The organism is Planctobacterium sp. AWM4_229, assembly GCF_056160305.1.
Genome location: NZ_JBSWWX010000002.1, coordinates 1 through 115,343, shown reverse-complemented (window position 1 = coordinate 115,343; position 115,343 = coordinate 1). Strand labels below are relative to the sequence as shown.

General features: G+C 45.9%; 104 protein-coding genes and 1 rRNA gene (1 of these 105 running past the window's edge). 62 read left to right on the top strand and 43 right to left on the bottom strand.

Going from position 1 to position 115,343, the window contains the following annotated elements:
- From ACXAGP_RS03785 to ACXAGP_RS03725, 13 genes are all read left to right on the top strand, one after another.
- Nucleotides 1-6,796, top strand: the final stretch of a protein-coding gene (locus ACXAGP_RS03785; RefSeq protein ID WP_475259638.1) for an amino acid adenylation domain-containing protein. 7,091 nt of this gene lie to the left of the window's left edge; the window shows 6,796 of its 13,887 coding nt (coding positions 7,092-13,887); its start codon lies off the left edge, out of view; the stop codon is at nt 6,794-6,796.
- A gap of 129 nt (nt 6,797-6,925) precedes the next feature.
- On the top strand, nt 6,926-7,909 hold the full coding sequence (locus ACXAGP_RS03780; protein ID WP_475259636.1) for an aspartyl/asparaginyl beta-hydroxylase domain-containing protein: 984 nt from the start codon (nt 6,926-6,928) through the stop codon (nt 7,907-7,909).
- A gap of 106 nt (nt 7,910-8,015) precedes the next feature.
- Nucleotides 8,016-8,795 carry a sulfotransferase family 2 domain-containing protein gene (locus ACXAGP_RS03775; protein ID WP_475259634.1) on the top strand — a complete coding sequence of 260 codons (780 nt, stop codon included), beginning with the start codon at nt 8,016-8,018 and terminating at the stop codon, nt 8,793-8,795.
- Nucleotides 8,796-8,892: 97 nt separating this feature from the next.
- On the top strand, nt 8,893-9,630 hold the full coding sequence (locus ACXAGP_RS03770; protein WP_475259633.1) for a thioesterase II family protein: 738 nt from the start codon (nt 8,893-8,895) through the stop codon (nt 9,628-9,630).
- A gap of 29 nt (nt 9,631-9,659) precedes the next feature.
- On the top strand, nt 9,660-10,373 hold the full coding sequence (locus ACXAGP_RS03765; RefSeq protein WP_475259631.1) for a 4'-phosphopantetheinyl transferase family protein: 714 nt from the start codon (nt 9,660-9,662) through the stop codon (nt 10,371-10,373).
- Between the two features lie 180 nt (nt 10,374-10,553).
- Nucleotides 10,554-11,915, top strand: a complete 1,362-nt coding sequence (locus tag ACXAGP_RS03760; protein WP_475259629.1) for a sigma-54-dependent transcriptional regulator — start codon at nt 10,554-10,556, stop codon at nt 11,913-11,915.
- Nucleotides 11,896-13,179, top strand: a complete 1,284-nt coding sequence (locus tag ACXAGP_RS03755; RefSeq protein WP_475259627.1) for a sensor histidine kinase — start codon at nt 11,896-11,898, stop codon at nt 13,177-13,179. The genes ACXAGP_RS03760 and ACXAGP_RS03755 overlap by 20 nt, the downstream gene beginning before the upstream one ends.
- A 358-nt stretch (nt 13,180-13,537) precedes the next feature.
- Nucleotides 13,538-14,710, top strand: coding sequence for a glycosyltransferase (locus ACXAGP_RS03750; RefSeq protein WP_475259625.1), 1,173 nt, complete (start codon nt 13,538-13,540; stop codon nt 14,708-14,710).
- Nucleotides 14,711-14,891: 181 nt separating this feature from the next.
- Complete coding sequence (locus ACXAGP_RS03745) at nt 14,892-15,713, top strand: hypothetical protein (protein WP_475259623.1); 822 nt, start codon at nt 14,892-14,894, stop codon at nt 15,711-15,713.
- Nucleotides 15,714-15,875: 162 nt separating this feature from the next.
- A complete protein-coding gene (locus tag ACXAGP_RS03740) occupies nt 15,876-16,631 on the top strand; it encodes a hypothetical protein (protein WP_475259621.1) in 756 nt (251 codons plus the stop codon).
- A gap of 467 nt (nt 16,632-17,098) precedes the next feature.
- On the top strand, nt 17,099-19,531 hold the full coding sequence (locus tag ACXAGP_RS03735) for an ABC transporter permease (protein WP_475259619.1): 2,433 nt from the start codon (nt 17,099-17,101) through the stop codon (nt 19,529-19,531).
- 68 nt (nt 19,532-19,599) lie between these two features.
- Nucleotides 19,600-20,856 carry an efflux RND transporter periplasmic adaptor subunit gene (locus ACXAGP_RS03730; RefSeq protein WP_475259617.1) on the top strand — a complete coding sequence of 419 codons (1,257 nt, stop codon included), beginning with the start codon at nt 19,600-19,602 and terminating at the stop codon, nt 20,854-20,856.
- 32 nt (nt 20,857-20,888) lie between these two features.
- Nucleotides 20,889-21,641 (top strand): ABC transporter ATP-binding protein, encoded by a 753-nt coding sequence (locus ACXAGP_RS03725; protein WP_475259615.1) that lies wholly within the window; start codon nt 20,889-20,891, stop codon nt 21,639-21,641.
- Between the two features lie 194 nt (nt 21,642-21,835).
- On the opposite strand, the gene ACXAGP_RS03720 is transcribed toward ACXAGP_RS03725, so the two are convergent.
- Nucleotides 21,836-22,699 (bottom strand): YicC/YloC family endoribonuclease, encoded by an 864-nt coding sequence (locus ACXAGP_RS03720; protein WP_475259613.1) that lies wholly within the window; start codon nt 22,697-22,699, stop codon nt 21,836-21,838.
- A gap of 183 nt (nt 22,700-22,882) precedes the next feature.
- Here ACXAGP_RS03720 and ACXAGP_RS03715 point away from each other — a divergent pair, with 183 nt between their 5' ends.
- The 4 genes from ACXAGP_RS03715 to tusA all read left to right on the top strand — a co-directional run bounded on the left by ACXAGP_RS03715 (nt 22,883) and on the right by tusA (nt 26,566).
- Nucleotides 22,883-24,826 carry an alpha/beta hydrolase family protein gene (locus tag ACXAGP_RS03715; RefSeq protein WP_475259611.1) on the top strand — a complete coding sequence of 648 codons (1,944 nt, stop codon included), beginning with the start codon at nt 22,883-22,885 and terminating at the stop codon, nt 24,824-24,826.
- 101 nt (nt 24,827-24,927) lie between these two features.
- Nucleotides 24,928-25,641, top strand: coding sequence for a ribonuclease PH (gene rph, locus ACXAGP_RS03710; RefSeq protein WP_475259609.1), 714 nt, complete (start codon nt 24,928-24,930; stop codon nt 25,639-25,641).
- An 18-nt stretch (nt 25,642-25,659) separates the two neighbouring features.
- The gene (gene pyrE / locus ACXAGP_RS03705; RefSeq protein ID WP_475259608.1) at nt 25,660-26,301 is read left to right on the top strand and encodes an orotate phosphoribosyltransferase; all 642 of its coding nucleotides are present in this window, start codon (nt 25,660-25,662) and stop codon (nt 26,299-26,301) included.
- The gene (gene tusA / locus ACXAGP_RS03700) at nt 26,291-26,566 is read left to right on the top strand and encodes a sulfurtransferase TusA (RefSeq protein ID WP_475259606.1); all 276 of its coding nucleotides are present in this window, start codon (nt 26,291-26,293) and stop codon (nt 26,564-26,566) included. The genes pyrE and tusA overlap by 11 nt, the downstream gene beginning before the upstream one ends.
- Before the next feature lie 42 nt (nt 26,567-26,608).
- Here tusA and ACXAGP_RS03695 read toward each other — a convergent pair whose 3' ends face one another.
- Nucleotides 26,609-27,832, bottom strand: a complete 1,224-nt coding sequence (locus ACXAGP_RS03695) for a hypothetical protein (RefSeq protein ID WP_475259604.1) — start codon at nt 27,830-27,832, stop codon at nt 26,609-26,611.
- A gap of 178 nt (nt 27,833-28,010) precedes the next feature.
- On the bottom strand, nt 28,011-28,919 hold the full coding sequence (locus ACXAGP_RS03690) for a LysR family transcriptional regulator (RefSeq protein WP_475259602.1): 909 nt from the start codon (nt 28,917-28,919) through the stop codon (nt 28,011-28,013).
- A gap of 115 nt (nt 28,920-29,034) precedes the next feature.
- Between ACXAGP_RS03690 and ACXAGP_RS03685 the strand changes: the two genes are divergently transcribed.
- Complete coding sequence (locus tag ACXAGP_RS03685) at nt 29,035-29,925, top strand: DMT family transporter (protein ID WP_475259600.1); 891 nt, start codon at nt 29,035-29,037, stop codon at nt 29,923-29,925.
- A gap of 9 nt (nt 29,926-29,934) precedes the next feature.
- On the top strand, nt 29,935-30,837 hold the full coding sequence (locus ACXAGP_RS03680) for a DMT family transporter (protein ID WP_475259599.1): 903 nt from the start codon (nt 29,935-29,937) through the stop codon (nt 30,835-30,837).
- A 231-nt stretch (nt 30,838-31,068) separates the two neighbouring features.
- On the opposite strand, the gene ACXAGP_RS03675 is transcribed toward ACXAGP_RS03680, so the two are convergent.
- Together ACXAGP_RS03675 and ACXAGP_RS03670 are read right to left on the bottom strand one after the other, a co-directional pair.
- Nucleotides 31,069-31,359 carry a YebG family protein gene (locus tag ACXAGP_RS03675; protein WP_338290941.1) on the bottom strand — a complete coding sequence of 97 codons (291 nt, stop codon included), beginning with the start codon at nt 31,357-31,359 and terminating at the stop codon, nt 31,069-31,071.
- Nucleotides 31,360-31,413: 54 nt separating this feature from the next.
- Entirely contained in the window at nt 31,414-32,376 is a 963-nt protein-coding gene (locus tag ACXAGP_RS03670; RefSeq protein WP_475259597.1) for a helix-turn-helix domain-containing protein, read from the bottom strand.
- A 119-nt stretch (nt 32,377-32,495) separates the two neighbouring features.
- Between ACXAGP_RS03670 and ACXAGP_RS03665 the strand changes: the two genes are divergently transcribed.
- A complete protein-coding gene (locus ACXAGP_RS03665) occupies nt 32,496-32,888 on the top strand; it encodes a rhodanese-like domain-containing protein (protein WP_475259596.1) in 393 nt (130 codons plus the stop codon).
- Here ACXAGP_RS03665 and ACXAGP_RS03660 read toward each other — a convergent pair.
- The 6 genes from ACXAGP_RS03660 to ACXAGP_RS03635 form a co-directional block, all read right to left on the bottom strand.
- Nucleotides 32,877-33,578: a helix-turn-helix transcriptional regulator gene (locus tag ACXAGP_RS03660; RefSeq protein ID WP_475259594.1), complete on the bottom strand. Its 702-nt coding sequence runs from the start codon at nt 33,576-33,578 to the stop codon at nt 32,877-32,879. The genes ACXAGP_RS03665 and ACXAGP_RS03660 overlap by 12 nt on opposite strands.
- Before the next feature lie 81 nt (nt 33,579-33,659).
- Entirely contained in the window at nt 33,660-34,202 is a 543-nt protein-coding gene (locus tag ACXAGP_RS03655; protein WP_475259593.1) for a heme NO-binding domain-containing protein, read from the bottom strand.
- A gap of 90 nt (nt 34,203-34,292) precedes the next feature.
- On the bottom strand, nt 34,293-35,033 hold the full coding sequence (locus tag ACXAGP_RS03650; protein WP_475259592.1) for an esterase family protein: 741 nt from the start codon (nt 35,031-35,033) through the stop codon (nt 34,293-34,295).
- Nucleotides 35,034-35,046: 13 nt separating this feature from the next.
- Entirely contained in the window at nt 35,047-36,210 is a 1,164-nt protein-coding gene (locus tag ACXAGP_RS03645) for an ATP-grasp domain-containing protein (protein WP_475259590.1), read from the bottom strand.
- 63 nt (nt 36,211-36,273) lie between these two features.
- Nucleotides 36,274-37,350, bottom strand: coding sequence for an alpha/beta hydrolase-fold protein (locus ACXAGP_RS03640; RefSeq protein ID WP_475259588.1), 1,077 nt, complete (start codon nt 37,348-37,350; stop codon nt 36,274-36,276).
- Nucleotides 37,351-37,429: 79 nt separating this feature from the next.
- Nucleotides 37,430-38,659, bottom strand: a complete 1,230-nt coding sequence (locus tag ACXAGP_RS03635) for an ATP-grasp domain-containing protein (RefSeq protein ID WP_475259586.1) — start codon at nt 38,657-38,659, stop codon at nt 37,430-37,432.
- 376 nt (nt 38,660-39,035) lie between these two features.
- Between ACXAGP_RS03635 and ACXAGP_RS03630 the strand changes: the two genes are divergently transcribed.
- The 3 genes from ACXAGP_RS03630 to ACXAGP_RS03620 all read left to right on the top strand — a co-directional run bounded on the left by ACXAGP_RS03630 (nt 39,036) and on the right by ACXAGP_RS03620 (nt 42,208).
- Nucleotides 39,036-40,943: a glutamate-cysteine ligase family protein gene (locus ACXAGP_RS03630; protein WP_475259584.1), complete on the top strand. Its 1,908-nt coding sequence runs from the start codon at nt 39,036-39,038 to the stop codon at nt 40,941-40,943.
- A 93-nt stretch (nt 40,944-41,036) separates the two neighbouring features.
- On the top strand, nt 41,037-41,237 hold the full coding sequence (locus ACXAGP_RS03625; protein ID WP_475259582.1) for a hypothetical protein: 201 nt from the start codon (nt 41,037-41,039) through the stop codon (nt 41,235-41,237).
- Between the two features lie 86 nt (nt 41,238-41,323).
- Nucleotides 41,324-42,208 carry a succinylglutamate desuccinylase/aspartoacylase family protein gene (locus ACXAGP_RS03620; protein WP_475259581.1) on the top strand — a complete coding sequence of 295 codons (885 nt, stop codon included), beginning with the start codon at nt 41,324-41,326 and terminating at the stop codon, nt 42,206-42,208.
- 14 nt (nt 42,209-42,222) lie between these two features.
- Here ACXAGP_RS03620 and ACXAGP_RS03615 read toward each other — a convergent pair whose 3' ends face one another.
- The 3 genes from ACXAGP_RS03615 to ACXAGP_RS03605 all read right to left on the bottom strand — a co-directional run bounded on the left by ACXAGP_RS03615 (nt 42,223) and on the right by ACXAGP_RS03605 (nt 45,552).
- Entirely contained in the window at nt 42,223-43,164 is a 942-nt protein-coding gene (locus ACXAGP_RS03615) for a S41 family peptidase (protein ID WP_475259580.1), read from the bottom strand.
- Between the two features lie 93 nt (nt 43,165-43,257).
- A complete protein-coding gene (locus tag ACXAGP_RS03610) occupies nt 43,258-44,733 on the bottom strand; it encodes a S10 family peptidase (RefSeq protein WP_475259579.1) in 1,476 nt (491 codons plus the stop codon).
- Between the two features lie 75 nt (nt 44,734-44,808).
- The gene (locus ACXAGP_RS03605; RefSeq protein WP_475259577.1) at nt 44,809-45,552 is read right to left on the bottom strand and encodes an alpha/beta hydrolase-fold protein; all 744 of its coding nucleotides are present in this window, start codon (nt 45,550-45,552) and stop codon (nt 44,809-44,811) included.
- A 124-nt stretch (nt 45,553-45,676) separates the two neighbouring features.
- Between ACXAGP_RS03605 and ACXAGP_RS03600 the strand changes: the two genes are divergently transcribed.
- Nucleotides 45,677-46,078, top strand: a complete 402-nt coding sequence (locus ACXAGP_RS03600) for an MAPEG family protein (protein ID WP_475259576.1) — start codon at nt 45,677-45,679, stop codon at nt 46,076-46,078.
- Nucleotides 46,079-46,085: 7 nt separating this feature from the next.
- Here the strand turns inward: ACXAGP_RS03600 and ACXAGP_RS03595 are convergent, their stop codons facing one another.
- The 8 genes from ACXAGP_RS03595 to ACXAGP_RS03560 all read right to left on the bottom strand — a co-directional run bounded on the left by ACXAGP_RS03595 (nt 46,086) and on the right by ACXAGP_RS03560 (nt 56,189).
- Entirely contained in the window at nt 46,086-47,213 is a 1,128-nt protein-coding gene (locus ACXAGP_RS03595) for a response regulator (protein ID WP_475259575.1), read from the bottom strand.
- Complete coding sequence (locus ACXAGP_RS03590; protein ID WP_475259574.1) at nt 47,210-49,228, bottom strand: ATP-binding protein; 2,019 nt, start codon at nt 49,226-49,228, stop codon at nt 47,210-47,212. Before ACXAGP_RS03590 ends, ACXAGP_RS03595 begins: the two co-directional genes overlap by 4 nt.
- A gap of 125 nt (nt 49,229-49,353) precedes the next feature.
- Nucleotides 49,354-50,640 carry a metal-dependent hydrolase family protein gene (locus ACXAGP_RS03585; RefSeq protein WP_475260242.1) on the bottom strand — a complete coding sequence of 429 codons (1,287 nt, stop codon included), beginning with the start codon at nt 50,638-50,640 and terminating at the stop codon, nt 49,354-49,356.
- Between the two features lie 36 nt (nt 50,641-50,676).
- Nucleotides 50,677-51,168 carry a hypothetical protein gene (locus tag ACXAGP_RS03580; protein WP_475259573.1) on the bottom strand — a complete coding sequence of 164 codons (492 nt, stop codon included), beginning with the start codon at nt 51,166-51,168 and terminating at the stop codon, nt 50,677-50,679.
- A 124-nt stretch (nt 51,169-51,292) separates the two neighbouring features.
- Nucleotides 51,293-52,984 (bottom strand): adenylate/guanylate cyclase domain-containing protein, encoded by a 1,692-nt coding sequence (locus ACXAGP_RS03575; RefSeq protein ID WP_475259571.1) that lies wholly within the window; start codon nt 52,982-52,984, stop codon nt 51,293-51,295.
- Nucleotides 52,981-54,711, bottom strand: coding sequence for an adenylate/guanylate cyclase domain-containing protein (locus tag ACXAGP_RS03570; RefSeq protein ID WP_475259570.1), 1,731 nt, complete (start codon nt 54,709-54,711; stop codon nt 52,981-52,983). Before ACXAGP_RS03570 ends, ACXAGP_RS03575 begins: the two co-directional genes overlap by 4 nt.
- 71 nt (nt 54,712-54,782) lie before the next feature.
- Nucleotides 54,783-55,328, bottom strand: coding sequence for a DUF1285 domain-containing protein (locus tag ACXAGP_RS03565; RefSeq protein ID WP_475259569.1), 546 nt, complete (start codon nt 55,326-55,328; stop codon nt 54,783-54,785).
- Nucleotides 55,329-55,340: 12 nt separating this feature from the next.
- Nucleotides 55,341-56,189 carry a DUF3014 domain-containing protein gene (locus ACXAGP_RS03560; RefSeq protein WP_475259568.1) on the bottom strand — a complete coding sequence of 283 codons (849 nt, stop codon included), beginning with the start codon at nt 56,187-56,189 and terminating at the stop codon, nt 55,341-55,343.
- 258 nt (nt 56,190-56,447) lie between these two features.
- Here ACXAGP_RS03560 and ACXAGP_RS03555 point away from each other — a divergent pair, with 258 nt between their 5' ends.
- Nucleotides 56,448-56,750 (top strand): DUF6482 family protein, encoded by a 303-nt coding sequence (locus ACXAGP_RS03555; RefSeq protein ID WP_475259567.1) that lies wholly within the window; start codon nt 56,448-56,450, stop codon nt 56,748-56,750.
- 21 nt (nt 56,751-56,771) lie between these two features.
- On the opposite strand, the gene ACXAGP_RS03550 is transcribed toward ACXAGP_RS03555, so the two are convergent.
- Nucleotides 56,772-58,166, bottom strand: coding sequence for a pyridoxal phosphate-dependent decarboxylase family protein (locus ACXAGP_RS03550; RefSeq protein ID WP_475259565.1), 1,395 nt, complete (start codon nt 58,164-58,166; stop codon nt 56,772-56,774).
- Between the two features lie 147 nt (nt 58,167-58,313).
- Between ACXAGP_RS03550 and ACXAGP_RS03545 the strand changes: the two genes are divergently transcribed.
- Nucleotides 58,314-59,696 (top strand): aminotransferase-like domain-containing protein, encoded by a 1,383-nt coding sequence (locus tag ACXAGP_RS03545; RefSeq protein WP_475259563.1) that lies wholly within the window; start codon nt 58,314-58,316, stop codon nt 59,694-59,696.
- A 6-nt stretch (nt 59,697-59,702) separates the two neighbouring features.
- Here the strand turns inward: ACXAGP_RS03545 and ACXAGP_RS03540 are convergent, their stop codons facing one another.
- From ACXAGP_RS03540 to ACXAGP_RS03530, 3 genes are all read right to left on the bottom strand, one after another.
- On the bottom strand, nt 59,703-60,704 hold the full coding sequence (locus ACXAGP_RS03540; RefSeq protein WP_475259562.1) for a substrate-binding domain-containing protein: 1,002 nt from the start codon (nt 60,702-60,704) through the stop codon (nt 59,703-59,705).
- 200 nt (nt 60,705-60,904) lie between these two features.
- Nucleotides 60,905-61,402 (bottom strand): DUF6702 family protein, encoded by a 498-nt coding sequence (locus ACXAGP_RS03535; protein WP_475259561.1) that lies wholly within the window; start codon nt 61,400-61,402, stop codon nt 60,905-60,907.
- A gap of 16 nt (nt 61,403-61,418) precedes the next feature.
- A complete protein-coding gene (locus ACXAGP_RS03530) occupies nt 61,419-63,872 on the bottom strand; it encodes a M1 family metallopeptidase (protein WP_475259560.1) in 2,454 nt (817 codons plus the stop codon).
- A 245-nt stretch (nt 63,873-64,117) separates the two neighbouring features.
- Between ACXAGP_RS03530 and proB the strand changes: the two genes are divergently transcribed.
- From proB to ACXAGP_RS03510, 4 genes are all read left to right on the top strand, one after another.
- Nucleotides 64,118-65,218: a glutamate 5-kinase gene (gene proB / locus ACXAGP_RS03525; RefSeq protein WP_475259558.1), complete on the top strand. Its 1,101-nt coding sequence runs from the start codon at nt 64,118-64,120 to the stop codon at nt 65,216-65,218.
- An 18-nt stretch (nt 65,219-65,236) separates the two neighbouring features.
- Nucleotides 65,237-66,487 (top strand): glutamate-5-semialdehyde dehydrogenase, encoded by a 1,251-nt coding sequence (locus tag ACXAGP_RS03520; RefSeq protein WP_475259557.1) that lies wholly within the window; start codon nt 65,237-65,239, stop codon nt 66,485-66,487.
- Nucleotides 66,488-66,586: 99 nt separating this feature from the next.
- Nucleotides 66,587-67,489 (top strand): DMT family transporter, encoded by a 903-nt coding sequence (locus ACXAGP_RS03515; protein WP_475259556.1) that lies wholly within the window; start codon nt 66,587-66,589, stop codon nt 67,487-67,489.
- A 189-nt stretch (nt 67,490-67,678) separates the two neighbouring features.
- Entirely contained in the window at nt 67,679-71,383 is a 3,705-nt protein-coding gene (locus ACXAGP_RS03510) for an FG-GAP repeat domain-containing protein (protein ID WP_475259555.1), read from the top strand.
- Between the two features lie 51 nt (nt 71,384-71,434).
- Here ACXAGP_RS03510 and ACXAGP_RS03505 read toward each other — a convergent pair whose 3' ends face one another.
- Nucleotides 71,435-72,517, bottom strand: coding sequence for a methyl-accepting chemotaxis protein (locus ACXAGP_RS03505; RefSeq protein ID WP_475259553.1), 1,083 nt, complete (start codon nt 72,515-72,517; stop codon nt 71,435-71,437).
- Nucleotides 72,518-72,617: 100 nt separating this feature from the next.
- The gene (locus ACXAGP_RS03500) at nt 72,618-72,866 is read right to left on the bottom strand and encodes a hypothetical protein (RefSeq protein WP_475259552.1); all 249 of its coding nucleotides are present in this window, start codon (nt 72,864-72,866) and stop codon (nt 72,618-72,620) included.
- A 154-nt stretch (nt 72,867-73,020) separates the two neighbouring features.
- On the opposite strand from ACXAGP_RS03500, the gene ACXAGP_RS03495 reads away from it, so the two are divergent.
- Both ACXAGP_RS03495 and ACXAGP_RS03490 read left to right on the top strand, forming a co-directional pair.
- The gene (locus ACXAGP_RS03495) at nt 73,021-73,509 is read left to right on the top strand and encodes an RNA polymerase sigma factor (RefSeq protein WP_475259551.1); all 489 of its coding nucleotides are present in this window, start codon (nt 73,021-73,023) and stop codon (nt 73,507-73,509) included.
- Complete coding sequence (locus ACXAGP_RS03490; RefSeq protein WP_475259550.1) at nt 73,502-74,077, top strand: hypothetical protein; 576 nt, start codon at nt 73,502-73,504, stop codon at nt 74,075-74,077. The genes ACXAGP_RS03495 and ACXAGP_RS03490 overlap by 8 nt, the downstream gene beginning before the upstream one ends.
- Nucleotides 74,078-74,113: 36 nt before the next feature.
- Here ACXAGP_RS03490 and ACXAGP_RS03485 read toward each other — a convergent pair whose 3' ends face one another.
- The 7 genes from ACXAGP_RS03485 to iadA all read right to left on the bottom strand — a co-directional run bounded on the left by ACXAGP_RS03485 (nt 74,114) and on the right by iadA (nt 84,281).
- Nucleotides 74,114-74,587, bottom strand: a complete 474-nt coding sequence (locus ACXAGP_RS03485) for a DUF2721 domain-containing protein (RefSeq protein ID WP_475259548.1) — start codon at nt 74,585-74,587, stop codon at nt 74,114-74,116.
- 39 nt (nt 74,588-74,626) lie between these two features.
- Complete coding sequence (hemH, locus tag ACXAGP_RS03480; RefSeq protein ID WP_475259547.1) at nt 74,627-75,712, bottom strand: ferrochelatase; 1,086 nt, start codon at nt 75,710-75,712, stop codon at nt 74,627-74,629.
- Nucleotides 75,713-75,814: 102 nt separating this feature from the next.
- Complete coding sequence (locus ACXAGP_RS03475; RefSeq protein WP_475260241.1) at nt 75,815-77,383, bottom strand: AbgT family transporter; 1,569 nt, start codon at nt 77,381-77,383, stop codon at nt 75,815-75,817.
- A gap of 189 nt (nt 77,384-77,572) precedes the next feature.
- On the bottom strand, nt 77,573-79,267 hold the full coding sequence (locus tag ACXAGP_RS03470) for a Mur ligase family protein (protein ID WP_475259546.1): 1,695 nt from the start codon (nt 79,265-79,267) through the stop codon (nt 77,573-77,575).
- A gap of 32 nt (nt 79,268-79,299) precedes the next feature.
- Complete coding sequence (gene cphA, locus ACXAGP_RS03465) at nt 79,300-82,119, bottom strand: cyanophycin synthetase (protein WP_475259545.1); 2,820 nt, start codon at nt 82,117-82,119, stop codon at nt 79,300-79,302.
- 165 nt (nt 82,120-82,284) lie between these two features.
- Nucleotides 82,285-83,103 carry a cyanophycinase gene (locus ACXAGP_RS03460; protein ID WP_475259544.1) on the bottom strand — a complete coding sequence of 273 codons (819 nt, stop codon included), beginning with the start codon at nt 83,101-83,103 and terminating at the stop codon, nt 82,285-82,287.
- Between the two features lie 2 nt (nt 83,104-83,105).
- Entirely contained in the window at nt 83,106-84,281 is a 1,176-nt protein-coding gene (gene iadA / locus ACXAGP_RS03455) for a beta-aspartyl-peptidase (RefSeq protein WP_475259543.1), read from the bottom strand.
- Between the two features lie 255 nt (nt 84,282-84,536).
- Between iadA and ACXAGP_RS03450 the strand changes: the two genes are divergently transcribed.
- The 5 genes from ACXAGP_RS03450 (at nt 84,537) to ACXAGP_RS03430 (ending at nt 90,170) form a co-directional block, all read left to right on the top strand.
- The gene (locus ACXAGP_RS03450; protein ID WP_475259542.1) at nt 84,537-85,154 is read left to right on the top strand and encodes a tetratricopeptide repeat protein; all 618 of its coding nucleotides are present in this window, start codon (nt 84,537-84,539) and stop codon (nt 85,152-85,154) included.
- Nucleotides 85,155-85,272: 118 nt separating this feature from the next.
- Nucleotides 85,273-87,609, top strand: a complete 2,337-nt coding sequence (gene rnr / locus ACXAGP_RS03445) for a ribonuclease R (RefSeq protein ID WP_475259541.1) — start codon at nt 85,273-85,275, stop codon at nt 87,607-87,609.
- Complete coding sequence (gene rlmB / locus ACXAGP_RS03440) at nt 87,610-88,353, top strand: 23S rRNA (guanosine(2251)-2'-O)-methyltransferase RlmB (protein WP_475259539.1); 744 nt, start codon at nt 87,610-87,612, stop codon at nt 88,351-88,353.
- A 36-nt stretch (nt 88,354-88,389) separates the two neighbouring features.
- Nucleotides 88,390-89,259 (top strand): hypothetical protein, encoded by an 870-nt coding sequence (locus ACXAGP_RS03435; protein ID WP_475259537.1) that lies wholly within the window; start codon nt 88,390-88,392, stop codon nt 89,257-89,259.
- A 179-nt stretch (nt 89,260-89,438) separates the two neighbouring features.
- Entirely contained in the window at nt 89,439-90,170 is a 732-nt protein-coding gene (locus tag ACXAGP_RS03430) for a MipA/OmpV family protein (RefSeq protein WP_475259536.1), read from the top strand.
- 32 nt (nt 90,171-90,202) lie between these two features.
- On the opposite strand, the gene ACXAGP_RS03425 is transcribed toward ACXAGP_RS03430, so the two are convergent.
- The 3 genes from ACXAGP_RS03425 to ACXAGP_RS03415 are packed head-to-tail and all read right to left on the bottom strand — an operon-like array spanning nt 90,203 to nt 92,690.
- A complete protein-coding gene (locus ACXAGP_RS03425) occupies nt 90,203-90,778 on the bottom strand; it encodes a hypothetical protein (RefSeq protein WP_475259535.1) in 576 nt (191 codons plus the stop codon).
- Nucleotides 90,775-91,962 (bottom strand): M48 family metalloprotease, encoded by a 1,188-nt coding sequence (locus ACXAGP_RS03420; protein WP_475259534.1) that lies wholly within the window; start codon nt 91,960-91,962, stop codon nt 90,775-90,777. Before ACXAGP_RS03420 ends, ACXAGP_RS03425 begins: the two co-directional genes overlap by 4 nt.
- Nucleotides 91,963-91,976: 14 nt before the next feature.
- Entirely contained in the window at nt 91,977-92,690 is a 714-nt protein-coding gene (locus tag ACXAGP_RS03415; protein WP_475259533.1) for a hypothetical protein, read from the bottom strand.
- 197 nt (nt 92,691-92,887) lie between these two features.
- On the opposite strand from ACXAGP_RS03415, the gene ACXAGP_RS03410 reads away from it, so the two are divergent.
- Complete coding sequence (locus ACXAGP_RS03410; protein WP_475259532.1) at nt 92,888-93,679, top strand: TIGR00266 family protein; 792 nt, start codon at nt 92,888-92,890, stop codon at nt 93,677-93,679.
- 140 nt (nt 93,680-93,819) lie between these two features.
- On the opposite strand, the gene ACXAGP_RS03405 is transcribed toward ACXAGP_RS03410, so the two are convergent.
- Entirely contained in the window at nt 93,820-94,470 is a 651-nt protein-coding gene (locus ACXAGP_RS03405) for an OmpW/AlkL family protein (RefSeq protein ID WP_475259531.1), read from the bottom strand.
- Between ACXAGP_RS03405 and ACXAGP_RS03400 the strand changes: the two genes are divergently transcribed.
- Both ACXAGP_RS03400 and ACXAGP_RS03395 read left to right on the top strand, forming a co-directional pair.
- A complete protein-coding gene (locus ACXAGP_RS03400) occupies nt 94,471-94,629 on the top strand; it encodes a hypothetical protein (RefSeq protein ID WP_475259530.1) in 159 nt (52 codons plus the stop codon).
- Nucleotides 94,626-96,278, top strand: a complete 1,653-nt coding sequence (locus ACXAGP_RS03395) for an amidohydrolase (protein ID WP_475259529.1) — start codon at nt 94,626-94,628, stop codon at nt 96,276-96,278. The genes ACXAGP_RS03400 and ACXAGP_RS03395 overlap by 4 nt, the downstream gene beginning before the upstream one ends.
- Nucleotides 96,279-96,580: 302 nt before the next feature.
- Here ACXAGP_RS03395 and ACXAGP_RS03390 read toward each other — a convergent pair whose 3' ends face one another.
- Nucleotides 96,581-98,017, bottom strand: a complete 1,437-nt coding sequence (locus ACXAGP_RS03390) for an MATE family efflux transporter (protein ID WP_475259528.1) — start codon at nt 98,015-98,017, stop codon at nt 96,581-96,583.
- A gap of 116 nt (nt 98,018-98,133) precedes the next feature.
- Here ACXAGP_RS03390 and ACXAGP_RS03385 point away from each other — a divergent pair, with 116 nt between their 5' ends.
- Nucleotides 98,134-98,973 (top strand): helix-turn-helix transcriptional regulator, encoded by an 840-nt coding sequence (locus tag ACXAGP_RS03385; protein WP_475259526.1) that lies wholly within the window; start codon nt 98,134-98,136, stop codon nt 98,971-98,973.
- A 55-nt stretch (nt 98,974-99,028) separates the two neighbouring features.
- Here ACXAGP_RS03385 and ACXAGP_RS03380 read toward each other — a convergent pair whose 3' ends face one another.
- Nucleotides 99,029-99,370: an early set domain-containing protein gene (locus tag ACXAGP_RS03380; protein ID WP_475259525.1), complete on the bottom strand. Its 342-nt coding sequence runs from the start codon at nt 99,368-99,370 to the stop codon at nt 99,029-99,031.
- Nucleotides 99,371-99,476: 106 nt separating this feature from the next.
- Between ACXAGP_RS03380 and ACXAGP_RS03375 the strand changes: the two genes are divergently transcribed.
- On the top strand, nt 99,477-100,397 hold the full coding sequence (locus ACXAGP_RS03375; RefSeq protein WP_475259524.1) for a LysR substrate-binding domain-containing protein: 921 nt from the start codon (nt 99,477-99,479) through the stop codon (nt 100,395-100,397).
- Here the strand turns inward: ACXAGP_RS03375 and ACXAGP_RS03370 are convergent.
- Nucleotides 100,389-100,910 carry a DUF1569 domain-containing protein gene (locus ACXAGP_RS03370; protein ID WP_475259522.1) on the bottom strand — a complete coding sequence of 174 codons (522 nt, stop codon included), beginning with the start codon at nt 100,908-100,910 and terminating at the stop codon, nt 100,389-100,391. The two genes, ACXAGP_RS03375 and ACXAGP_RS03370, sit on opposite strands and share 9 nt — an antisense overlap.
- A 243-nt stretch (nt 100,911-101,153) precedes the next feature.
- Between ACXAGP_RS03370 and ACXAGP_RS03365 the strand changes: the two genes are divergently transcribed.
- From ACXAGP_RS03365 to rplQ, 19 genes are all read left to right on the top strand, one after another.
- Complete coding sequence (locus tag ACXAGP_RS03365) at nt 101,154-102,512, top strand: DUF4397 domain-containing protein (protein ID WP_475259521.1); 1,359 nt, start codon at nt 101,154-101,156, stop codon at nt 102,510-102,512.
- Nucleotides 102,513-102,941: 429 nt separating this feature from the next.
- Nucleotides 102,942-104,696, top strand: coding sequence for an alpha-amylase family glycosyl hydrolase (locus tag ACXAGP_RS03360; RefSeq protein ID WP_475259520.1), 1,755 nt, complete (start codon nt 102,942-102,944; stop codon nt 104,694-104,696).
- A gap of 539 nt (nt 104,697-105,235) precedes the next feature.
- On the top strand, nt 105,236-105,601 hold the full coding sequence (rplN, locus tag ACXAGP_RS03355) for a 50S ribosomal protein L14 (RefSeq protein ID WP_338291042.1): 366 nt from the start codon (nt 105,236-105,238) through the stop codon (nt 105,599-105,601).
- Nucleotides 105,602-105,613: 12 nt separating this feature from the next.
- Entirely contained in the window at nt 105,614-105,928 is a 315-nt protein-coding gene (gene rplX / locus ACXAGP_RS03350) for a 50S ribosomal protein L24 (protein ID WP_338291044.1), read from the top strand.
- Nucleotides 105,929-105,944: 16 nt separating this feature from the next.
- Nucleotides 105,945-106,484 (top strand): 50S ribosomal protein L5, encoded by a 540-nt coding sequence (gene rplE / locus ACXAGP_RS03345; protein WP_338291045.1) that lies wholly within the window; start codon nt 105,945-105,947, stop codon nt 106,482-106,484.
- An 11-nt stretch (nt 106,485-106,495) separates the two neighbouring features.
- Complete coding sequence (rpsN, locus tag ACXAGP_RS03340; RefSeq protein WP_338291046.1) at nt 106,496-106,801, top strand: 30S ribosomal protein S14; 306 nt, start codon at nt 106,496-106,498, stop codon at nt 106,799-106,801.
- Between the two features lie 12 nt (nt 106,802-106,813).
- Entirely contained in the window at nt 106,814-107,206 is a 393-nt protein-coding gene (gene rpsH / locus ACXAGP_RS03335) for a 30S ribosomal protein S8 (RefSeq protein WP_229531417.1), read from the top strand.
- A 14-nt stretch (nt 107,207-107,220) separates the two neighbouring features.
- Nucleotides 107,221-107,754 (top strand): 50S ribosomal protein L6, encoded by a 534-nt coding sequence (gene rplF / locus ACXAGP_RS03330; protein WP_475259518.1) that lies wholly within the window; start codon nt 107,221-107,223, stop codon nt 107,752-107,754.
- 12 nt (nt 107,755-107,766) lie between these two features.
- On the top strand, nt 107,767-108,120 hold the full coding sequence (gene rplR, locus ACXAGP_RS03325) for a 50S ribosomal protein L18 (protein ID WP_338291048.1): 354 nt from the start codon (nt 107,767-107,769) through the stop codon (nt 108,118-108,120).
- A 9-nt stretch (nt 108,121-108,129) separates the two neighbouring features.
- The gene (gene rpsE, locus ACXAGP_RS03320; protein WP_229531420.1) at nt 108,130-108,633 is read left to right on the top strand and encodes a 30S ribosomal protein S5; all 504 of its coding nucleotides are present in this window, start codon (nt 108,130-108,132) and stop codon (nt 108,631-108,633) included.
- A gap of 6 nt (nt 108,634-108,639) precedes the next feature.
- Nucleotides 108,640-108,819, top strand: coding sequence for a 50S ribosomal protein L30 (gene rpmD / locus ACXAGP_RS03315; RefSeq protein WP_229531421.1), 180 nt, complete (start codon nt 108,640-108,642; stop codon nt 108,817-108,819).
- Between the two features lie 3 nt (nt 108,820-108,822).
- Complete coding sequence (gene rplO / locus ACXAGP_RS03310) at nt 108,823-109,257, top strand: 50S ribosomal protein L15 (protein WP_475259516.1); 435 nt, start codon at nt 108,823-108,825, stop codon at nt 109,255-109,257.
- A gap of 5 nt (nt 109,258-109,262) precedes the next feature.
- Nucleotides 109,263-110,579, top strand: coding sequence for a preprotein translocase subunit SecY (gene secY, locus ACXAGP_RS03305; RefSeq protein ID WP_338291051.1), 1,317 nt, complete (start codon nt 109,263-109,265; stop codon nt 110,577-110,579).
- Between the two features lie 21 nt (nt 110,580-110,600).
- Nucleotides 110,601-110,714 (top strand): 50S ribosomal protein L36, encoded by a 114-nt coding sequence (gene rpmJ, locus ACXAGP_RS03300; protein WP_338291052.1) that lies wholly within the window; start codon nt 110,601-110,603, stop codon nt 110,712-110,714.
- A gap of 98 nt (nt 110,715-110,812) precedes the next feature.
- Nucleotides 110,813-111,169 carry a 30S ribosomal protein S13 gene (gene rpsM / locus ACXAGP_RS03295; RefSeq protein WP_338291053.1) on the top strand — a complete coding sequence of 119 codons (357 nt, stop codon included), beginning with the start codon at nt 110,813-110,815 and terminating at the stop codon, nt 111,167-111,169.
- A gap of 15 nt (nt 111,170-111,184) precedes the next feature.
- Complete coding sequence (gene rpsK, locus ACXAGP_RS03290; protein ID WP_229531426.1) at nt 111,185-111,574, top strand: 30S ribosomal protein S11; 390 nt, start codon at nt 111,185-111,187, stop codon at nt 111,572-111,574.
- A gap of 24 nt (nt 111,575-111,598) precedes the next feature.
- Nucleotides 111,599-112,219, top strand: coding sequence for a 30S ribosomal protein S4 (gene rpsD, locus ACXAGP_RS03285; protein WP_229531427.1), 621 nt, complete (start codon nt 111,599-111,601; stop codon nt 112,217-112,219).
- Nucleotides 112,220-112,244: 25 nt separating this feature from the next.
- Nucleotides 112,245-113,234, top strand: coding sequence for a DNA-directed RNA polymerase subunit alpha (locus tag ACXAGP_RS03280; protein WP_475259514.1), 990 nt, complete (start codon nt 112,245-112,247; stop codon nt 113,232-113,234).
- Between the two features lie 37 nt (nt 113,235-113,271).
- Nucleotides 113,272-113,673: a 50S ribosomal protein L17 gene (rplQ, locus tag ACXAGP_RS03275; protein WP_338291055.1), complete on the top strand. Its 402-nt coding sequence runs from the start codon at nt 113,272-113,274 to the stop codon at nt 113,671-113,673.
- Between the two features lie 54 nt (nt 113,674-113,727).
- Here rplQ and ACXAGP_RS03270 read toward each other — a convergent pair whose 3' ends face one another.
- Nucleotides 113,728-114,492 (bottom strand): hypothetical protein, encoded by a 765-nt coding sequence (locus ACXAGP_RS03270; RefSeq protein ID WP_475259512.1) that lies wholly within the window; start codon nt 114,490-114,492, stop codon nt 113,728-113,730.
- Between the two features lie 501 nt (nt 114,493-114,993).
- Between ACXAGP_RS03270 and ACXAGP_RS03265 the strand changes: the two genes are divergently transcribed.
- Nucleotides 114,994-115,343 (top strand): 16S ribosomal RNA (locus ACXAGP_RS03265); the annotation flags it as partial.

The following is a 115,343-nucleotide window of genomic DNA, read 5'->3' as shown; positions in this document are numbered from 1 at the left end:
GGTGACTTGGGTGCAGACAACAGCAACTAGTGGCGTGATGCTTCTCAATCTTCACCATATCGCCTCTGATGGCTGGTCGATGGAAGTACTTACCCAAGAGTTTCTGACCTTGTACAACGCCTATCATCAAGGGGCTACGAATCCCCTTGTACCAATGGAAATACAATATGCGGATTATGCCCATTGGCAACGCACATATCTGGTTGGCGAAAACCTGGAATCTCAGTTGCATTATTGGGAAACGCAATTAGATGAACTGCCTGCAACCCACAGTTTACCACTGGACTTTGTCCGACCTGATATGAAGCAGCACAAAGGTGCGGTGGTGGCAGGACGATTACCGGCATCCATTGCACATGGGTTATCAGGTATTGCGAAACAGCACAAATTGACGCCATTTATGTTCTTACACGGGGCTTTGTCGCTGGTATTGTCCAGACACAGTAACAGTAGCGATATCGTAATTGGTACGCCTGTGGCTAACCGTGTGCAGGCAGAGCTGGAACCCTTGATAGGGTTCTTCGTTAACACCTTGGTACTTAGAGCAAATACTCGCCATGACAGTTTATCTGCCTATTTGGCGCATATCCGACAGGTTCATCTGGATGCCCAGTCGAATCAGGATGTGCCTTTTGAACAGTTAGTAGAGCGCTTAAAGGTTCCGCGTAGTAAGGCGCACAGCCCGCTGTTTCAAATCATGATGACCATCAATACTGATTATGGGCTCAGTAATGGTAGTTCCTCATTTTCACTACCGGAAATGGAGATTAAGCCCTATCGCTCGGGTGCAGTGCAGGCCAAGTTTGATCTCAAGGTTGATCTGAATATTGATGAAGGGGGTGTAAACCTGCACTGGACCTACGATGTAAGTTTATTCTCTCAACAGCACATCGAACAGCTTAACGACCACTTTTGTCGTCTTTTGACAGGATTGTGTGAGGCCCCTGATACAACTTCCCAGCCGCTTCACGCGCTGCCAATTTTGTCGCAGCAGGAGGTGGATTACCTGGTTACTGAGCTCAATGATACAGCGAAACCGTATGACAGTGAAAAATGCCTGCATGAGTTATTTTCAGAGCAAGCAGCTTGTCATCCCGGCGAGGTGGCCTTGGTCTTTAAAGATACCTCAATGACCTGGCAACAGCTAAATGAGCGTTCAAATCAACTGGCTCACTACTTAAAAGACAAGCACCAAGTTTCGCCAGATACGCTGGTGGGACTTTGTGTTGAACGCTCTGCAGAAATGGTTGTTGCAATTTTGGGGATCCTCAAAGCGGGCGGAGCTTATGTGCCGCTGGATCCCACATCACCTCGAGAGCGAATGCACTATATACTAGAAGACGCAGCGTTGGATTTAGTGCTCAGTGAAAAGCAACTTCAAGCAAGCTTGGCAGATTTCAGCGCTAACATTATCACCATCGATGGTATAGCCGATATCAATTGTGATATGCATATTTGTCGTGAGTGTAAAACAGACAATCTCAGTCCAGTTGCTGGTGGATTGACATCTGCTAATCTGGCTTATGTCATATACACATCAGGCTCCACTGGTAAACCCAAAGGCGTGATGACGGAGCATCGGGCTGTCATGAATTTTGGGGCGGGCTTTTGTGAGCAAATCCGCGGTAGAGAAGTGCTGCTGAAAAATGGATGGCTGTGGTTATCTTCATTTGTGTTTGATGCATCCTTAAAAGGTATTTATCTGTTGGCCACAGGGACAAAACTAATCATCCCCAGCTCTGATGAAATAAAATCCCCGGAAAAGATTGTGGCCTTGATTAATCATCATCAATTGAGGGTTATTAATGCAACGCCTCAGTTGTTGCAGTTAATTGTAAAAACACCGGATTTGAAAAATGTTCATTTAATTTCCAGTGGTGAGGCCATTGGCATTAACAATTTCAACACCTTTCAACAATTCGCAAAGCAGGCCGGTAGCTCGTTTATCAATGCTTATGGCCCTACCGAATCTACCATCAATAGTAGCTTTGCCAATCTTTGCGATGCCAGGAGTGAAAATATTGGAAAGCCGGTTGCCAATACTTCATTTTATATTTTGGATGAAAACCGGGCACTGACACCTTTTGGTTGTGTTGGCGAACTGTATATTGCTGGCGAAGGGTTGGCTCGGGGTTATCTCAACCAGCCTGAATTAACGACCGAACGTTTTATACAGAATCCGTTTTACCAGGCAAGCAAACCTCAGTCTTCTACGCGGTTATACCGCACAGGTGATCTGGTGAGATACCTGGCAGATGGCAATATCGAATTTGTTGGCCGCAGTGATGACCAGGTGAAAATTCGGGGATTTAGAATAGAATTGGCAGAAGTCGAAGCTCAATTATCACTGCTGGGTTATGTTGATTCTGCCGTGGTCATGGCAAAAACGGTGGCGGGGAGTCTGCAATTGGTTGCTTGGGTAAAACTCAGTCGAACCGAAGTAGCAACGCAGGCATCTGATGCGGTTTCTCGCATAAAATCTGAATTGAGAGCCAGCTTACCTGAATACATGATCCCGGGCTTTATTGTCTTGCTGGAGAGTTGGCCATTAACTGCTGGGGGCAAGCTCGACAGGGCCTCACTGCCTGAACCGCATGCCGATATGCTGAAGGGTGAATATTTAGCTCCGGTGACCAGTACCCAAGAGAAATTAGTGGGTATTTGGGCTGACTTGCTGAAATTGCCCGATGAGTCAATTAGTCGTAATGCTGACTTTTTTGATGTGGGAGGGCATTCATTATTGTGTATTCGTCTCGTTTCAAAAATACGCAGCTGTTTTGGCGTTGAGGTGGCTATTCAAAGCATTTTTGACAATCCTTGTTTAGAAGATATGGCCGCCATTATTCAGGATGGCACTCGCAGTATGCGTCCTGCTCTTCCAACGTCACAGGATCTCGGCAACAGATTACCCGTCTCTTTTGCGCAACAGCGTTTATGGTTTATTGATAACCTCCAAGGCGGTTCGCCGGAATACAATATTCCGTTAGCCTTTGAGGTTTTGGGTAAACTGGATATGAGCTTGGTTTCTGAGATTTTTAAAACAATTATTCAGCGACACCAAATTCTGCGAACGGTTTATATTGTGCAAAATGGAGAGACGCTACAACACATCATTGCCGATACGGATATTGCCTTTGACATAGCCGTGGATGATATCAGCCACCTCCGCACAGAGGAGTTAGAAAATCAGGTAAAAACCATCTTTGAGACAGAGATTGCCCGACCTTTTGATCTTTCCAAAGAGCTGATGTTAAGAGTCCGTTATGTGTGCAAAGGATCTGACAATGGGGTGGTGATACTCAATATGCACCACATCGCTTCCGATGGTTGGTCAATCGATGTATTGACCAGAGAATTTTTTACCTTGTATGAAGCCTATAGCCTCGGCAAGGAAAATCCGCTACCTGATTTGGCGGTACAGTATGCGGGATATGCACAGTGGCAGCGTGAATATCTCACAGGCAAGGTGCTGGATGCGCAAATGAGTTACTGGGAGAAGCAACTGGATGAGCTACCAGCAGTGCATAGCGTGCCTCTGGATTTTGCCCGTCCACAAGTAAAGCAACACAAAGGGGCGAGTGTTACCGGACAATTGCCCGCCAGCACCGCCACAAGACTTCTGGCGCTAGCGAAACAACACAAACTGACCCCCTTTATGCTGTTGCACGGTGCCTTGGCACTGATGTTATCCAGGCATAGCAGTAGCTGCGATATTGTTGTTGGCACCCCCGTAGCTAATCGTGTTCAGGCGGAACTGGAACCCTTGATTGGCTTTTTCGTCAATACCCTGGTGCTCAGAGCGAACACCCGCCAAGCCAGTTTGTCTAACTATTTTGCCCATATAAGACAAGTTCATTTAGATGCTCAGTCCAATCAGGACGTCCCTTTTGAACAGTTGGTGGAGCGCTTAAAAGTGCCGCGCAGTGCTGCCCACAGCCCGCTGTTTCAAATCATGATGAGCACCAGTACCGACTATGGACTCAGTGACAAAACTACGGCTATGGCGATTCCAGGTGCAGATGTTAAACCTTATCGTTCGACGGTAATACAGGCCAAATTCGATTTAGAAGTGGACTTGAGTATTGCAGAGCATGGGGTGGATTTAAATTGGATCTATGACATTGAGTTGTTCTCGTCGCAGCATATCGAACAGTTGAATGAGCACCTTTGCCGATTGCTATCGGGCTTTTGTGACATAGTAGATCCGACATCCGCAGCTCTACATGAATTACCTTTACTATCGCCACAGGAGACGCGTTATCTGGTCAAAGACCTCAATAACACCGCTCGTGATTATGCAAAAGATAAGTGTATTCACCAACTGTTTGAACAACAGGCAGTTGAGCACCCGAATGAGATTGCTTTGGTATTTGAAAGCGAATCACTCAGCTACCAACAACTCAATGCCAAAGCTAGCCAACTAGCGTGTTACCTCACGACACAGCACGATATCACCCCTGATACGCTTGTGGGATTATGTACTGAACGGTCATTGGAGATGGTGATAGCAATTCTCGGGATCCTTAAAGCGGGTGCGGCATACGTACCCATCGATCCCAGTTACCCTAAGGACAGGCTGGACTTTATACTGCAAGACGCTGCCCCTGAATTGGTGCTGACCCAATCCCAGGTACAATCGGTATTTGCTGAATTTGCAGGAACAATCGTCACCCTGGATTCGTTATTGATTGTGGATAATCATCTCGATAGCACCTTTGATAAACTCGATAGTGATGCGATTAATACCGGGGTAACCGCTTCAAATCTGGCCTACGTGATTTATACCTCTGGTTCAACCGGGAACCCCAAAGGCGTCCTGATTGAGCATCGTTCCGTCAACAATCTGATCCACGCACAAAAGGAAAATTACCAGCTTGGTGCGAGAGGTCCTGAAGTCGGTCTCCTGTTGGCTAGCTATGCCTTTGATGCTTCAGTGGAACAAATGTTTCTGATGCTGCTAACCGGCAATACCCTGGTGATACCGTCAAAGGCGTCGCTGCTTGATCCGTCGAAGTTGGCCGCGATGATAATGCGTCACAGCGTCACTCACATTGACAGCACACCTTCGCACTTAGTGAGTCTTCAAGCATGCCTGACCCATAAGACCGTTCATCGGGTAATTTCTGGTGGCGAAGCCATGATACCGCAACTGGCGGAATTAATTGCACCTGATACTCCGCTTTACAATGTTTATGGACCGACAGAGGCCTGTGTTACCAGTTGTGTGTCTTCGGCTGACTCGTCCATTGGGCGGCCCCTGAACAATACCGAGTTATTCGTGGTCGATAAGTCTTTAGCACTGGTTCCTGATGGAACTGCCGGAGAACTGCTTATTGGCGGTGATGGATTAGCGCGAGGCTATTTAAACCTCCCTGAACTGACGCAAACTCGTTTTATTCAAAACCCGTTTTACGACCGCAACAAACAAGGCAGTTCTGAGCGATTATACCGAACAGGCGACCTTGTCCGTTATTTGCCAAACGGTAATCTGGAGTTTATCGGACGCATAGATGAACAGGTGAGTATCCGGGGATTTAGAGTTGAACCTGGTGAGGTGGAAGCACAACTTACACAGCTTGATACTGTTGATTCAGCCCTGGTGATGGCAAGAGAAACAGCAGGCGGAATGCAATTAGTGGGTTATGTTAAGCCTGCCATAAATCTCAATGAATCTGATCGCGCAGACTACACGGCAGAAATAAAGGCAAAGTTGACTCAGTATTTACCCGATTACATGGTGCCAACAGTATTAATTACCGTGACTCAATGGCCGATGACCCCCAGTGATAAAATTGATCGCAAAGCACTACCTGAGCCTGATATTACTGAATTACAAGCGAATTATGTCGCTGCGACAACCGAGACTGAACAGGCACTCGTTAGCATTTGGGCGAATGTGCTCAATCTTGATGTGGATGACATCAGCACGGCGGTTAGCTTTTTTGAGTTGGGCGGTCATTCACTACTTATGGTAAAGCTGCTGTCTTTGATTCAAACGCGCTTGCAAAAACCTTGCGAGCTTTCCGCCTTGTTCAGCGCAACAACGATTCAGGCCCAAGCCCGTCATTTAGACACTTTGCAATATGGCCTGAACAATACCGAGCTACTGCAACCAATTACTCATCATTTGGATGCACAAGAGAGCATTATTTTCATTCCAGGAGTTGCCAGTACTGCTAAGGATTTTCAGCACATTATTGCGCATTTGAAAACCAGCAAACCCGACGCAGCAATTGGCGTTTTTCGCCACAAAGGGCTCATTGCCACTGAAGATTATTTCACCAGCATAGAAGCGAACGTTGCTGCTTTTTCGGAGTGTCTTGGCAATCTAACTGACAAAACCATTACTTTGGTTGGCCACTCCTATGGTGGTGCTCTGGCATTGGCGTTAGCGGAAGTATTGCAATCAAATGGCGTCCGTCTTGCTTTAATGATGGTGGATACTTACTTCGAACAGAAAAGGTGGCAGGCGGAAATTGCACAACAAGACCACCACAACCGCGATTTTAGAGAGCTGGATGTGCCTGAATATTTGATTGAGCTGTATCAGCATCAAATTAATTTATTTGACGACTATATACCGTTCACACAACACAAGTATCCCATGATGGCTGTATTAGCCCAGCAGAGCCCGTTTGATCAGCACTCTTATCGGCAGTATTTGGAAAACAAGTTCTGCCATCACAAGACAGAATATCAAAGTGTTGAGGGTGACCACTTCTCTATGCTGCAGGGTAAAAGTGCTAAGTCGATTTCAGATTTGATACTGGCAATGGTTAACGAAATCAAAGAATAACTCACTGTTGTGCAGCGCCACTGTGGGCCAGTACAACAGCTATATAAACAATAAGAATAACAATAGAGTTTGAGATGTACCCGGGTTTAATTGTTATTCCAACCAACAGTTTAAGCATATGGAGTCATTATGACGCAAAAGATAGAGAGCCTGAGGGAATTGTTCCCCTCATCAATGCAAAAAGTGGATGAGATACTGTGGACCGAAAGATCGAAACTAGAAAAGTTGTGTTCACTGAAGGAGCTTTGTGAAGATCACGCCGTTCTTCAAGCAGAAAACAATATTCCCGAAGTCGGGACGCGTGGAATTGTGTGGCTGCCTTTTTTCCGAATTTTTCCAGTTGTGGTTTCTGAATCCAATGGCAAGACGTTTAAGGCAACCTTTGAAGGCCTGGATGCACGTATGAAAAAGGACCTTGATTATTTCCTTCACGCCAGAGAGACTGGCGTTAAGAAGAAGCGTCCCAGCTTTTTGAGTCGAGCCTTCGTACGCGTGTTATATCTTCTGGAACAGAGATTGTCTGATATTGAGCGTAGAACCTTTGAACCCGCTGAATTTCCATGGTCTCTTGAATTTGAAAACAATTTTGTCGCCATACGCAATGAGGTCCAGAGAATTTTCGATAATGTCCAGGTGGAAAACATTCCCAAAGGCCTGGATAAACTCTCTCAAATTCACTCTCTTATGCTCGCCCAGCAGGGTACAGTGGATGCGAACGCTAAAAAGCTTTTACCCACGCTTGCCCGCTTGCTGCACAACGTACCGTCTCTGGCAAACGCGGAATTGAGTATTCTTGCGCCCGGTGTTGAACTCAATCTGCACAAAGCCGGGTCCAGATGCTTTTTAAGAATGCACCTGGGTATCATTGTTCCCGACGGTGATATCTGCCTGGAGCTGGAAGGTGAACGGCTGGAGTGGCAAGAGGGGAAAGTGATGATTTTTGACGACTATTATCCTCATACTGCATGGAACCGTACGGATAAAACCAGGGTGATTTTAATGGTGGATTTGTTCAGGCCTATGCCCAAATGGCAGGAACACATTTTTCGTCTTGCGCAGAAAAAATTCATCGCCGACATTCCCAAAATCCCAGATGAATGGTTGCGCTGGTAGTGGATAAAAGTACCTCGAAAAGCCACTTTACAGTCAGTTAGAAAGATAAACACTAAAGGTGATAGCTCGCCTGGATAATTACAAAAGCCATATACGCGGAGCTCTTATGGAAATTTTTACATCAGATATAAAAGACAAATTTAAAAAGTACACCACTCATGTCGACATCAGTACTTTTTCACTCTCGATACATATTTCATTGCAGCACGGTTACATGTATACCGATACGCCTAAAGTTTGCAGTACCACGATAATGAATAGCCTGCACAGGCTTGAATTGGATAATCCAGAGTATTCGGTTAATAATGGCTCTGATTTGCACGACAGATTGCGTTCCCCCTTGTTGCTGCCATGTCAGGTCGGTGACTTTGAGAAACTTTTAGCCGATAAATCGTTTTTCAAATTCTGTTTTTCGCGTAATCCCTATACCAGATTGTTGTCAGCGTACCTGGACAAGGTAAAGCCCGGTACGTTTCAGAATCAGGGCTTAGTAGATTTCCTTGATTCTGCGAAATACAGCAATGAAACCCAATTTAGCTTTGATGAGTTCGTTAATATTGTGTTTGAGCAACCGCTGAACCTCATGAACATGCACTGGCGTCCACAGTATTATCAAACTTATCAGGATAATATTAAGTATGACTTTATAGGGAAAATGGAAAACTTCAGAGAAGATTTTAAGGTGGTGTTTGAGCATGTCAATTGTGACTACAACCGCTTTGTGGCCAGTGAAAGAGCACATGCCACCAATGCCAATGACTTGATTGAACAATATTATACGCCCCATTTGCTGAAATTGGTTGAGCAGAAATTCGCTAAAGACTTTGATTTTTTTGGTTATGACAACTCCTTATCGACGTCTCGCAAAGAGCCGAGCATCGCTTGAGTTGGAATATGGCCGTCAATCTCAAGGTGAATTTGGAATACGCCGACATTACCAGCGCTGAATTGCATGCCATTTTCAGTCATAGGATGTTGTTAAAATGATGAATTCAAAGTGGTTTTCAACCTTTAATCAAAAATCCCGACCAGAGACAAAGCTGTTCTGTTTCCCTTATGCTGGCGGCAATGCGTCAACGTTTGCTTCCTGGCACGAAGGGTTACCAGAGCATGTTTCTGTTTTAGGGCTGCAGACACCGGGCAGAGCCAGTCGTTTGCTTGAAGCTCCCATCGATAACATGGAAGAAATGGCGGCTACCGTGGCTCAGCAAATGGCCGGTTTACTTGATGTTGACTATGTTATGTTTGGTCATAGTCTTGGCGCCCGAATTGCTTTTGAAGTGGCCTTAAAATTAATGGCAATGGGGCTGCCTGCACCCCGCTGTTTTATCGCCTCAGGAAGTCCGGCCCCATCAATTGCTCGAACAGAACTGCCCATTTATAACTTACCTGAATCGGACTTTATTGAAGAGCTTCGCAAGATGGGGGGGACTCCAGATGCGGTTTTGCAGAGTGAAGAGCTGCGAGATATTATTCTGCCAGCTATAAGAGCAGACTTTAAAATAGTCGACAATTACTGGCATAGTCGGAAAAAGCTACAAACTCGGGCACATGTATTGAATGGAATGAGTGATGACACTGTGTCGATGAACGATGCGCGCAGTTGGGCGCAACACTTCCATGGAAGTTGCACCCTGCACCCAATTGAGGGTGATCATTTCTTTGTTGATGCCAATAAAAAACAAGTGCTCAGCGTATTATATCAGATCTTAGCTGGCTAAATTATTGAAATAATGGACGACAGAGTAAAATGGCCGCTATGGGATTTATAGAAGAAGCATCGTATCAAGCACCGCCAAAGATATCCCAAAATACGCTGGTTTTCAGGTGTCGTTTTTACTTAAGCCATTATCGAGATGCGCTGTTTCAAGAGTTTGGCATTGTTTTGCCTGAGGCGCTGAAACGTGCTGTTGCCAAGAGAAAAGCAGAGTTTCTGGCAGGTCGCTATTGTGCCAGTCGGGCTCTGGAAGCGCTGGGGCACTCCCTGGTCCAGATAGGTATTGGTGAAAACCGAAGTCCTTTGTGGCCTGTTGGGGTAGTAGGGTCAATCAGTCATGATTGCAATAATGCGATTGTTATGGCGAAGCGTAAAACAAGCCCAACTACCGCCATTGGTGTTGATATTGAAACCTGGATAGCAGAATCTGAACTGGCGCAGGTACAACAGCTGGTAGCCAATCCCAAAGAAATGCAGCTATTAATGCAATCAGGTCTTTCAATGCAAAGAGCCGTTACTACCCTGTTCTCTGCCAAAGAGAGTTTTTTCAAGGCTGTACACAATCAGGTCGGCGAGTATTTTGGTTTTGAAGAAGCACGGCTTATTGAGATTGTGTTAACCCCCGGTGGTGGTCAGCTTAAGTTGGTAATTAGTTCTTACCTGAGAAAGCATTTAAATCAGCTACAGCCCTATCAAGTTCATTTCTATTTTGAACCACAAGGGGTTTTGACTGTGTGTGAAACTTAGTTCAGACGAGGTTTATCGGTGTTTTATGAACGCTTGACGCCTATACAAACACGTGTATCATTTTACCCGAATCGTTGAGTGTGCCCAATATATCAGCCATTTAATGCTAAGGCATAACAAGTAGCAGATGGATGGCAAACTTTAGCCGTAGTCGTGACCCCAAATTAGTTAAAGACCGCCTTGAAAAAATCACATGTCCTGATTGTCGATGATCGACAAGATATATTTTTAAGTACCAGTTTTCTCCTGGAAGACAATGGTTATTGCGCGCATCAAGCTAAGAGTCCTGAGCAGGCGAAACATATCTTAAAAAATAGTCAGGTGGATTTAATTCTGTTGGACATGAATTATTCACTGGATATTACCTCTGGAGAAGAGGGGCTTGCCTTTCTCGACTGGCTGGAAAAGTCAGAATTTACCACCCCAGTGGTAGCAATGACTGCTTGGGCTAACGTCGAGTTAGCTGTCAAAGCAATGCAGTTAGGTGCGGGTGATTTCATTGAAAAACCATGGAAAAACCAACGCCTTCTGCAAATAATCAAACAACAACTGACCTTATCAAATTTGCAGGCTCAGAATCAGAAGCTTCAACAGCGTCTTGAGCCTGTGGCGCAGCAAGAATATGTTTGGCGTTCCCCTTGTATGCTTGAGTTGCTGGAGCAGATTAAAAGTGTTGCCGAAACAGATGTCAGTATCTTACTCACTGGTGAGAATGGTACCGGAAAAAGTCAATTGGCGGAGTTAATTCACGCTTATTCTGGTTTTCGAGCCGGTCCTTTCATATCGGTCAATATGGGAGCGATTGCTGAAACTCTGTTCGAAAGTGAGATGTTTGGCCACAAAAAAGGTGCTTTTACCGATGCGAAAAGTCATCGAATAGGTCGGATTGAACTGGCAAATCAAGGCACTTTGTTTTTGGATGAAATTGCCAATATTCCCATGTCACAGCAGGCCAAGTTGCTTAGGGTGTTAGAGACAGGCCAATACGAGGTTTTAGGGTCTAGTCATACTCAGCACATGAATACTCGTATTATCAGTGCTACCAACAGTGATCTGCCAAAATTAATAGCCAGTGATGCGTTTCGCGAGGACTTATTCTACCGCCTGAATACCCTTGAATTCAGAGTGCCAACATTGCGCGAACGGGAAGAAGACATAGTGCCATTAGCGGAACATTTTATTGCGAAATTTAGTCAGAAATATCAAAAAAATGCAGTCCTGTTAGACGATTCTGCCAAGGTCTGTTTAAAGCGCTATCAGTGGCCCGGTAATATTCGCGAGTTGAGCCATCTAATGGAACGAGCTGTGTTATTGGCGCGTTCCAGCACACTTTCTGGCCACGATTTACCCATCTCTGTTGCATCTCCAGAGCAAACCGATAGTCAGCTCAGTATAATGACTTTGGAGCAGGCGGAAAAGAAGTTGATCAAGATGGCACTTTCCAGCACTGAAAACAATATGACCAGAGCAGCTAAATTACTGGGGCTAACGAAATCATCATTGTATCGCCGACTGGAAAAGTATGACGATATTCAAAGGTAAATCACTCGAAGGATTTATTACCTTTTGGTTAACCCTGTTTGCGGTGTTTTTTCTGATCCTCGTGTTCCTTGTGATGTGGCAGCTGGAACTGTGGGCATTAAAAATAGTGGTGGTAATTTCATTACTGGCTATCGGTTATGTGTTTGCCATTATTCGGTTTCGCAATAAAGTCATGTCCAGCTTTCGTCGGGCACTAATGCATCTAGAGGCTGTCAGACAGGAAGATTATAAGCAATATGCTAAAGCCGTATTTCCAAAAGGAGTGGTGGGTAAGTTTCACCAGAACCTTCGAGATTTTAGTGATGATTTGTCGGAGAAGAAACAGCGCTATGATCAACATGCGTTCCTCGTTTATCAGCTAATCGATCAATTGGAAACGCCCGTTTTGGTATTTAACCAAAAAGGCCAGTTATCTTACGCCAATGGCGCTTTTAGTTACTTATACGAAGGCCAGCACTGGCAAATGTTTCGTCATGCCTCGCCTAAACTTCTGGGCCTGCACCAAAGCGACAATGGTTGGCAATTGCGCTATCAGGATGGACAGGAGCAGGCGCAATGGCAGATAAGTCAAAGTACTTTTATTGATGCGGGGGTGGCGCATCAATTGTTAGTGTTTACTAATATTGAATCTGCGGTGCGAAACAGCCAGGTGAAGGCCTGGCAGCAAATGATCAGTGTAATGGGGCATGAAATTCGCAATTCTCTAACGCCAGTGTCCAGCATCGCGGAAAGCTTGGCTGACCGTGCGTCTACAGACAGAGATAAAGCTGCATTAGCGCTAATATCAGAGCGCTGCCTGCACCTACAAGACTTTATTAACCGTTATGCATCGCTGTCTAAACCGATTCAGTTAAATTACCAGGAAATCGACACTAAACACTTGGGCGACCGTATTGCAGGCCTTTTTACTCAACTTGAGTTGTCAGTGAGTCAAAAGGCCAGACGCATTTGGGCTGACCAGTCTTTGCTGGAACAGGTGTTGATCAATCTGGTTAAAAACGCTTTTGAAGCCGGTGCTCAGAACGTGAGCCTTGAATTTGGGGAAGAGCAAAACAAAACGATTATCAAGGTGATGGATGATGGCCATGGATTTGCCAATCTGGATAATGCCTTTGTACCTCTGTTTTCCACCAAGCAAGAGGGGCAGGGAGTTGGGTTGAGTTTTTGCCGTAATATTATTGAACAGCATCAAGGTAATATCACACTGATGAACAATACTGGCAGCGGTATAACTGTCATCATTACGCTGCCTAAATTCCGATAACGGACTGTCATTCTCCGAAACCGGACGGTGCGCTGCTAATTCCGCTGCAAATTCCAGGAGCCAAGCAATAGGAGTACTGCCTTTTTCAGGGGCTTACAAATAATAATGATATCTACAACGTTCTCATAAATTCTTCTGTAGGCGCGGTTTGTATTGACTTAAAAGCATTCTGATGAATGCATTGAGACAATAACTTCAAACCTGGACTTGTTTTTTTTTGTGAATGACAGTGTTGGATAAATAATTTGGCACATAATTAGCAGTGAGTTTCACCAAATTAAGTTCTCATAATACTCTGCGCCGTCGGTAATGACAGATTGCCGCCGTTGGCCAAAAAAGAATAAAAAGAGGTGCCTAAATGAAGCTCAGCCACTTATTGCTGACCCGATTTTCCTATCGACAAAGTCCCGAGCTGTTTAAAAGTAAATCTACCGATCCGATTAAGCACAGCGCTGAGACTATTAAGGATGAGGTGGGAGAGATATTTACTCGCATGGATCCTCTGGATCCCGCGCGTCTCGACTTTCGATTTGCGTTATTTGAAACCGCCTGCCTGCCTAATGTTATCGGGCAATCTAATCAGGATTTTGACTGGGTTTTGATTGTTGATCCGGATCTGCCAGCAAAGTACCGTCAGAGGCTGGAAGCCCTTATAGCCAAAAGAAAGCGCACTTATTTGCACGATTACAACGGTGACAATCTTGGTAGTTTGGATTGGCTTGATAAATATATTCCGAAGGATGCAGATTATGCACTGACTACCTTGTTGGATGACGATGACATAATCACCCTGGATTTTGTGGATAAAATTCAGTCCCATGTTTATGGTTTGGGTGACCATGTGCCGTCCATGAAATTACTGGGCATAAAAACCACCTATGAATGGGACTTGTACTCTTCGAAGAAGCATCCATACGGTACCTGGGCTCCCTGGCATCGCACTAACTATTTCAGATCAACCGGCTATTCAATGTTGTGTAATATCGCTATGCGCAGATTGTCGGTGTATGCAGTTCATCATTCACTCGGTGATATATGGTATGCCTTGGGTAGTCGTGAACAAGTGGATAAAATTGCCCGTGATACTCGAGGTTTACCCGCCAACGGCCCAGCCATGTACAGGCCAGATCTATTGGATAAATTTCAAATTAAAGTCAATGCCACTGATGTGGCAGGGGCGGACGATTGGAAGTCAATGCCTGCACGAGATTTATATTACGATCTCAGTAATGACGGTTTGTTTGCCGTCCATCTCAATCATTTTGTGAATAATGAAGCCACCAGATTGTTTGAACACAAAAACGACAGTGTTGCCATTGTCGATGAGGATTTTTTCCCAAATGATATTGTGATTGATTGGCAGGCTTTTAATGAAAATAAAGAGCTCTTCGCTTTGTCGTCTTCCCGCTACGAAAAGTTTGTTGCTGAAATTAAATCTTATAAAGAGCGTTTGGAACTGGGCTGGTGGAAGAGCTTACTATTATTAGTGGCAATGAGGTCGAGGTTAACCTGGTTTTATTTGCGCAATTAAGCTTTACGGCAAGTCACATCTTTGCCGGTTAAACCTGACTATTGCTGCTTACTGATATTGGAAGATTTGGACGCCGATGGTTTTAAAAAGGATATTTGGAGAAGAACTGTGGTATCGATTCATTTCGGATTAGTTGTTCCAGACGTCAACTGGACTCTGCCTGTTAAGATGAAGCAACCCGATGTTTATCTCTGATCGTTTTGTTTATCTGGAGTTGCACAAGACGGGGTGCACTCATATCCGCAATACCTTGCGTGAGTTGCTCGGTGGCGAATTTGTTGGTAAGCACAATAAGGTTACAGCAGATTTATTTCGTCAGGACAAATTTTTCTTAGGCTCTGTGCGTGACCCCTGGTCATGGTATATGTCTTTGTGGGCATACGGTTGCGATAACAAAGGGGCCGTGTTTAACAATGTTACAGGCAGAAACTGGTATCAGGGATTAGGCTGGTTAAATAACCCTTATCACGCCTTTGGAAAGCTGCTCAAGGAAGTTTCCAGAGATACCAAGATCTGGAAAGAGACTTATGCTGATGTTAATGATGCTGCTGCCTTCAGGCAGTGGTTATACATGGTTCATGATAAAAATTTTATGAGCGACATCAGGACGGGTTACGGAACGAGTTCCGTAGCCCGTGTTGTGGGACTGATGACGTTTCGTTACCTGGCACTGTTCTGCACCCAGTTTCGACAGAGTATTCAGTTCATGAATTTAACCACGCTAGAGCAAGTGCAGGAATTCGAGCAGGCAAACTGTTTTATCAATTACTTTATCAGGAATGAGGCTTTGGAAGCTGATTTGTTTGTTGCGCTGAGTAAGTGTGGCGAAGAATTCTCGGAAGGCATCAAACAGAAAGTGTTGGCTAAACCAAAAACTAACACCTCCTCCATCAGGCATGATACGGCATATTACTATGACCATAATTCGGCACAACTTGTGGCGCAAAGAGAAAAACTGATCATAGATAAATTCGGGTATCAGTGCCCGTTTTCAGAAGACTGATTTTTATAAAAGCCTGAATTCTGATAACAAGCCCTCCTGCAATAGCGGGATGAGTATAGAGAGCGGTGATTTAACGCGAATGTGTACGTTGTCAATACTGCGTCCGGAAGGGACAGCAAGGTACGTGTCGCAAACAACCATAGCGAAACGAGAGCTAAGCGCATGATATTATCTAAGAAACATAAATTTGTATTTATAAAAGGTAGAAAAGTCGCCAGTACCAGCATCGAAGTTTTTTTGTCATCGATCTGCGGTGAGGAAGACATCATCACCCCTATCACCCCCATCGATGAAAAACTAAGAGTTCAGCTGGACTACCGGCCCGCTCAGAATTACGGGGCTCCTCGCGAAGAAAGCGACAGTTATTTCACAAAGCTACTCAACTTACCGGAAGCATCATTGGGGCAAATTAAACCACCCAAGGGTGACTACATGAACCATATGAGTCTGACTCAGGTGATAGACACTTATGGTGAAACTCCCGAAGACTGGCTAATTTTGGGTGTTGAACGCTGCCCCTATCGAAAGATCATTTCTCTTGCCAATCAACAACTTAATTTTGAGAGTTATAAAACCTCAGGAAAACCTATGATCAGCGACCCGCAAGAGCTCAAGAAGCAAATCGATTTATTGATCCAACACAATTACACCCACGTGGTGAAAAACATTGATCTGTATAGACGAGCTGATAACTCAATGAATGTGCGCCTGTTGCGTTATGAGAATATTGAAGAAGATATTAAAACACTAATGCATGAACTGAATATTACCGCCTATCCCCCTTTGCCACATTTGAAGCAGGGATTGTCGGGGCAGGATATAGCGATAGACGACATCTTTACTAAACAGCAATTGCAAAAAATCAACGAAGTCTTTCATGACGAATTCGAAACCTTTGGATATCAAATGCATGCCTGAGTAGCTTGTAGATTGGTTTTTGAAATTGCCATTCTAATTAAAATCACAATTGCCGCCATCAGGGCGGCTTTTTTATATCTGGTAAAGGGAGAATGACATCAATTGATATTGAAAAATACCTCAGTTAGAAAAAAATAGTCCGAAAACGGACGGTCATAGTCCGATTTCGACGAGACAGCGCTGTGTATGTCTCTGGTTTCTTAACAATAGTTGTTGTTGCTTAAGTCTTGTTGTTTAACTGCGGCAATTTTAAGAAGCCAGTGATGGGTTTGTATCTGACTGTTTTAAAAGGTTTTTTGCTATTTTCAACTACCTTTTAATTAACCTGCAAAGGCACTAAAAAACTCCCCTAAGCCGGTAAATAATTCTGGCACATTATTCGCAATAACAGCTCATCGTATTGAAACACTGAATCATTCTAACTATTCGGCTTTTTGTAGCCACATAGAGGAAACAGGAACCACCTGATGAACCACAGCATTTATTTACTTAAACAAGCCTGGACTGGCTTAAGCGCCAAAAAAGGCTTCCTGGTGACGATTGTCACTACACTGGGTATCACCTTAGGTGCCTTATTATGTATTTTGACTTTAGCCTATGTTGTGATTTCAAAACCATTGCCTTATCCAGAACAGGAAAAGTTATATACGGTTAGCTCTGTTATCGTCGATGAAAAAAATGAAACTGTGGGGCGTGGCTTTAGTTATCCGAGCTTGATTAATCTTTACGAAAACCAAACTCTGTTTTCGGAGTCTGCTTTGGTTCGGTATGAAACTGGGGTGGTAAGTTCGTTACCTACACAGCCCATGATCGACGCAATTTTTATTACGCCTGGTTGGTTTTCACTGATGGGTAGTGATGTCGCAGTGGGGCGTTACTTTGAGGAATCTGAAAAGAAGGATAGTTTTAACCCTGTCGCAGTATTGAGCTACGAATTTTGGCAGGATGAATATAACAGCGACCCAGGTATCCTCGAAAAATCAGTGATGGTAGGTAGCACCAGCTACAAAATTGTGGGTGTGTTGGCTAAGTCGTTTGTAGAGCCACAATTGGTGGGTAATGGCATAAAAAGCGATGTTTTTCTACCATGGGATTACAACAGCAATAATACCAATACCAGAGTGAGAGAAAGCTTCGGTAACTGGTCATCTTGGTCGAGCTTTGTAGGTAAATTGGACAGTGAGCTTAGTCTGTCTCAGGTTGAACAAACGTTAACCACACCTTTTAATAGTTTTTGGAAGGAAAATGTGACTGACCGAGCCAACTTTGCCAACTGGTCTTTCACTTTAAAACTAACCTCATTCAAAGACACTATTTTAGGCAATAGCAAAAACACTGTGTTATTGCTGCTGCTAGGGGTCATCGGGTTAATTCTGATCGCCTGTACTAATATTACCAATCTATTTATGTCACGAACGGCTGATCAGCAGCGAGAGCTTGCTATTCAGGCGGCAGTAGGCGCCAGTCGCAGCGATATCTTCAAAGTACTTTTTGCACAATCGGGCTTAGTTGTTTTTATCTCATCATTGTTAGCTTTGGTTGTGGCAAGTGTAGGTTTTTGGATTTTACAACAGTATCTTGCAGAGCGTTTACCGCGCGTTGAAGAGTTATCAATCAATATCGTGACGCTCAGTGCTGCGCTGCTTATTGCGTTGTTTCTGGGAGTGGTGTTTGCACGCATCAGCGCCAGTATGATCAATTACAAAGCCCTCAACACAACGCTACAATCTAGCGGTAAAGGCACGGGGGTACAGGTCTCTAAAAGTGTAAGAAAACTGCTGATCATCTCGCAAGTTACCATTGTCACGCTGTTGGTATTCGTCAATATTGGATTGTTAAAAGACTCAATGAAAGTCATCAATGAACCGATGGGCATTGAAACAGACAATCTAACTAGCATGAAACTCAGATTAACCACTGCAGGTGGTTTGACAGCGGAAGAGAAAATCCCGCTGATGTTAGAGCTAAAAGACGCGTTGTTAGACTTGCCTCAAGTGGATAATGTGTCTCAGTCTGGTTCCCCGATTTATAACAGTCGTCGCATCGCGCAGAGGCTGGAAGCGAATGACCAAACCTCAATAGTACAAACCCGGTTTATCGATGAAACCTACTTCGACATCATTCGCCAGCCGTTGGTGGAAGGTGATTATTTCAGCGCAGCTGACATAAGAGATGGCAATCAAGTGATTATCATCAACGATGTTTATGCGGAAAAAATAGCCGAACATGGCGATGTAATCGGCTCGAGAATTTGGATTGTCAATGCCTGGCGAACTGTTGTAGGTGTAGTGAAGAGTTATAAGATGCCTGGACAAGATAACCGTCCAATGCGTTCTTATTTACCGGGCTCTGGTGAAGGATTAGACTTTATTGTCAAGCTAAAACCTAACCAAAATTTACAGCGCGAAGCTACAGTTGCTTTGGTACAGAACATTAGCCGCGAGTTCTATATTCGCGACCTTGAAACGATGGAAGAGCGTCGTACCCAATTGCTCTTTACCCAATATACCACCGCAATTACCAGTGCTGTGCTTGCCGTATTGACCTTCTTTTTAGCCACAATTGGCCTCTATGGCATCATCAGTTATGCGACGTTAATGCGTCGATTTGAATTGGGGACACGCCTTGCAATTGGCGCAAAAAGGCGTGATGTGGTTGCCCTTATCATCAAAGATAATGCCGGTTCCGTGGCAGTTGGGATTGGTTTAAGTGTGGTAATTATGATGGGGTTATATCTCGGCTTTTCAGACGCATTGGTAAGCTACGTTAGTTCGCAGTTAATTCCAATGTTTGCAGGCACACTGCTGCTTATTGGAATGATGGCGTTGTTTGCTTGCTTCTGGCCACTTCGCCCTATCATTAATGCTCGGCCAATTCACTCTCTGAGAGGAAACCAGTAATAAAGAAAGAGGTATTTATGGCGGGGTTACCCGTCATAAATCAGTTAAATTACAAAGGCTTATGTTTAATGGATGTAATTAAGAAGAAACCACAAAACAAACTGTTTAAAACTCAATATCAGTTATTGGCCGTGGTTGCAGTGTTCATCATCGTATTATTGATTTGGGTTGTACAAACCGCTAATGCGGTTTCGGTTTCTCGAGATGATATTTTGATCGAGCGGGTTGAAAAAGGGGATCTTGAGGTGGTTACAGAGGGGTTTGGAATATTGAGTTCCAACAAACAGCAACTGCTAACCACACTAACTCAGGCGACAGTGAAGGAGATTGTGCTTAAGCCCGGTGCTACTGTAATGAAGGGAAGCGTTATTGTTCGTCTGGATAATCCAGAGTTGATTCAGGTCGTGGAGAATGCCAAACAAGAGCTGGTGCAAAGTAACGCCAACCTGCGTCAGTTGAAGCTCAATAACCAAAGAGAGATACTCAATGAAACCGCTAATCTGGCTGAGATGACAGCGCGTTATGAAACGGCAGTACTGCATCGTCAAGCAGAGGAAAAGCTCATTGAAGAAGGCATCGTATCACAGTTGGCTTTTCAGGAGTCAATATTGGAGGAGCGTCAACTTGCCAAGCGCATTGATATTTTGCAGCAACGAATTGCGCAACTGAAATTAGTTCACGAGGAATCGGTGAACATCCAACAAGAGCGCGTTAAGCAACAGCAAGGACTTTTAAATATTGCTCAGTCTCGGCTTGACGACCTGGAAGTTAAAGCCGGTTTTACCGGAGTGCTACAACGATTGTCCGTTGAGATTGGACAAAGTTTAGCACCGGGCCAGGAGATCGCGTTAATTGGTAGTGTGACCGATCTGATTGCACTTATTAGAGTGCCACAGGGACAGGTTCAGAACGTGGCTGTTGGCCAACATGCTGTAGTCAATACGCGTCAGGACCGCATTGCGGGTACTGTGACTCGTATCGATCCTATTGTTCAAGACAATACCGTAGAAGTCGAGATTGCCTTACCAGCAAACTTACCGTCCAGTGCCAGACCCATGTTAAATGTAGACGCTTCGATTACGGCGGATACCTTGAAACAAATTTATTACATCAAGCGCCCGGCCAATGTGCAGCCTTACAGTGAAATTTCACTGTATCGCCTGGACAACGGTAACTCTAAAGCGCAACTCAAAACACTAAAATTAGGCCGTCAAGCCGGTCGTTTTATCGAAATTGTCTCCGGCGCAGATGCCAATGATGTGTTCATTATTTCAGATTTAGCGAATTTGAAGAACACGGCATCAGAACTGGTCATCAAATCATAAAAAATTAAAAATTTACAGGCAGGAAAATCCCCATGAGCGACATTAAAATTCAAATGAAAAACATCTCCAAAGTCTTCGAAACAGAGGATATGGAAACCCATGCGTTAAAGGGCGTAGACTTGACAATATCGGCTGGCGATTACGTCTCTATTTCCGGTCCATCGGGTTGCGGTAAGTCAACTCTGCTATCTCTTCTCGGCTTGCTGGATATGCCCACCAGTGGCGAGTACATGATTGAAGGTGTTAATGTTGCCAATTTATCACTGGATGAAGCCGCAGAGATTCGGAATAGTAAAATTGGTTTTATCTTTCAGTCATTTAACTTAATTGATGAAATTTCAGTGTTCGATAATGTTGCCTTGCCGTTGCGATATCGCAAAGACAAGTTGAGTGCCGCAGAAATTGAACAGCGTGTGAATAAGTGTCTGGAAATGGTGCACATGACCCACCGCAGTCAGCATAAGCCAAATCAGTTATCTGGTGGTCAACAGCAACGTGTTGCTATTGCCCGAGCGTTAGTGGCAGACCCGGCAATTCTGCTGGTCGATGAAGCAACGGGTAACCTGGATTCCAATACTGGTGATCAAATCATGGATGTGCTTGAAGAGCTTAATCAAAAAGGTACCACTATCTGTATGGTAACGCACGAATCACGCTATGCGGACCGTGCTACCACACAATTTAAATTATTAGATGGTGCGATTCTAACGACTCCCGCTTCACGCGTAACAAACGCGGCAGAAATGCAAGACAGCTACGACAGTAAATCTGCGACGACAGCTTAAGTGATACCCCACTATCACTAAAAGCCGTCCGCAGTCCCGGCCAGCCATTTATTGGCTGGCGCCTTCGAAGGGGGGACACTAAAAACCAAGTAAAAACTCGGAAAATAATCACTAGAGAATGGCAATTAACTCGCCATCCGTCTGTTTATCGCGACTGAGTGAATCAAACTGTTCAGCAAATGGAAAATCGAAAGTTATTCAATATTCTGGATCTGCTCGCGCATCTGCTCAATCAGTACCTTTAACTCCACTGCGGATTGGGTGATATCGGCATTGATGGATTTGGAGCCTAAGGTGTTAGATTCGCGGTTGAATTCCTGCATCATAAAATCTAAGCGTCGGCCGCAGGCGCCGCCTTTTTTCATAATTTTTTGGGTTTCGGCAACGTGTGCTTTTAATCTGTCTAACTCTTCTGCCACGTCTAGTTTTTGCGCCAGCATTACCATTTCTTGTTCAACGCGGGTTTCTTCCAGCTCCACTTTGGCTTCTTCGAAACGAGCGATGAGTTTGTCTTTTTGCCACTGGATAACTTCTGGCATGTGAGTAGAGACTTTGTCTACTTCCGTCAAAATGGCATCAAGACGCTGATTGATCATGGCGTCGATGGCTTTACCTTCGCTGGCGCGAGCTTGCAAGAAGTCTTGCAAGGCTTCATCAAGACCGATTAATAACGCGTTTTGAATGGCGTCCATGTCGGCTTCTTCGGTGGCCACTACGCCAGGCCAGCGCAGTATGTCTACTGGATTAACGCCTGTTGATTGACCATGAGACTGTACCCAATCGGCTGCGGATAACAGCTGTTTCGCCAGGTCTTTGTTCAGGGTGATGTTATTCACCGCGGCATCTTCAGTATTGAAGCGCAAAGCACACTCTACCTTACCGCGGGCAAGTTTGGCGCGAAAGCGTTCTCTGAGCACAGGCTCAAGACCTCGGAATTGCTCAGGGAGACGGAAATAAGTTTCCAGAAAACGCTGATTCACAGAGCGGATTTCCCAAACTGCGGTGCCCCAATCGGCTTTGATTTCTTTACGGGCGAAGGCGGTCATACTGTGGATCATAATTTTCTACTTCTACTCTGAAATGGCGAATTGCCTATAGTATCTGAAAAGTGATGGCTCTCAAACCATGTCTTGGTCTCATTCCTTATATGACTTGTCCCGAAATTGAAATGTAACAGTTTGTGTATCGCGTTGGTCTCACGTAAACTTGAGCCTTTTATTGAGCAAGCAAGGGAGATTCGCATGCGCGCCGCTCTGTATTTTTTATTTCTGTTTCTTTTTTATTCCACCAGTGTCTGGTCGAAATCTTATTCACCTGCTGATTTTGCAAAAAGCTCTGAATATTTTGATGTAAAGATCTCTCCCACTGGCGAATACATTGCACTGGGCATCATTGCTGAAGAGCGCCGCCAATTGGTTGTACTTGATGCCAAAACCTTTAAAGCCTTGGGGGGCACGCGTTTTACTTATCCCAAACAAGTGGGGCCATTTTACTGGGCCAATGATGAGCGTCTGGTGATTAAATCGGTGGAGGCCAGAAGTTGGGAAAGCGAACCTTTGTTCTATGGTGAACTGTTTGCCGTCAATTATGATGGTCACGGTGGCGAATCCATTTATGGTTACAGTGTCGGCGGTTCGGAGACCGGGACAAGGATAAAACGCAAAGAATCTACCCGTGGCTGGGCCGAGATTGTCAGCTTCTTGCCAGGCGACGAAAAGCACATTTTGATAAGCTCCACGCCCATGTCTGAAGATGGTAAACGACTTCCTACTCTTGAAAAGTTGAATATCTACAATGGCAATATGACAAGCATAGAGCGGGCTCCTGCGCCCTCTGCTGCAATTATTGTTGATGGTAAAGGGCAGCTGCGTTTCTCCCGAGGGAGGGATGACGACGGCAGCTTTCTGTTTCACAAATACGATGCTGAGAAAGACAGCTGGTCTTTGGTAACGGATTTTCAGGTTGGTAGCAAATTTACTCCGCTGACCTTTGATAAAGATGATAAAAATTTGTTTATTGCCAATAACGGCGATGCAAACTTTGTGGGTGTTCATCGCTACGAAGTGGAGACGGGCAAGGTGCATGAGGTGTACACGGATGAGTCTGTGGACATTACCGATTGGGATTTCAGTGACGATCTTTCCTCGGTTTATGGGATTCGAATCGACAATGGCTATCCTGAATACCTTATTTTTAACAAGGAAGCTAAAGAAGCTCAGGTGTTTAAATCACTTTTGGCCACCTTTCAGGGGATGAAGGTTACGCTGACCAGCGGCACAGAAGCCGGTGATAAATGGATTGTTCGTGTGAGTTCTGACAGCGACGCAGGCACCTTTTATTTGTTTGACAGAGAGAATATGAGCCTTTCTTTGCTGTTTCCTGTTTTTGGGCACCTGGCTGAGAAAGACATGGCAAGAACAACGCCTCACACAGTTAAAGTCAGTGATGGCTTGGATGTTCCGGTTTATTTAACACTGCCAAACAACCCCAAAGGTCCGGTTCCTTTGGTAACGCTAGTGCACGGTGGCCCTCACGGTGTGCGGGACTACTGGAGCTTTGACAACGAAGTGCAAATGTTAGCCAACGAAGGTTACGCCGTACTTAGAGTAAACTTCCGCGGTTCTTTTGGTTATGGTGCAGCATATGAAGAAGCCGGATATCGCAAATGGGGCAGTCGTATCCAGCAAGATATTATCGATGCGACTAATTGGGCGCGAGCCTTAACCGACATCAATGGTGATAAAGTCTGCATTATGGGCACCAGCTTCGGTGCTTATTCAGCCCTGCAATCCTCCATCATGACTGACGGTGTATTTGATTGTGCTATCGGTAATGCCGGAGTATACGATTTACAAAACTTGTTTGAAGAGGGCGATATCCCTGAGGCCTTTTGGGGTGAATCCTTTCTTGAAACTGTAGTGGGCACAGAGAAGGAGCAGCTCATCGCTTTTTCACCTACTCACAATGTGAATAAATTAAACATCCCTGTGTTAATTGCTCATGGCAAAAAAGACCGAAGGGCTCCCTACTCTCAGGCTGAGGATCTTCGCGATGCTCTAGATAAAGCCGACAAAGACTACGAATGGTTTGTGCGCAGCAGCGAAACTCATGGATTTCACGATGAGGAAAACCGCAGTGAATATTTTGAAAAAGTGGCGTCATTTCTCAAGCAACACTTAAAGTAAGTCTTTCTGCGTTAAAAAATTTATAATTGTCTGACCAAAGGGTAAACTAGGTATAGTTTACCCTTTTTCAATTTTATCTCTTATTTAACAGGAGTTTTTCAATGCGTCCAGGTGGCAGAACTGCAGGTCAGATCCGACCCATTACCATTACCCGTAACTTTACCTGTCATGCCGAAGGTTCGGTACTCATCGAGGTGGGCAATACCAAAGTATTGTGTAATGCCACCGTCGAGGAAGGTGTGCCGCGTTTTATGAAAGGCGAAGGTAAAGGATGGGTGACTGCGGAATACAGCATGTTACCGCGCGCGACTCATACTCGCTCACAACGTGAAGCGGCCCGTGGCAAACAAGGTGGCCGCACCATGGAGATTCAACGTTTGATTGCTCGCGCCCTACGTGCAGCCGTTGATTTGAAAATGTTGGGCGAGAATACCATCACCGTGGATTGTGATGTGATTCAGGCCGATGGTGGAACGCGCACCGCATCTATTACGGGCGCTTGTGTGGCCATTGCTGATGCGCTCGCCTGGATGCGTAAAAAAGGCATCATTAACAATAACCCCATGAAATGCATGATTGGTGCGATTTCTGTGGGTGTCTACAAAGGTGAGCCGGTAGCCGATCTGGAATACATCGAAGATTCTGCCGCTGAAACCGACATGAATGTTGTGATGACAGACACTGGAAAATTGATTGAAGTGCAAGGCACGGCCGAAGGCGAACCTTTCAGTTTTGAAGAAATGAGTCAAATGTTAGAGCTGGCTAAACAAGGCTTGGTTGAAGTGTTTGACGCCCAGAAAAAAGCCCTGGCTTGAGTATTTGGAGATTCCAAAATGCAAGATTATCAAAAAGCCTTTATCGAATTTGCACTGGAGCGCAATGTACTGCGCTTCGGTGAGTTTACCCTTAAATCTGGTCGTAAAAGCCCGTACTTTTTTAATGCGGGGTTGTTTAACACCGGACGCGATCTGGCCAAGTTGGGCCAGTATTACGCCGAGGCATTAGTAACTGCCAATATCGAGTTCGATGTGTTGTTTGGTCCTGCTTATAAGGGGATCCCTATTGCCACGACTACCGCGGTGGCCCTGGCGGAAAAACACGATATCGATACGCCTTATTGCTTCAACCGCAAGGAAAAGAAAGATCATGGCGAAGGTGGCAACCTGGTAGGCAGCGCACTGGAAGGTAGAGTCATGCTGGTGGACGATGTGATCACCGCAGGTACGGCTATCCGTGAATCCATGGCATTGCTGGATGAGTGTGGTGCATCGCTGGCAGGAGTATTGATTGCATTGGATCGCCAGGAAAAGGGTAAAGGTGAGCTTTCCGCCATTCAGGAAGTGGAAAGAGACTTCAACACTCAGGTGGTTTCCATTGTCAGCCTTGCTGATTTGATTGAGTATCTCAAAGACAAGCCAGAGATGGCTCAGCACCTGGAAAACATCACTCAATATCGGGCCAGTTATGGCATCTGAGTCTGATATTCAGATTTTGACCGAAGAGCTCAGCCAAAGCGCAGATAAAAAACTAGATGCGCTGGGGCTGCGCTGCCCGGAGCCGGTGATGATGGTGCGACTGGAAATTCGTAACATGGAAGAGGGGCAGTCCTTGTTAATTGATGCCGATGATCCCGCTACAAAACGCGATATTCCCAGTTTTTGCCGTTTTATGGATCACACCTTAGTGGCGCAGCAAACTGATAGTATGCCCTATCAATTCTTGATCAAGAAGGGGCTGTAACGGAGTTCGTCTGTCCCTTCTGTACTCGTCTTGTATCGCAGTTCATTTACCTTTTCTACTTGCTTGATGCAACATATTGTTGATCACATCGGTTTTGGCTTCCCGGATCCTTTGCGTAGAATTAGTCTTGCTTTCTTCTCTTTTGGTAACGCGTTTTATCGCTTCCCTTGTGCCTAAGGTTTTGGCAATCTTGGCTTCGGCATTTTCCACCTTGGTTTCGCTACTGAGAGAAGATGAAGAAGAACTGGAAGAGGACAAATCCAGCCCATATTTTATCTGTACTCCTCTATTGAGTTGCTTCGGCACTTGTTCGATACCGAATTGCAAGGCGTTATCGACTCCGGGAGCACTACCCAAGGCACCGACCACGGCACCAACTGCTTGCCCCTTTGCCTTGCCATGAGACTGATCTGCTTGGGCTCTGGAAAGTTCTGACATGCCTGCCGAAATGTTGCTGTCCAATAACTCAGTGCCTTGTTTTGAGTCATCTACGTTTTGATTAAATAAATCGGCAGATTTACCAAACTGTTTGGCGGCTCTCTCATTCGCTGCAGCTGAGGTTGCATTAGCTCCGACAGATATCAACCCTGACGCAGCACCAGCCCCTGTTACAGCAGCCACACCTGCACCCACTTTACCACCTCTTGTTACTGCAGTGGCTAAGGTGGACCAGTTTTCAGCAGAGGTTTTTTTCTGCCACGCTTCCTGATTGTTTTCTTTGATGCGAGATTTTACCGACAGTGCTTTTTCCGTGTCCTGACTGATTTGTTGGCTTTCTAGTCTTTTTTGATTAAGAGATTCTTTAAACTGGCCCGGTTTTAAACTAACTTGCGAAAGGCCTTGGCTTGCCTCGTGTAATTTCCGCGATACTTGATTGCGATTCATTTGGTTGTACGTGGACTCGTTGCGCTTCTCGTATCGTTCTTGACTGGCATGATGCATATCAGTGCGGCCAACGTTAAGTGCATTCGACAGCAAGTTTTTGTGTTGTTGCGAAGTCTGAAGCAAATTGGGAGAAGGAAGCGCCCCCTTATTCAGTCGCTTCTCTTCATTATTGCTACTGTTGGCACCACTATGGTTAGCCTGGAAGCTAGCTACAAGCTTATCTCTTGAAGGAGCTGAGAGCGCTTTAGAGCGGCCCATATTCTGGATTGGCGTGGTCTCGTTTTTAGTGTCAAAACGGGTCAAATGAGGTTTTTGGACGACAGCCCCTGAGCGCTGCCTTCCGGTACCAGAATTATTATTGTTGTTGCGACCGTTTCCCATGACTCAATACCAAGGCCAGTGCAACCAAATCTGGCATTTTTGACAATCAAATACTATTCACAGCGTAGTAAAAAATTGTTTGATATGCAGGAAAAATAGGCTAAAAAGTCCTTATTTGAGCAAAAAATGCTGCTCAAGGTTAAAAATGCTCCCCGTTTGGGCGGCGTGTTTGCTAATGCTATCCGGTTTGCTTGTAGTACAGTTTTTGTGTTTGCTCAATAAAAGCATTTACTATTTCGCTATGTTGCTTTTGCTTGCTGACTAGTAATAAATCAACGCTGAGTGACAGATCCTGAATCGGCAATGCTACAATTTCTCCTGTGTCCAATTGCGGCTGTACCGATATCTTACTGATTGCGGCGATGCCAGTGCCGGTTTTAACGCAGGCTTTAATGGCCTCGATACTGGTAAACTCCAGCAAAGTGCCAGTGAAAGCACCCGCCTGAATCAAGGCTTTTTCAAAATGATTGCGGTAATAACAGCCTTGCTCGGTAAGTAGTAGGGTATGCCCGGCAAGATCATTAATTGTCAGGCTCTGCTGTTGTGCAAGCGGGTGATCGGCAGCTGCAATCACCACGATTTCTTCTGAGCCGAGTTTGATTTGCTGTAAACCTGCAACAGGTTGGTTTTGGCCTGCAACCAGCTCATCAAAGATAAAAGCGATGTCTGCCTGGTCCGTGAGGATCATTTGACGCAGTTGTTTCACCCCAACGGGTTGAATTTGTAATTGTACCTGAGGAAACTGCTGATTAAAGTCGTGGATGATGTGTGGTAGTCGGTAGGTGAGTATGGTCTCATAACCCGCAATTCGGATGAGTTGTTGGCTTTGCGCTTGTCCTTTCACCGCAAGCGTGGCCTCGTCACGTAATGAAAACAGCTTGTCGCAGTATTCCAGTAGCTTGTTACCCGCCTCTGTCAGACTCACTCCTCGACCATTGCGCCTGAATAAGGGCGTCTCTAATTCTTCTTCCAGGGACTTGATTTGACTGGTAACGGCTGATTGCACATATCCCAGGTGTGATGACGCATCACTGAAATTTTGCAGTTGCGCTGCTATACGGAAGGTTCGAAGCTTTTTAAAATCCATAACACCACCTGAAGGTATTTTAAAAAATGATATCAGCCTTCAAAAGATATTAATATAAATGAATTGAAAGTCAGGTGATAATAGCTGCAACTACGCCAGGAGCTGAAAATCAAATATGAGTAATAAACTTCAAGCCGCAATCCTGGCGATGCTTTGCATCGCATTATGGGGCCTTATTCCGGTTGTTGCCAAATTAGGCCAGCAAGGGCTAAGCAGCATTCAATTTTTGTTCTTATCCAGCTTGGTTTCTTTTGCAGTGATGGCTGGCATATGTCTATGTACTGGTAAATGGCGAAGTATCAAAGCATTAAATGTTAAAGATGGCATTAAGATCTTTTTCAATGGCTTATTAGGTACCTGGCTTTATTACTTTTTACTTTATCAAGGTTACTCACTTGCCGATGGTGTCGAAGTGTTGGTGATGCAGTACACCTGGCCCGTGACCATCTGTGTGTTGGCGGTGTTTATCCTGAAAGAGCCTTGGCATCGCTACACTACGCTGGCAGTGGTTTTGGGATTTAGCTCGGTGGTATTAGTTTTAAGCAAAGGGGATTTCTCGGCACTGCAAATATCTGAGCCTGCTGCGCTATTCTGGGTGTTTATCGGAGCCAGTTGTTTTGCACTTTTTTCCGTGCTCAGTAAATATTTCCATTATGAACCAATCACTCTCACCACATTATACTTCGCCGTTGCTTGTTTAATGTCTGGTTTACAAGTGCTCTTAACTGATCAGTGGCAATGGCCAGCCCAACAAGCGTGGTTTGCCATTTTACTCAATGGTGCCTTTGTGAATGGTATTTCCTATTTGTTGTGGATTTGGGCCATTAAAAAAGCCGATATGAGTTTTGCTACCACCTTTACCTTTGCCACTCCCTTAATTTCACTGATTTACCTGGTACTGTTTTTTGATGAGACGCTGTTATCTGTTTATGCCCTAGCGTTTATGTTTGCAGCGGCAGCAGGGTATTTTGCCAACAAGCAGCGAACTCAGGTGAAAGGCGAGTGAGATTGCAGCATGTCGGTGGTTAATTTACGCAGTAACAGTAATCTGCTTCCCATCGTCGCATTTGGGGTGCTGGGTTTGGTATGGGGAGCAAATTTTATATACATGAAAATGGCGATTGCCCATATCACGCCATTGCAGACCGTGTTCATTCGAGTGTTGTGTGGTTTACTACCTGTTGCCCTTTATGCCTGGTGGCGGGGAGATCTAAAACAACGACACATCAGATATGCGCCCCACTTTCTGGTGATGGCACTGTTAGCAACGGTGGTGTACTACTTCGGCTTTGCCAGCGCTACTCAATATTTGCCTTCGGCTATTGCCGGGGCTGCAAGTGCAGCCATTCCGCTATTTTCTTTCGTGTTTGCTATAGTGTTTTTACCCGAAGAGCGCTTTTCTTTGATTCGATTAACTGGATTATTTTTTGGCTGTTGTGGTGTGATTTTTATCGCTAATCCTTTCGCTGATGTGGCGACTTTGCAAAACAACATGCAGGGTATTAGCTATATTCTTGTAGGGGCTTTATGTGTCGGCAGCTCCTTTGTTTATGCTCGAAAATATTTAACTCCATTGAACATTCCAGCATCGGCTTTGACCACCTATCAATTAGGTTTTAGTGCACTGTTCTTATTATTGGTCACTGATTTTGATGGCGTAGAGCAGCTGCGAAATGAACCCCATACCTTGTTGGGCACTGTTGTTGGTTTGGGAGTGCTGGGGACAGGGCTTGCCTATTTGCTTTACTACTACCTGGTAAATCAACTGGGTGCGGTTAAAGCGGCATCCTCTACTTATGTTCCGCCCGTGGTGGCGCTATTGATAGGGGCTGTCATTGTGGGAGAACCCATTTTGGTAACCGATTATTTGGGGGCTGTTGCTATCTTAATCGGCGTGTATTGTTTGTCTAAGAAGTGAATGTTGGTCCAGCTTAAGCTGGACAAGGTGCTTTGTTTCAACTTCCGCTGTCCGACTGGTCTTCTTTGTAGGGAGAAAAAACCGGCGAGCTGGACGCGATGGCCTGGCTGTCCGACTGGTCTTCTTTGCAGGGAGCAAAAACCGGCGAGCTGGACGCGATGGCCTAGCTGTCCGACTGAAGTCGAACCTACAGTCAAACCTACAGTCGAACCTACAGTCGGAGCTACAGGATCAGGCTTTTTTTGATTGTAGAGCGACCACTTCTGCTTTTTCTTCTTCTAACAGGGTGTTGGCTTCGGTGCCTTTAAACAGCTTGTTGAGGTTGTCTTTGTTTTTAGACAGGGTAATGGACAAGTCTTCCATTTGAGACTCTTCCAGCTTTATGCCTTTGGCTTCCAGATAAATTGCGAGGTTGTCTGCGACTTCCAGCATTTTGTCATATTTATCAGCTTCTTTTTTATCAGTGGTTACCAACTTTTCCACCCCTTTGTGCTCAACGACATACTTAGTGATTACCGCCATAGGTAAACCTCAACTGTTTGATACTGTGAATATATACAGTCTTTAGTATGGCCTTTAAGCAGATTTTTGCAAGTCTTTATTATGATCTTTAAACTGCTCGCGATAGCGGGTTGGGGTGATGTTCACCTGGTTACGGAAGTGGTGGCGTAAGGTCATGGCATTATCAAAACCGGCATATTGTGCTACGCGCTCAATATTGTGCGCGGTTTCCTCCAACAACTGCTTGGCTAATGCCACTCGTTGTTCTATTAACCAGGCATTGGCGCTCATGTTGAAGGTTTTGCGGAATTTACGATCAAAGGTTCTGCGGGACATGCTTGCTTGCCGGGCCAGAGTATCGATGTCTAGTTTCTGATCCAGGTTTTCCACTGCCCAATCCAGGGTTTCAGAAAACAGGTTGCGACCCTTGGGTACAGGTTTGTCTACGTATTGGGATTGACCACCACTGCGATGAGCTGCCAGCACTAGTCGACGAGCCACTTTATTGGCAATTTCATGGCCATAATCCTGGCGGATCACTTCAATGCCCAAATCTATTGCCGCTGAACTGCCTGCCGAGCAGCCAATTTCGCCATCGTAAACATAAAGCACATCTTCTACGTATTCACAGTCGGGAAATCTGGCAGTGAAGGCGTCTTTATACATCCAGTGGGTGGTGGCTTTTCTGGCTCGTAATAAACCTAGCTCTGCTAACAAAAAGGCGCCAGAGCAAAAGGTGAGTATGCGCTTGCCCTGGTAGTGCATTTTCACAATGGCTGATTTTAACTCAGGTTGGATAGTGCGAGGCTTGGCACTCCAGGAAGGAATAACCAGCATGTTGTAATCATTGAGATGATTTACGGGTTTACTCTGTATTTGGATACCGCCTGTGGCGGACAAAAGACCAGATTCAAAGCTCACTATCTCGGTTTGATACCAGTTTTCAATATCGGGTCGCGACAGAGCGAATAACTCAGTGGCGCAGCCTAATTCAAATAAAGCTTGCTGATCAAAGGTCAGGATGGCGACTTTTTTCATGCTTGTGTTCTCAGTGCTCTGTTTGGCTTAATATTAACGAACTGTGTTAAATAAGCCAGTTTTTTGCTCGTTATTTATTCAGCATACTTAGCTCTGATTGTTACAACTGGAGAATAAACATGGCTTCACCCGTTGCCAGAATTCCTGCGGCATCTGCCACTCGTGCGCTCGCTCATTTTGAAGAACTACTGGAGTTTGAAACCGATTGCTGGGATGTGCATTTTGCCATTAGTAATCAGCGCCAGGACTTTGTTTTGTTAGACGTGCGGGCAGAATCGCTATTTACCCAAGGGCACATCGACGGTGCTGAGAACCTGCCTCATGGGAAAATCAGTGCGGATACCCTGGCTAAATACCCGAAAGACACCTTGTTTGTGGTGTATTGTGCCGGGCCCCATTGTAATGCCACCGAAAAAGCGGCCATTCGCCTGGCGAAAGCAGGACGACCAGTGAAAAAAATGATCGGTGGTGTCACTGGTTGGTTAGATGAAGGTTTTGAACTAACTCAGTGAGTTTTTACATTGTGCATTGATGCTGCTGAGATAATGCTGCAGTGAGCATTGGGCATCAGGTTGAAAGTGCTCGGGCAGTGGGGTGATTTGGGAAAAGCTATCAAATAAAAAATTGCGATAGTCGCTGCGCAATTCACACCACGCCAGTAATGTCCATTTGCCGAACCAACCGATGATGCCCAGCGGCCATAGCGTACGTTCACTGTGTTGACCTTTTTTGTCACAGTAACACACGCGGATCTTTTGCTGTTGTTCGCAGGCTTTGCGCAGTATCGCATGGGTATCGCGGTAGTGATCATCGCTGTGCAGCACCGGAATGCAATAGGGTTGCTTTTCAAGCATAAGCTTGGTGGACTCAGGTAACACGGCTTTAAATTTATCGGTGGCTTTTTGGGCGGCTAATTGCAGGTCTGGATCAGTAAAGGCCTGAGTCATTTGACTACCCACTAACAATGCCAGCGCCTCTTGTGGGGTAAACATCAGAGGCGCAAGTTGATTTTGTCTACCCAGTAAATAGCCCACACCAGGCTCGCCTTCTACATTGACTCCAGCAATTTGCAATGAACGGATGTCCCGATACACAGTGCGAATGGATATCTCCATTACATCGGCAATCGCTTCAGCCGTAATAGCGGTGCGGCGACTGGCAAGTAAGGTAAACAGGCTGAACAGTCGTTCTGCTTTTTTCATGATACTGGCAATGTGCTTTGAGTGTTATGAATGATACCAATCTAAGTGACAGAAATACCCATTTCTGTCAGTAGTCTCGGACTAATGTAAGTGAATATCAAACTTGATGGCTTCTTCACCTTGCCATTGCGCTTCCGATTTACTGACAGCGCCTTCAGTGTTGAAATGCGCCAGAGTGCCTTTAATCAGGCCCACGGCTAAATCTTCAAAATGACGGGAAGATTGATAGTACATGGACAGATGCTTGTCGGAATGTTGTTCGTGGTAAAACTTAGGTAGCTCGGCATCAGGATAAAGTTTTAATACTTCAACGTGAATGTAGCTATCAATATTGGACAGAAAATCAAACGCGTCTTTGGCTTCATCGAAAAACTGAGGGTAGCCTTTAACAAATTGGCCCAACAGGTGTTTGCCAAAAGTTTCCAGTAAGTCAGGTACGGGCATATTGCTGGTTTCGCTGAGTGCCACCACCAGGCGCACGATTTCTTGATGGTCATAGGTACCCACCGTGGTGTATGCACCATCGTTGGGTAAATCGGCTTTGTCGATGATTTCATCCAGTACGTCATCTGAGAATACCTCTTCCACCATATCCATGAATTCGGTAAAAACCACACCTTTCATTGCAACTACTCCTTATAGACTTCAAATTTCCAGTATAGACCTGTTAATCATGGATTGTTGAAAAAAACTGTAACCAGTTACTGTTAGTCTCTATGCCAGGATATGGGGTAAAAAGTGTACGATTTGTTTGCGCCACCAGGGCCAGTCGTGCTCGACATCGTGCCCCCAAAAATCAATCCAGGCGTCCACTTGCTTTGCGGCTAAAATCCCTTTTAACTCGGCAGTATCCTCAATCATTTCATCTTCCCATGCGCCTTGGCCCACGCATATTACAATTTTGCTTTGTTGGTATCGGGAGATATACCAAGGATCGTTCATATTAGGCAGGTAATCTAAGGGGGAGTTGAAGTAGATTTGCTCGGTGCCATAGTTGCGGCCTAACACCTTTTTGATGTTATACACGCCACTGAAGGCTAACACGGCATCAAAAATCCCCGGCTCTTTAAAGAAAAAATTGGCGGCGTGATAGGCGCCCATGCTGCACCCGTGAGTGGCTATGCCCACTTTGCCACCGCAAATTTGCCAGATAAAAGGCACCACCTCTTCGGTCACATAACGGTGGAAAGCTTCATGACGACCACCGATATGCTCATCACTGGCGCCTTTGTTCAGCCAGGTATCTTTGTCGATACTGTCGATACAGATAAATTTTACTTTGCCCTCGTTGATGAATCCCGAGGCGGCTTCGATCATCTTAAAGTCTTCAAATTCATGGAAGCGACCGCCAGAACTGGGAAATACCAAAATGGGTTTGCCGTAGTGGCCATAAACTTTCAGTTCCATTTCACGCCCGAGGCGCTCGCTATACCATTTGTGATACTCGATATGCATAACAGCCTCCGCTTTAATGCTTGTCTAACATGGCGTGACAAATGGACAGCATTTCCTCTTTGTCATGGCAGCAGAAAATATAACAATAATGGCCCATGGCGCGGGAGAATACTTGCGGTACTTCGCCCTTGTAGCGGATCAGGTGCCCGTATTGTTTAAGGATTTCGTCGTGGTGCATTTTGTAATTGAAATGCAGCTTGCGACCTACATAAGCACAATAGTGATTGATGCTCAGATGTTGTGTTGGCTGGTTATGACACAGCGCATTAGCCCACTCGTCGTAGAGATTGGCATCCATGGCAAAATTGAACATGTCCATAGATCGGCCACCGGGGGGGCGCATATTGACCTCGAGACAAATGAGTTTATTGTCTTTATAGCGCCGGAAAAATTCGAAGTGGAAAAACTGCATCCGCAAGTCGTATTCTTTGAGTAGTTTTTTACCTTCAGTGATCAGGTCTTCGGGAATTTCCCGGTCGTAGTAGTAAAACAGATCAAGGTCTTTGTTGACGATATCCATGACGCCGGATGAGTAGGTGCAAGACATCAAAAACAGCGGATTGCCATCGTAGTCCACCATGCCGTCAAAGGTGTAAATATCGCCTTCGATAAACTCTTCAAAAAAGAAGGTGCCATCCCCTTTTACTCGCAAAAACTCTTCCAGATCACCGTGATTGGTTAATCGGTAGGTGCCCGATGCACCAACGCCTTTATCGGGCTTGGCCACCAGTGGATAACCATATTTTTCTACAAAAACATGGGCTTGTTCAGGATGGTCTACTACGGCACCTTCTACCACGTTACAGCCTGCCTGGCGAAAGCGGCGCTTCATATCGGATTTATTTTTAACGTCGGGCAAAATGCTCTGGTTGATACCGGGGATATTAAAGTCCGTACGAAGGTGGGCTTCCAGTTCCAGCCAGTGCTCGTTATGGGCGTTGATTTGATGGATGCGTCCGTGTTTGTGAATCAATGCGGCAACCGCGCGGTATACTTCGTCGTATTTTTCCAGCGAAGTTACCTGGTAATAATCTGACAGATTCGCCACCAATTGGGGCGAAAGGCTTTCTAAGGGCACGTCAGATAAGCCTATGACATTGACACCGCGCTTTTTCAGCCCTTCGCAAAACAAATAATAGTTAGGCGGAAATTGCGGTGACAGAAAAATAAAATTCATAACGACCCCTCAGACTAGTAATAATCACGGTGGCAACGTTTATGCGCCACGCGCCTTAGTGAATTATTTGCCGAACATAAATTCCAGTGGTTTCCAGACGCGAGCGGCCCAGGCGGCTTCGTTGTGCCAGGCACCCTCGTCTTTAAACCACATCAAATTCTTACCTTGTTGATAACCTCGATCTTCCAGAACTCTTAACATGTGCACACAGCCAGGCATTAGAGAACGCTCTAATTCTTTAGTACCATTATCCATATAAATACGGGCATTAATTGGCTGCTTTGGATTGGCTTCCACCATTTGCCAGGCCTTTACATCCACCATTTTTTTACCCCAAAACATGGGCGATAAACAGGCGGCTTGACCAAAGGTTTCCGGGTGATACCAGGCTGCCAGAAACGAAATTAAGCCGCCCATGGAAGAGCCCATCACGGCGGTGTGCTTTTTGCTTTTCAGGGTTCGGTAATTTGCGTCTATCAGTGGTTTAACTTGCTGTGTGATAAAGCGCAGATAATTCCGACCAGATTCAGTATCAGCGTATTCTTCAAGGCGATCTTCGGTATTGTACAGCCCCACAATAATAGGAGGGGTGATGCGCCCTTCGGTGGCCAACCGTTCAATGGTTTCATCCATGCGCCAGTCACTGTGTAAAAAGGCGGTATTGGGATCAACCAGGTTCTGACCATCGTGCATATACAACACTGGAAATTTTTTACGAGGATTTTTAAGATACGCGGTGGGTAACCAGACGATCACTTCCCGGTCGCGAATACCACTGCCACTCAGATGTCCCAAATAGTCCACTTGCCCCTGGATGTGGTCTGGCATGGCGGGTGGGTTTTGATGCCAGTGCGCTACCGATAACTGTACATCCATATCCTGGTTTGCCACCACCTGGATGTTTTCCTTGGCGGGAAAGCGTTCGACAATGGCTTCTCTTTCCCAGGTGCCATCGGTGATTTTAAATTCTAACCGGGTGCCTTTAGGCACCTCCAGTGAGCTTTTCCAAATGCCATTATCGTTGTACAAGGGCAAGCCTTCCGGCTCCCAATTGCCAATGCTTTTGTGATTACCAGTAATCCATAATGCCGGGCAAGGTTGTCCGGCATTAACTGCAAAATTAATGGTGCTAGTTGTCATTTTTGATCGCTTTTTTGTCAAACTTCTCTCACCAGCATATTACTGATAATTGCACTACAACCAAGTCTTTCTGGCAGTTTTAGCGATTATTATCCTCAACCCATTTGGCGATTAAGCCGCGATAATGAGCAATGAACTGTTCGTGCTCGTGAGCCGGGAAGAGCTCCTGTACGGTAGAGACGATGATCTGATCAAATTCCTCAGAGCGAGTGAAGTGCCACATCACTTCATCTAGATTACTCAACGCGGTATGACGAAATTCCCAATAGCGCTCGGTATCCAGATGCTGATCGGCGAGTTTGGCATATTCTCTTAGCTTCTCTTTGAAGCTTCTGTCTGAGTCGGCAATCTCATAATAGGGCTTGATATCCATGGTGACATGCATTGGACGCTCGGTGGCCAAACAAAACTGCGACCAGGCGTACAAGGAGGAAATGGCCCATGGGAAGTAGTAATGCAAGCTGGTGAGAGCGATATCCGGGCAGGCGTTGGCAAAATCCATTGGCCAGAGACGCCCATCTTTATAGATGGCTTCACAGGAATTGAAATCCCAGCGGAAGAAGGCGTTGATCACTTTGGTAGTGAGCAAGGCTTCTTCATTGGTTTCATCGTCGACTACTTTATCGGTGAGCACATAGCGCAAGTGTTGTGGTTGGGCCGGATCGTATTTAAAGCTGCGCACATCGGGGCCAATACCCAGGCAGCGCACGAACACATCAAAGTTATCCAGCCCTTTTTGGATGTGCATAAGCTCGGTGTCTGATTCGTGGTATGCGGCCATCAATTCGTCTTCGTTATCCACTTTAGTTACGCCTCGCCAACCGCCACCATCAAAGGGTTTCATAAATATTGGATAACCGATGTTGCGGGCGATTTCCGGTAAATCAAACAAATCGTGGTAGCGGGCCGCCGTAGTACTGTATTTTTTGTTGTCGGGACCCACTTTGGGCGGTAAAAACCAGGTTTCTGGCACATTAAAGCCCAGACGCATCATGGCGCAATAGGCACTGTGTTTTTCCATGCTTTGAAAAGTAAAGGGGTTATTGAGCAAATAGAGATCGTTCATCAACGCCGCTTTTTTCAGCCATTCACGCGGCGTAAAATGCCAGTAGGCGAGGCGGTCAATCACCAGATCATAGCTGGTACCGTGCTGCAAACTAAAGGGGTGTATGCGCACGCGCTCAACATCCACTTGTGATTGCTGGTCTTGCCAGGCAATTTTGCCACCCATCCAACGCGCAAGTCCCTCAAAGGCTCTTGGCCAATCTTCCTCATCCCCTAATAACAATCCCAGTTTTTTGTGGTTCATTTTGCTCTCGCTACCTGTTTGGCAAGTTAAAACATTTGAGTTAAACCTCTATGTTTAGACCTAATTTACAGTGAGTGCAACAGGCTACAGTTAAATGATGATGGAAGGTAAGTTAAATGCTCATCAAGTAACCATATTGTCATCTTTCAGGTTTACCCTTACGTAAACTGAAACCCGCTCTAGCCTATGTTTTATAAGGGGTGCGAGCTTAAAAAAACTTTAACAAAGCGCTTTTTTGTGCGTATAGTCAAAGTACCCCTGTTATTGAATGTGGTTTTTGCATCGCTCATGACAATGAAGATTGCGAGCCAGTTAAATGTGAACAAGGTCGAGTCGCACTCGCACCCAAAGAGATCATAAAAACAAGGAGGCTGGGATGGGCCAGCATGAAGTCAGTATTAATCGTTCCGCAGACGCCATTCGCTTGTTCATGCGTCATTTACTTCGAGATATTCAGGCACTGGAGCAAATGCTGGAAAACGACATGTTCGAAAAGGACAAAAGTCGTATCGGCGCAGAGCAAGAGTTTTTCCTGGTGGACTCCCAAATGCGCCCCGCTTCAGTGGGCCATGATTTACTTACAGCCTTAGATTCCGATTATTTTACCCCGGAATTAGCTTTATTTAACCTGGAAGCCAATCTCGACCCGCAAGAATTTGATGCCTTGAGTTTGCGCAGAATCGAAGCGCAGCTCAAAGAGTTAACGCAACAGATCCGCGATAAAGCCAACGAGATGGGAGCTTATGTCGCCCAAACAGGTATTTTACCCACCATCAGTAAATCCGATCTCAATCTCAACAACATTACTCCCAAACCGCGTTATCGCATGATCAACGAAGTACTCTGTGGCATGCGCGGTGAAGACAGTCGCCTTAACATTGAAGGCTTAGACGAGCTCATGTTCACCCACGACAACGTGCTGATAGAAGCCTGTAATACCAGCTTTCAGTTGCATTTTCAGGTGACACCGGAAGATTTTGCCACTTATTACAACATTGCTCAGGCAGTGAGTGGACCTTTGCTGGCACTGGCAGCCAATAGTCCAATCCTGATGGGCAAACGCCTGTGGCATGAAACTCGAATTGCCTTGTTTCAACAAGCCATTGATACCCGCTCAGCCAACAAAGCCAATCGCGAACAGGAGCCACGCGTGTGGTTCGGCAATCATTGGGTCAAAGAATCGGTTTTAGAGCTCTTTCAGGAAGACATTGCGCGCTTTAGAGTACTGTTTGCTCAGGACATTGATTGCGACCCGTTTGATGCTTTAGAGAGGGGTGAAGTACCTAAGCTGCAAGCGCTGTGTTTGCACAACGGTACCGTGTATCGCTGGAATCGCGCTTGTTATGGCATCAGTAAAGGCAAACCCCATTTGCGTATCGAGAATCGCATTTTACCAGCGGGGCCAACACCGCTGGATACCATGGCGAACAGTGCTTTTTATCTGGGTTTGTTATGCGGTTATGCTAAGGAAGTGGGAGATATTTCCAGGCATATGGACTTTTCCGACGCCAAACTCAATTTTAATAATGCCGCAAAGCACTCCATGGAGACAGACTTCCACTGGTTTAAGGGCAAAAGATACGGCTTTGAAGATTTAACCTTGCAGGAGCTGTTACCGCTTGCCAAAGAAGGACTTAAAGATCGCGGTATCGACTCAGGTGACATCGACCGCTATCTGGGCGTGATAGAAGAGCGCACTAAACACAACCAAAATGGTGCCATCTGGATGCTGCGCAATTACAACACCATTTTGGACAAGGGGCTGAAAAAGGAAAATGCCTGCCGGGTGTTAACTTCTTCGATGTTAAATCGTCAGGCCTCCGGTGAGCCGGTACACACCTGGCAAGATGTGACACCGCCAGAGATTAGCGCGATTAAGCAGCACAATCAGCTGGTGGAGCAGGTGATGTCTACGGATATCTTCACTGTACATCCCGACGACCTAATCGATCTCGCCGCCAAGATCATGCACTGGAATCATATTCGTCATGTGGCGGTGGAGGATAATGGTAAACTCATTGGTGTGGTGTCTTATCGCAGTATTTTACAAATTTATGGCAAGTACGCCGCCCGAGGTGATGTGCACTTAGTGCCCGTGCAAGAAGTGATGAGTAAAACCACGGTTACTATCACACCGACGCATACTATCGAAGAGGCGATGGCGTTGATGCGGACACATAAAGTAGGCTGTTTGCCCGTGCTGTCCAAAGATGGTTTGGTTGGTATGCTAACGGAAGCTGAATTGATGGATGAATTTTCTAAGTGGCTGGAAAAAGGCAATTAGCAAGTATTAAAACTGGACTTTTCAGACTATGCATTGCGGGTATTTTGCGCCTATTATAGTCTTGTTTTGGAAAGTTTATGCTCAGGGAAAGATATGGACAACAAGGAAAGTTTACCTCGCAACTGGCTCTTCGGATTTTGCATTGTGATTGCGTTGGGTTGTATATTCAGCGCTGTTTGGACTGCACTTAGAGACGGTGGCAGTCTGATACTTCATCCTGCCTACATCACAGGCATGCTGTTACTATTGGTGAGTCACTGGTTTTCTGCTCGAAAAGCCGTCATCGCAAAATAACTACTGAATTCTATTTAAATTCAGTTGAAGTTTTCCCATCCGTGCCCACTTAATGGGAACGCCGATTTGATGTTTTTGGAGATTTTTTGGAACGCATTTTTGCTGAACTAGATAGTGGCCAATCGGGTCCCCTGGTCATTGTTATCGCTGCCCTGCATGGCAATGAGCATGTGGGGTTTCGGGCAATGGACAGACTGGCGGTAACATTAAAGCACGGAGATTTTATTGGCAAAATCGTCGGCGTAACCGGCAACCTCATTGCTGCTAATCGCAATTCGCGTTTTATCCAGCGAGATTTAAATCGTTTCTTCCTGTCGGACTATCTCAACGAAAGCCATTCTGATGTGCCTGAATGGCATGAAGCCCGACATTTAATCGATCATATCAATGCCTTGATTGAAGAGCATCCGAAGGATCAACCCGTCCATTTGTTAGATATGCACTCCATGTCGGGCCATGGCACGCCTTTTACCTGCTTTCCACATACTCCTGCCAATGAGCGCATCGCTCACTTGTTGCCGTTACCCGCCATTGCTGATTTGGTGGAGATATTACCGGGCACACTTACCGCCTATTACGCCGATAAAGTTACGACTACCATGGTAGTGGAATGTGGGCAGCACGATGCTGAAATTACTCAGGTTGTCGGGGAAAATGCCCTTGCTTGCTTTTTACGGGTTACAGGTTGTCTGGTGAATGAGCTGTGTTACCAGGATGCTGAGCAATTCCTGCGCTTTCATGTAGAAGGTACCGATGAAATCTTTACCCGAGTGAAATACCGTTATCACATTGAACATCAAGGCTTTTTCGACATGCAGCCGGGCTTTCGCAACCTGCAGGCGATAGACAACGGGCAATTGCTCGCTTTGGACAAAGGTGATGAGGTATTGTCGCCATTTGCCGGACGGGTGGTTTTACCCTGTTATCAAAAACAGGGTGATGATGGTTTTTTTATTGCGGTTGATGAGTAGCTCACAGGCTTTATTTATCGTTGTTGAATCCACTGGATGGCGTCTTTAACTGGGCTGTCGGTGACTTGATCTACGAGCACTGAGCCGCCTAATCGTCGTTTGTTTTTGTCTGCCATATACGAAACTGTGAGGGTTAACTGGTTGCCACTTTTTAATGCAAAGACGCGATTAGCGGTTGATTGACCACAGCTGTGTTGACCAAAACTCTTGCTGTTTTCCAGTCCTTGCAAAGCAATTAAGATTGCCTCGCCGGAACTGGCAGTTCGTTTGCTGCTGAGTATGGCGACAGATTTGTTGGTGCTTTTCAGTACGTTGCTACTTGATAGCTGATTCATTATCTGTTGCTTTAAAAAACTACTGTTTTTGTATATACCCCAAGGAATGGCTTCTCCGTCGGGTTTGAAAAAATAACCATGGGTACCATTGCTCAGTAAGACAGATAATCCTGTGAGCATGGGCCACATATTACCGCCGCGATTAGTCTGCAAATCCACAATCCAGCCTTCCAGCTCCGAGCTATCTTGGGCGAGTATTTGTTGGTTTAGCTTTTCTGCAAAATCCTGATTTTCTTGCCATGAACCTGACTGATAACCCGGCACTTTGATGTACCCGATGCTTTTTGGGATTTCAGTTAGTGGCGCTATTTCTTGTTTGCAATTCAGGTTATTCGGGAAAATGAATCTTCGCGGCGTATTCGAGCGATAGAAACTATGATTCGTATTCGCTTGCGCCAATATGTAGTGTATTGCCCGGTACTTCCCTTCGGTGTCATTTTCATTAGTTAACATGGCTCGGGCTGTACCGCTTGTCTCTGGCCAATTAATCGTTTCACGGTTAATAAGGTGTTCTTGCATGATTGCCAGTATTTCATCCAGCTCACTTAGCTCGGAGGAGTTGGCGTAAGGCCACACAAAGAGAAAGCAAAGTAACGCACAGGCGGAAATTCGTTGCAGCACAGCAAAATCCTTTTCAAATTACTGACTGAAAGCGTTTCATTTTATTACCTGTATTGCAAGCACAGGAACTTGCAATACAGGTTTACATTAAGCTTAACGAGCCTGGATGAATTCCCGCACGTCAATTAAAAATTGCGCAAAGCTGGGATGGTGAATGTACATCATATGGCCAGCTTCGTAGTATTTGTAAGTCACGCGTTCTGGATCGATACCGTTGCGTTTCAGTGCATACTCGGCCCCCAGCAGAGGGGTGGCAAAGTCATAGTACCCGGCTGCATTAAACACACGTAAATCTTTATTGCCTCGCATTGCTTTGCCTATATAAGGGGCGACATTGAGATAGGGTTGTCTTCTGCCTTCGCCATTTAACGACCAGTTCCATTCAGTGACACCACCAATAATGGTGTATTCGCGGTCTGGATTGAACTGCAATCCCTCTCTGACCCAGTGATTAAGTGCAGCAGTATAGCTGCCGTCGATGCCATAAAACGAAGGGTCTGTTTCAGGATATTCTCCAACATCGTCGTATTCTTCGCCTTTGAATCGACTGTCAAGGCGGCCAAGTGCCACGCCTTCTTCACGCAAGAGTTCTTTGTTGAAGCGTTGAAAGTGAACCCGCAAGTTCGCTCGTTCAAGGTAGGTTTCGCTTAAACCTGTGAAATGTGCCAGTTTACGCTTGATTGCATCGCGTTCTTCGCCCTGCAACGCGGGACCTAGCAATAAAGCCGGTGCGTACTCTCGCAGTGCAAACTGCCGAGCTGCCTCTACCCACTCTTCTAATGATAATTCTGTATTTATTTGTTTGTGATACCAGGCTGTAGCGGCCATTGTGGGAAGCTGCACCATATAAGGCATTTCATTACCTTGGTCATAGGTATCAATAGTAAAGTCTAAAATGGTGGAAATCAGTAAAATGCCGTTAATTGAGACATCATCCCAGCGGCCTTCAAGTTCTTCTATCAGTGCTGCCGAGCGGGTTGTACCATAACTTTCACCACCGATGAATTTGGGACTGTTCCAGCGACCATTTTCTCTCAGCCAGATTCGGATAAATTGGGCGATGGACTTTGCGTCTTCCTTTACCCCCCAGTAGTCTTTGTTCTTACCTTCGCCCACTACACGACTAAAGCCTGTGCCAACGGGGTCAATAAAGACTAAGTCTGTAACATCCAGCACTGTATCGGGGTTGTCCAGCAGACTAAAAGGCGCGGCTCCATCGTCTTCTGCGTCACTTGGGATGACGATCTTTTTGGGACCAAATACGCCCATGTGCAACCACACTGATGCCGACCCCGGACCACCGTTAAAAATAAATGAAACGGGACGAGTCGCACTGTCTTTCACATCATCCTTTATATAACTCATAGAGAAGATGTGAGCAGTCACATCGCCGTCTTTGTTCTTCAGCGGGGTTTCGCCTGCTTTTGCAGTAAAAGACATGCGCTGGCCGTTAAAAATGCCCTTGTGCTGAGTGATGGACATGACGGGCTCGGGAATTGGCTTGGGCTCGCTTTCACTAGAAAAAGCACTTGTCGCATAGCAAGCTGCCAGCAATAAAACTGCACGCAAACAGAGAGGACTCCGTCTCATATTATTATACCTTTTGTGGAGTTGGTGACAGCAGGAGTATAATCGTTAAAACGTTTAATACCCAATCACGTGACTAAAATGCTTGATAGTATGTTGCTTCCAGGCGTTCCAGTCGTGCACTGAATCCTTACCCCAGATATCGCATTCTACTTTGAGCCCTTTATGCTGCATAATTTCGCCCAACTTTACGGTTTCTTCAAGGCAACCGTCTTCATAGGCTCCCTGACCACAGGTGAGGATAAATTCGCATTGTCCACGCACCTGTTCCAGTATTTCACCGTCCATATTGGACAGATACGCAATGGGATTGTTGAAATAGATATCCTGGTTATTGAAACCATGAGTGAAACTGGAAACTTCGTAGCGGCCACTCATGCCGAAACAGGTGCTGAAAATATGAGGATATTTCAGGGTGTGATTAACGGCGTAATAGGCCCCCATGCTGACCCCAGTGGTTGCAAGCGGGAGCTTGTCCATCCGGCAATCGTGGTAAATCCAGGGCACGATATGATTCACGATAAAGTGCTCATAAGCCTGATGTCCTTTGATAAAATCCGCCGGGTGAGTGTGTTTGCTATTCCAGGTTTGTGAAACGTTGCTCTCCGGGCAATACAGCTTTACTTTGCCGTCATTGATGAGGGGGGAAAGCAGGGCAATCATACCTTCCGCTTCCCATTCATGGGCCATGCCGGAGGCAGAGGGAAACACCAAAACCGGTTGCCCATAATGACCATAGCTCCACATGTAAAATTCACGACCCATAAAATGATTTGGAAATTTGTGAAAGCTCTTTTGCATGGGGGCTCCGACAGTGTTTGCTGAATTTGTCATATCACTATGAATCACAACCGGGGATTGCGCCAGTCTGTCAGGCGCAATACACTGGAATTGATTAAAACAATTCAAAGAAAAGGAAGCCAATATGTTACTCGCGATGTTTGCTATGGTGTTATTAACCTTGGTGGTGGGGTTGATCACACTGTCCAGCCGTTTTAAAAGCGTAAAAGCGGGCGATGTTAAAGCGCGTTATTACAAGTTGATGCAAGGACAGGAGCTGCCTGAATACGTGGCAAAAACCGGACGTAGTTTTAACAATCAATTTGAAGTGCCTACGCTGTTTTACGCCGCTGCGATATTACATATTGTATTGCAGGTAGAGCAGGGTGTGGGTTTGTATCTGGCCTGGACGTTTGTGGCACTGCGTTACTTACACGCCTTTATACACTTAAGCTACAACCATGTACTGCATCGCATGTTGAGCTTTTTTGCGGCCTTTTTTGTGGTGGTAGCCATGTGGATAAACCTGGTAATGGCCACCTTATAGTAAAGCCTTAATCCACTAGCTGTTTGAATTTTGCCACGATGTTTTCCAGTGCGTTCTCCAGTTGTGCGTTCTGGTGAAACAGCGTGGTGGATTTCTCTTGTGCGTCGTTGAGAAGGCTCAATATGCCGTTTTCCTGTTCATCTGTCAGCCCAAGGCCTACGAAGGATTCTTCCACTCCATGAACTAAGTCATCCAGTAAGGCGATGTTTTGCTTCTCAATATCTTGCTGGGTTTGATGAATGTAAGCCAGCGCTTCGTTCGCTTCTGCAATAATAGCGGTCATGGACTCTGAACGTTGCTCCGCCGCTTTAGCTAGCTGAGCCATGGTTTCTACTTTCTCTGTAGCGCCTTCTGAAAGGATCGCCAGATAATCTCTCAATCGACCTGCGCGTTCTTCGTCTTCCACTGGCATATTTTTGATTATGAAACTCACCAGGCCATTGTTAATGAACAGCCTTTGGCCGTGTTCTGAGAGCCGTTCTTGCATCTCAGCAATTCGACCTAATAAGGCCTTTTCAACTGGCGATACCTCGCCAGAAGTACCGTAATAATGCACTTCATCCAGTATCCGGATTTCAAATGATGCCTGAATCGAATAACCATGCAGGCTATTGATAATCAGATCTGCCAATTCCGCTTCAGATTTGGATTTAAAACTGTTGCGTAAAAATTCTAACACCACACTTAATTCGCCGGAGCTGGACATGGCCGTCATGGCTACCATGGAGGCGTTGGCGGCTTCATCTTTGAGGGCCCTTTTCTGACTTTTATTAGCGATTAACTTGTTTACTTTGCTCAGTAATACCTCGGGCATAATCGGCTTCACGATATAGTCGCTACCACCCAGCTCATAGCCCTTCATAATTTCTTCGGTGGAGTCGTTGGAGGAAACAAAGATAATGTCCACTTCGTCATTTTTAGCGATGAGCTGTTCACAGGTTTGATAGCCATCAAGTCCTGGCATATTGACATCCAGCAATACGATATCCGCTTTGATTTTATCCATCATGGCAATAGCTTGCTCCCCGTTTTTTGCGGCAAGCACTTTGAATTGGCCGCTGATGGCGGACATGGTAATTTGTAAATCAGCGGCGGAGTCATCGACAACCAGTACGGTGGCGTTTTTGTTAGTCACTTGGGTACCTCGAGAATAATAGCTAACATGTCAGAACAGCTTTGTTCCATTTCATCATAGTTGAAATTTTGTAAAGCGTTTTGCAAAACCTGAATATGAGGTGACAGTGCCGGATGCATTGGCATACTTTGCAATTGCTTTAAACCTGATTCTACTTCACTCAAGTCTACGTAAATGTGTTGCACAATATTTTCAATACAGGCTTGGGTCTTGTTGGCGTCGAATATTCCTTGCGGCGACCCATCGGCCTGAGGTTTTTCATCGAGATTGAGCCTGTTGCGCAGTGCTTTAATAACTTTGTCTAGTTCGCAAAATAAATCAGTGAGTTTATCACCTTGCTCCTCTAGCCAGGCGTTACTCAACGCTGTGTGTTTCAAACTCTTTTCCAGAGCTGCGCTGTACTCAGCGACTTTCAGGGCACTGATATTGCCGGCGCTGCCTTTAAGCGTGTGCAAGGCTCGCTGTACTGATTCTTGATCAAGGGCCGCTATGGCGTTTTTCAGGGACTCAGCAAAACCTTGGTACTGTTCCACAAACATAGCAAACACTTTGGCAACCAGGTCGTCATTTTGCATTAACCGATCAGTAACGCTTGGCAAGTCAATGCCGTAGAGTGACGCTTCCTCGGAAACTGGCTTACCTTGAGGGAGCGTGTCCGCTTGGTTCACAACTACATCATGAGCAAGGTAGAGCGCCAAAGCTTTGGCAAGTGTGGTTGAGTTAATGGGTTTGGTAAGGTGCTCGTCGGCACCTGCGTCGAAGCTGCGTTTTCGGTCTTCAGCCAGACTATGGGCCGTTAACGCCAAAATGGGTAGGGTAGCATTGGGACGGCCTGATTGGCGGATGGTGCGCATCGCTTCAAGGCCATCCATGATTGGCATCTGAATATCCATCAGTATCAAATGCGGAGCGCCATTGAGAAACGATTCGACGCCTTTTTTTCCGTTTTCAGCAATGATGACTTCCAGGTTCATGGCGTGCAGTAAATCGCTGATCACCTCTTGATTAATGATGTTGTCTTCAACCAGTAAAACGGTTTGTTTGTGAAAGCGTATTTGCGAATCAGTTTGCCCCTTGAACTCCGTTGTGTTTGGCGATGTTAGCGCTTGCTGCAGTATCTCTTCTGAATCTTGAGCAAGAGGTAAGGTGACACTCACTTTCGTTCCATGATTGAGTGTGGACTGCAGTTTAATTGTGCCACCGAACAGATGGCAAATCTTCTGACAAAGGGTTAATCCCAAACCGACACCGCCATGCAGTCGGGTTAAAGATTCATCAGCCTGAGTAAACAGGTTGAAGATGTCTTTTTGTTGTTGCTCACTGATACCTATGCCCTGGTCCGCCACTACAAGCGAGAACCCAGACTTAGAATAACTCAATATCACCTGAATCTCGCCATCCTGCGAGAATTTGATGGCATTGGAAAGCAAATGGGTCAGCAGTTGCTTGATCCGCTGTGGATCGCCCTTTAATAAAGTCGGCAGTTGCTGTATCTGTACCGAGAGTGTTATTCCTTTTGAGTCGATTTCTGACTGGAATTCCTGCTGTACCTGATTGCTTAGTTCGATGGGGCTAAAGGGCACATTCAATAGGGTGACGTTGCCATTGGAAAGTTGGCTAACATCCAACACATTGTTGATGAGTTGCACCAGGTTTTCGCCGCAGTTTTCTGCAGTGTCGGCCATGTACAGCTGTTCTTCAGTAAGCGCTGTTTGCTTGAGCAAATTAAGCGAACCGAGAATGCCGTTCAGCGGCGTTTTAAACTCGTGGCTTATGTTGGTCAGAAATTGGCTTTTTGCTGTGGCCAGTTGCAGAGCCTCCTGCATGGAGCATTGCAGGGCGCGAGTGCGATCCTCAACCAGTGACTCCAGATTTTGTGCTATCGCTTTGAGTTCCTCATTGCTGTTAAACAAAGCCAGACTTTTCTCTTCCAAAAGCTTCTCTGCTTGTTTACGAGCATTTTTCTCTCTAGCAAGACGTAGCTTGAGTTTATTGATTTCAGGATTGTCCGTCATTGGGCGCATTACTGCATAAGGTTATACACCAAAGATAGACGCATTAGTGGGAACTTTACAGTTTCGATAGAAACAAAAAACGCTCCAATTAGGAAGCGTTTTCAAAGGTATAAACTGTCAGCCAGTTATTCGGCGGTGTTTTTGTACACCTTACCGTCTTTCATAACAAAGATGACATTGCCCATGGCATTGATATCTCGTAATGGATCGCCAGAGACAGCGATGATATCCGCTAACTTGCCTGCTTCCAGCGTGCCTAATTGGTCCTCAATGTTAAGCAGCTTAGCCCCGTGGTAGGTGGCACTGCGAATGGCGTCCAGTGCCGGCATTCCCGCCTCAACCAAATAAATAAACTCTTGCCAGTTATCACCGTGGGCGGATACTCCAGAGTCGGTGCCATAGGCGATGTTCACACCTGCCCGGTAGGCATTGCGGAAGGTATTTTGAATTAACGGGCCTATTGCTGCGGCCTTAGGACGCACAACTTCAGGGAAGAAACCGTCTATCTGAGATTTTTCTGCAACCCACTTACCTGCCAGTACCGTGGGCACATAATAGGTGCCGTATTGTTTCATCAGATCCATGGTGGTTTCATCCATATAGGTGCCGTGTTCGATAGAGGAAACTCCTGCTTTGATAGCTCTTTCCATACCTTCTTTGCCATGGGCATGCACGGCTACTGTCATACCATAATCTTTTGCCGTGGCAACGATAGCCTCCAGTTCATCATCCATAAACTGTGGGTTTTGACCATTTTTAGCCAAGCTCAATACACCGCCTGTGGCAGTTATCTTGATGAGATCCGCGCCGTCTTTGTAACGTTGTCGCACTGCTTTGCGTGCGTCGGCTACACCGTTGACAACCCCATCTCTTGGACCCGGGTCGCCCATTAATTGCTTGTTGTGACCATTGCTTGGGTCAGCATGACCGCCTGTTGTGGCGATACTTTTGGCCGCTGTATAAATGCGCGGGCCGACGATATCGCCAGCATTAATGGCACGTTTTAAGGCAACCGTTTCATTGTAGCGGTCACCCAGGTTACGCACTGTTGTGAATCCCGTCATTAATGTTACTTCCGCGTATTTGACGCTTTTCAGTGCATAATCGGCTTCATTTTTCGTAAATCGTTCTACATAGCTGCCCGGTCCATGTTGTGATGAGATATGGACGTGCATATCCATCAGTCCGGGCATCACGGTGGCGTCTTTAAGATCAATCAGCGTGTCTTCGAAGTCTGGTGTGGAATAACCGCTTTCAATACGCACAATTTTATTGCCGTCTATGACAATCGTGGAGCGAAATAATATTTCATCGGAATCCGCCGGAATGATCTTTCCGGCGTGAATAAAAGTCAGTGCCTGGGATTGGCCACAGATCAGGGCGAGAACAAGTGCAATCAGTTTATGCCAAATAGGATTTTTCAAACCAAATCTCCGAATATTAAAGCGTTACCGTATGTAAATAGTTTTGCGTTTTAAACGCGCTATTTGCCAGATAAGTAGCACCAGGAACAGCACTAATATCACTAAAAAGGTCTTGTGTAGAAGCGGATCGTCAAAGCTTTTTACCAATGGATCTGAAAGAGGGAAGCGGGTTAGCACCTCTGTTGCCGCCGGAATGAGATGAAAAAGTAACGTGCTGCTCATGGCAACTAGCTGAAAGTATGGGGTCAGCGTGCCGAAAATCTTGAACAGTGACAGCAGTATCGCCACAAATAGCGCAGCTAACGTTAGGGCTGCCAGACCGTGGGCGATGTTAAATCCCCCGTGATTAAAAATAAAAAACGAGGTGCCTGCGGTAATAGCTGTAGCCAGCATATACAACTTGCCCAAGGGATGGCTGATAGCGATTTTTTGAAACTTGATAATCAGCCAGGCTGCTGCAATAAGTGCAAAAAGCCCAAAAAGAGTATGGAAAATACCCACCACAGATAACGACACTACACACTCCCGAAATTGGCACCAGGGGGTCACATCTGATTGCCGGAATTGATTCCAGCCGAAACGGTATCAATAGCGAGCAAATAAAGCAAATTCGGCGACAACACAATTACTGCCCCTGCGTTTATTTCGTTCTTGATATGCAATCCAGATAATATTCGGACAGGTTATCTATCGGGATTTTGCTGAGAAATTTCTCAAATCCCGCTTTGGCCGTCCCCAAATCATCGTTAAAATAGGCGACAACGGCACTGTCTACTTGCTGCAAGGCAGCAATGTGTTGTTCGGTAAATGCTTCTTTGTAACCAAGCAGATTGTAAACTCGCTCCGGTTGGGGATTATCCGCATCGCCTTCGGTGGGTAAGAGCCCAGCCAGGCGAAACATAAATTCATCACCAGCTCTGACTTTAGTTGCTTCAGTTACCAGAATTTGCGTGCCTAATTGCTTGTTCATTTGCTCAAGCTGTTCAGCAATGTTGAGCGATTCTCCAATGATGGTAAAAGACCGATTTTGTCTGGTACCCACGTTACCCACCACAATTTCTCCGGTGGCAATACCGATGCGGATATTGATATCCGGTAAACCTTTTCGAACGCCCACCAAATCCGGTAGATTAAGCCGCAAGTGATTTAACTGGTCTAATTGTTTCAGCGCACCGCGACAGGCAAGACGCGCAATACTGGAGGGCTCAGTAAAAGGCGGGCTCCAGAAGGCAACAATGGCGTCGCCAATGTATTTATCCACGACCCCATCGATTTGTAAAATCGCATTGCCAGCCAGGTTGTAGTATTCATTGATCACGGCTACCAATGACTCGGGTGACAGGGTTTCACTGAGTTTACTGAAATTGGCAATATCCGAAAATAAGACGCTGGCTTGCTGCCTGGTGCCTTTGAGATACTGAGGGTATTCGGTGAGAAGCTTGACTACACGAGGGTCCAGGTATTCTTGCATTGAGGCGCGTAATGTTTCTTTTTTATCCACATCGCACATTAGCTGATTGAAGGAGTGGGTCAACTCACTGATTTCATCGTGACTGCTGATTGCTATCTGGTGCCGATAGTTCTCTGCCAGCAAGGCATCGGTACCAGAAACTAGTGCTTTCAGTGGCTTAACTACCCGCCTGGAAATGAGCGCAGCCAATACAATACCGCAAATCGTTGCGATGATACTGAGCAGCAAATTAAAGTACAGTAGTGCGGTGTCTTGCGCCTGAATTTTGCTGACGCTGGTTTCGGTAATAGTCACTAGTTCGTGTAATAATCTATCGATACGATTGTTGAATATGGTTTCAAGGCGGTCCAGGCGTTCATCCAGAAGTCGACTTTCTTCTAATTCATTTTGTTGAATTGCCTTGACCAGGGATTCATATAAGGTGGCAAACTCCCGGTGGTCCTCTGCCAGCATTCGAAGTTCGGGAGATAATCTGGCCAAGGTAATTATGTCTTCTTTTATTTGCGCCTCTGTTGTGGCCCCCTCTGACAATAAACGAGTTTCCTTAATTTGGGTTTGAATGAGCGCGGCCAGTTGTTGGATTTCTTCCTGCTGTTGCTCAATGGCAACCGTGTTTTCAGGTTTTTCCTGAATCAGGCGCAGCATTCGCTCAAATGCAATTTCTTGTTCCAGTACATGGGCGTAAATCAGGGTGACTTGTTTGTTGATGGGCGAAATGAACTCAGCTACGTCCTTTACTTCTTCCTTGATGAAGGTCATTCGCAAATAGTTGCCCGTGGCAACTACCATCAACAGTGACAGCATAAGCAGGCAGATACCGTAGATTTTGGCGCTGAGCGGGATGTAAATGCGGTTGATCATTTTTGCTCAATCTCCCAATGGATAAGGTTCTCCCCATGGCCTGCTTGCAATGAAAGCTGGTGGCACAGTTGGATAAACTTAACTGTTACCGAATCTTCCGGTGTTTCCTTTAAAAATTGTTCAAAGCTGTGTAATGCAGCCGTGTAATCCCGTTTTTCGAACTTGCCAAACGCCTCATTATAAGTTGCCAGGGCACTAAGCTGGCTTTGCGACAGGTCTTTTTGATAGCCCAAAAGGTGCCAGGTTTTAATGGGCTCCTCTTTGCCGGGTACTTTCACCCAGCCCAAGGGGCGCACAACAAATTTATCGGATAGGGGTTGCACGATTTCGTCGCTCAAAACAGCATTGATGGCAAAAAAGCGCGCTACGCCTTTAAGCCGGCTGGCGGCATTGACTTCATCACCGATGACAGTAAAAGCGCGCGCCCCAGAAGGTCCCATATTGGCCACCACTAAATCACCAGAAGCCAGGCCCGCTCTGAATTCAAGTTCGTCATGAGTAAGTATTTTGGACTCGGATTGCGCCAGAAAGCGCTTAAACTGACGGACGCCCTCAATCTGGGCCAATAACATGTGGCAAGCGTGATCAGATTGCTGCTGTTGCTCGGAGAATGGATGGGTCCAAAAGCTGAGTATTTCGGTTAAGGTAAAATTGAGTATTCCCCGGTACTCACTGCTGGCCGACAATTGAATTTCCAGGTAACGATTGATCAGCATTACTAATTGCTCTGGGTTCAGGGCTCCGGAGCGCAACGTCAATCCTTCCAGGTTTGATAGAATTACCGTGACCCTTTGACGTTCGCCATCCAGATTGACGGCGACGACATTAGATTCCAGTTGGGATATCAGTCGCGGATCCAGGTATTGGCCAAACATATCTTTAAACTGTTCTGAACGGCGCAATGTGGTCATGGCCAGGTTAAAGCGTGACGTTAGCAGTGCTACTTCATCGTTGCTTTGCGCAATGACGTCTTTGTAGTCCTTTGCCTCCAGCGCACGGCACACCTGCTCATTGAGTTCTCGTACGGGGTGGCTCAGTTTGCGGGACAAGACGCCAGCATAAATCAGGCCCACCAAAATGGCGATAACACTAAGCACCAGGTTCTGCCACAAGATAGCTTCTTGATGGCGTTCAGCTTGTCGTGCCGTGGTAATTGTGAAGTTCTGTAAATGGCTCAATACATTCTCGGCATCCCGGTTTAATTCGTTTTCGGCTGTGGCCAGCTTGAGTTCCACTTGTTTGATATTGGTGAGCGTTTCGTCGTCCAGATGTTGGATAAGGTAGATTGCGCGTTCGTGGTATTGATGGTTTTCTTCTCGTACTCTGATAACACCCTTTATCGACGTGCTGTTTAAGGTATCCGTTAACCACTCAGGTATGGCAAGCAGTGCTTGTTTTAATTGTTGCTCAGCCGCTAATAGACTTTGATTGGCCCGTTGAAAATGCTTTTCCAATTCTTCTCGCTCGTGAGCAACACTGTTATTGCTGGTCTGTGGAGAGTGATAAAGCTTGAGTAGGCGTTCAACGTGTACTTCTTGTTCCAGCATGTTAATGGTGGCTTCGTCGATAAGCCGAACAATGGGAAGAATGTGCTCTGCAAGGTATTTGACTTCGGTATTAATGGTGCGAATTTTCAGGTGGGTACTGACAGCAATGAGCAGCAAAAGCAATAATACGCTCACCGAAATGGCGAATATTTTGGTGGTGATGCCTACGGTAGCTTTCATAGCATGTCCCTGATTGATATTGCTTCATGCTATATGGTTTTTACCGTCGATGCACTGCTAACTTATTGGTTTTAAAGGTATCCCAAAGCAACAGGGTAAGTACCGCTGAAAACTTGCAGTATATCTGTGCTTTTTCCATCGATATTGTGTTTACTTTCGACACCGAATTCTACCAACTGGTAATAGACATTTTGATGAAATCGCGCCCAAAGGTTTCTGCGCACGAGAACGTAAGGCAGCCAGGTTTGCTGTTCTTGATTGAATCTGAGTTCTACGGGATTGTCGGGACTGGCAACCAGTTTATCGCCCAAGGAGGTTTGTAAAACCAAGAAGTCTTTTTCCCTATGCCATTCGGTTATTACAAAAGGCACGTCTTCAACTTGAATACCGACTTTTTCTACGGGGGTTACCAAAAAATAGTTGGCTTGCTCCCGCTTAAGCACCGAAGCAAACAGTTTCACCAAGGGTAAACGGCCGATGGGAGAGCCCATGTAAAACCACTGACCATTTTGCTTAATTGCCAGGTCAATATCACCGCAAAATGCCGGATCCCACTTGTCTACAGGAGGGTTTTCTCCCTCCTTGTGCAGGCTGTTTTGCAGTGCAGCAAGGTCCATATAGCAGCGACCTTATTGCTCCAGCAGCGCTTTAATTTCTCGCAATTTGGCCTTGAGCACTCGCATGTTCTCAGGACCGGTGCGCAACAGCTGTTTCTGTGGTGAACTCAAATCTTCGATTTGGTCGATGCGATATTTGTACATTACACTGTCGGTGTAGACTTCAACCGGTACTGGTATTTCAGGTGTATCAAGCAGGTGGTCAATAGCATCCACAAGGCGGTAATCAAAATCGTCATCCGGATTGCCGATTTCGGCAAAGATCTCATTAATAGTGGGCTTGTACACTTCATACAAGTTCAACAAATCTTTTGCTTCGATACTATCAAAGGCATTCACATAGCCGCTGTAGCGCTGGTAACTGGAGGAATCAATCCATTCTTTACCGGCCTGGCGATACACCCTGAAGCTGTTTTCAGGTGCGCGCAACAAGTGGTGATTTGTGGCAAGTTCTTCATTGGCCAGATTCTCGGTAAATACCACAAAGCGACGTAACAGGTCTTCGTCCACCAAAAAGCGGGCTACGGTGGGCATTTCTGCAAGACCTACGATGGCTGTCTTGACTGCGGCATCACTGATATCTATGGGTTCTGGCTCCGGCTCAGGAGTTGGCTCTGGCATAGGCACGGGATCGGGTGGTAATACTTCTTCTGGCTCGGGAGTTGGCTCTGGCAAAGTAACCGGCTCTGGGTCGGGCTCTGTGACAATAGGTAGTTCTACAGGCTGAGCAGGCACTGGCTCTTCTTCGGATCCCGAGAAAACCAAATAAACGACCAATAATAAGATAATAACACCTGCGGCTATTGCCACATGAACCATAGGGGATTTCGACACATTTTGAGAAGAGTCGCTGTCTGTCATAACGGTACCGGTTTCCTGTTTTGTTGCGTCAAACGGAGCAATAGGTCATTACCTATAAAAATAATGCAAACCGCCTGATTTTGCACGGAAAAACTCTATTGCCATAGCTCAGAAGTTTGGTCTGGCAATGAGTTTTTCAAGCTAAATCATGACATTAGTAAAATTAATTTAAACTGAACTTATTTTCAGTGGGATAAACCAAAGCGTCAGCAGTTTCGTAAGCACATATAGCAAATAATAGTAACTGGTACGGTGAACATGCAGCTGGAACAACTTCTGAACAGTACAGCACCGATTGAAAGGCTAAGGGTTTTATCTTTCGAGATGAATATCTACCTGGTGGAAATCCAACAGTGGAATTTTAGCGGGCTGATAAGAGCCTCAGACGGGCGCCCACAGCGCTTTAACAGCGTAGCGCAAATCAAAGAAATGTTTTGCGAATGCGAGGTTCAATACGCTGAACTGGTGCACGAGTCACCTTATGATGAAATGATTGGCAACCCACCCAGGGCCACCAATCAAATGGTACTGCCGCTGCCGTTTACACAGAATAAAGCATAGCCAGTATAGGTTTTGCGGTTGTCAAAGGTCTTCAGCAATGGTTTGTAGCTCCTTGATAGCAATGGCCACATCACTGTCTTCGGTTTGCCAGTTGCTAAAAGCGGCTCTGATAATCGCCTGCCCTTGCCATTTCCCCGGACTAAAAAATACTTTTCCTCTGGCGTTGATGCGCTGCAATACGTTGTTACAGTCCACATCGTCATGCGATGGACGAAACAGTACCACGTTCAGATCGCATGGGTAAACCAACTTCCATTGCGCACTGGCATCAATAAATTGCGCAAGTGTTTTTGCCTGTCGACAATTCTTTTTTACCCATGACCTGATGCCCGATTTACCATACGCATAAAGTGTCATCCACACTGGTAAAGCCCGGAAGCGACGTGAGTTCTCCACACCCAATGACATAAAATCGGGTTCGTCACCAGACTGCACTAAATAGGGGGCAGCCACGTGACAGCTGTCTTTGAGTAACTTTTGATGTCGGGTCAGGAACATGCCGCAATCATAGGGCACATTTAACCATTTGTGTCCATCGAGGGTGATGGAGTCTGCATACTCCAGTCCGGCGGTGCGTTGCTCCATACCGGGGATTAAACGAGCGAAGATGCCAAAGGCGGCATCCACATGCAGCCATGCCTGGTGTTGCTGACACAGCGCTGTAATTTGCCGCAAATCATCAAAACTGGTGCCAGTTACCGTGGCAGCAGAGCTAATCACGATCTTGCTCTTCGCCTTGCTTTGTTTCAGTTTTTGCGCCAGATCCTGTGGGCTTATGGCTTCTGAGTTTTCGAGGGTTTCTACTTGCGTAATATTGTTCTGGCCAAAACCCGCCAGTCCTAAGGTTTTTGTCATGCTGGCGTGAGGACAGGCACTGAAAACCTCAACATCGAGTCCAGTCATGCCTTGTTTGGCCACATCAATATCTTGTTGTGTACCGGCAAATTGTCGCGCGGTGACAGCTGCCAGAAAATTTGAAGCTGTTGCTCCGGTTGTGCACAGCCCGGTAAAACTTGCGGGTAAATCAAACAGCTCTACTAACCATTGTATTGCTTGACGTTCCACCTGTGATGCGATTGAGTCGCCGTCTTTCGAGACATTTTGATCCAACAAAGAAACTAACCAATCCGCATACGTGGCGACAGGCGTAGCTCCGCCGGTGACAAAACCCCAATAGCGCGGTCCGCGACTGGCAGACATTTGCGGCACCAACTCCGAGTGCACTGTATTGATGGCGACTTCGCTGCCAGCACCCTGTTTGGGTAATGGAGATTGAGATAATGTCGCATTTAGCGTGGCAACTGGCTGGTTTTCCAGTTCATGCAGCCATTGTGTTGCTCTGTGCTGAAATTCCGAAAGAATTTGTTGCCAGTCTTCTGTGTCGGGTTGTGAATAAGTAGAGATTAAATCAGTCATCGTGTTCCCCAATATAATGTATGCAGCGCATCATAAGTTCATTGCAAAAAAGATAGCAGATACAAAAATAACAAATAAAAAGTATACAGATGCTGTTCTCAGACGTTAAATTACTGTTGCTTTGTAATTCAATGAATGAAACAGCCCATGATCCAATACAAACAGTTGGCCAGCAAAGTAATGTCAGATATTGATACTGGCAAACTCTCCCCCGGTAACAAGTTGCAATCGGTGCGAGATTTTAGTCGCCAGCATCAGGTGAGCATGACTACAGCGCTTAATTGTTACAATCTGCTCATAGAGCGGGGATATGCCATTAGTCGGCCTCGCTCTGGCTATTACGCCCAAAAACCTGTGTTAGATATTGCTCGTATTCCCTTAACTGACTTTGTCCCTGTTATCTCCCAAGGGGCAAAACAAAACTTTGCTGTGAGTCAGCACCCCTTGGCGACTGCGCAATTGTCGCAGTCACTATTACCGCAAGCTGAGTTAGCTAAATCTGCCAGTCGCGTGTTTAAAAATGCGCGCCTTCACCAATTGCACTATGGTGCTGTCACTGGCCATGAAAGTTTGCGCAGGGCTCTGGCTGGGCATTATTCAGAGCAGGGTTTTAAGTTTACCAGTGACGAAATTATTGTCGGCCACGGCTGCCTGGACAGCGTCAGAATGGCTCTGCAGGTTACTACGAAGCCAGAAGATACGGTTGTGGTCGCATCGCCTTGTTTTCCTGGATTGTTGGCTATTTTGAAAAGTCTTAATCGCAAAATATTGGAGATCCCCAGTACCACCAATGGCATCGATCTGCTGCGCCTTGAAAGCATCCTGGAAGAAGGGCGAGCCTCGGCGCTTTTACTCACAGCTAACTTTCAAAATCCACTTGGTCATCAGTTTAGCAATGAACACAAAGCTGCGATCGCTAAACTGGCCAATCGCTATTCTTTCCCGGTAATTGAGGATGATGTTTATCAGGAATTGAGTTTTTCAGGTGGTCTGCCGTTACCCATCAAATATTGGGATAACGAAGGCTATGTGCTGTGGTGCAGTTCCTTTTCAAAAACACTGTGTGCATCGTATCGAATTGGTTGGTGCTTACCAGGCCGATTTTATAGAGCCATGGAGGATTTGCGCCGCATTGAGTCGTTGGGGGTTAATATGCCATTGCAGTTAGTGTTGGCAGATTTTGTCGCCAGTGGCAACTATCGCAAGCATATCCGAAGATTGCAGATAAGTATAAGTCAGCAAATACGAGAGTATCGTCAGTTCTTGCGCAATCAATTAAGAACCAACGCATCTTTTTCCCAGCCTGAGGGCGGTATGGTGTTGTGGTGTCATTATCCGGGATTAGACAGTATCGAACTCGCCCAAAAACTGAGTGACAAAGAGGTGTTTATTCGGCCCGGCGGATTGTTCAGCACCCGAGATTTTTATGGGGAATACTTCAGATTAAATTGTGGTTGGCCACTGGATAATGAGCGACAACAAGAACTGACGCTTTTGACTCAGTTACTGCAAGAACAGATGGCAAAATAAGCCAAACTAATTCTCTGCCTGGGTACATTCTTGGTAGTTATCGCTGCGACAGTAGTGAAATCCAAGGTAATAATGGGACTGCTCTGGGGCTTTTCCGTTCTTTAGATACTCATACATCAACTCGGCCCCTAAACGTCCCATTTCGTGGGGATTTTGGCCAATATTTACGGTAGACAATCCCGCCCCCAATGCCTCTAACTGTAGGGGTTCAGTATCGGCAGAAACGATCACCTTGTGTTGTTTCAGGATGGCGTCTTTGTGTTTTTTCATGGTGGCGATGTAATCAGGGTTAAATTGAGCAAACCCCGCAACAGCCAGGAAAATAGGCGCGTTTTCAGCCTCCAGAATCTTCGTCAGTTGGTACAAGGCGACGTCGCGTTTTCCCAAGCTGTAGAGTGGGCATCTGCGATACTCTGTCCAGCCATTATGCCCCATTAAGCGCTGCATCGACTGCCCTGATAGGGCATGTCTGACTCCGGCGATGCGGTCATTGAGGTTAGGCGTCGAATCAAATCCTGATTGAATGCAAATTTGCTGTTCTGGACTGGTTTTAAATAGCTTGGCGTATTCACCCAAAGCAACTCCAAAGGCAAAATTATCCGTGCCGACATAGGTCAGCCGATATTTCTCATGTTCGGGTAATAGATCAGAGTCGAAAGTGATCACCGGAATGTCGGGCAGCATTGATTTGAGTACGCCATCCACCAGGTGTTTGGAATCAGTTGTAGAAACCAGCAGGCCATCGATATTTTTAGTCAGCAATTCGTTGATAACCAATACCTGAGTACGTATATCCTGGTAGTCTTGTGGGCCATCATAAATACAGGTGAGATCGGATTTTTGTTCAGCAAACTGCTTACAACCTTCAAAAGACTGGACATAAAAACTGTCGTTCTTGGTTTTACCGACAACGGCAATCTTGAATTGCGCCCATGTGTCGGCAGACCAGGTCCCTATCAGTGCGGTCAGAGAAAGTAACGCTAGCTTTAGTGATATCCTGGCAAACATAAAGCTGATAATCCTTAAATCGCTTTGAGTTTTTGATTGTCTTTGCCATCAAAATTTGCTGACACAGAAATCAAAGTTTAGGTGCTTTCTGGTTCTGCGTAAACCGCCAGTGGTAGAGATTTGAAATAAGGAAGATTTTGTAGCACATTGGCATATCTGGCTATCTGTTCCATCAGACAGCCAAATCTTGCAAACCGTGTTTAAAACTCTACTTCCAATAGCTTTGCTGACTCTCTGAATGTCAGGGTATTAATGGCTTTGTTGCCTTCAGCATCACCCTCGATATTAACGGTGTTGATTTGTTCTGACCAGATATCTTGTAAAGCACTGTGCTGTACTGCGATTTTTTCTACCTGAGCAGGTAATGGCGTGTCTTGATATACCCAGAGAAACTTGCCGTCGATTTCATAGCCTATGTTATTCAGAGCCACGGGCCCATCGTTTATTTTCAGCTCGAAACGCTGAACCACATAATCCATGAAACGTTGTTGGGTTTCGGGGTTACTGAGAATATCCGCTTTGCCATCCCCTAAAACACTCACCGCATGCTCGGCATCGTGCAGATAAAAGCGATGCATGACTTCCAGATGATTACTGTTGTGATTAAATAATACAGTGGTAATAGCGGATTTTATTTGGTGACCAAAAGAAGGCGCCATAAAGGCGCCTAGTATGATCAAAATAGCGAGTTTGCGCATTGTTTAACGCGACTCCTTATTTTTGCTCTTCTTTGTCTTCGTCGTCAGTTTTCAGTTCTGTTTTGATATCTTGCATGATATCACGACGGGCGTTTCCAGTGCGTTTTTTGGCTTTGTAAGCTTCGATACGCGACTCGATGATTTTGCGTGGGTAGTGGTTGTTGTTCACATCCACATCGGCAGTTTCCCAGCGAGGATCCACTTCAATGCTAACCAGTTCTTTCTCTTTGGGAGTGACCAACAATTTTTGTACCTGTTTCGGACTACGACGCCAAATCTCAGCCGGATAATAGAGGCGCTCTTTAGTGCCATCATTGTAGGTGGCTTCAATGATGATAGGCATTACCAGACCGCCGATGTTGCTGAATTCCATCACGTAGTAGTTGTGATCTTCACTGACTGCCCGTTCAAAAGCTTTGCGCTCCCAGTCTTCCAGTCCATCGAGGAATTTCTTGTAGGCATTGCGCTCTTTGTTAGTGACTGTCCAGCGATCATTTTCGTCGTAAAAATCACGGATGTCAGGATTGCGCTCTACCCAGGTTTTGCCTTCTTGCATGTTACGCTCAACGGTAACCGGCATGGGCTTATCCAGTTCTTCCTGGCGATCGCGATCAAAGTCAATATCAGGATCTTCTGTATCTATGCGTAGCTTGGATACTTTGTCGATGGAGATATCAACATGATCTGTGGTGTAAAACCAACCGCGCCAGAACCAATCTAAATCAACACCACTGGCCTCTTCCAGAGTGCGGAAAAAATCCGATGGTGTAGGGCGTTTAAATTTCCAGCGCTGTGCGTATTCGCGCAATGCGAAATCAAATAATTCACGGCCTAAAATGGTTTCTCGTAAGATTTTGTATGCGGCAGCTGGTTTGGTATAAGCATTGGGACCAAACTGCAAAATGCTGTCAGATTGCGTCATGATTGGCACCTGATTGCTACTCTTCATGTAGCCAGTTATGTCGCGTGGTTCAACACCCCAAGGAATGTCTGGATCCCATTCTTGTCCGGCTACGCCGTCAAGGAAGCTGTTGATGCCTTCATCCATCCAGGTCCATTGACGTTCGTCACTGTTTACCGTCATTGGAAAGTAAATGTGCCCGATTTCATGAATAACGACGCCAATCAGGAAGCGTTTTTCCGCCAGCGTATAGGTGCGCGAACCGTCATCTTGCAAGGTAGTACGAGGTCCGTTAAAGGTGATCATGGGGTATTCCATACCCCCTACCGGACCATTTACAGATTGCGCTGTAGGATAGGGGTAGTCGAAGGAGAAACGTGAGTATACTTCCATGGTGTGGATGACGGATTCAGTGGAATACTTTTTCCACAGGTCACCACCTTCTTTGGGATAAAAGGACATAGCCATAACAAACGGCTGGTCATCACCACCCTGATCATAGCCTTTGGCGTCCCACATAAACTTACGGGAAGTGGCCCAGGCGAAGTCGCGCACGTTCTGTGCTTTAAAGCGCCAGGTTTTTTGTTTGTCTGTGCCTTCTTTTTCGTTTTCCAGCGCTTCTTCAGCGGTGACAACAAACACTGGACGCTTGGCATTTTCGGCGTCTTTCAGACGCTTTCTTTGCTCTTTCGTAAGTACGTCTTTGGGGTTTTGCAGCACACCGGTTGAAGAGACAATATGATCGGCCGGTACTGTCATTTCTACTTCGTAATCACCAAACTCCAAGGTGAATTCACCGCGACCAAGGAACTCTTTGTTGGTCCAGGCTTCGTAATCTGTGTAGGCCGCCAAGCGCGGAAACCATTGAGCAAAAAGGAAGATATCGTTGCCGCCTTTACGCTCGTCATCGGGGAAATGTTCAAAGCCAGAACGCGCCGATACGGCATTTTCTTCCAGTACATTGAAGGCAAAATCCAGTGAAAACTCGGTGCTTTGGCCAGGTTTCAAAGGCTGCTTCAGGTCGATACGCATCAGCGTGCCCACGATTGTGTGTTTCAGGGCGTTACCTTTGCCATCTTTAACATTACTGATATCAAAACCCAGTGGACGATCGGCAAAAGCTTGCTGCTGACGCAAGAAATCCATGGTCATTTTAGCGGGTTTGGAGCCAGACGCTGAATTGGTGACAGGGCCACGCGTACCAACACCACCAAAGGTTTGTGTCATGCGTGCCATGGAGTCATCTTTAAAGCGGTTTTGATCCAGATAAACCCACAAGTATTTCAGTGTGTCAGGAGAGTTGTTAGTGTAAACAATCTCTTCTGATGCGGTAACACGGCGCTTGTCTTCGTCCAAGGCAATGTTAATTTTGTAGTCTACTTTTTGCTGCCAGTATTGATGGCCTGGCTCGCCAGCGGCGTTGCGATAAACATTGGGTGTTGGTAGCGATTCATCCAGTTGTCTGAATTTGTCTTCAAAATCCCCTTTGGTCTGCTTGATAGCAGCCTGAGCCACACCGATGCTAAGCAGCAACGACGATGCAAGGGCAAGTAGCGTACGTGTTTTCATTAATTGTTCCTGGCGGGTTTATCAGAATGATTGCTAATAGTCTGTGACTTTATAACATAAGTCCCCTTGTTTTGTAATCGTACCAGGGGAATTCCACGTAAGTTAAGAATATCAGATGCTGCAGCCATCACCGGCCTTCATTAAAACAGCTATGAGTAATAACCATTTAGCGCTTGTTTTAGCGCGGCTTTTTTGCCAATCTGCCAGCATCCTCAGTTTCATCTATTTATGTGTTTAACAGGCTTATGACTGAATTTCAGTGGCAACGTGCCGTAATTAAAATTGGCAGCGCACTAATCGCGCCTGACGGACAGCGTTGTAGTGCCCAATACTTATTAGCAATTGCCAAGTTCATTACCGAAAGTCGCCAGCAAGGTAAAGAAGTGGTATTGGTTTCTTCTGGCAGTGTGGCAGCTGGGCGCAGCCAGATCCCGGTTACCCATCAGCCTACTATTGCTGAAAAACAAGCGATGGCTGCTATCGGACAATCACAAATGATGGCAAATTGGGCGCGCTTTTTTGATTTTCCCTGTGCTCAGATTTTATTGACCTATGACGATCTCAGAGATCGTACTCGTTATGTGAATATCAAAAATACCTTGCGGGAACTATTGCAGCATCAGGCCTTGCCCATCGTAAATGAAAATGACAGCGTCGCTGTAAATGAAATTAAGGTGGGGGACAACGATAATCTGGGCGCTTACACTGCATTGGTGGCTCAGGCAGATACCTTGATTGTCTGTTCTGATATTGATGGTTTATACGATGCGGATCCTCGTAAACATCCCGAGGCACAATTAATCCCCGAGGTGGCTCAGATATCACCTGAAATTCATGCCCTGGCAGGGGGAGCAGGCACCTCAGTGGGCACAGGCGGTATGGTGACCAAATTACAGGCAGCAGAAAAATGCGCTCAAAGTGGTATTCAGACCTTGATTGTCAATGGTCGTGACTCCAAAACGTTTGATGCGCTATTACAAGGGCACTGTCCGGGAACCTTATTTCGCGCCGCCGCATCCCAGGAAAAAGCCCGTTCCCAGTGGTTGCGTCATACCCTGAGTGCCAAAGGTTCTGTGGAAATTGATGACGGTGCCGCGAATGCGCTGTTGCACAAGGGGGCATCCTTGTTACCGTCCGGGATTAATGCGGTTACCGGACAGTTTAGTCCCGGCGAAGCCGTTAACGTGCAGCATCAGGGGCAGGTTATTGCCAAAGGATTAGCACTTTATAGTGCTGAAGAAATGAAATTGATTGCCGGGCGCAATAGCCAACAAATTCAGTCTTTGTTGGGCTTTACCTTAGGTGAAGCGGTAATTCACAGAGACGACCTTATTCTTTATCGCTAATTAATTTACAGGTGTAGTATGACATTTTCCGTAGCTCAAGCCGCAAAAGACGCAAAGCTTGCTGCCCGAGATACCGCTAAACTCACAGACAAGCAGAAAGCCGACGCACTATTGGCTATTGCCGATGAGATCAACCGCTCAGAAGGCACTATCTTGGAAGCCAATATCAAAGACTTGCAACAAGGCGAAGAAAGCGGCTTGAGTGCAGCAATGTTAGATCGACTCAAGTTGGATTCAGCTCGTCTACAAGCTATTGCTGAAGCGGTGCGGGAAATCGCCGCCCAACCAGATCCGGTGGGCAGTACCGCTGGGTCCAGGAAGCTTCCATCAGGCATCGAAGTAACTAAAATGCGCATTCCACTTGGGGTTATTGCGATGGTGTACGAATCACGTCCTAACGTAACCATTGATGCCGCCGCATTGTGTTTTAAAGCCGGTAATGCGGTGATCTTACGTGGCGGAAAAGAAGCGCTGCACTCCAATCTGGCTTTAGCCAGCTGTATTCATCGCGCGTTTGCTCAGCAACAAATCCCCGCGGCTGCAGTGACGGTTATTCCCGACCCTGACCGCGCCATTATGAATGAATTATTGACTTTGAGTGAAGACATCGATCTTATTATTCCTCGCGGGGGAGAGGGGCTGATCCGCTTTGTTACCGAAAATAGCCGTATCCCGGTTATTCAGCATTTTAAAGGCGTGTGTCATCTCTTTGTGGATGCGGCGGCTGACTTGCAAAAAGCCATCGCGATTCTGGAAAATGGCAAAACCCAGCGCACCGGTGTGTGTAATGCCCTTGAAACACTCCTGGTACACAAGGACATCGCCCCTTCATTTATGCCGATGGTAGCCGAATTGTTTGCTAAACACGGGGTTAAAGCACACGCCTGTGAGCAAAGTAAAACCTATTTGCCTGCTGCAGAATTGGCCACTGAAGAAGATTGGCATGCCGAATATCTGGCCTTAGAAATTGCCATTAAAATGGTGAACGATTTTGAAGATGCCGTTGAACACATTGCTAATTATGGCTCAGGGCACACTGAAGTTATCGTGACTCAAGATATCTCGAGAGCTAAACGATTTGTACGCGAGATCAACTCCTCAGTGGTGATGGTAAATGCTTCTTCACGCTTTTCCGATGGCGGCGAACTGGGCTTAGGTGCTGAGATCGGTATTTCCACCAGTAAGTTGCATGCTTATGGGCCAATGGGAGCAGAATCACTCACTACTGAAAAGTTCGTGGTACAGGGAGACGGTGAAATACGCAGTTGATCCTGTTGCGCAATGGAGCATTTTTCAATACTGACAAAATCAGGTCAGGGCCGGATTAAGATGCAGTTAGTTTAATCCGTTATAACTAAGGGATGTCCAATGTCTAATGGATTGTTATTTTGTTTGTGTGCCTTTATCTGGGGCACAACCTGGTTCGCAATTACCTTTCAACACAGTGAGATGTCACTGATTTATTCGGTGGGCTTGCGCTTTTGCTGTGCGGCACTGTTGTTAGGAGCTTGGTGTATCTGGCATAAGCTGAACATGAAGTTTAGCTGGCGGGCTCACGTCAAAATGCTGGGGGCGGGATTCAGTCTCTATACCCTGGATTATGTATTTTTGTATTTGAGCCAGCAATTTATTGTGAGTGCCTTATTGGCAGTGTTTAGCGTCAGTGTGGTGTATTTTACTATTTTTCTACGGCGCTTTATGTTGGGAAAACCGGTGCGTATGGAAGTGGTTATTGGGGCCGCTATCAGTGCGTTTGGCTTGTATTTACTGTTTTCCCCGGAAATGAAAGGGTTAACTGAGTCAACAGGTTTAACCCTTGGATTAATTTTCGCCGCCATATCCTTCTTTTTTGCAGCAGTGGGTAATGTGATATCGGAAAACGCCCTCTCTAAAGAGGTGCCCGTGGTGCAATTTAATTTTTGGGCCATGAGTTACAGTCTGCTGTTTACTTTTGGCTATGCGCTGTACACTGATGAACCCTTTGTTTTGCCTGAGGCCAGTAGCTATTGGTTGGCATTGGCCTATCTTGCGCTATTTGGTTCAGTTTTGGCGTTTGGCGCTTACATGAAACTGGTGAAAAATCTGGGGGCAGATAAGTCTTCTAACGTGATCTTGGTATATCCGGTGGTGGCACTGGTGATATCCACCTTATTTGAAAACTATCAATGGAGCATTATGGGGCTGCTGGGAGTGGTTGCTATTCTTATCGGTAATGCTATTGCCATGGATAAGCTCAAATTCAAAAGGGTGGAAACAGCGAATTCGCATTAGAGAGTAAATCTTCGAGGCATGCTGCTTTGTTGAGCACATTTAGCGCATTATAGTGAAAAAATTCCTCTTTCAGGGAATAATACTACGCTGATTGACGTCATATCCATGTCACTGAGTTTGCAAAATGGAACGTTTATTCTCGGCAGATTCGTCAATTTTGCGCAAGAATTTTAAAAAGGAGTTTTGCCAATGCTTACCAATCATCCAATGTTTAAGGCCTCACTATTTTTATTTACTTGCCTGATTCTTCAGTTTTCTTTTTCCGCGGGCGCGAAAATAGACTCCACCTTTTATCAACTGAACTCACAATCTGAGGATGCCAATTTTTTCATCACGGATGTGGCATCCAACGAGCAGGCGGTGTTTTTTATTGCTCTTGAGTACTCTGATGACTACCGCTCTTCCAGTAGTAACTGGTTGTGGCAGTTAGATAAAGAGACGAACGATTATCACAAAGTGACCTTTTCGGGACCGGACTTACCCTATTCAGAGTTTTCAGATATTGAGATGATAGGTGACAAAGTCTATTTCCTGGCCGAGGATGGCATTGGTGTTCAAAAGCTCTGGAGCTATGATTCAGGTTGTGAATGTGTATCAGTTGTGGAGGGTGAGCCAGAGCGTACTCGTTGGTTATTTCAGTTTAATCAGCAACTGTTTATGCACAGCCGTGATGCGGATTCAACGGATTCAATCTGGTTGGTAGATTCGGAGAATGATGCGCTCTCATTAGCAGGCAGTGCCAGCCAGGAAGCATTAAGTGGTTCTTTTAGTGATTTTGAGTTTGGTGAGACTGCTTTTTATTTTATCGCCAACTCATCAGAGGGTGACACGCACTTTTGGCAATACGATCAAACTCAAAACCAGTTTAATGCTCTTACAACACTCGACGAATTACTGGCACCGAATTCGGGAAGAACCAGTCCGCGATTGATTAAAGTAGCGCAAAACCGCCTTTATGTGGATACCACCAATAGCACACCTGACCTTGAGTTCGAGGGAGAGCTATGGTCCCTGGATGTCAATGAAAACAGCCTTTCTAAAATAACCGACTTGTTTTTTAACTTTGATTGCGATGGTGATGACTCGCCTTCTTACAAGCGAGAGACACTGTTAGGCACCTCAGGGAATTACGTTTTTTACGTCAATATTGAGGATACCTCGGGGTTCAACCAGGTGGGTGGTGAGCGTCCTGGCTATCATATCTGGCGCTATGATTTAGCCAGCGGGGATAAGGTGCAAATTACTGATGCCGAGTTTCACATTGGCACCCAAAGTTGGTGTGCATACAATCCTATTAATAACCTGTATGTCTCTGAGCAACACCTGTACTTCTCCTGGCGATCTGACTCGGTATATAGTTTTAACCTTGCCGACGACGTATCGGATAGTCAGTTTACTTACCTCGGTGATAAGCCGTCCGCTGATGGCGTAAAAATTAAAGACGATTTATTGTTCTTTGAGCCGCGCAGGTACACTTGGGGTAGATCTGAGGCGTGTAATAAGGCCTTGGACCTGAAGACAAATACAATGCGCACCATTGACTATGGCGGCCAATCTTTGAGTTGTCGTGGCATGTTCCTTTTGGACAATGAGATAATCACTGTTGGTGGTACATCTTATGCCAATGAGCAGCTCTGGCGGGTCGACCAAGATCTGGTGGGGCAACAACTCACCGACATTCAGGCAACCCGATTTAAAGCTTCAAATGTAAATGAAGGCATCACTGTTGATGACAAATTTTACTTCGTTGCCGATTCCGGAACCGAAGGACAAGGTTTATGGCGGCTTGGCCAAACGGGAGAGCCTGAACTTCTGGATTTTAATTCCGAAGCCATAATTTCACCGTATCATAAAGAGTTTCTGCTGGAAAAAGCCATCAATCAGTATTTGTTCTTTAGTGTGCCGGTTGATGGCACCAAGAATTACTTTCGACTGGACAGCCGCGACGACAGTATTGTGCCAATGGAAGACCTGAATCAGATTGCGCGGGACAGGGGGCTGCAACTGTCGCTGTTCCAACATTCCGGCAACAAGGTGTATTTCAGACACAGAAGTCGCAGTAATGTCTCGCAGATATTTTCCTACGACCTGCAAACAACTGAAACTAACTCTTTGTTTTGGGGTGATGGCCAGGTCGCCTGGGTTGATGAAAACAATCTGTATTTATTCCGGGATGTGGATTTTTATTACGGATTGTGGCGTTGGGACAGAACTGCCAGAGAATATCATCAGATTGAGACGTCACCCATACAGGGATGCCAGAAAAGCAAAATGGTTGAGGGTGTTGCATTTAAAGGCAACCTTTATTTTTCTCGGTGGGGGGATGTAATGCGTTACAACCCAGAAACCGAGGATTTTGAGCAGCTAGGATGTGGTCATCACCTGTTACCAGCAGAGTCACAATTGCTTGTAGTAAAAGAAGAAGGTTTTGTGGACGGATTTCGCCGCACCAGCCTCTGGCAGGTAAATAATGAGCAAAATCAGCTGCAGCAAGTGAGTCCCGTGCGATTTAAAGACGACTGGGCATGGCTCAATGGCAAATTTTATTATGCCGGGCAAGATGAAGAAAGTAACTATGGGGTTTGGCAGTACAATCCAGCTGAAGAGCAATTAACCCTTTTGAACCATCTGGCGACGCTTGAGAGTGACGATGACGCAGATGATGCCACTGTACCTGCTTTGTTTAAAATCGCAGAGCTGAGTGGTGAGGTTTATTTTATCAGTTATAGGCAGTCGACTTATCAGGGGCAGATTAGCGACATGCAGCTTTGGCAAGGCGGGGTTGCTCAGCCACTAGTGAAATTTGGTTATAGTACATTTGTACCGACTGACGTTCATTATATGCTGTTTCTGGAAGCCTTTGCCGGAGATCTGTTCTTACCGGGCACAGTGAATCAGCAGGGACAGCATGTAGAATCTGCCTTAATTCGACTGGAGATTAATGGTGCCAGAGAGGCAATTAATCAGGATTTTGACGGGGATGGAGTGGCCGACATTGCGCTACGAGACCCCTATCAACGCTCGTGGACGATTTATCAATCGTCAGAAGAACAAATTCGCGACGTTCAGTTTGGTTTGCGGGAGACCGATATTCCGGTGCCTGCTGATTATGACGGTGATGGTATCGTTGATATTGCGGTTAGAAGGCCCGCCACAAAAATGTGGTACATTTTAAATTCCAGCGGCAGTAATTTTGGCAGTGAACGTCTGGATGGTATTCAGCGCATTCGCTTTGGTCTCGCAGAAGAAGATATTCCGGTGGTTGCCGACTATGATGGTGACGGTATTGCCGATTTAGCCGTGAGAAGACCTTCACTTCGCCTCTGGATCATTCGCCAGTCCAGTAATGGTGAAATAATCGAAGTGAAATTTGGGCTGCGCAGCACGGATATACCTGTTACCGGAGATTTTGATGGCGACGGTAAAGACGATGTCGCGTTTCGTCGTCCTGAAGATAAAACCTGGTACGTGAACAATTCCAGCGGTAGCAATTACAATAGTGACCGCGATGATAATATCCAGCGGATCCGTCTGGGGTTAGCGGAAGAGGACCTTCCGGTACCAGCAGATTTTGATGGAGATGGTATTGCTGATCTGGCTGTTTGGCGAGCAAGTGCGAGCCGGTTCATTATAAGATTGTCAGACACGGGCGAGGTTGTTGAAAAGCTTTTTGACAATGCTTCAGATGCTCTACCTATCGTCGCTGATTACAATGGCGACGGGCTAAGCGACCCGGCTGTGTACCACGAAAATACGGGCGCCATTGATATCATGTATTCCAGTGCTCAAGGAGACGACTCAGTGTTGCAGCTTACCGTTGCACCTTGGCTATTTCCGGTGGCATCACCCGTATCGGAACTAATGCGATTGGTTGATGGATTATGTGACTGTTAAGTATGAAACTGCGCTACAAAACCCCTTGATTAATCGTTGCTGATTGCTCATTTAGCGGATGATATCATCCAGGCACTGCATGATTTCCCGGCTGGCGTCTTCCATTTTTTGCATATGGGCTGAGGCGCCCTGTTTATCGTCTTTTTTAAGATATTCAAGGGCTTTTACGCCGTTTTCATGCAGCTCGCGGTGCGGACGGTCCAGTCGCTGAAATGCCTGAACATTCCCGTACTTTTCTCGTCCCATGCCCGTCATCCAGCGCCCCAGCCGACAGGAGGCCTGATCAGCCATATCAGTGCTGGTTTTGTTGCTGGTACCGAAGGCGATGGCATAGATATCTCCCTTCCAGACGATATGATCTAACTTTACGGTTTGGATAAAAGAGCGAATAGCTGCATCCTGAATCGCATTTTTCATTTGGTTGGTTTGCTCAACTATGGTGCCGTAAAACTCATTGAGCTTTTCCACGCCTTCAGCCAGAGATTGATTGTTACTCTGAATATCATCAACCGTAGTAACGGTCTCATTCGTCGAGCTGATGATTTGTCTTACTAAATCGGCAACTTCATTGGCTGATTCGCTGGTATTGTTGGCAAGTGAGCGTACCTCATCCGCTACCACGCTGAATCCTCTACCTGCATCTCCGGCTCTGGCGGCTTCGATCGCGGCATTGAGGGCCAACAGATTGGTTTGATCAGAGATAGAGGATATTGTCGTAACAAAGGAGTTTATGTTGTCGGCCATTTCTGACAGGCCGCTAATGTTGGTAGTCATATTCGACATCTTGCCAGTGAGCCCTGCCATGCCTGATACGATATTATTCAGAGCACCGCTGGCGACATCGAATAGGTCATTGATTTCAGTAACCGATTGGCTCTCAGTGTCGATTCGCTCAAACGAAGCTAACACTGTTTCTCTGATCCCCTCTACCTGACCGATGCAATCAAGCGCTGAGCGCAGCATACTGTCTTGATGATTTTCCTGGGTTTGAATAGCTCCAGTAGCAAGATCTGATTTAAGTTCCTCCAGCTCTCGACGCAGTGACTCGTTTTCATCCAGCGCTGCCGTCAGGTCTTTATTCAGGCGCGCTTTGTCATGGGCAAGTTCGTCATAGGAGGATTTGAGTACCAGCATTAAAAAATCTCGATTGTTGCGAAAGTATTTAAAGATAGCTCAATTTAGCCAGATTTGTATAAACACAATTTTATGTGGTGCCTAAAATCATTGGATCAGATCATAGATTTTTAATTTTTTGATTTAACTCCCATTTGTGGTCGATAACAATTTTCTCCAGATTTTCAATGCGCGTTTTTAGTTGCTGATAGTCGTCAGAGGGTTTGTGCGCTGTTTCTTTGAAGGGCGAGGAAACTTCCATATTCATCCATTTCACAATTTGCATATTGTATCTTCTGTCCAACCAGTAACCGAAAATACACAGGACTAATATGCCAACAAATAACAGGGTAAAAATTAATAAGTCCATGATTAACTCCAGGGTTGTTTAGGATTTTGAAGTTAATAGTGTTCACCCCGCTTGATTTGTTACAAACAAAACAAAAAAATTTATTTTTTGAGTTTTGTAATAAAATTGCTGCCTTGCATACTAAGGCCTGTATCTGAAACAAATTAAGCGCGGCATGGACCAAGTACATATCGAACAAGTATTGCAGGATTATGGTCCGCTGTTTAGCCGATTAGCGGGAAGCTATGAGAGCAACCTGGCAATGCGCCAGGAGTTGACCCAGGAAATTGCGCTCCACGTATGGCAGGCGCTGGCGAGTTTTCGTGGCGATGCTCAGTTAAAAACTTACGTGCTTAAAATTGCCCACAATCGCTGTGTTCAGCACGTACTGGCAGAGAGTAAACGGCCCAAAGCAGATTCATTAATTGAAGACGCTATGCCAATTGCCTCAAAGCCTCTTGAGGCAGAACAGCAATTGATGCTGGATACTTTGCTGGCGGAAGTGCGCAAATTGCCTTTGAAACACAGACAACTGATTACCCTCTATCTCGAAGGTATGCAATACAACGAAATTGCTGAAATATGTGGTGTCAGCCAGTCCAACGTTGGTGTGACTATTAACCGCATCAGAAAACACTTATCTGAGGTGTTACACAATGAATAATCAAAACGATCCATTATCCAATTTGTGGCAAAGCCAGCCGGTGCAAAGCATCGATCTCAAAGAGTTAAAAGTACTGTGGAAGAAAAACCGTCGCAAGCAGTGGTTGTGGGCCTTGTCAGATGTCATTGGTTTATTAGCCGGTGTCATTATGTGTGGCTATTTCCTGCAAACCGAAGACAATTTGTTTCGTCAGATCTGGCTGGGGGTGTTTTTAGTGCTGATTATCGTGGTAACACCTTGGAGCTTGCGTTTACGTGTGGCCAGCTTGCGCTCAAACGTGCCCACTAACGAATACCTGAGTCGTTTAATACAACAGAAAATTAATAATATCTGTATTGCCAGAATGTGTATCTGGATGGGGATATTTATTGCTCTGTTTTTCTCAGTATGGTCAATCGCTTATTACTTTTATTATCAACCTGTGCCTTTTGAGTACCTGATAAAGGTACTCAAAGGAACCGGCCTGATTGCAGTTATGTCGTTGTTAATGGGTTGGTGGGCGCATTATGAAATTAACAAGAATGGTAAGTTGCTGAAGCGCTATCAGTCGGTAAAAGAAGAGGGCTAAACTTTAGACTGTTGTTGCGAAGAGACCGGATGAGCTTCAATCTTCGGGTATCTTTAGCTTCCGCAGCTTTAACCGTATTTTTAATGAGCGAGTCGTAAGCAATATTTCCCTGAGAGAAAACAACAGGGCTAGTATTAACACTGCTAATGCGCAGATAAAGGTGATGGATATCATCAGTGACAGCTGAATGGTGTAGATGTGACTGACAAACAGGGTGGTTATCACTACACACAATAAAAGTGCGGTTAGGGTATAGAGGCTAAATGCTTTATTGATCAATGAGATGCGTTTCCACAGGTAACGCAGCTCTTCCGATTGGACCTTTTTCAGCGCGACATCTTTGGCATCTTGTAAGCTGTTTTCTAATTCGCGTGCCCTGTCCATGACACGCATTAAGCGATTAGACGCGACGCCCAGTAACGCCGCGATGCCGGTGATCAGAAATACAGGCGCAACAGCGGCCTGGATGACTTGGCCTATGTGGATGATTTCTAATACTTGACCTGACATTGTCTCTCTTTGTTTATCTTAAAATTGGCATTTGCTCAGTTATTGTTCGGCTCCCAATGCTTTCGCACGCTCCTGACGTTTCGTTAAATCTTGTGGAGGTTTAGGGCGCCAGGTTTCCAGTTCTGACTCTATCATTTGTGCAAGTAACTGAATATGAACGTCATCGCTATTGAGACAAGGGATGTATTCATAGCGCTTGCCGCCCGCTTCGAGGAAGTAGTCACGATTTTCCTCACCAATTTCTTCAATGGTTTCCAGGCAATCTGAAGAAAAGCCGGGGCACACTACCTGCACCGACTCTACCCCTTCTTTGGGTAGGGCTTGAAGCGTGTGATCTGTGTAGGGTTTAAGCCACTCTTCCCGGCCAAAACGAGACTGAAAGGTGGTCATGTACTGATCTTTATCTAACTCCAGGTACTCTGCGATTAAACGTGAGGTTTTGTAGCATTCACAGTGATAAGGATCACCGTTAGTAAGATAGCGTTTCGGGATACCATGGTAAGAAAACAACAATTTGTCAGCCTTACCGTGCTTTTGCCAGTGGGCCTTGATCTTTTCCGCCACGGCAGCGATATAGTCAGGGTTATCGTGATAATGACTGATAAATTTGAAATCCGGGAGCCAGCGCCGTTGGGTAAAGTCTTGTGCAATGGCGTCAAAGGTACTGCCTGTAGTGGAAGCGCAGTACTGTGGGTAGAGTGGTAGTACCAGGAGTTTACGCACCCCTTGCTGGAACATTTTGTCCATTACCGAGGAAATTGAAGGGTTGCCGTAACGCATGGCATAGTCAATAACAACGTTATCACCGTATTTTTCGCCTAGCACTTTTTCCAATGCGGCACATTGATTTTGGGTGTGTTGCATCAGTGGCGAACCCTGCTCAGTCCAGACCGTCTCATAGGCTTTGGCACTTCGGGCAGGACGAATATTGAGAATGACGAGATTCAATATACTCCACCAGATCAGGCGGGGTACTTCCACCACTCTTGGGTCGGATAAGAACTCTTTTAGATAAGGTTTGAGCGCTTTTTTAGTGGGTGCATCAGGTGTTCCAAGGTTGGTGATCAATACACCTGTTTTATCTTGTTGGGCGTGGTTAAAGTGCTGGCTGTTTTTATACTTCATTTCAGATTCATAACTAACGGTCTAAAAGCGATACGCAATCGGCAGCGCTTTGGTTTTGCCTTTTATGAAAAAAGACGAAGGCATTGCCTTCGTCTTTGTCGTTTATGGATTGTAGTAGGTGGCGGCGCCTGGTCCCACCGGCATACCTAGTAAGAATACCCAAATATAAAACAGGGCGGTCCAGCCAACGATGTAAACTAAGGAGTAGGGCAGCATAGTGGCGATCAATGTCCCCATCCCCAGGTCTTTTTTGTAGCGAGCTGCAACGGCTAATATCAAACCAAAATAACTCATCATCGGTGTAATGAGGTTGGTAGTGGAATCACCGATGCGATAAGCCGCCTGGATAACTTCTGGTGCATAACCAACGAGCATCAACATGGGGACAAAAATCGGTGCAGTTACCGCCCATTGTGCCGAAGCACTGCCCAAAGACAGGTTTACTAGGCCACACATTAAGATAAACAGAATGAAAATAGACGGGCCGTCTAATCCAGCTGCCTGCAAGAAGGCTGCGCCTTTAACTGCCAGTACAGTTCCTAAGTTTGTCCATTTGAAGAAGGCCACAAATTGCGCCGCAAAAAATACCAGGGTGATATACAAACCTAGTGAACTCATGCTTTTGGCCATGGCATTGATCACATCTTTATCGTTTTTCATGGTACCGGCGACACGGCCATAAACAAAACCAGGGACGGCAAATGTGATAAAGATAAAGGCAACAATGCCTTTTAAAAATGGTGAACCTGCCACCGCACCCGTTTCAGGATGGCGCAATATACCGTCTTCCGGAACGATAGTTAGCGCTAACAAAACGCACAGACCCAAAAATGCCAATCCTGCCATTTTTAAGGCTTTCTTTTCTTGTGCTGTTGGCTTTTCAATCTTCGGTTGTTCAAGTTCTACAGCCGCTTCACTGGGATCGTATTTACCCAAACGTGGTTCAACAATTTTTTCGGTGACGAAGGCGCCCATGAAAGCCACCACAAAGGTGGAGACAAACATAAAGTACCAGTTCACTTCAGGGCCTACAGTATACTCGGGATCTATCATGTGGGCCGCGGCTTCGGTTATCCCCGACAGCAGCGGGTCCACCGTGCCTAACAACAGATTGGCACTGTATCCACCTGATACACCCGCAAAGGCGGCCGCCAGTCCAGCCAAGGGGTGTCGGCCCAAAGAGTGGAATATCATGGCGGCTAATGGGATCAGCACCACGTAACCTAATTCAGAAGCGGTGTTGGAAATAATACCGGCAAAAACCACCACCACAGTAACCATTCTGGGTGAGGCATTGACTACCATGGAACGCATCGCCGTTTGCAGTAGACCACTGTGCTCTGCAACTGATACGCCAAGAAGCGCAACCAATACGGTGCCCAATGGCGCAAACCCGGTAAAGTTAGTAACAAGGCCGGTGACAATACGCTGCAGGCCTTCGGCATTCATCAGTGAAATAACTTCGATGACGCCATCGGCTTCACGGCCTTTGGCTCCCTCAGGACGGGGATCCAAAACGCTGACATCGAAATAGCCCAATATACCGCTCAACAACACGATAAACAGGGCGAACATGGCGAATAACGTAACAGGGTGGGGGAGCAGGTTCCCCAGCCATTCAACAGTGGCTAAAAATCGGGAAAACAAGCCCGATTGTGACTCAGCGGCGATGCCTGACGGCTTTTGATTATTATTTTCCGCTTGAGTGGTGTCGTTAGATGTACTCAAAACTCATCCTCGTAGCTGGTCACGCCGATGGGCGTGATCGTTACTCTTTTAATTTTAGGCAACGAGAGTAAGCATTTTTGCAAGCTGAGTCCAGTTTCCATAGTTTTTCCGCCATGGAAACTGGCGATTTGTTTACACTTTAGGTTGTTGTTCCAGCAATTCTTGCACGGCCTCTCTATCGCAGAGAGTAAAGAGCAATACCACAGTGCCGGGAGTGGCCATCTCCAGCGCCATTTGGGCACCGGCTAATGGTGAGGCGCAAAACAGAACTTTCTCTTCCTTGATACCCGTTTGCATCAGAAAGTGTTTTGACAGCCCAGGCACTTCGCCGGGCTCTCTACCACGCAAGTACTTACCCACTTCAGAAGTGATGTAAATATCAGCGTCTAGCCCGGCAACGGCTTCTGTTAAATGCTGTATTTCGGCATCGCTACGATCACCGGCATGACCAAACATTACGATGCGCTGCGTCGCCGGGATTTTACTGGCCATGGCCACTACCGCTTTCATGCTGTGCTCATTATGGGCAAAATCAACGATGTATTTTGCCTCATTGATGTCGTACAGATTGCCGCGTCCCGGATTATCTTGGGCATCACTGGCAAATTGCTGTAAGCCTGCAATGATATGTTGGCGCTCAAAACCCAAAGCAAAACACAAACCGATTACGCCAAGGGCATTTTGGACGTTGTGGTGAGCGTGTCCGCCAAATGTCATGGGGATACTGTCAATGGCACACAATCTGTCCAGGGTTTTACCATTAAAGTACACAAGATCGCCGCGATGACTGAATACCGCAGGTTCACCCTTACTTAAGTTTTCCTGCACCAGATAGTTATTTTCTGACTCGCTAAACCAGCAGATAGTGCTCTTGTGGTGTTGCGATTGTGCTACTGATAATTCGTTGTCGGCGTTGAGCACCAATGTGCCTGTAGTATCCAGACCTTTGGCCACGACAAATTTGGCCTCGGATAATTCCTCTACGGTATCGATACCGTATTGTCCCAAATGATCGGCGGCCACATTGGTGATAAGTGCCGCATCGACACGGTTTACTGGTAAGCCGCGGCGCAAAATACCGCCACGGGCCACTTCTAAAAAGGCGATTTCAGTGCGGGAGTCTCGCACCAGCATGCGTGCACCACCGGGGCCAGAATAATCTCCAGTGTCAATGATATGCTCGCCTACTTTAATAAAGTCAGTAGAAGTGACGCCGGCACTGAGTCCGGCACATTTTGCGATTTGAGCGGCAAGTCGCACGCTGGTGGACTTACCATTGGTACCAGTAATAAAAGCCAGTGGCACATCCTGATATTTTAACCAAGAGATGGAATCGATATCGGGTAAGTCTCTCACTCCCCAGGTATCCACGGTATGACCCATGCCCAAGGACAGATAGTCGTCATCAGTGATGCAGGTGACCCCTTTTTCCTGAGCGGCCTGCATTATCTGCAACAGTTTGGGGTTCACTTCACGCTGTAATTCTTCTTTGAGCTTGGCGATGATTGCATCTTTGTCAGGGGACTCTTCTTTGCGCAACTCAGCCACCACCATTTCCCAAGCGTGCTGTGCCAATTCACAGGCGCTATACAATGCGTCCATCGGGGCGCTTATGGCCATGCTGATGCCATGGGTATGAACACGGTAGGTGCTTTGTGCGTCTGCCCAACCTAATTCATCACACAGGGATTTTGCCTGGTTTTGCCAGGTTTGCGCCACCTGATGTTTGTCCACATCATCTACAAACACATCAATAATCGCGCCGGGATAGTCCCAGAGTAAATTGGGACCTGTTAAACGGCGTGATTCGTCCAGTTCCAGTTTCATAGTCTGTTCGTCCGGTTCAAGTCAACGAAGGGCTAGTCAGCCTCTTCGTCATGCTCCATAACAATACGCACACCGCGCTCATCCGACACCATTTTTTGTCCGGCGGTGAGCTCGTACTTGTGTTCTTTGGGCTCAAATAACTTTTCCGGGAAGTCTTGGGAAGGCGCACTGCTTTGTGTGACTTCGGTTTTGTTGACATCATTAAAGTGCACAATCTGCTTCCAACAGCGAGATATGTTGTCACCCAATACAATCAACAAATCGCCCTCTTGGCTCATTTGCAAACCGGTTTCAATGGCAGTTTGTTCATCCGGGATAATCTGAATGGCCTGCTCCGGAATACCCTCGGCTTTGAGCTGTGTAGCCAGTAGCGTGGGAATTTCATCAGGACCACGACCACGACGGTCGTCATCGGCCTTACAGATAAACTCATCAAAACCTTGCGCGGCAATCTTCGCCGCTTCGATTACATCTTCATCTCTCCTGTCGCCCGGCATGGCCATAACGATGCGGCGTTTGCCTTTAATTTCCAGACGCATGGCCAGGTCGGTGATGGTTTGAATGGCCGCTGGGTTATGAGCATAATCCAGTACCACTTTGAATGGGTGTTCATCAAATACGTTCAGACGACCCGGTGCCTGGAAGAAGGAGGTGTTGAAGGTTCTCAGTCCCTGGCGAATATCGTCCAGGGAGGTGTCAAAAGCGTAGGCCATACCCGCCGCAAACATAGCGTTTTGCACATTGTGCATGGCTTTACCTTCGATGGTTGCCGGGATCAGGTGGGTCCAAAGTAGTGGAATGTGCGCGCCTTTGTCATAAATGGTGATCATATCGCCATTGATGCCTTTTTCCAGCACTACCGCCATACCACCAGAGCGAATGTGCTCTCTCACCAAGCCGTGGCCTGAATCGGTGGTGATGTAGCAGAAGCGCTTTGCCTGACAATAGTCAGCCATTTGCAAAACCAAGGGATCGTCGGCATTCAGCACGGCACAATCTTTGGCAACTTCCACCACAACACGTTTAATCTGCGCCAAATCATCAAGGGTGTTGACGCCGCGCTGCCCAAGGTGATCAGCACTAATATTGAGGCATGCCCCAACATCACACCAGTTGTAGCCTAAGCCGCGTTTTACAATACCGCCACGGGCGGTTTCCATAATGGCGAAATCTACGTTTGGATCGCGCAAAACGATTTGTGCCGATGTGGGACCGGTCATATCCCCCTTAACGGTTAAATGGCCATCAATATAGACCCCGTCGGTGGAGGTCATGCCGGTGGTAAAGTTGGCGGCTTTCATGATACTGGCCAGCATTCTGGATGTGGTGGTTTTACCATTGGTACCAGTAATTGCTGCGATGGGAATTTTTGCCTGACTGCCCGCCGGGAACAGCATATCCATTACTTTACCCGCCACATCCCGCGATTGTCCCTCACTGGGTGCGACGTGCATTCTGAAACCCGGAGCGGCGTTACACTCGCAGATACCACCGCCAATTTCTTTGTAAGACTTACTAATGTCATCGGTGAGAAAGTCCACACCACCCACGTCTAAACCAATGGCTTTGATAGCCCGTACCGCCATATCCCGATTGTCGGGATGCACTATATCGGTGACATCAATTGCCGTACCACCAGTGGACAGGTTCGCGGTAGAGCGCAAATAAAATACTCTGCCGTCCTCTAATACCGATTCTGCTGTTAACTCTGCCTCTTCTAACAGGCGCTGAGCTTGATTATCCAGCTCCAGACGAGTCAGCACCTTTTCATGACCGATACCGCGACGAGGATCTTCGTTAACGATATCCACCAACTCGCTGATTGTATGTTTGCCATCACCCACCACATGACCGGGGACTCTTTTCGCCACGGCTACCAGTTCGTTGTTCACTACCAGCATGCGGTGATCAAAACCAGTAAGATAACTTTCTACTAAGACAGCACGACTGGAGCCAAACTTTTGCGCTTCGGCAAAGGCCGCTTCTACTTGCTCATCAGAGTCCAAATTAATGCTCACCCCGCGACCGTGATTGGCGTTAAGGGGCTTCACCACCACCGGGTAGCCAATGCGCCTGGCGGCTCTTACTGCCTGGCGCTCACTGTAAATCATGTGTTGAACGGGAACGGGCAAACCCAGATCACTCAACAAATTATGGGTGTCTTCTTTATCGCAGGAGATTTCTACCGCGATATGACGGGTTTCGCTGGTGACTGTGGCCTGGATGCGCTGCTGGTATTTTCCGTGACCAAATTGCACCAGGCTGTATTTGTTCAGGCGCAACCAGGGGATATCACGCTCTTCTGCGGCTTTAACCAAAGAGCCGGTACTGGGACCAAATTCTTTACGCTGGGCAGCCCGCACAAAAGACTGAAGTTCGTCGCTGAAATCAAAATCATCTTCGTAATCAAATGGCACTTGCTGTTTGACGGGCTCAGGTAATAAGTGCATAAGCAGTTTCATGGCCAATTCACCTGCTGCCAAGCCGACATCCCGCTGTTTGTATTCGTAAACCACGTTGTAGCAACCATGCTCTCCGGTACCACGGGTCTTACCAAAGGTAACCTTGGAGCCTGCCAGGTCTTGTAATTCAAGGGCGACGTGCTCCCAGATGTGCCCCATCCAGGTACCTTCATCTTCCCGCAGACGGCGCACCAGGCCACCTTCCACACCATAAGAGCAACCGTGGCTGTGTAAACTCGGCACTGCTTCCAGCAAACCATTGATAAATTCTTCGCCTAATTTTGCCGAAGGCCAGTTTTCTAATTCACCCAAGTCTATCTGGTGACGAATAACGGGAAAGTTGGCATAGACATTAGGGCCAACATAGACATTAGAAGTGGTAATTTTCATTGAGTCGTACGTCCTTATTTTCCGCATGTTGGAAAAGTGCGAAGGTGTGCAAAGATGATGATTTTTTGGTTACAGAAAAAAGTCTGTTACAGCACTAGGTATAAACAAAAAAAGTGGCGAATGCCACTTTTTTCTGAGGATTATTGCGCTCTGCCTGCTAAGTAATCAATCGATATGGGCGATGCGATTACTGATATCATATCGGGCACCAGAAGCCAGAATGTGTACCTTTAGATTGAGCAAGGTCAGGGCTTCACCGCGGCGCGCTTCAGCCATGGAGGAATACTCTATGTCCGATGGATCTACTACGGTAATAGCGCCACTACCTACAACGGTGAAAATATTGTTGTCATCAATGAATGCTGCGGTATTTTCGTCAAGGCCAACACCCACTAAAAAGGGATTGTAAGATACGGCACTAAGTAGCCTTGCCAGGCGATTGCGTTCGTTAAAGTGCTGATCTACCACAACGGTATTGATAAGGCCCATGCCGGGAGCCAGGTTCACACCATCTTCGGTGGGTACGATACCCACGTTACCGCCTGCGATCATGTGTTGGGAAATGATGGCTGCACCAGCCGAGGTTCCGCCAACATGGGCTCCTCGAGCATTGGCCTGGCGAATCGCTTTCGCCACTGGAGTGCCACCTAAAATGGTAGATAATCGCAGTTGATTGCCGCCAGTAATGAAAATAGCGGTGGCATTTTCAATGATATCCAGATGGGTTTCATCCTGTGCATCTGAGCGCTCGGCGATAGGCAAAGAGTCAGCTTGTCCAGCGCCTAAGTCTCGGAATAACGTCTCATAACGGGAGCCTGTGTCTTCTAATCTGGAAGCAGTGGGAATAACACAAATTTTTGCTTCACGGCCGCCGGCCAGTTCCACAAACTTGCTGAGAATTTCTGGGTTATCGATTTTTTCTTCCGCGCCGCCAATCGGAATTACATAGCCGCGCTTTTGTCCGTCTATTGCTGGTGATGGCATATTCAAACCTCAAATGTACCTTTTTTAATTTGTTCGCCATTGAACTTGTGCCAGCGCCCTAGCGCCATTACATGGTCAATATCGTCTTGTTTGCTATTGAGCACTATCAGGTCGGCATCGCCGTTTACTGTCAGTTGCCCTTTGTTAGGAAGTTGCAAAAGATTTGCAACGTTTTGACTGAAAAAGGGCGAAATCTTCTCAATAGATTGCCCTTGCTGGAGTAACTGAAAAAATACCGCAGTCATGGCTTTCGAGGTGGCAAAGTCCATCTTGGTGAGCTCACCCTGCTGATTAAAACAAGGCAGACAACCGCCACCATCAGAACTAATGGTGAGTTTATCTGTAGGAAAGCCTTGCTCAAGAAAGTGCAGTATGGCTTCATCAGGCTCATAGCCTTCGGGGCCTGTTTCAAAGGCGGTGATGTCTATCCAACAACCTTTTTGGGTTAATTCGCAGGCCTCTTCAAACAATGCGCGGCGGCGGTTAACGTGAGTTGGGTTAAAGGTTCGCGCCGGAATTTCAGTTTCCTGCAACGCTCTTCTAACCAGACTTAAACCCCGCTCACCATCGCCAAGGTGTAAGTGCAATACCCCGGCTTTGCCTGTCATTAAACGTGCCACATGGCACTCTGCTGCAACCTTTATCAGCTCGTCAAATGTTGGTTGGCTGGAGCGATGATCACTAATTGCTAGTTCGCCCACCGCAATAACGGGCTCGATAAATACGATATCCGATTTCACTGAGCCGGTAAGTGTCGTGGGCGGTAGGTGATAACCACCGGTGTAACACCAGGCGGACAATCCTTCTTCTCGCAAGGCATATACCTGCGCCACTACCGACTGGGTATTGCGAGTAACATCATCTGTGCCCAATAAGCCCACCACAGAGGTGACCCCGGCACTGGTAAAATGACTTAAGGGAACGGGAGGGACGCGCGTAGCAAAACCCGCTTCGCCGCCACCACCGGTAATGTGAGTATGGGCATCGATAAATCCGGGTAGCACGGCTTTTCCGGCCAAATCAATTTCTTGCACCGTCAAGCAGTCTGATAGTTGCGGCAAATCATCGCCGATATACAGAACCTTTTTGCCGCAAATTAGTATGTTTTTTAAGCCCAATGCAGCAGGAGCAAAAACGTTAGCGTTGCGTAACAATGTGAATTGACTGGATGTAGACATGCTTGGGCCTTATTTTACGGGGCTGCAATCGTAAATCAGTTATTTTTGGTTGCAAGTACTTTCGTGCACAAAATATGCATAACAAAAAGGCATGACACTATTTTGTCACTTTTGCGGAACACATACCATTTAGATTGTAGTGCAAAGTTTCAGGCATTGGTGAAGTTTTAGTTTGGCACGCGGCTGACCAGGAGAGACATTTGAGTTTTGGGCAGAGCTGCCGATAGACAAGCTAACGAATTGAAGAGAAATACCATGAAAAGATTACTGTTGTTACTTTTGGGATTTTGGGTGGGTGCGGTTAATGCCCAGTCTCAAATTAAAGCGGTGCAACTTTACTCTCAGGATGAATTATTACGGCTGATCAATCGCAACGAGCATCTATCGCGTGTGGTATTAGATGATTGTCAGTTGGTGCAAGATATAGAAGCTCGCGCTGAGACATTAAAAGTGCCAGCTTACCAGTTCCTTTGGGGGGACATGTTGGCGTGGGGAGTCTGTGTTGAAGCGGATCCTGAACGCGGCGTACCCTTGATGGAAGAGGCGGCAATGCAAGGCCTCGCACCTGCAATGGAACAGTTGGGGCGGTATTACGCTGCTGGCAAACTTGTTCAAAAAGACATTCCACGGGGGATTGTGTATTTGCGTGAAGCAGGCTCTTTAGGCAATCTCAAAGCGCAAATCCAGTTGGCAGAGCTATTCATTGAAGGTCATGGTAGTCCTTACGACTATGAAGACACCTATCACTGGTTATACAATGCCATTACCAATGATGACGAGCTGCACCAAAAGATTGCCGACTGCATGGCGTCGCTGGAAGAGCTCATGCACCCCAAAAGTGTACGTCGTGCCAGACGGCCTTTGGAGTCTTAACAGCGCACAGCCCATTGAATCTGCAAAATTTTATTCCTATGTAGCAATGCAATCTTTGGGCATGTTGATATACTGAGAGGCATTACACAGTCAGGGAGCTGCCGCTCCGTCGAGAGATATGCAAGACGATCCATACTACGCCAGGGAAAAGGCCAAATACGAACAACCCGTAGCTTCCAGAGAATACATTCTTCAGCTCATTAATGACGCCGAGCGCGCGCTGTCGTTTCTCGATATTTGCCACAAAGTTAATGCCAATGACGAAACCAGCCGCATTGCGGTGCAGAGACGATTACGGGCTATGGAGCGAGAAGGCCAGGTCATCTTTAATCGCCAAAAACGATACGAAGTCGGCTCTGTTATTACCCACGTTACCGGTTCGGTGATTGGTCATCGCGATGGCTTTGGTTTTTTAAAGCGTGATGATGGTGAACGGGATCTGTACATCTCCGGTGGCCAGATGCAATTTTTGTTGCACGGCGATAAGGTGGCTGCCGTTGCCGGTAAGAAAGATGCCAAAGGTCGTATCGAAGCCAGAAACATTGAGATAGTTGAACCTCGTGATGAACCTATCGTTGGTCGCTTTTTTATGGAAAGCGGTGTGGGCATTGTCATTCCCGACGACAGCCGGTTGCGCTTTGAACTAATCATTCCACCTGAGCGCGTTAATGGCGCTAAACAAGGTCATGTGGTTGTTGCCGAAATGACCCAGCGGCCGCGCAAGCGGGTATCGCCGATTGGCCGTATCATTGAAGTCTTAGGCGAACACATGGCACCGGGCATGGAAATCGAAATGGCGCTGCGCAATTTTGATATTCCCCATGCATGGCCACTGAAAGTAACCAATGAAATCAGTGGCTTGGGGGAGGAAGTCAACGAAGCCGCCAAAAAAGGTCGCATTGATTTGCGTCAACTTCCTCTGGTCACCATTGACGGCGAAGATGCACGAGATTTTGATGATGCGGTATTCTGCGAGCCGCAAGAAGATGGCGGCTGGCAGTTGTGGGTAGCCATTGCCGATGTGAGTTATTACGTGCGCCCTAAAAAGGCGCTGGATGATGAAGCGCAAAATCGCGGCACCTCAGTGTATTTTCCCGAACAAGTGGTACCCATGTTACCCGAGGTGCTGTCTAACGGCTTGTGCTCATTAAATCCTAATGTAGACAGACTTTGCATGGTGTGCGAGATGAGCATAAGCTCATCTGGTAAACTGCAAGGCTATCAGTTTTACGAAGCGGTGATGAACTCCCACGCCAGGCTTACCTACAACAAAGTGTGGGCTATTTTGGAAGGCGACCCGGAGCTATATAAACGCTATTTTGATCATGTACCTCATCTGCAAAATCTTTATAAGCTGTACAAAGCACTGAAGAAATCCCGTGCCGAGCGCGGTGCCATTGAGTTTGAAACTCAAGAAACCAAGTTTGTATTTAATGCCGAACGCAAAATAGATCATATAGTGCCCGTTGTGCGCAACGATGCCCACAAGATCATCGAAGAGTGCATGATCATGGCCAATGTGGCTGCGGCCGATATGTTGCAAAGCAACAAAGCCGAGGGCTTGTACCGCATTCATGAGGAGCCCAGCGAGGAGCGCCTGAAGTCGTTTTTGAGTTACCTCTCAGAAGTAGGGATATCCCATGGCCTGACGGGCAAAGCGACACCCAAACAGTTTTGTGATGTAGTGAAGAAAATCCAAGGGCGACCGGACCAGGAACTCATCCAGACCATGTTACTGCGCTCTATGCAACAGGCCATTTACGACCCGGACAACGTCGGCCACTTTGGCTTAGCACTGGAGGCCTATGCGCATTTTACTTCGCCCATTCGTCGCTATCCCGATTTAGTGGTACATCGCGCTATTAAAGCCATTTTAGACAAACAGGCACAGCGCAAGAGTAAAACCGGCGGCTATGCCTACAACGAAGATGAAGTCGGCATGTTGGGCGAACATTGCTCCATGACCGAACGCCGGGCCGATGATGCCACGAGAGATGTATCTGACTGGTTGAAATGTGAGTTTATGCAAGCCCATGTAGGGGACTCATTTGAAGGTGTTATTGCTTCGGTAACTAACTTTGGCTTTTTTGTGCGCTTATCCGAATTCCACATCGATGGTCTGGTGCATATCACCACATTGACTAATGACTATTATCAATACGATGAAACCCGTCAGTATTTAATTGGCGAATCTGGAGGCACGATCTTCCGGCTGGGTGATCAGGTAGAAGTCAAAGTTATCGCTGTGAACCTGGACGAGCGAAAAATCGATTTTGTTTTGGATATGCCATTACCAACGCGCAAATCTCGCCGGGCTTCTAAGGCGAAATCTGGTAAATCTGACCAGGTGAAAGCGAAGCGCATTGCTGCCAAAAGCAGTCGTAAAAAGCCCGGTAAAAAAGCGACCAGTGGCGCTAAACCGTCCAGCAGTAAAAGTAAAAAACGAGGAAAATAGATGGCACAGCAAGAATGGTTGTACGGACTTCATGCACTGGAGGCTGTGGTAGCCAGAGAGCCAGAACGCCTGATTGAACTGTATGTTCTGAAAGGCCGCGATGACGAAAAATTACGTAACATTATTAATCAAGCCAGACGCTTTGGTGTTGCGGTACAATTTTGTCAGCGTAAGGTATTGGATGACAAAGTTAAGGGCGAGCAACATCAGGGGATTGTTGCCAAGGCCAAGCCGGGACGAGTGCTGGACGAAAAAGATCTCGATGAGATCCTGGAAAAACAAGACAACCCTTTTATTCTGGTGCTCGATGGAGTGACGGATCCGCACAACCTGGGAGCTTGTTTGCGCAGTGCTGATGCCGCTGGCGTGCATGCCATGGTGGTGCCGAAAGACAAATCGGCCAACTTGACCCCTACGGCGCGAAAAGTAGCCTGTGGAGCAGCTGAGACCACACCGCTAATTCAGGTGACAAATCTGGCTCGCACATTGCGTCAGATGCAAGAATCAGGTGTTTGGGTCATCGGTACCACTGGTGAGGCTGAACAACTGATTTATGACGTAAAACTGTCTGGGCCAATGGCGCTGGTGATGGGAGCCGAAGGCAAAGGCATGCGCAGGTTAACTCGAGAAGTTTGTGATGAACTGATAAAACTGCCCATGGCAGGCTCGGTATCCAGTCTCAATGTATCAGTGGCGACGGGAATTTGTTTGTATGAGATTGTGCGACAACGCATAGCTAAATGATTGGCGAATTATCTGGAAGGTAGAGGGTAAAGTGAGATGAAAAGATTACTGCTAAGTCTGTTATTGATGAGTAGTTTCTTTGTCATGGCGCAAGAAGACATGCCTGACCACGATATAACTATGTTCGACCTTGTTAACACCGCAGACACTTTGGCTATAGCTAACCCCGTTGCCATCGCTCATCGCCAGGGCTATGAAAATCAACCGGTATTCATTGATAACAACTCTCTCTATTTTACGAGGATGGATGATGTCAACGCTGATGTCTGGCTGTGGCAAATGGGGCATGAAGTGGCCATTACAAAAACCCTAGAAAGTGAATACTCACCGACTCCTATTCCTACTCGACAAGGGGCATTGTCTACCGTCAGAGTGGAGCATGACGGTACGCAGCGCTTATGGCAAATAAACAGTGACGGTAGTTTTGAATTGCTATTCAGTAACGTTAAACCTGTGGGCTATCACGTTTGGCAAAAAGACAACGTCGCTTTGTTTGTACTGGGGCAACCCCATCGCCTCGAAGTAACGTCACTGGGGCAAGAAACCACTAAGTTGGTGGATGACAATATTGGCCGTTGTCTGGCCCTGGTACCGGGTAGTAGCAAGATTTCCTATACCACCGAAGAAGAGGGCTATCACCAGTTGCGAACCTGGGATTTTACCGACAGTTCTTCTGCTGAACTAATGAAATTACCAGAGCAATCCCAAGATTATGCCTGGCTTAATGCGGAGCAAATCATTACTTCTGACGGTAAGCAACTGCTTTGGTGGGACCAACAACAAAAAACCTGGTTCCCGGTTACCATGCCGGAGTCACTCAAATTACAGGGCATAACTCGCCTTGCGATCTCACCCAATAAACGCAAAATAGCGATAGTGCATCATAAGAATACAGCGCTGAATTAGCGTTTATTTGCAAAATCCTTACAGAACTGACGAATAGTCGCCCCCTCTCTATAAATCGTTACAAAAACGTCATGTTTAATTCAATGATTATTAATTTACTACTCGTAGAATAACCTCTCCAGGTGGCTGTGCCCGGAAGCAATATGCCACATTTATTCAACTTAAAGAGTAGAAAATCTATGAGAATATTGACGGCTGCTTTGTTCAGTACCGCGTTATTGCTGAGCGCTCAAACGCAAGCTAATCAGCGACAGACAGGGTGGGGTGTCGGTTTTGCGGTAATGGTGCAAGACCAGGGCTATCGCGGCGGAGATATCGAGACTCAGGTCTTCCCCATGGTGTTTTATCAGGGGCAAAACTTTTACTGGCAGGGACCTGAACTAGGCTATCGCATTGCGGATAACGTTACTGTTTTTGCCGAATATCGCTTTGATGGTTTTGAACTGGATGACTCTGATTTTTTTGCCGGTATGGAAGAACGTAAGGGTAGCCTGGATCTTGGCGCGGCCTACAAGTTTGAAAATAAGCTAGTAGATTTTACTTTATCGGGCCAGGCAGATGTATTGTCTGAGCATGAAGGTTATGAGTTTAGTGCCACACTCAGTAAAGGCTTTCCTGCTCTTGGCGGTCGATTGACGCCCTCTGTGGAAGTGAGTTATCTGAGTGATAATTTGGTGGATTATTATTATGGTGTTCGCACTTCAGAAGCGACGGTTTTACGTCCGGAATACATCGCTGAAAATACCGTAAATGTAAGTTTAGGCATTTCGGGTTTTTGGCCGGTAACAGACAATCAAAACATCATTGCTGCCCTAAACTATTCGTTTTTAGGCAGTGAAATTGAGGATAGTCCCCTAATGGAAGAGGGGCAGAGCAGCAGCTTTTTTGTAGGCTATGTATATCGTTTCTAGAACAGGGGCCAGATGGCCCCTTTAGGTATTTACTATACGCTGATTGAATTATAAGTTGTGTTCAATGCCGCTTCGTAGCTTTCGTAATAGTGCAAACTCGGTGCAGTGAAAATCATGCCGTAAAGCTTGCCTTCTTTTTCCCAAATAATCACATCGCTATTCTTTTTCAAACCATTTTGATTGAAAAACTCAAGCTCAAATCGGAAAGCGATTTGCTCACCTATTTGCTGAGGTCGAACATTTTTAGTGTTAATTTTTAGCTTACCGTCCTCTTGATTAATAATAGAGGTTTTAACCAGGTCTTCTAATTCATTGGGTAACATCCCCGCTCTGAACTTAGGCATAGGTAGCTCTTTGTTGGTTTCATTGAGAAGGGTTTCGCCTTCTTCAATTTCACCAAATACCAGCATTTGGTTCAGGCCATAACCATCAATTGTCCAAAGCTCAGTTTTCTTGCCTGGTTCAAAAGGAGACTTACTCCAGGTGGTAGCAGGGGTCACCGAAAAACCTTTAACACTCATTTGTGATGCTGGGATCAGCTTAAATTGAGCACAAGATGTGGTTAGCAGTATAGTGGTTAAAATGAGGGCGCGTTTGAATAAATTCATTTGTTAATAAGCTCCATGTAGTATTTTATCATCGCTTTGTCTTCTGCTTCGGGGTAATTCTCAAGGTAATTTCCGAAGTGTTTCATAGCGAGTTCATTATTTTTTTCTTTGATGTATAGATAACCCAATTGTTTATGGGCCTCTTTTGGGCAATTCTCGTGTTGCAAAGCACTTTCGTAAGCGGCGATTGATAGCTCCGCATCTCCCGGAGAGGAGCGCAGACGATACAACTCACCATAAAAGTATTGAATCAATGCCGGGTCATAGTTGATTTGACTATGACGTTCCAAAATCGATGAAGTTTGTTCGTACTCCTGCAAACTAAGGTGATTACTCATCGCTCTTTGATAAATACTCGCCACTTGTTTGCGATATTCGCTTTCACCCGTGGAATAGTGTTTTTCCCATTGATTCTGAAACTGAGTGGAATGTTGCTGCAAATTTTCCAGTCGTTCCTCTGAAGCAGGGTGTGTGGCCCAGAAAAGGCTTCTCTCTTCTTTGGACTGATCGGCATCTCGCTCAGATATGAGTAGCCCCCATACTTTACTGGATTCACTTGTGTCATATCCGGCATGCCCCATCATTTCCATACCGATTAAGTCTGCTTCTCTTTCTTGTTCGCGGCCAAATCCCGCCAAAGCAGAACCGCTCATTAAAGCGCCTAAGCCAACAACACCGGTTAGCGAGCCCACTGCAATATCGATTAATAAAGCAGTGTTGCTGGCGCTTTTTAGATTTCTGAACTGCTCGATTTGGTGAGTTTGCAAGTAATGACCAATTTCGTGTCCGAGAATAGAAGCCAACTGCGCTTCATTTTCCAGTCTGAGAAATAAGCCTGACCACACATGCATCATCCCATTGGGATACATCGACGCATTGAAGTGCGGGTTGTCAATGATATAGACCCTGATATTGTCACAATATTCAGGCGTCAACTTGCAAACCAGGCCTTGCACATAGTTATTGAGTTCTTCATCCTTAATTCGGTAAGGAGAGAGTTGTACATCCTTTTCAATTTTCTCCACCTGATACCAGAAGCCACCTTCGTCAGAAGAGGGATCTGGGCGATAATTCACATCTATCACCGGTGCAATGGACAGCGGACCTGCACTGGCTTGAGTTAAGGTCAGTATCGCAGCTACAACAAAAGTCGTACATTTTTTGAAAAATTTGTGTGGCAACATAGCGTTTTGTAAACCTAGGCTGAGGGTATGGAGTCCAGCAGATTTACAATAGTATCTTGTGCAGAATCACGCTCTCTAAGGTCACCTGTTGTACTTATCAGACGGTTAAACCAGACGATATCACCAGTATTGAGATCAACCAGCGATGAAAACCCTAGTTGTGAACCACCAACTATCCCGACACCCACTAATGCACCGAATACCTGCATTGCTTTTCTACCTGCACTGGCGTAGCTATCTCTCATAAATACGAAAAGAGCGTAGTCAGCGCCGGTTTCTTCTTTCAAAATTTTCGCTTTTTCACCTAGTGTCCAGGTGCCATTTTTAGGACGAGTAGGCAGTTTTACCACTCCAACCTCATGTACAAGGATACTGAAGCCAACAGCTTCGTGTAGTTTTTCAAGTTGAGCTTGTACGGTATCAACATCAGCGATTTCTGCTTTGTAAGGAGTGGCACTACTATTATTTTCAGCAAGATACTGGCTAATACCTTCTTCAAGGTGGGTGCGAGCGTTCTCTGTCCACTCTGCTTGTACTTCGGTTATGCCTGTAGCGCCCAAAATAGAGAGCTCTACATCAATTGGCATGATAAGTAATTTAGGTTTCTCATTGTCGCTGCTGGTGAGCTTATCGACAGAGTTGTAATTAGTCGTACTGGCACAGCCTGATAAAATTAGCAAAGCCGTACTGAGAATGATTAATTTAAGACGAGTGGCATGCCTGTGCATACGCTGATCCTCCATGATTTCATTGAATGTTGTTATGTATTAATGTCAATTTGTGTGGCTGTTACTCCACAAACGTGGCGATAATATCATTCCTGATACATTTGTTAACAAATATTTAAATTTTTTAACGATTCAACTGAACCTTGCTTTTAATGTTGTAATAGAATCGGTAAATCGGATACCCAACGGAGAGACTAATGCGCTGTCATGAAATTGATTACGAAATACTTGGGGCTTCCATGCAAATGGTGGAAGTCGAGTTAGATCCACAGGAAACTGTGATCGCGGAAGCCGGAGCCATGAATTACATGGAAGACGGCGTGGAGTTTGAAACAAAAATGGGTGACGGTTCTGAGGCTGAACAAGGCTTTATGGGTAAATTATTCAGTGCCGGCAAGCGCGTCATCACCGGCGAAAGTTTGTTTATGACCCACTTTACCAATCACGGATACGGTAAAAAGCGCGTTGCTTTCGCCTCGCCATTTCCCGGCACCATTATTCCCGTCAATATGGCGCAAGTGGGTGAGGAAATAACTTGCCAAAAGGATGCATTTCTTTGCGCAGCATTGGGAACCAAAATTGATATTGCCTTTAACAAGAAGTTAGGCGCAGGCTTCTTTGGTGGTGAAGGCTTTATTCTGGAACGCCTGCAGGGTGATGGCATGGCGTTTATTCATGCTGGTGGCACTGTAATAGAGAAAGAACTTAAAGGGGAAACTCTGCGGGTGGATACCGGTTGTATCGTCGGTTTTACTGGCGGTATCGAATACGATATTCAAATGACCAAAGGCTTACGCAGTATGTTTTTTGGTGGAGAAGGCCTGTTTTTGGCTACTTTAAGTGGCCATGGCAAAGTCTGGCTGCAGTCACTACCTTTTAGTCGCCTGGCCGACAGAATTATTCAGCATGCTCCGCAAATGGGAGGCAGCCGACAAGGCGAAGGCAGTGTTTTAGGGGGCATTGGTGATATGTTTGATGGTGACAACTAAATCACTGTTCGCCACCAATAATAAGTTATTGGCAGCGTCTATCTGAACTATTGAATCAAGTTGCCCGGACAAGTCCAGCCATGCTCCATATGTAAAAAAGTGAGCAGTCCTTTGCTCATACACGCAGAGGAAGTGCTTCTTTAGAAACGGTAACCCAAAGACAGGGTATAAACGTAAGGATCGATGTCTACATCTACAGTGCCCGTGTCAGCACCCAGTTTAAAAGTGGCTTCGGTGTCAATGTCAATCCAGCGCACTGAGGCGTTGAAGAACCATTGCTCGTTGATATCAACATCAACACCCAGTTGCGTAGAAAAACCAAATGAGTCGTCTAAATCCAGGTCAGAAAATCCGGCAGTTTCATTTGCTGCAGTGAACCCTTCGTCAAAAAATACGGTGTAGTTTACGCCCAAACCGATATAGGGGTGCACATTGCTGTCGCCCATATCAAAATAATAAAGCGCCGATACCGTAGGAGGCAGGTGTTTTGTTTCGCCTAAAGCTCCTACTGTATCCAAATCGATATCGTGGCTAAACGGTGTCGCTGCCAATACTTCTACCGCCCAGTTTTTGTTCAGGAAATAAGCCAGGTTCAAACCTAATTGTGCGTTGTTGTCGACGCTTACGCCAACACCTAAGTCTGCACCGGCAACAAATACATTGCTGCTGCTGTCGTCTGGGTTAACGCTTGTAATACCGCCTCTTACTAACCAGTCGCCTGCTTCAGCGGCGATGGTGCTCAAAGGTAATAGAGTCAGAGCAGCAGCCATTGCTAGTTTAGATAATTTCATGTGTTTCTCCGTCAAGTTGATGACATCATTATGGAGTTTGTTGCAGTGCTGTTTTTGATCTGGCGCAATATCTTGGGTGCAGTGCTATTGGATTTGATTATTTCTTTGATCCGCGTCAAATTAGGGGCTTATCAAAAGCTTGCTGAGAGAATGGAATGACAACAATAAAACCATTAAGGACCTTTATATTTAGTATTGCTATCGCACTGACAGGTAGTGTGCAAGCACAAACCTTGGTGACTAATATCAAGGGCTATTCGTTTCATCAAGATAGCCCGGCACGATTTTCTGCTTTGTCTTTTCAGGACGATAAGATCACTGGCGTGTATCACACTGTGCCCGACAAAAAACAGTTTGAAAAGGTTATAGATGGCAAGGGAGCGACGCTGGTTCCCGGTATGATTGATGCTCACGGCCATGTTTTGGGTTATGGCCAGGCACTTAATCGAGTGGTGCTTAACGGAGCAACGTCGGAAGATGAAGCCTTACAGCGAGTCGCACAGTTTATTGCCGGGCATAAAGACAACAAATGGATCCGGGGTAGGGGTTGGAACCAGGAGTTATGGTCCGATCGCGCATTTCCTGATGCCGAGGCTCTGAGCAAGATATCTTCAGGCAAGCTGGTGGCACTAGGCAGGATAGATGGCCATGCGCTTTGGGTAAATCAGGAGGTATTGCAACTCGCAGGAATCAACAGAGATACACCGTCCCCTGAGGGTGGAGAGATCATCAAAGATGCGCACGGCAATCCCACGGGGATCCTGATAGATAACGCCATGAACCTGGTGTATTCACTTATCCCCGAGCCGGGTTTACCGGAAGTAAAACAAGACTTGTTAACCAGCCTGAATAAACTCGCTTCATTGGGGCTAACTTCGGTGCACGATGCTGGGGTTGATTATTTAACCTGGCAAGCTTATCAAGAATTGAGTCTTGAGGGGAAACTACCCATTCGTGTCTATGTAATGTTGGATGTCACTGACCGCAATTATGCAAAGATGCTGCAAAAGGGTCATATCTATTCTAAAGATGGCAAGTTGGTGATCCGCAGTGTCAAAATATCTTCTGATGGCGCATTAGGTAGTCGAGGGGCGGCGTTACATGAAGAGTATAGCGACAAACCTGGACATTTCGGTTTGCTGCTACACGATATTCCCAATCTTAACAAGCTAACGCTACAGGCCATGCAGGCAGGATTTCAGGTAAATACCCACGCCATTGGTGATAAGGCGAATACGGTATCATTGGATGCATTCGCGCAAGCCATAAAGAAAACTCAAAGTCAGCATTTGCGGCATCGAATTGAACACGCCCAGGTAATTCACCCTGGTGACTTTAAGCGGTTTCAGGCATTCAATATTATTGCTTCAGTTCAACCCACTCATGCCACCAGTGATAAAAATATGGCGGAAGATCGCTTGGGTAGTGAACGCATCAAAGGTGCTTACGCCTGGCAACGGTTGCTCAGCAATAATGCATTATTAGCAGGCGGTTCGGACTTTCCTATTGAGCCAGCGGAACCCTTATACGGGATCCACGCCGCGGTAACCCGACAAGATCGCGATAACCAGCCTGAAGGTGGCTGGTATGCTAAAGAAGGGGTTTCTCTTCATCAGGCATTCAAGATGTTTACCCAAGGGGCTGCTTATGCAGCGCATCAGGAAAACAGTATTGGCTCTATTGAGTCAGGTAAAAAAGCCGACTTCGTTTTGTTGCAAAACGATCCGCTTGCCATTGCTCCCGAGCAACTATGGCAAATACCTGTTTTGCAAACCTGGGTGAATGGTGAGTTGGTTTGGCAGAAATAATCCACGTGCCGGGCTGACACTCCGGCACACTATACCCAAACCACCTCAAGATGCTTGCTTCAGAGCTATCACGGCGCTTTCAGTACAAGGCGCACTTGAGAAGGAATGTCGGCTACCTTTCAAACAAGTGCAACACAGTAATGGAAGCGCCGTGAAGCTCCCGAGGGGCGGGGCCTAAAAGCATTTATGCGGCGTCAAATTGTATCGACGTGAGAACAACCATGCCATCTCCAATTTACTTTGCCTAAATCCTTTTATCCTCCCGCTGAAGTCGAGTATCTTGAGGTAGTTTGGGTATGTATTTATGGCATTTGTGGTTCTGGGTAGGTGATCTCAGCATTTTTTTGAGTAATGTTGCGCAGCCATTTTTTACTGTGCATGCGCCATGCAAATAACAAGTATTTGGTAAACTCTTCACTGTAAGTGGCGATAAACACCCACAAAAGTGCGCCGGTGCTACCAGCCAGATACCAGGTCAGCGGTATGCCCACCATCCACATGCCTAACGTATCAGTCATTAAGCAAAATCGATTGTCGGCACCTGAGCGTAATACCCCCAGGGACATGGTCATATTGGCTGTTTTGATGGCGATGCCTAAACACATAATCAACAATATTTGTGCCGCCAGCTCCAATGTGTGTTGTTCATAGCTGGCAAATGGAGCGAGCAACCAATCCTGAAACAGCCATACAAGGCAACCTGTCAACAGCGCAATACCGGTGATGATATAAGTCAGGTTTCTACCGAGTCGGTAGGCGGACTCCATTTGGTTGTTACCCAATTTCTGACCGGTTAATACTGAGCATGCGGTTGAAAACCCGATAAACAATGAAATTAGCGTACCTTCAATCGGGGCCAGCATACTCATGATTGCCAATGCCTGAGTGCCCAGACTGCCAAAAATAATCTGATAGACGAAAGTCCCTAGCGACCAGACGGCGAAATTAATAGCTACCGGCAAACTTATTCTGATAATACTGGACCAGCCACATTCTGGATTTTTGAGTTTTATGGTTTTGTTGCGAGGTAAACAAATGTGCTTTTGTTGTACCAACCACACCAATAACAACAAGAGTAATATGCCCCTGGATAGGGTGGTGGCCCATGCAGCACCATCTGTGCCCATGGCGGCAATAAGAATATTGTCGGCCACTGTAAACCCATTGATTAGAAGATAGTTTAATAGCACATTGATAAGCATAGCCACTGCGCCCAACACCATTGGCACCAATACTTGAGCCAAGCCACGTAGTGCTCCTTCAAATACCTGATAGACCAACAAAACTAACAATGACGGTAGGGTAATAGTCAGATAGGAGCTACTGATAGCAATAACATCGGTATCGTTACTCCCCATCGATACCAGCGTGACACCAAAAATATTGCACAACAGAATGAGCGGAAGCATTAATCCAACGGCCACTATCAGGATTTGCGCGATAATTGAAGAAACCGCATGGGCTTTTTGGGCGCCAATGTATTGCGCCACTACAATGCCCGCTGTAACGCTGAAAGCGCCTCCAACCATCAGCAGTACAAACTGGATTCGACTCGCCAGGCCAATGCCAGCGACGGCACTCTCTCCGAGGTGACTAACCATAATAATATCTATCATTCCCAAGGCGGCCGCTAAAACACTTTGCAAGGAAACCGGCCAGGCAATTTGCAGGCACCTGAGTAGTGTTGATGGCGAACTAATACTGCCTTTGTTTATGTTTTCTGAGTTTAGCGTTGTCATTTCTACCTCACCACGGATGAATAATTATTGCCGGGCATTGTAGTCTTTGACATTTTAGATAGTAGCATTAGAGTTATCTTGCTTATGTTTAAAACTATCATTGTGTGGGGTGATACTTGTTTCAGGAAATTCAAAACATCCACGAAGACTGTAATGAGTTGTTTATCTGTCTCAGCGAATTTCACAGTCTGTCGCCCAATTCTGTGAAGCTGGCGGGTATTTCTGAGCTAAAAACCCGTTATGAGATAGGCCGTGTTGCCAATCAGACCCATCTGCTGCTGTTTACCCGAAGTGGCTTTGGCAGATTAACAACCGAAGAGGGCGTATTTGAAATCGGACCGCAAACCCTGACGGTATTGCCGGCAGGGAAGGGATTTTATTTTGAATTGGCGGATGAAAGCTGGCAAACCTGTTGGTTTATCTTGGGTGATAGCCCCCAATGGAAAGGCTTAAGATTGATGCCGCAAGATGTGTTTCACTGTAAGGAGGTGAATGTTGTGCACTCTACATTAAAGTTGTTGCACCAACAGCACGAACTGGCAAAAGATGCTCAGTCAGAAATTGAAAGCGAACTGATGGATATTTTGTATCGTTATCTCAAACAGGCGTTGGGCAACCGGCGAGCAATTATGGGAGCCGATAGTAGGGTTTGGGATTTCATCACTCGTCTTTCCGGTCGACTTCACATTCGTTGGACCACCGAAAAAATCGCACAAGAGTTGCACTTGTCTGAACCGCATCTGTTTCGGCTGTTTAAAGCCAATGTGGGCAAATCGCCGATGCAGTACCTCACTGAGCTGCGCATTCAGCATGCTCGGGAATTATTGAAGTACAGTCATTTGAGTATTGAGCAAATCGCGCATTGTGTGGGTTACAATGATGGCACCAGCTTTTCTCATCGCTTTCGCAAATCGGTTGGAGAATCACCGGGTATCTGGCGGCAAGGCCAACATTAATTGCTCTAAAAAATGCCTTCCATGGCAATCGTGCTAAATCTGTTGGTATGCCAGATTACTCAAAAGTTGTGTTTAGCGCTTGCTTGGCATCAGCGCGACGAAGACAGGCTTTTAAAGGGGCTGCTTCGAAATCCCTTTGCTGTGCTGTGATGGCCGCTGTTGTTGAAACTTGTCCTCGCAGATCAAACTCTACTTTGCACTGGATTTCATTGTTAGTGGTGTCTTCGGTGTAGTGGATTTTCACACTGTCATAGCGTTTCACCAGGTTTTCGTATGGGTAACCGCTGGTGACATACAAATCTGCATCCTGATTAACTTCAGCTAAAGACAAGTTGCTAAAGACAAGGTTGCAAAGTGAAATGATGGCAATTGCAGTTTTTTTCGAGATATTGTTCATGTTGCTTATCCTGTGTTGTTTACGGGGAATCTCTTGACAGGAATGTACGTTTAATAAACACTCTCAACAAACGATCAATAATTACTCACGGTTAAGAGAAACTTAAGTGAAAGGGCGTCGTCTTCCCTCCTTGGGAGCACTGAAATATTTTAAGGTTGCAGCAGAAACCTTGAGTTTTAAACTAGCTGCAGAGAGTTTGTTTGTTAGCCAGGCGGCTATTAGTCAACATATTAAAACTCTCGAAAGTCAGCTGGGGTGTAAGCTGTTTATCCGCAAAAATCGCGAAGTGAGCCTCACTGCGCAGGGGCAGTTATTACTGCCCTATGTGCAAAAGGGGTTTAGCGAGTTTCAAAAAGGCATTGCACAATTGGAAGAGGATAACCATCCCAATATATTGAAGATCAATGTATTGCCATCCATTGCCACATTTTGGCTAATTCCTCGCTTACACCTGTTTCGCAATGAATATCCTGATTTACAAGTAAAACTGATCCCCGATCCGGAAGTAGTGGCATACGAGGACTTTAACCTAGACTTGGCAATTCGTTTTGGGCCCGGAAAGTACGACAATTTAAGTAGCAGACTGCTTTACACTGATCGTGTGGTGATGGTGTGCCACCCCCATTTGATTCAGTCTGATGTGCAACCTGATGACTTGCGTCACCTTCCGGTGATTACTGAAAATTACAGTGATACCGATGATGCCTGGGAAGTGTTTTTACAGCGTTATCAGTTTAGTTTTGAGGATTTTAGCAATCGTTTTGAAATTCGAGATGCCACGCCTGCTTTAGTGGGGGCTGTCCTTGCGGGACAGGGAATTGCAATGGTTAAACAGTCTTTAGTGCAAGATTATATCGCCAGCAAACAGTTGGTGACATTGTTTGGTTTTTTCCATATTTGTGATTATGCCTGTTATCTGGTGGCACCGGATTTTCATTTCAACTTTCCTAAAGTACAGGCTTTTGAGTCTTGGTTGAAAGAGCAGGCCAGGCCAACTATCGCGGCATTAAGCGAGCCCTTAAACTAGCTGGGTGAAATGGTCTTTGACGTGTAATACGTGAGCTAAAGCGTATTCTTCGCGGCTTAACGGACCATAGGCGAAGTGCTCTGCCAGTTCGCCCTGATGGCTTTGAAAAGTATCGAATGCGGATAGCAGTCGAGTCATGCCATCCTCAGCGTTGATATTGGCTACCGATGGAGCGCCGGGAATATCCTCTTCCAGATTGTGCTTCATATGACCTTTAGAGGAAAACGCAGTAAAGGCGGCACGGCCCACTGTAGATTTGAACATCTCAGATTTGTGCACTGGATAACCCGTAATCGAGTATTCAATACTCTGTGCCATGTGGGCCAGGCTTTGCCCTACCGTCCAACCAGACTCAATAGAAAGGGCGGCGGTATCTATACTTTTCAGTTCCTTTAATAAGGTGGCAATGCTGAGATCTTCATTGTTGCGCGGGATCAAATTCCACGCAGTAAGCCCTGATACACCGAGAAACCCCAGTGATAATGATGATGCAATAAAGAAACGTCGCTTCATAACCATATACTTTTGCCTTAGTCATCCTAGTTTAACCGCAAATCACTGGATTCGCACTGTCAAATTTAAATCATCTGTTTCAGGATTTTTCCGTCAGTCCGGGCCTGACATCGGTAACTAAATGTCACTTTGTGCAACGCTATGTAATGAATGCAAAGTTAATGTAAAGGCCAGAACTAAAACGACTTAACGCGAGTCTGTGCTCCTATTCTGTTTATTATTTGCTTTTAAGGACATGTTAAATTGAACCTACGAGACTCTATATTAATATCTTTTGCGGCCACCACTTTATTGTCGGGGTGTGGTAGCAGCTCAGATTCTGCCTCCGATTCATACCCGAATGCGTATATCCAGTTTTACAATGTTTCGCCTGATAGTCCGGAAGTTCACTTAATGGTGGATGATACTTCCATCAGCTCCAGTTCCTACGGAGATGTGACGGCACTCTATAGTTACGATGCCGATAGTTATGACATTGGTCTTTCCTGGTATGATTCCGATGGTCAGGAATACAGCATCACTGAGTCAGAGATGCAGCTAGATAGTAGTTACAAAACCATAATGTTGTTGGGGGGCGAATTCGAAACTCCGGATGTGGTGGAGTTTTCATTTCAGCGTTCTGAATTAGAAGACGAGTTTTATTTATACGCCATGATGGGGGCTTCAGATGTGGGCAACTACGATCTGTATATGGCGGAGTCAGGTGTGCCTTTTGAGGATGCCAATTATATTGCCAATCTAAGTTATTTGCAGCCTGAAAAGGTGGGCTATTGGGCCCCCGATGATGATGACTTTGCCTGGCCAACGGAAGATTACAAAATCTTTCTGGTGGATCCCGATAGCGGAGAGATGGTGTTTGAAAGCCAGGAATTGGTTTTCAGCTATGCCTCTGATTATCTTTTGTCGGTACGTAAAACCTCCGGCGCCAACGAGAATAACATTGTGGTAGATATCATTCTCAACTCTACCAACATCAGTGCCGAACAAGATATTGCAGCAACGGCACAGTATCGGGTTTATAGTGCCATGCAGGATTCGGTGGAATTAACCGTTACCGTTGATGATGCCGACGAGCAGTTTACAACGGTTGTAGAAGGCGGAGAACTGTCTGCTTATACTTCAGTCGAGTTTGGTGATTATCAAATCAGTGCTGCTTCCTCTGAGGGGGACTACAGTTTTGATGGCCGATTAATGACGCTTAACCAAGGGGAGAGTAAAACTATCGTCATGTTCGAGGATGCCGATGTGGGCTTAACTTCTTTAACACTGGATGACAGCAACTTACCACAAGATTTTGAGCATCAGGTAGCAGTGGCTAATTTGTTACCAGAATTTAGTAATCTCGATATCTATTTTGTGCGAGACGATGAAACCAAAGATTCAGCTGACCACTTTATGACGGGCCTGGACTATGCGGACAGTCGCACTATCACAGTGCCCAATGACTATTATTCTATCGTGGTGGTTTATGAGGATAACCTGGGAATAGAGTCCTTACTTTATCGTTCTGAGCTTATCAGCTTTAATGAAGATGCTGTTTATTTGATTACTATTGAGCCGGAACAGGAAACCGGTGGCTATCAAGTGAATGTCTCCTGGTAATGACAATAGTCTCTGCAGTCGGTGCATGTGCACCGGCTGTTACTCTCTATTACCCTTGATACCCAAGCCACCTCAAGATACTCGACTTCAGCGGGAGAATAAAAGGGTTTAGGCAAGGCAAATTGGAGAAGGCATGGTTGTTCTCACGTCGAACCAATTTAACGCAGCATAAATGCTTTTAGGCCCCGCCCTTCGGGAGCTTCACAGCACTTCCATTACTGTGTTGCACTTGTTTGAAAGGTAGCCGACATTCCTTCTCAAGTGCGCCTTGTACTGAAAGCGCTGTGATAGCTCTGAAGCAGGCATCTTGAGGTGGTTTGGGTATATTAACCTAATGCATACGTTTTCATTACAACTTTGCTACCAGAAAAATCATTAATACTTATACTGATAACCAAGTCTTAGTTAATGTAGATAGGTTACCATCACATGAAGTCTCGTTATTTATCCACTGTCATAGCATCTGTACTTGCCTTGTCTGCCTGTTCAAAAGCACCGCAAGATACAGTGGTCTCAGCTCTGCCTGAGGCTGCCGAAGCCACAAAATCCTATAAACACATCACTTTGCAAAGCAGCTCATCAAACTGGTGGGAAAACGCCATTTTCTACGAAATCTGGCCGCGCTCGTTTTACGATGCCGACGGTGATGGCAGTGGTGATTTTGACGGTATGACTGCGAAACTGGACTATCTGCAAGATCTCGGAGTTAATGGTATCTGGCTAACGCCGGTTTTCGAGGCCCCCTCTTATCACGGTTACGACTTTCAAGACTTTTATAACGTTGAGTCTGACTATGGCACCATGGAGGACTTTGAAGAGTTTGTGGCGGCAGCTCACGAGAAAGATATCAAGATCATTCTGGATCTGGTGATCAATCACATCTCTGATGGTCACGAGTGGTTTAAAAAGTCGGCTGCCCGCGAGCCCGGTTACGAAGACTATTTTATCTGGCGCAAAGAAATGCCCACTTACTGGGGTAAAGCCTGGAGTGATGATGTTGATGATTCCGAAGCCGTTTGGCACTGGAATGAAACCCGTCAGGAATATTATTACGGCGCTTTTGCCTCCACTCAACCTGATGTCAATCTTGAAAACCCTAAAGTAGTGGAAGAGATGAATAAGATGGCGACTTTCTGGTTGGAAAAAGGTGTGGATGGTTTCCGCCTCGATGCCGTGCGTTACGCCATTGAAGATGTTTCAGAAGACTGGAATGATGCTGACCAAGGTGATACCCAAGCCACTATTGATTATTGGGCACAGTTCACGGCACACGTCGAGTCAATTAAACCCGATGCCATGCTGGTGGCCGAGGCGTGGTCTGACATGCCTACCATTGGTAAGTATTATGACAATGGTGAGGGGATGCATTCAGCCTTTGATTTTGATTTTGGCTATGTGGTGAGTGGTATTCTGAATGCTGGCGGAACACGCACCGCTGATTTTGGTACCGTGGATGAATCAAAAGATGACAATACTCGCGAAGCGTTATGGCAAAACTTACTAAGTCGTAAAGACAACGCGCCTATGTCTTTCTTTTCACCGTTCTTGACCAACCACGATCAAAATCGCATCATGCACACCTTGGGTGAAGACTGGACCAAGGCGAAAGCAGCTGCCACATTATTAATGACTACACCGGGCACACTCTATCTATATTATGGTGAGGAGATTGGTCTGTCGCAATATACCACGGGTGATGATCAATATCGTCGCGCCATTATGCAATGGGAGGATACCGACTCGGCAGGGTTTAACGACACGGGCGCGTTTTGGTTAGATCAAGGTAAGTGGTTCCCTTGGGTTAAAGAGCACAAGCCATGGTGGGGACCCTATTGGCAAAGCCAGAGATCTTCAGGAAAAGCATCAGTTGATGTTCAGGCGGAAAACCCTGATTCACTGCTCAACCACTATAAGAAGCTAATAGCCGTGCGCAAGGGCTCTATGGCATTACAGTTTCCACGAGAGATCCGCTACTACCCGGTAGATAATCAAAACGTCTGGTTGGTGCAGAGTCTCAACGGCGAAGAATCTCGCGTAGTTATGGTGAATCTTGCAAGCGCAGAGAGTTCGGAATTCTCCGTACCTGTGGAGTTAAAAGGACAACATACAAATAAACTAAACGACGCAACGTTGGTATTGGGTGATAAATACACCTTGAAACCGGGCGAGTCAGTCATATTTTAACAACTTAGAACCTCATAAAAAGCCAGTGTTCGCCACTGGCTTTTTTGTGCTCATACCAATTCCGATAAACATTTGCATACTCAGCGCAGTCTCAGGAATATTAGTTCGAGGCGTGCGAATGAAAGAATACTGGGGGTCTTATGAACTTCGCACAACAAAGAAATAATTTTCCTGAGGCGCGTCTTCGATGGGTTTGAAATGCATTTATACGGTGTTGGATGTTTTTGATTTATCCCTACATGGATGTAGGTGATTAGAATAACGCAGGAGCAGTTATCGAGCCCCACTAGACCTTCAAACATCCGCCTTGTCTAAATGCATTTCAACTCCCACTGAGCTGTGTAAATGCTTATTGGAATTGGTATCACATCAATTTGCCTATATTTTAAACTTTTTTTGAATTTAAGCTGTCGTTACAGAATCTTTTCTGTTACTATTGCGCGCCCTTTTTATGGGGGTATGTATAAAAGAGCGGCAAAAGCTGTTTTTTTACAACGATATAACGGCTCGGGAGAGCCTTAAATTAGCGGAGCACTAACATGATCCAAATGCAAACTAACCTGGATGTGGCGGACAATTCCGGCGCTCGCAGGGTTCAGTGTATTAAGGTCCTTGGTGGCTCGCATCGCCGTTATGCAGGCATTGGCGATATCATCAAAGTTACTGTTAAGGAAGCAATTCCTCGCGGTAAGGTGAAAAAAGGTGATGTTTTGAATGCGGTGGTGGTGCGTACTAGAAAAGGCGTTCGTCGTCCAGACGGTTCAATTATCCGTTTTGATAACAACGCAGCTGTTTTGTTAAATGCTAACAAGCAGCCAATAGGTACGCGTATCTTTGGTCCTGTGACCCGTGAGCTTCGTGCAGATAACATGAAGATCGTCTCATTGGCACCCGAGGTACTATAAGGAGTCGCGATTATGGCAAGTAAAATTCGTCGTGATGATGAAATCGTCGTTTTAGCAGGTAAAGACAAGGGTAAGCAAGGCAAAGTCCTTAAGGTTATCACTGGCAAAGACCGCGTAATCGTCGAAGGTGTGAATTTGGTTAAGAAACATCAGAAACCCAACCCACAGTTGAACGTTCCTGGTGGCATCGTAGAAAAAGAAGCATCTATTCATGTATCAAATGTAGCGATCGTTAACCCTCAAACGGGTAAAGCAGATCGTGTAGGTTTCCGTTTTGAAGATGGCAAAAAAGTCCGTATCTTCAAATCAAACGGTGAACAGATTTAATTAATTGGAGAATACGATGGCGAAACTGCATGATTTTTATAAAGAATCAGTCGTTCCTCAACTCGCTAAAGAGTTTGGTTACAAGAGCGTCATGCAAGTCCCTCGGATAGAAAAGATCACCCTGAACATGGGTCTGGGTGAAGCTTTAACAGACAAAAAGGTTTTAGAAAACGCAACTAATGACATGCAGCTTATTGCTGGTCAGAAGCCTGTAGTTACTAAAGCTCGTAAGTCTGTTGCTGGTTTTAAAATCCGTGAAGGCTACCCTATTGGTTGCAAAGTAACTCTGCGTGGCGATCGTATGTGGGAATTCTTTGAGCGTTTAGTCTCTATCGCAATTCCTCGTATCCGTGACTTCCGTGGCCTGAACCCTAAGTCGTTCGACGGCCGTGGTAACTACAGCATGGGTATCAAGGAGCAAATTATCTTCCCTGAAATCGATTTCGATAAGGTAGATAAAGTGCGCGGTATGGATATCGTTATCACCACATCAGCTAACACAAACGAAGAAGGTAAAGCACTGTTATCTGCTTTTAACTTCCCGTTCCGTAAATAAGGTGTAGGGTTATGGCAAAAGAATCAATGAAAGCGCGTGAAGTAAAGCGTGCAAAATTAGTAGCCAAATACGCAACTAAGCGTGCTGAACTTAAAGCAATCATCAGCGATGTTAACTCATCTGATGAAGAGCGTTGGGACGCAGTACTTAAGCTACAACAACTACCAAGAGATTCTGCTCGTTCACGTCAACAAAACCGTTGTCGTATCACTGGCCGTCCTCATGGTTTCCTACGCAAATTTGGCCTGAGCCGTAACAAGCTGCGTGAAGCAGCGATGCGCGGTGAAGTCCCTGGTCTGAAAAAAGCCAGCTGGTAAGGAGTAGCAAATATGAGTATGCAAGATCCTATCGCGGATATGTTCACACGTATTAGAAACGGTCAAATGGCAGGTAAAGTATCTGTTGTTATGCCTTGTTCTAAGATTCGTGTTGCAATCGCAAATGTATTAAAGCAAGAAGGTTACATTGAAGATTTCAGTAAAGAAGGCGACGTTAAGCCGACTTTAGAAGTTACTTTGAAATACTTCGAAGGCAAGAGCGTTATCGATACTATCGAACGCGCCAGCCGCCCTGGTCTGCGCATCTATAAGAAAAAAGATGAGCTGCCTAAAGTATTGGGTGGATTGGGTATTGCCATTGTGTCTACCTCTAAAGGTGTGATGACTGACCGTGCTGCGCGTAAAGCTGGCATGGGTGGTGAGATCATCGGCTACGTAGCGTAACGGAGGATTATTCAATGTCACGTGTAGCAAAAGCACCTGTAGAACTTCAATCGGGCGTTGAGATCACTATCAACGGTCAAGAAGTTACAGTAAAAGGTAAAAACGGCACGCTTACTCGTGTATTCAACGACGCAGTTGAAATCGTTCAGGAAGATAACGCAGCTAAGGTCCTTCCTCGTGAAGGCTTTGAAGATGCGTGGGCGCAAGCAGGTACTGCTCGTGCACTACTGAACAACATGGTAATCGGTGCAACTACTGGTTTTGAAAGAAAGTTAGAGCTAATCGGTGTTGGTTACCGTGCGCAAGCACAGGGTAACAAACTGAACCTGACTCTGGGTTTCTCTCACCCTGTTGTATATGAAATGCCGGCGGGTATTTCTGTTGAAACTCCTAGCCAGACTGAAGTCGTCGTTAAAGGCGCTGACAAGCAGGTAGTTGGCCAGGTTGCAGCAAACATTCGTGGATATCGTCCGCCAGAGCCTTACAAAGGTAAAGGTGTTCGTTATTCTGATGAAGCTGTACTTCGTAAAGAAGCTAAGAAGAAGTAAGGGGTAGGTACGATGGATAAGAAAACATCTCGTTTACGTCGCGCCGCTCGTGCACGTTTTAAGATGCGTGAGCTTGGCGTACACCGTTTGGTGATACACCGTACACCTCGCCACATTTATGCACAATTGATTGCGCCAACTGGATCAGAAGTTTTAGCTGCTGCATCTACAGTTGAAGCAGATGTGCGTAAAGATCTGAAGTCTACTGGTAATACTGACGCTGCAACTGCAGTAGGTAAAGCAATTGCAGAACGCGCAATTGAGAAAGGTATTAAAGAAGTAGCTTTCGATCGCAGTGGCTTCCAGTACCACGGTCGTGTTAAAGCACTGGCTGAAGCAGCTCGCGAAGCTGGCCTTCAGTTCTAGGAGTAGATTATGTCTAGAGTAGAACCTCAACAAAGTGGTGAGCTGTTAGAGAAATTAATCGCTGTTAACCGCGTAGCAAAGGTTGTTAAAGGTGGTCGTATTTTCAGCTTCACAGCATTGACTGTAGTTGGAGATGGTAACGGTCGCGTTGGCTTTGGTTACGGTAAAGCGCGTGAAGTTCCAGCTGCTATTCAAAAAGCAATGGAAAAAGCACGTCGCAACCTGGTAACAGTGGATCTTAACGGTCACACATTACAACACCCAATCAAGGGTCGTCACTCAGGCTCAAAAGTTTACATGCAGCCTGCTTCAGAAGGTACGGGTATCATCGCTGGTGGTGCAATGCGTGCAGTTCTTGAAGTAGCTGGTGTACAAAACGTATTGTCTAAGTGCTATGGCTCAACTAACCCAATCAACGTAGTTCGTGCAACGATCAAAGCGTTGACTGACATGAACTCACCAGAGCAAGTTGCTGCGAAGCGTGGCTTGTCTGTTGACGAGATTATGGGGTAATTGACAATGGCAACAGTTAAAGTCAAACAAACTAAGAGCTCTATTGGTCGTTTACCTAAGCACAAAGCTACTTTGAAAGGCTTAGGTTTACGTAAAATTGGCCATGTTCGTGAATTGGAAGATACACCTGCTGTACGCGGTATGATCAACCAAGTTTACTACATGGTAGAAGTGGTAGGGGAGTAAGTAATGTACTTAAACACTATTGCTCCTGCTCCAGGAGCCAAAAAATCTGGTAAGCGCGTAGGTCGCGGTATTGGTTCTGGCCTGGGTAAAACTGGTGGTCGTGGTCACAAGGGACAAAAGTCTCGTTCAGGTGGCAGCGTTAAGCCAGGTTTCGAAGGTGGTCAAATGCCAATCCAGCGTCGTCTACCTAAGTTTGGTTTCACGTCACGTGTATCTCTGGTTTCTGACCAGGTAACACTGACTGAAATCGCTAAAGTAGAAGGCGACACTGTATCTTTGGAAACTTTGAAAGCGGCTGGTCTTGTTAAGAAAGACATGCAGCACGTTAAAGTGATGAAGAGCGGTGAAGTTACTCGCGCAGTAACTGTTAAGGGCTTAAAGGTTTCTAAAGGCGCTCGAGAAGCAATCGAAGCGGCTGGCGGTAAAGTAGAGGAATAACCTAAATGGCGAAACCAGGATTGGATTCAGCAAAAGGTGGTTTGAGCGAGCTTAAAGCGAGATTGCTGTTCGTATTGGGCGCAATCATCGTTTTCAGACTAGGCTCTTATATCCCTATTCCTGGCATTGATTCTGCCGTTCTTGCTCAATTATTTGAGCAACAAAAGGGCACTATCGTAGAGATGTTCAACATGTTCTCCGGTGGTGCTTTGGAACGTGCTTCAGTTTTTGCACTGGGAATCATGCCTTACATTTCAGCATCTATCATCATTAACTTGATGACAGTAATCCATCCGCCAATGATGGAGCTGAAAAAAGAAGGCGAGGCAGGTCGTCGTAAGATCAGCCAATACACGCGTTATTTCACGCTGGTATTGTCAATCTTTCAAGCGATAGGAATTGCGACTGGTTTACCTAACCTGGTATCAGGTTTGGTAATAAATCCTGGATTTGGTTTCTACTTTACGGCAGTGGTAAGTCTGGTCACCGGTACCATGTTCTTGATGTGGTTGGGTGAGCAGATTACCGAAAGAGGGATTGGTAACGGAATTTCAATTCTTATCTTCGCTGGTATTGTTGCAGGTTTACCGACAGCTATAGGTCAAACCGCAGAACAAGCCAGAACCGGAGATTTGAACCTGTTGTTCTTGTTATTTATCGGTGTGATTGTCATGGCAGTGACTTACTTCGTCGTTTTCGTAGAGCGTGGTCAACGTCGTATTGTTGTTAACTATGCGAAGCGTCAACAAGGTCGTAAGGTATTTGCTGCACAAAGCACTCACTTACCGCTGAAAGTGAATATGGCGGGTGTAATTCCACCTATATTCGCTTCCAGTATCATTTTGTTCCCGGGTACTATTGCGACCTGGTTTGGACAAAACGAGTCAATGACTTGGTTACAAGACATCTCTTTGATGTTGTCTCCAGGTCAACCTTTGTACGTAATGTTGTATGCAGCGGCTATCATTTTCTTCTGCTTCTTCTACACGGCGTTGGTATTCAACCCGCGTGAAACTGCAGATAATCTGAAAAAGTCTGGTGCTTTTGTTCCAGGGATTCGTCCTGGTGAGCAAACGTCTAAGTACATTGATAAGGTAATGACTCGCCTGACACTGGCCGGTGCTCTTTATATAACCTTTATCTGTTTAGTGCCTGAGTTCATGATGATCGCTTGGAATGTGCAGTTTTATTTCGGCGGTACGTCACTACTTATTATCGTAGTGGTAATCATGGATTTCATGGCGCAGGTACAAACTCATTTGATGTCTCATCAGTATGAGTCTGTATTGAAAAAAGCCAACTTAAAAGGCTACGGCCGCTAAGTGGCATAACGGAGTGATGAAATGAAAGTTCGTGCATCCGTAAAGAGAATTTGTCGTAATTGCAAAGTCATCAAGCGCAACGGTGTTGTGCGTGTGATTTGTAAAGAGCCAAAGCATAAGCAACGACAAGGTTAATCGTTTCTGACAAAAGTCAGAAATAGTTTGCAATTTTATGCCGGATAAGTATCCTTACGGGCTTTTTATCTGGCGACTAACTTAGAGGAGTGCTGTTAATGGCCCGTATAGCTGGCATTAACATTCCGGAACACAAGCACACTGTAATTGCATTACGCTCGATCTATGGTATCGGTGCGACTCGTGCAAAGCTGATTTGTGCTGAAGCAGGTATTCCGGAAAGTACAAAAATTAAAGAATTATCAGAAGCTGATTTGGACAAATTACGTGATCAGGTAGCTAAATTCTCTGTTGAGGGTGACCTGCGCCGTGAAGTTCAAATGAACATCAAACGTTTGATGGACCTTGGTTGCTTCCGTGGCATACGCCACCGTCGTAGCTTGCCCTTACGTGGTCAGCGCACTAAAACTAATGCGCGTACCCGTAAAGGTCCTCGTAAGCCAATTAAGAAGTAAGCGGGGGAGTAAGTTATGGCTAAAGCACCAACTCGTGCTCGTAAGCGCGTAAAACGTCAAGTTGCTGATGGTATGGCGCACATCCATGCGTCGTTCAACAACACAATCGTGACTATCACTGATCGTCAAGGTAACGCTCTTTCATGGGCAACTTCTGGAGGCTCAGGCTTCCGTGGTTCTCGTAAATCTACTCCTTTTGCTGCTCAGGTAGCTGCAGAAAGAGCTGGCGTTGCTGCTCAGGAATATGGTTTGAAAAACATTGAAGTGTTTGTAAAAGGTCCCGGTCCAGGTCGTGAATCTGCGATCCGCGCTTTAAATGCGGCAGGTTACCGCATTACAAACATTACAGATGTGACGCCTATTCCTCACAACGGTTGTCGTCCACCGAAAAAACGTCGCGTTTAATCGACGGATTGTTGGAGAAATATCATGGCAAGATACTTGGGTCCTAAACTCAAATTAAGCCGTCGCGAAGGAACAGATTTGTTCCTGAAAAGCGGTGTTCGTGCAATTGATTCAAAATGTAATATTGAAACTGCACCTGGTCAACACGGTGCACGTCGTGGTCGTTTATCAGACTACGGTGTTCAGTTGCGTGAGAAACAAAAAGTACGTCGTATGTACGGCGTTTTAGAGAAGCAATTCCGTAATTACTACGGTGAAGCGGCTCGCCGTAAAGGCAACACAGGTGAAAACCTGCTACAACTATTAGAACAGCGTCTAGATAACGTTGTATACAGAATGGGTTTTGCCAGCACTCGTGCTGAAGCTCGTCAGTTAGTAAGCCATAAAGCTATTATGGTTAACGGACAAGTAGTAAACATTCCTTCATTCAATGTATCTGCTGAAGACGTTGTATCAGTTCGTGAAAAAGCGAAAAAGCAAGCGCGTATTGCTGCTGCATTAGAGTTATCTGAGCAGCGTGAAAAGCCTACTTGGATTGAAGTAGATGCGAAAGCAATGGAAGGTACCTTTAAACGTGTACCTGAGCGTAGTGATTTGTCTGCTGAAATCAACGAACAACTTATCGTCGAACTTTACAGTAAGTAAAGGTTAAAAGTTAAAGAGAGGATATATGTCGGGTTCTGTAACTGAATTCCTAAGACCTAGACTGGTAGAAATCGAAAACGTTACTGGTACGCGCGCTAAAGTTACTTTAGAGCCTCTGGAGCGTGGTTTCGGTCATACTCTGGGTAATGCTTTACGCAGAATACTTTTATCTTCAATGCCTGGTTGTGCAGTAACCGAAGTCGAAATTGACGGCGTGTTACACGAATACAGCACTAAGGAAGGCGTTCAGGAAGACGTAATTGAAATTCTGTTAAACCTGAAAGGTTTGGCAGTGCGTCTTGAAGGTAAAACTGAAGCTACTTTAACGTTAGTGAAGTCAGGTGCAGGTCCTGTACTTGCTGGAGACATCCAGCATGACGGAGATGTAGAGATTGCTAACCCAGAACACCTGGTTTGTACACTAACTGGTGATTCTGAAATCAGCATGCGCATCAAAGTTGAAACAGGTCGTGGTTATGTACCTGCTTCTACTCGTCGTTCCTCTGAAGATGATGATAGACCAATTGGTCGTCTGTTGGTTGATGCTTCCTACAGTCCTGTAGATCGTATTGCCTACAATGTTGAGTCTGCTCGTGTTGAACAACGCACAGACTTAGACAAGTTGATCATCGATATGGAAACTAACGGTACTATCGACCCAGAAGAAGCGATTCGCCGCGCAGCTACAATTTTAGCTGAGCAATTAGAAGCGTTCGTTGATCTGCGCGATATGACTGAGCCAGAAGAAAAAGAAGAAAAACCAGAGTTTGATCCGATTCTTCTGCGTCCAGTTGATGATCTTGAATTGACAGTACGTTCTGCAAACTGCTTGAAAGCAGAAGCAATTCAGTACATTGGTGACCTGGTACAACGCACCGAAGTTGAGCTACTGAAAACCCCTAACTTGGGTAAGAAGTCGCTGACTGAAATTAAAGATGTGTTGGCCTCTCGTGGATTGTCTTTGGGTATGCGCCTTGAAAATTGGCCGCCTGAAAGCATCGTCGAGAAGGATTAATCAGGCAACTTTCTGATTAAAAGAGAAGGGTGATATTATGCGCCATCGTAAGAGTGGTCGTCAGTTAAATCGAAACAGCAGCCATCGTCAGGCAATGTTTCGTAACATGGCTAGCTCACTAGTTAAGCACGAAGTAATTAAAACTACTTTGCCAAAAGCTAAAGAGCTACGTCGCGTAATTGAACCTCTTATTACTCTTGCTAAGCAAGACAGCGTTGCAAACCGTCGTTTGGCTTTTGCTCGTACACGTGATAAAGAGGTAGTAGGTAAGTTATTCAATGAGTTGGGTCCTCGCTTTTCAGAGCGCCCAGGTGGTTACACTCGTATTTTGAAGTGTGGCTTCCGTACTGGTGATAACGCACCTATGGCTTTTGTTGAACTGGTAGATAGACCAGAAGCAGAAGTTGAAGCAGTTTCAGAAGAAGCTGTAGCAGAATAAAAAAACCGGGCGAAAGCCCGGTTTTTTGTTTTAAGTCTCAAAAATCTGTTCAGATTACTGTTTTTCTAAGTTTTCCATAATTGCTGCTAACTCAGCCTCATCTACTCCACCTTTAAGTGCGTAATCTTTTAAGGTATTTTCGCTTAAGCCTGCATTTTGAGCAGATTCAATTATCTTTTGTACGTATTCTTGTTTGCTCGAAGACTCTTGTAAGGCAGTCGTAACAACATCTTCTGCTTTAGCGGGGAAAACGGCCAATAGCGCATCAACGATATATTCACCAACAAAAGGTACTGCACCAACAGCAGTTTTAACAATATCGACCACATCGTTAGGATGAGTTTCTACCAAGGTTTGCACTATTCGATCTGCAGAGTCTGGTTCCGTAACGACAGCAACACGTACTATATCCTTCAATTCATCAGGTGTGGTATTCGCGGCAGCATGTACAACAAAATCTACATAACTGGGCTCCGCATTGATTGCTATCTCAACAATATTAGGGCAACTGGTAACACCTTTATCTATAGCTACCTCTACAATCTCTTTGGTTTGAGAGGGAGCGGCTGATACTGCTGCATAAACGATGTCTTTATATTTTTCAGGATATAAGTCTAATGTGGTATCGACGATTCTGGCAGCGTGCAAAGGATAGTGCTCAACCACACTTTTTACAGCGCGGCCCACGGACATGTTTTGTTGGACTTGTTTATGTATAAATTCTGACGTTACGTAAAAAGAGTCATTTGTATTCCCTTCAAATGCGTGTGTGCTTCCAGCCATGGATATTAATAACGCACTTATTATTCTGAGTTTCATTTGAAGATCTCTTTTAATTTTAACCTTTAGCCAATGTAAGACTGTTGTATCGGCTAAAAGTTCAAATTGTAAAAAAAAGTGTTCAAATTAAACAGTATGTTAACAATAAGATCAATAACAGATTAAAAACCCAGCAATTGAAATAAATACCTAATTAATTTGCAATAAAGTGTTGACGGTGAAGATGATGTCTGTAGAATGCGCGCTCGCTTCAGGGGCAAACGTTCTTTCTTAGTAAAGAGACAACTCAGAAGCAGCTTCTAAAGGCACAAAAACTGAATTGCGTAAAAACTCTACAGGCCTTTAGTTAAGCGGACTCCAACAAGTTACTTGAAAAAATAAATTCAAATAAAATGTTGACAGTCACAAAGGGAAGTGTAGAATGCGCATCCCGCTTGAGGAGAGACTCAAGCAAACGTTCTTTAACAATTAGCAATAAGACAATCTGTGTGGGCATCGATTGATTTTGATGTCGACCCAAAAAATTTATATTTTCGATTTTAATTGAAGAGTTTGATCATGGCTCAGATTGAACGCTGGCGGCAGGCCTAACACATGCAAGTCGAACGGTAACAGGATAGCTTGCTATCGCTGACGAGTGGCGGACGGGTGAGTAATACTTAGGGATCTGCCCTTGGGTGGGGGACAACCATTGGAAACGATGGCTAATACCGCATAACGTCTACGGACCAAAGGGGGCTTCGGCTCTCGCCCTGGGATGAACCTAAGCGAGATTAGCTTGTTGGTGAGGTAACGGCTTACCAAGGCGACGATCTCTAGCTGTTCTGAGAGGAAGATCAGCCACACTGGGACTGAGACACGGCCCAGACTCCTACGGGAGGCAGCAGTGG

What these genes read in the sequence shown, in the direction of transcription:
- ACXAGP_RS03780 (WP_475259636.1), top strand. Translation starts at nt 6,926, where the DNA reads ATGACGCAAAAGATAGAGAGCCTGAGGGAATTGTTCCCCTCATCAATG.
- ACXAGP_RS03775 (WP_475259634.1), top strand. Translation starts at nt 8,016, where the DNA reads ATGGAAATTTTTACATCAGATATAAAAGACAAATTTAAAAAGTACACC.
- ACXAGP_RS03770 (WP_475259633.1), top strand. Translation starts at nt 8,893, where the DNA reads ATGATGAATTCAAAGTGGTTTTCAACCTTTAATCAAAAATCCCGACCA.
- ACXAGP_RS03765 (WP_475259631.1), top strand. Translation starts at nt 9,660, where the DNA reads ATGGCCGCTATGGGATTTATAGAAGAAGCATCGTATCAAGCACCGCCA.
- ACXAGP_RS03755 (WP_475259627.1), top strand. Translation starts at nt 11,896, where the DNA reads ATGACGATATTCAAAGGTAAATCACTCGAAGGATTTATTACCTTTTGG.
- ACXAGP_RS03750 (WP_475259625.1), top strand. Translation starts at nt 13,538, where the DNA reads ATGAAGCTCAGCCACTTATTGCTGACCCGATTTTCCTATCGACAAAGT.
- ACXAGP_RS03745 (WP_475259623.1), top strand. Translation starts at nt 14,892, where the DNA reads ATGTTTATCTCTGATCGTTTTGTTTATCTGGAGTTGCACAAGACGGGG.
- ACXAGP_RS03740 (WP_475259621.1), top strand. Translation starts at nt 15,876, where the DNA reads ATGATATTATCTAAGAAACATAAATTTGTATTTATAAAAGGTAGAAAA.
- ACXAGP_RS03735 (WP_475259619.1), top strand. Translation starts at nt 17,099, where the DNA reads ATGAACCACAGCATTTATTTACTTAAACAAGCCTGGACTGGCTTAAGC.
- ACXAGP_RS03730 (WP_475259617.1), top strand. Translation starts at nt 19,600, where the DNA reads ATGGATGTAATTAAGAAGAAACCACAAAACAAACTGTTTAAAACTCAA.
- ACXAGP_RS03725 (WP_475259615.1), top strand. Translation starts at nt 20,889, where the DNA reads ATGAGCGACATTAAAATTCAAATGAAAAACATCTCCAAAGTCTTCGAA.
- ACXAGP_RS03720 (WP_475259613.1), bottom strand. Translation starts at nt 22,699, where the DNA reads ATGATCCACAGTATGACCGCCTTCGCCCGTAAAGAAATCAAAGCCGAT.
- ACXAGP_RS03715 (WP_475259611.1), top strand. Translation starts at nt 22,883, where the DNA reads ATGCGCGCCGCTCTGTATTTTTTATTTCTGTTTCTTTTTTATTCCACC.
- rph (WP_475259609.1), top strand. Translation starts at nt 24,928, where the DNA reads ATGCGTCCAGGTGGCAGAACTGCAGGTCAGATCCGACCCATTACCATT.
- pyrE (WP_475259608.1), top strand. Translation starts at nt 25,660, where the DNA reads ATGCAAGATTATCAAAAAGCCTTTATCGAATTTGCACTGGAGCGCAAT.
- tusA (WP_475259606.1), top strand. Translation starts at nt 26,291, where the DNA reads ATGGCATCTGAGTCTGATATTCAGATTTTGACCGAAGAGCTCAGCCAA.
- ACXAGP_RS03695 (WP_475259604.1), bottom strand. Translation starts at nt 27,832, where the DNA reads ATGGGAAACGGTCGCAACAACAATAATAATTCTGGTACCGGAAGGCAG.
- ACXAGP_RS03690 (WP_475259602.1), bottom strand. Translation starts at nt 28,919, where the DNA reads ATGGATTTTAAAAAGCTTCGAACCTTCCGTATAGCAGCGCAACTGCAA.
- ACXAGP_RS03685 (WP_475259600.1), top strand. Translation starts at nt 29,035, where the DNA reads ATGAGTAATAAACTTCAAGCCGCAATCCTGGCGATGCTTTGCATCGCA.
- ACXAGP_RS03680 (WP_475259599.1), top strand. Translation starts at nt 29,935, where the DNA reads ATGTCGGTGGTTAATTTACGCAGTAACAGTAATCTGCTTCCCATCGTC.
- ACXAGP_RS03675 (WP_338290941.1), bottom strand. Translation starts at nt 31,359, where the DNA reads ATGGCGGTAATCACTAAGTATGTCGTTGAGCACAAAGGGGTGGAAAAG.
- ACXAGP_RS03670 (WP_475259597.1), bottom strand. Translation starts at nt 32,376, where the DNA reads ATGAAAAAAGTCGCCATCCTGACCTTTGATCAGCAAGCTTTATTTGAA.
- ACXAGP_RS03665 (WP_475259596.1), top strand. Translation starts at nt 32,496, where the DNA reads ATGGCTTCACCCGTTGCCAGAATTCCTGCGGCATCTGCCACTCGTGCG.
- ACXAGP_RS03660 (WP_475259594.1), bottom strand. Translation starts at nt 33,578, where the DNA reads ATGAAAAAAGCAGAACGACTGTTCAGCCTGTTTACCTTACTTGCCAGT.
- ACXAGP_RS03655 (WP_475259593.1), bottom strand. Translation starts at nt 34,202, where the DNA reads ATGAAAGGTGTGGTTTTTACCGAATTCATGGATATGGTGGAAGAGGTA.
- ACXAGP_RS03650 (WP_475259592.1), bottom strand. Translation starts at nt 35,033, where the DNA reads ATGCATATCGAGTATCACAAATGGTATAGCGAGCGCCTCGGGCGTGAA.
- ACXAGP_RS03645 (WP_475259590.1), bottom strand. Translation starts at nt 36,210, where the DNA reads ATGAATTTTATTTTTCTGTCACCGCAATTTCCGCCTAACTATTATTTG.
- ACXAGP_RS03640 (WP_475259588.1), bottom strand. Translation starts at nt 37,350, where the DNA reads ATGACAACTAGCACCATTAATTTTGCAGTTAATGCCGGACAACCTTGC.
- ACXAGP_RS03635 (WP_475259586.1), bottom strand. Translation starts at nt 38,659, where the DNA reads ATGAACCACAAAAAACTGGGATTGTTATTAGGGGATGAGGAAGATTGG.
- ACXAGP_RS03630 (WP_475259584.1), top strand. Translation starts at nt 39,036, where the DNA reads ATGGGCCAGCATGAAGTCAGTATTAATCGTTCCGCAGACGCCATTCGC.
- ACXAGP_RS03625 (WP_475259582.1), top strand. Translation starts at nt 41,037, where the DNA reads ATGGACAACAAGGAAAGTTTACCTCGCAACTGGCTCTTCGGATTTTGC.
- ACXAGP_RS03605 (WP_475259577.1), bottom strand. Translation starts at nt 45,552, where the DNA reads ATGCAAAAGAGCTTTCACAAATTTCCAAATCATTTTATGGGTCGTGAA.
- ACXAGP_RS03600 (WP_475259576.1), top strand. Translation starts at nt 45,677, where the DNA reads ATGTTACTCGCGATGTTTGCTATGGTGTTATTAACCTTGGTGGTGGGG.
- ACXAGP_RS03590 (WP_475259574.1), bottom strand. Translation starts at nt 49,228, where the DNA reads ATGACGGACAATCCTGAAATCAATAAACTCAAGCTACGTCTTGCTAGA.
- ACXAGP_RS03575 (WP_475259571.1), bottom strand. Translation starts at nt 52,984, where the DNA reads ATGATCAACCGCATTTACATCCCGCTCAGCGCCAAAATCTACGGTATC.
- ACXAGP_RS03570 (WP_475259570.1), bottom strand. Translation starts at nt 54,711, where the DNA reads ATGAAAGCTACCGTAGGCATCACCACCAAAATATTCGCCATTTCGGTG.
- ACXAGP_RS03565 (WP_475259569.1), bottom strand. Translation starts at nt 55,328, where the DNA reads ATGGACCTTGCTGCACTGCAAAACAGCCTGCACAAGGAGGGAGAAAAC.
- ACXAGP_RS03560 (WP_475259568.1), bottom strand. Translation starts at nt 56,189, where the DNA reads ATGACAGACAGCGACTCTTCTCAAAATGTGTCGAAATCCCCTATGGTT.
- ACXAGP_RS03555 (WP_475259567.1), top strand. Translation starts at nt 56,448, where the DNA reads ATGCAGCTGGAACAACTTCTGAACAGTACAGCACCGATTGAAAGGCTA.
- ACXAGP_RS03550 (WP_475259565.1), bottom strand. Translation starts at nt 58,166, where the DNA reads ATGACTGATTTAATCTCTACTTATTCACAACCCGACACAGAAGACTGG.
- ACXAGP_RS03545 (WP_475259563.1), top strand. Translation starts at nt 58,314, where the DNA reads ATGATCCAATACAAACAGTTGGCCAGCAAAGTAATGTCAGATATTGAT.
- ACXAGP_RS03540 (WP_475259562.1), bottom strand. Translation starts at nt 60,704, where the DNA reads ATGTTTGCCAGGATATCACTAAAGCTAGCGTTACTTTCTCTGACCGCA.
- ACXAGP_RS03535 (WP_475259561.1), bottom strand. Translation starts at nt 61,402, where the DNA reads ATGCGCAAACTCGCTATTTTGATCATACTAGGCGCCTTTATGGCGCCT.
- ACXAGP_RS03530 (WP_475259560.1), bottom strand. Translation starts at nt 63,872, where the DNA reads ATGAAAACACGTACGCTACTTGCCCTTGCATCGTCGTTGCTGCTTAGC.
- proB (WP_475259558.1), top strand. Translation starts at nt 64,118, where the DNA reads ATGACTGAATTTCAGTGGCAACGTGCCGTAATTAAAATTGGCAGCGCA.
- ACXAGP_RS03520 (WP_475259557.1), top strand. Translation starts at nt 65,237, where the DNA reads ATGACATTTTCCGTAGCTCAAGCCGCAAAAGACGCAAAGCTTGCTGCC.
- ACXAGP_RS03515 (WP_475259556.1), top strand. Translation starts at nt 66,587, where the DNA reads ATGTCTAATGGATTGTTATTTTGTTTGTGTGCCTTTATCTGGGGCACA.
- ACXAGP_RS03510 (WP_475259555.1), top strand. Translation starts at nt 67,679, where the DNA reads ATGCTTACCAATCATCCAATGTTTAAGGCCTCACTATTTTTATTTACT.
- ACXAGP_RS03505 (WP_475259553.1), bottom strand. Translation starts at nt 72,517, where the DNA reads ATGCTGGTACTCAAATCCTCCTATGACGAACTTGCCCATGACAAAGCG.
- ACXAGP_RS03500 (WP_475259552.1), bottom strand. Translation starts at nt 72,866, where the DNA reads ATGGACTTATTAATTTTTACCCTGTTATTTGTTGGCATATTAGTCCTG.
- ACXAGP_RS03495 (WP_475259551.1), top strand. Translation starts at nt 73,021, where the DNA reads ATGGACCAAGTACATATCGAACAAGTATTGCAGGATTATGGTCCGCTG.
- ACXAGP_RS03490 (WP_475259550.1), top strand. Translation starts at nt 73,502, where the DNA reads ATGAATAATCAAAACGATCCATTATCCAATTTGTGGCAAAGCCAGCCG.
- ACXAGP_RS03485 (WP_475259548.1), bottom strand. Translation starts at nt 74,587, where the DNA reads ATGTCAGGTCAAGTATTAGAAATCATCCACATAGGCCAAGTCATCCAG.
- hemH (WP_475259547.1), bottom strand. Translation starts at nt 75,712, where the DNA reads ATGAAGTATAAAAACAGCCAGCACTTTAACCACGCCCAACAAGATAAA.
- ACXAGP_RS03470 (WP_475259546.1), bottom strand. Translation starts at nt 79,267, where the DNA reads ATGAAACTGGAACTGGACGAATCACGCCGTTTAACAGGTCCCAATTTA.
- cphA (WP_475259545.1), bottom strand. Translation starts at nt 82,119, where the DNA reads ATGAAAATTACCACTTCTAATGTCTATGTTGGCCCTAATGTCTATGCC.
- ACXAGP_RS03460 (WP_475259544.1), bottom strand. Translation starts at nt 83,103, where the DNA reads ATGCCATCACCAGCAATAGACGGACAAAAGCGCGGCTATGTAATTCCG.
- iadA (WP_475259543.1), bottom strand. Translation starts at nt 84,281, where the DNA reads ATGTCTACATCCAGTCAATTCACATTGTTACGCAACGCTAACGTTTTT.
- ACXAGP_RS03450 (WP_475259542.1), top strand. Translation starts at nt 84,537, where the DNA reads ATGAAAAGATTACTGTTGTTACTTTTGGGATTTTGGGTGGGTGCGGTT.
- rnr (WP_475259541.1), top strand. Translation starts at nt 85,273, where the DNA reads ATGCAAGACGATCCATACTACGCCAGGGAAAAGGCCAAATACGAACAA.
- rlmB (WP_475259539.1), top strand. Translation starts at nt 87,610, where the DNA reads ATGGCACAGCAAGAATGGTTGTACGGACTTCATGCACTGGAGGCTGTG.
- ACXAGP_RS03435 (WP_475259537.1), top strand. Translation starts at nt 88,390, where the DNA reads ATGAAAAGATTACTGCTAAGTCTGTTATTGATGAGTAGTTTCTTTGTC.
- ACXAGP_RS03430 (WP_475259536.1), top strand. Translation starts at nt 89,439, where the DNA reads ATGAGAATATTGACGGCTGCTTTGTTCAGTACCGCGTTATTGCTGAGC.
- ACXAGP_RS03425 (WP_475259535.1), bottom strand. Translation starts at nt 90,778, where the DNA reads ATGAATTTATTCAAACGCGCCCTCATTTTAACCACTATACTGCTAACC.
- ACXAGP_RS03420 (WP_475259534.1), bottom strand. Translation starts at nt 91,962, where the DNA reads ATGTTGCCACACAAATTTTTCAAAAAATGTACGACTTTTGTTGTAGCT.
- ACXAGP_RS03415 (WP_475259533.1), bottom strand. Translation starts at nt 92,690, where the DNA reads ATGCACAGGCATGCCACTCGTCTTAAATTAATCATTCTCAGTACGGCT.
- ACXAGP_RS03410 (WP_475259532.1), top strand. Translation starts at nt 92,888, where the DNA reads ATGCGCTGTCATGAAATTGATTACGAAATACTTGGGGCTTCCATGCAA.
- ACXAGP_RS03405 (WP_475259531.1), bottom strand. Translation starts at nt 94,470, where the DNA reads ATGAAATTATCTAAACTAGCAATGGCTGCTGCTCTGACTCTATTACCT.
- ACXAGP_RS03395 (WP_475259529.1), top strand. Translation starts at nt 94,626, where the DNA reads ATGACAACAATAAAACCATTAAGGACCTTTATATTTAGTATTGCTATC.
- ACXAGP_RS03390 (WP_475259528.1), bottom strand. Translation starts at nt 98,017, where the DNA reads ATGACAACGCTAAACTCAGAAAACATAAACAAAGGCAGTATTAGTTCG.
- ACXAGP_RS03380 (WP_475259525.1), bottom strand. Translation starts at nt 99,370, where the DNA reads ATGAACAATATCTCGAAAAAAACTGCAATTGCCATCATTTCACTTTGC.
- ACXAGP_RS03370 (WP_475259522.1), bottom strand. Translation starts at nt 100,910, where the DNA reads ATGAAGCGACGTTTCTTTATTGCATCATCATTATCACTGGGGTTTCTC.
- ACXAGP_RS03360 (WP_475259520.1), top strand. Translation starts at nt 102,942, where the DNA reads ATGAAGTCTCGTTATTTATCCACTGTCATAGCATCTGTACTTGCCTTG.
- rplN (WP_338291042.1), top strand. Translation starts at nt 105,236, where the DNA reads ATGATCCAAATGCAAACTAACCTGGATGTGGCGGACAATTCCGGCGCT.
- rplX (WP_338291044.1), top strand. Translation starts at nt 105,614, where the DNA reads ATGGCAAGTAAAATTCGTCGTGATGATGAAATCGTCGTTTTAGCAGGT.
- rplE (WP_338291045.1), top strand. Translation starts at nt 105,945, where the DNA reads ATGGCGAAACTGCATGATTTTTATAAAGAATCAGTCGTTCCTCAACTC.
- rpsN (WP_338291046.1), top strand. Translation starts at nt 106,496, where the DNA reads ATGGCAAAAGAATCAATGAAAGCGCGTGAAGTAAAGCGTGCAAAATTA.
- rpsH (WP_229531417.1), top strand. Translation starts at nt 106,814, where the DNA reads ATGAGTATGCAAGATCCTATCGCGGATATGTTCACACGTATTAGAAAC.
- rplF (WP_475259518.1), top strand. Translation starts at nt 107,221, where the DNA reads ATGTCACGTGTAGCAAAAGCACCTGTAGAACTTCAATCGGGCGTTGAG.
- rplR (WP_338291048.1), top strand. Translation starts at nt 107,767, where the DNA reads ATGGATAAGAAAACATCTCGTTTACGTCGCGCCGCTCGTGCACGTTTT.
- rpsE (WP_229531420.1), top strand. Translation starts at nt 108,130, where the DNA reads ATGTCTAGAGTAGAACCTCAACAAAGTGGTGAGCTGTTAGAGAAATTA.
- rpmD (WP_229531421.1), top strand. Translation starts at nt 108,640, where the DNA reads ATGGCAACAGTTAAAGTCAAACAAACTAAGAGCTCTATTGGTCGTTTA.
- rplO (WP_475259516.1), top strand. Translation starts at nt 108,823, where the DNA reads ATGTACTTAAACACTATTGCTCCTGCTCCAGGAGCCAAAAAATCTGGT.
- secY (WP_338291051.1), top strand. Translation starts at nt 109,263, where the DNA reads ATGGCGAAACCAGGATTGGATTCAGCAAAAGGTGGTTTGAGCGAGCTT.
- rpmJ (WP_338291052.1), top strand. Translation starts at nt 110,601, where the DNA reads ATGAAAGTTCGTGCATCCGTAAAGAGAATTTGTCGTAATTGCAAAGTC.
- rpsM (WP_338291053.1), top strand. Translation starts at nt 110,813, where the DNA reads ATGGCCCGTATAGCTGGCATTAACATTCCGGAACACAAGCACACTGTA.
- rpsK (WP_229531426.1), top strand. Translation starts at nt 111,185, where the DNA reads ATGGCTAAAGCACCAACTCGTGCTCGTAAGCGCGTAAAACGTCAAGTT.
- rpsD (WP_229531427.1), top strand. Translation starts at nt 111,599, where the DNA reads ATGGCAAGATACTTGGGTCCTAAACTCAAATTAAGCCGTCGCGAAGGA.
- ACXAGP_RS03280 (WP_475259514.1), top strand. Translation starts at nt 112,245, where the DNA reads ATGTCGGGTTCTGTAACTGAATTCCTAAGACCTAGACTGGTAGAAATC.
- rplQ (WP_338291055.1), top strand. Translation starts at nt 113,272, where the DNA reads ATGCGCCATCGTAAGAGTGGTCGTCAGTTAAATCGAAACAGCAGCCAT.
- ACXAGP_RS03270 (WP_475259512.1), bottom strand. Translation starts at nt 114,492, where the DNA reads ATGAAACTCAGAATAATAAGTGCGTTATTAATATCCATGGCTGGAAGC.